Origin of the sequence: Stutzerimonas stutzeri, assembly GCF_009789555.1 — a bacterium.
In the GTDB taxonomy this organism is placed as follows: domain Bacteria; phylum Pseudomonadota; class Gammaproteobacteria; order Pseudomonadales; family Pseudomonadaceae; genus Stutzerimonas; species Stutzerimonas stutzeri_R.
In genome coordinates, this window is the sequence record NZ_CP046902.1 from 1132979 (window position 1) to 1245210 (window position 112232).

Annotated in this window: 108 protein-coding genes and 1 pseudogene (2 of these 109 running past the window's edge); 54 read left to right on the forward strand and 55 right to left on the reverse strand. The window is 64.0% G+C overall.

Going from position 1 to position 112232, the window contains the following annotated elements; all coding sequences use genetic code 11:
* From glcE to GQA94_RS05300, 9 genes are all read left to right on the forward strand, one after another.
* Positions 1-268, forward strand: the final stretch of a protein-coding gene (glcE, locus tag GQA94_RS05260) for a glycolate oxidase subunit GlcE (RefSeq protein ID WP_158187088.1). Its footprint begins 794 nt before the window's first position; only the last 268 of its 1062 coding nucleotides appear in the window; its start codon lies beyond the left edge, outside the window; the stop codon is at positions 266-268.
* Positions 269-271: 3 nt separating this feature from the next.
* Positions 272-1489 (forward strand): glycolate oxidase subunit GlcF, encoded by a 1218-nt coding sequence (gene glcF / locus GQA94_RS05265; protein WP_158187089.1) that lies wholly within the window; start codon positions 272-274, stop codon positions 1487-1489.
* A gap of 83 nt (positions 1490-1572) precedes the next feature.
* Positions 1573-1977, forward strand: a complete 405-nt coding sequence (locus tag GQA94_RS05270; RefSeq protein ID WP_158187090.1) for a heme-binding protein — start codon at positions 1573-1575, stop codon at positions 1975-1977.
* Positions 1978-2001: 24 nt separating this feature from the next.
* Positions 2002-4185, forward strand: coding sequence for a malate synthase G (locus tag GQA94_RS05275; protein WP_158187091.1), 2184 nt, complete (start codon positions 2002-2004; stop codon positions 4183-4185).
* A gap of 223 nt (positions 4186-4408) precedes the next feature.
* On the forward strand, positions 4409-6118 hold the full coding sequence (locus GQA94_RS05280) for an L-lactate permease (RefSeq protein WP_158187092.1): 1710 nt from the start codon (positions 4409-4411) through the stop codon (positions 6116-6118).
* Between the two features lie 156 nt (positions 6119-6274).
* The gene (locus tag GQA94_RS05285) at positions 6275-6442 is read left to right on the forward strand and encodes a rubredoxin (protein ID WP_158187093.1); all 168 of its coding nucleotides are present in this window, start codon (positions 6275-6277) and stop codon (positions 6440-6442) included.
* Between the two features lies 1 nt (position 6443).
* Positions 6444-7655, forward strand: coding sequence for an NAD(P)/FAD-dependent oxidoreductase (locus GQA94_RS05290; RefSeq protein ID WP_158187094.1), 1212 nt, complete (start codon positions 6444-6446; stop codon positions 7653-7655).
* 147 nt (positions 7656-7802) lie between these two features.
* A complete protein-coding gene (locus tag GQA94_RS05295; RefSeq protein WP_158187095.1) occupies positions 7803-8075 on the forward strand; it encodes an HU family DNA-binding protein in 273 nt (90 codons plus the stop codon).
* A 106-nt stretch (positions 8076-8181) separates the two neighbouring features.
* Positions 8182-8568, forward strand: coding sequence for a helicase (locus GQA94_RS05300; RefSeq protein WP_158187096.1), 387 nt, complete (start codon positions 8182-8184; stop codon positions 8566-8568).
* Positions 8569-8634: 66 nt separating this feature from the next.
* Here GQA94_RS05300 and GQA94_RS05305 read toward each other — a convergent pair whose 3' ends face one another.
* The gene (locus GQA94_RS05305; RefSeq protein ID WP_158187097.1) at positions 8635-9540 is read right to left on the reverse strand and encodes a LysR family transcriptional regulator; all 906 of its coding nucleotides are present in this window, start codon (positions 9538-9540) and stop codon (positions 8635-8637) included.
* Between the two features lie 183 nt (positions 9541-9723).
* Here GQA94_RS05305 and GQA94_RS05310 point away from each other — a divergent pair, with 183 nt between their 5' ends.
* The 5 genes from GQA94_RS05310 to GQA94_RS05330 all read left to right on the forward strand — a co-directional run bounded on the left by GQA94_RS05310 (position 9724) and on the right by GQA94_RS05330 (position 14545).
* Positions 9724-10905 (forward strand): acyl-CoA dehydrogenase, encoded by a 1182-nt coding sequence (locus tag GQA94_RS05310; protein WP_158187098.1) that lies wholly within the window; start codon positions 9724-9726, stop codon positions 10903-10905.
* Between the two features lie 196 nt (positions 10906-11101).
* Positions 11102-12325 (forward strand): CaiB/BaiF CoA transferase family protein, encoded by a 1224-nt coding sequence (locus GQA94_RS05315; protein WP_158187099.1) that lies wholly within the window; start codon positions 11102-11104, stop codon positions 12323-12325.
* A 139-nt stretch (positions 12326-12464) separates the two neighbouring features.
* Positions 12465-13088, forward strand: a complete 624-nt coding sequence (locus GQA94_RS05320; protein ID WP_199270102.1) for a LemA family protein — start codon at positions 12465-12467, stop codon at positions 13086-13088.
* Entirely contained in the window at positions 13085-13843 is a 759-nt protein-coding gene (locus tag GQA94_RS05325) for a TPM domain-containing protein (RefSeq protein ID WP_158187100.1), read from the forward strand. The genes GQA94_RS05320 and GQA94_RS05325 overlap by 4 nt, the downstream gene beginning before the upstream one ends.
* Before the next feature lie 84 nt (positions 13844-13927).
* Entirely contained in the window at positions 13928-14545 is a 618-nt protein-coding gene (locus GQA94_RS05330) for a TPM domain-containing protein (protein ID WP_158187101.1), read from the forward strand.
* 136 nt (positions 14546-14681) lie between these two features.
* Here the strand turns inward: GQA94_RS05330 and GQA94_RS05335 are convergent, their stop codons facing one another.
* The 17 genes from GQA94_RS05335 to GQA94_RS05415 all read right to left on the reverse strand — a co-directional run bounded on the left by GQA94_RS05335 (position 14682) and on the right by GQA94_RS05415 (position 32290).
* A complete protein-coding gene (locus GQA94_RS05335) occupies positions 14682-16649 on the reverse strand; it encodes an AAA family ATPase (protein ID WP_158187102.1) in 1968 nt (655 codons plus the stop codon).
* A gap of 467 nt (positions 16650-17116) precedes the next feature.
* On the reverse strand, positions 17117-18358 hold the full coding sequence (locus GQA94_RS05340) for a c-type cytochrome (protein ID WP_158187103.1): 1242 nt from the start codon (positions 18356-18358) through the stop codon (positions 17117-17119).
* Between the two features lie 10 nt (positions 18359-18368).
* Positions 18369-20567 carry a xanthine dehydrogenase family protein molybdopterin-binding subunit gene (locus GQA94_RS05345; RefSeq protein WP_158187104.1) on the reverse strand — a complete coding sequence of 733 codons (2199 nt, stop codon included), beginning with the start codon at positions 20565-20567 and terminating at the stop codon, positions 18369-18371.
* A gap of 11 nt (positions 20568-20578) precedes the next feature.
* Positions 20579-21031: a (2Fe-2S)-binding protein gene (locus GQA94_RS05350; protein WP_158187105.1), complete on the reverse strand. Its 453-nt coding sequence runs from the start codon at positions 21029-21031 to the stop codon at positions 20579-20581.
* Positions 21032-21167: 136 nt separating this feature from the next.
* On the reverse strand, positions 21168-22268 hold the full coding sequence (gene apbC / locus GQA94_RS05355) for an iron-sulfur cluster carrier protein ApbC (RefSeq protein ID WP_158187106.1): 1101 nt from the start codon (positions 22266-22268) through the stop codon (positions 21168-21170).
* A 119-nt stretch (positions 22269-22387) separates the two neighbouring features.
* On the reverse strand, positions 22388-23164 hold the full coding sequence (locus GQA94_RS05360; protein ID WP_158187107.1) for a ferredoxin--NADP reductase: 777 nt from the start codon (positions 23162-23164) through the stop codon (positions 22388-22390).
* Positions 23165-23209: 45 nt separating this feature from the next.
* A complete protein-coding gene (locus GQA94_RS05365) occupies positions 23210-24217 on the reverse strand; it encodes a YeiH family protein (RefSeq protein WP_158187108.1) in 1008 nt (335 codons plus the stop codon).
* Positions 24214-24525: a gamma-butyrobetaine hydroxylase-like domain-containing protein gene (locus tag GQA94_RS05370; protein WP_158187109.1), complete on the reverse strand. Its 312-nt coding sequence runs from the start codon at positions 24523-24525 to the stop codon at positions 24214-24216. Before GQA94_RS05370 ends, GQA94_RS05365 begins: the two co-directional genes overlap by 4 nt.
* An 18-nt stretch (positions 24526-24543) precedes the next feature.
* Entirely contained in the window at positions 24544-24729 is a 186-nt protein-coding gene (locus tag GQA94_RS05375) for a hypothetical protein (protein ID WP_158187110.1), read from the reverse strand.
* 3 nt (positions 24730-24732) lie between these two features.
* The gene (fdxA, locus tag GQA94_RS05380) at positions 24733-25056 is read right to left on the reverse strand and encodes a ferredoxin FdxA (RefSeq protein WP_158187111.1); all 324 of its coding nucleotides are present in this window, start codon (positions 25054-25056) and stop codon (positions 24733-24735) included.
* A gap of 155 nt (positions 25057-25211) precedes the next feature.
* Positions 25212-26150: a HEAT repeat domain-containing protein gene (locus tag GQA94_RS05385; RefSeq protein WP_233270219.1), complete on the reverse strand. Its 939-nt coding sequence runs from the start codon at positions 26148-26150 to the stop codon at positions 25212-25214.
* Positions 26151-26181: 31 nt separating this feature from the next.
* Positions 26182-26415, reverse strand: a complete 234-nt coding sequence (locus GQA94_RS05390) for a 4Fe-4S dicluster domain-containing protein (RefSeq protein WP_025240110.1) — start codon at positions 26413-26415, stop codon at positions 26182-26184.
* A gap of 106 nt (positions 26416-26521) precedes the next feature.
* The gene (locus tag GQA94_RS05395; protein ID WP_158187113.1) at positions 26522-28258 is read right to left on the reverse strand and encodes a fumarate reductase/succinate dehydrogenase flavoprotein subunit; all 1737 of its coding nucleotides are present in this window, start codon (positions 28256-28258) and stop codon (positions 26522-26524) included.
* 8 nt (positions 28259-28266) lie between these two features.
* Entirely contained in the window at positions 28267-29010 is a 744-nt protein-coding gene (locus GQA94_RS05400; protein WP_158187114.1) for a GntR family transcriptional regulator, read from the reverse strand.
* Positions 29011-29081: 71 nt separating this feature from the next.
* Complete coding sequence (locus tag GQA94_RS05405; protein WP_199270103.1) at positions 29082-29954, reverse strand: ABC transporter ATP-binding protein; 873 nt, start codon at positions 29952-29954, stop codon at positions 29082-29084.
* On the reverse strand, positions 29951-30865 hold the full coding sequence (locus tag GQA94_RS05410; protein WP_158187115.1) for an ABC transporter permease: 915 nt from the start codon (positions 30863-30865) through the stop codon (positions 29951-29953). Before GQA94_RS05410 ends, GQA94_RS05405 begins: the two co-directional genes overlap by 4 nt.
* 54 nt (positions 30866-30919) lie before the next feature.
* Complete coding sequence (locus tag GQA94_RS05415; RefSeq protein WP_158187116.1) at positions 30920-32290, reverse strand: ABC transporter substrate-binding protein; 1371 nt, start codon at positions 32288-32290, stop codon at positions 30920-30922.
* A gap of 417 nt (positions 32291-32707) precedes the next feature.
* On the opposite strand from GQA94_RS05415, the gene GQA94_RS05420 reads away from it, so the two are divergent.
* The 3 genes from GQA94_RS05420 to GQA94_RS05430 all read left to right on the forward strand — a co-directional run bounded on the left by GQA94_RS05420 (position 32708) and on the right by GQA94_RS05430 (position 34188).
* Entirely contained in the window at positions 32708-32929 is a 222-nt protein-coding gene (locus GQA94_RS05420; protein WP_158187117.1) for a hypothetical protein, read from the forward strand.
* A gap of 180 nt (positions 32930-33109) precedes the next feature.
* Positions 33110-33589, forward strand: coding sequence for a FecR family protein (locus GQA94_RS05425; protein ID WP_158187118.1), 480 nt, complete (start codon positions 33110-33112; stop codon positions 33587-33589).
* 8 nt (positions 33590-33597) lie between these two features.
* Entirely contained in the window at positions 33598-34188 is a 591-nt protein-coding gene (locus GQA94_RS05430) for an OmpA family protein (protein ID WP_158190038.1), read from the forward strand.
* Between the two features lie 6 nt (positions 34189-34194).
* On the opposite strand, the gene GQA94_RS05435 is transcribed toward GQA94_RS05430, so the two are convergent.
* From GQA94_RS05435 to GQA94_RS05460, 6 genes are all read right to left on the reverse strand, one after another.
* Positions 34195-36303, reverse strand: coding sequence for a CHASE2 domain-containing protein (locus GQA94_RS05435; protein ID WP_233270220.1), 2109 nt, complete (start codon positions 36301-36303; stop codon positions 34195-34197).
* A gap of 45 nt (positions 36304-36348) precedes the next feature.
* Entirely contained in the window at positions 36349-36729 is a 381-nt protein-coding gene (locus tag GQA94_RS05440; RefSeq protein WP_158187119.1) for a RidA family protein, read from the reverse strand.
* A 103-nt stretch (positions 36730-36832) separates the two neighbouring features.
* A complete protein-coding gene (gene spoT, locus GQA94_RS05445; protein WP_158187120.1) occupies positions 36833-38941 on the reverse strand; it encodes a bifunctional GTP diphosphokinase/guanosine-3',5'-bis pyrophosphate 3'-pyrophosphohydrolase in 2109 nt (702 codons plus the stop codon).
* 60 nt (positions 38942-39001) lie between these two features.
* Positions 39002-39265, reverse strand: a complete 264-nt coding sequence (gene rpoZ, locus GQA94_RS05450) for a DNA-directed RNA polymerase subunit omega (RefSeq protein WP_021207191.1) — start codon at positions 39263-39265, stop codon at positions 39002-39004.
* Between the two features lie 142 nt (positions 39266-39407).
* The gene (gmk, locus tag GQA94_RS05455) at positions 39408-40028 is read right to left on the reverse strand and encodes a guanylate kinase (RefSeq protein WP_158187121.1); all 621 of its coding nucleotides are present in this window, start codon (positions 40026-40028) and stop codon (positions 39408-39410) included.
* Positions 40029-40098: 70 nt separating this feature from the next.
* A complete protein-coding gene (locus tag GQA94_RS05460) occupies positions 40099-40962 on the reverse strand; it encodes a YicC/YloC family endoribonuclease (protein ID WP_158187122.1) in 864 nt (287 codons plus the stop codon).
* A gap of 207 nt (positions 40963-41169) precedes the next feature.
* Between GQA94_RS05460 and rph the strand changes: the two genes are divergently transcribed.
* Together rph and GQA94_RS05470 are read left to right on the forward strand one after the other, a co-directional pair.
* Entirely contained in the window at positions 41170-41892 is a 723-nt protein-coding gene (gene rph, locus GQA94_RS05465; protein ID WP_158187123.1) for a ribonuclease PH, read from the forward strand.
* A 16-nt stretch (positions 41893-41908) separates the two neighbouring features.
* The gene (locus tag GQA94_RS05470) at positions 41909-42277 is read left to right on the forward strand and encodes a DUF4870 domain-containing protein (protein WP_158187124.1); all 369 of its coding nucleotides are present in this window, start codon (positions 41909-41911) and stop codon (positions 42275-42277) included.
* A 62-nt stretch (positions 42278-42339) separates the two neighbouring features.
* Here the strand turns inward: GQA94_RS05470 and GQA94_RS05475 are convergent, their stop codons facing one another.
* Positions 42340-43119 (reverse strand): exodeoxyribonuclease III, encoded by a 780-nt coding sequence (locus tag GQA94_RS05475; RefSeq protein ID WP_158187125.1) that lies wholly within the window; start codon positions 43117-43119, stop codon positions 42340-42342.
* Positions 43120-43203: 84 nt separating this feature from the next.
* Here GQA94_RS05475 and pyrE point away from each other — a divergent pair, with 84 nt between their 5' ends.
* The 3 genes from pyrE to GQA94_RS05490 all read left to right on the forward strand — a co-directional run bounded on the left by pyrE (position 43204) and on the right by GQA94_RS05490 (position 46322).
* The gene (gene pyrE, locus GQA94_RS05480) at positions 43204-43845 is read left to right on the forward strand and encodes an orotate phosphoribosyltransferase (RefSeq protein WP_158187126.1); all 642 of its coding nucleotides are present in this window, start codon (positions 43204-43206) and stop codon (positions 43843-43845) included.
* A 177-nt stretch (positions 43846-44022) separates the two neighbouring features.
* The gene (locus GQA94_RS05485; protein WP_158187127.1) at positions 44023-45495 is read left to right on the forward strand and encodes a DUF3360 family protein; all 1473 of its coding nucleotides are present in this window, start codon (positions 44023-44025) and stop codon (positions 45493-45495) included.
* 242 nt (positions 45496-45737) lie between these two features.
* Positions 45738-46322 carry a DUF4124 domain-containing protein gene (locus tag GQA94_RS05490; protein ID WP_158187128.1) on the forward strand — a complete coding sequence of 195 codons (585 nt, stop codon included), beginning with the start codon at positions 45738-45740 and terminating at the stop codon, positions 46320-46322.
* Between the two features lie 69 nt (positions 46323-46391).
* On the opposite strand, the gene argB is transcribed toward GQA94_RS05490, so the two are convergent.
* The 4 genes from argB to coaBC all read right to left on the reverse strand — a co-directional run bounded on the left by argB (position 46392) and on the right by coaBC (position 51596).
* Positions 46392-47291, reverse strand: coding sequence for an acetylglutamate kinase (argB, locus tag GQA94_RS05495; RefSeq protein WP_158187129.1), 900 nt, complete (start codon positions 47289-47291; stop codon positions 46392-46394).
* Between the two features lie 15 nt (positions 47292-47306).
* Positions 47307-48698, reverse strand: a complete 1392-nt coding sequence (gene algC / locus GQA94_RS23215; protein WP_199270141.1) for a phosphomannomutase/phosphoglucomutase — start codon at positions 48696-48698, stop codon at positions 47307-47309.
* A 1227-nt stretch (positions 48699-49925) separates the two neighbouring features.
* Complete coding sequence (gene dut, locus GQA94_RS05505) at positions 49926-50381, reverse strand: dUTP diphosphatase (protein WP_158187131.1); 456 nt, start codon at positions 50379-50381, stop codon at positions 49926-49928.
* 6 nt (positions 50382-50387) lie between these two features.
* Complete coding sequence (gene coaBC, locus GQA94_RS05510; RefSeq protein WP_158187132.1) at positions 50388-51596, reverse strand: bifunctional phosphopantothenoylcysteine decarboxylase/phosphopantothenate--cysteine ligase CoaBC; 1209 nt, start codon at positions 51594-51596, stop codon at positions 50388-50390.
* A 120-nt stretch (positions 51597-51716) separates the two neighbouring features.
* Here coaBC and radC point away from each other — a divergent pair, with 120 nt between their 5' ends.
* Positions 51717-52391 carry a RadC family protein gene (gene radC / locus GQA94_RS05515; RefSeq protein ID WP_158187133.1) on the forward strand — a complete coding sequence of 225 codons (675 nt, stop codon included), beginning with the start codon at positions 51717-51719 and terminating at the stop codon, positions 52389-52391.
* 10 nt (positions 52392-52401) lie between these two features.
* Here radC and GQA94_RS05520 read toward each other — a convergent pair whose 3' ends face one another.
* Together GQA94_RS05520 and GQA94_RS05525 are read right to left on the reverse strand one after the other, a co-directional pair.
* Positions 52402-53745 carry a hypothetical protein gene (locus GQA94_RS05520; RefSeq protein WP_158187134.1) on the reverse strand — a complete coding sequence of 448 codons (1344 nt, stop codon included), beginning with the start codon at positions 53743-53745 and terminating at the stop codon, positions 52402-52404.
* Positions 53746-54192, reverse strand: a complete 447-nt coding sequence (locus GQA94_RS05525) for a PaaI family thioesterase (RefSeq protein WP_158187135.1) — start codon at positions 54190-54192, stop codon at positions 53746-53748.
* Positions 54193-54331: 139 nt separating this feature from the next.
* On the opposite strand from GQA94_RS05525, the gene GQA94_RS05530 reads away from it, so the two are divergent.
* The 3 genes from GQA94_RS05530 to GQA94_RS05540 all read left to right on the forward strand — a co-directional run bounded on the left by GQA94_RS05530 (position 54332) and on the right by GQA94_RS05540 (position 58274).
* A complete protein-coding gene (locus GQA94_RS05530; protein ID WP_158187136.1) occupies positions 54332-55849 on the forward strand; it encodes a 3-hydroxyacyl-CoA dehydrogenase in 1518 nt (505 codons plus the stop codon).
* Between the two features lie 215 nt (positions 55850-56064).
* Positions 56065-57633 (forward strand): methyl-accepting chemotaxis protein, encoded by a 1569-nt coding sequence (locus GQA94_RS05535; RefSeq protein ID WP_158187137.1) that lies wholly within the window; start codon positions 56065-56067, stop codon positions 57631-57633.
* A gap of 116 nt (positions 57634-57749) precedes the next feature.
* Positions 57750-58274, forward strand: coding sequence for a DUF962 domain-containing protein (locus tag GQA94_RS05540; RefSeq protein WP_158187138.1), 525 nt, complete (start codon positions 57750-57752; stop codon positions 58272-58274).
* Here GQA94_RS05540 and GQA94_RS05545 read toward each other — a convergent pair whose 3' ends face one another.
* The 4 genes from GQA94_RS05545 to GQA94_RS05560 all read right to left on the reverse strand — a co-directional run bounded on the left by GQA94_RS05545 (position 58275) and on the right by GQA94_RS05560 (position 62702).
* Positions 58275-59021: a hypothetical protein gene (locus GQA94_RS05545; protein WP_158187139.1), complete on the reverse strand. Its 747-nt coding sequence runs from the start codon at positions 59019-59021 to the stop codon at positions 58275-58277.
* Between the two features lie 187 nt (positions 59022-59208).
* A complete protein-coding gene (locus GQA94_RS05550; RefSeq protein ID WP_158190040.1) occupies positions 59209-60744 on the reverse strand; it encodes a phospholipase D family protein in 1536 nt (511 codons plus the stop codon).
* A 76-nt stretch (positions 60745-60820) separates the two neighbouring features.
* Positions 60821-62131, reverse strand: a complete 1311-nt coding sequence (locus GQA94_RS05555) for an NAD(P)/FAD-dependent oxidoreductase (RefSeq protein ID WP_158187140.1) — start codon at positions 62129-62131, stop codon at positions 60821-60823.
* Positions 62132-62213: 82 nt separating this feature from the next.
* Entirely contained in the window at positions 62214-62702 is a 489-nt protein-coding gene (locus GQA94_RS05560; RefSeq protein WP_158187141.1) for an Lrp/AsnC ligand binding domain-containing protein, read from the reverse strand.
* Between the two features lie 148 nt (positions 62703-62850).
* Here GQA94_RS05560 and dadA point away from each other — a divergent pair, with 148 nt between their 5' ends.
* From dadA to GQA94_RS05585, 5 genes are all read left to right on the forward strand, one after another.
* Positions 62851-64149 (forward strand): D-amino acid dehydrogenase, encoded by a 1299-nt coding sequence (gene dadA / locus GQA94_RS05565; protein WP_158187142.1) that lies wholly within the window; start codon positions 62851-62853, stop codon positions 64147-64149.
* Positions 64124-64480 carry a RidA family protein gene (locus tag GQA94_RS05570; protein ID WP_158187143.1) on the forward strand — a complete coding sequence of 119 codons (357 nt, stop codon included), beginning with the start codon at positions 64124-64126 and terminating at the stop codon, positions 64478-64480. The genes dadA and GQA94_RS05570 overlap by 26 nt, the downstream gene beginning before the upstream one ends.
* A 111-nt stretch (positions 64481-64591) precedes the next feature.
* Positions 64592-65140, forward strand: coding sequence for a cupin domain-containing protein (locus GQA94_RS05575; RefSeq protein ID WP_158187144.1), 549 nt, complete (start codon positions 64592-64594; stop codon positions 65138-65140).
* 162 nt (positions 65141-65302) lie between these two features.
* The gene (locus GQA94_RS05580) at positions 65303-65725 is read left to right on the forward strand and encodes a c-type cytochrome (RefSeq protein ID WP_158187145.1); all 423 of its coding nucleotides are present in this window, start codon (positions 65303-65305) and stop codon (positions 65723-65725) included.
* A gap of 137 nt (positions 65726-65862) precedes the next feature.
* On the forward strand, positions 65863-66381 hold the full coding sequence (locus tag GQA94_RS05585) for a cupin domain-containing protein (RefSeq protein ID WP_158187146.1): 519 nt from the start codon (positions 65863-65865) through the stop codon (positions 66379-66381).
* 53 nt (positions 66382-66434) lie between these two features.
* Here GQA94_RS05585 and xpt read toward each other — a convergent pair whose 3' ends face one another.
* The 3 genes from xpt to GQA94_RS05600 all read right to left on the reverse strand — a co-directional run bounded on the left by xpt (position 66435) and on the right by GQA94_RS05600 (position 70449).
* Entirely contained in the window at positions 66435-67007 is a 573-nt protein-coding gene (gene xpt, locus GQA94_RS05590; protein WP_158187147.1) for a xanthine phosphoribosyltransferase, read from the reverse strand.
* Positions 67008-67292: 285 nt separating this feature from the next.
* Positions 67293-68912 carry an alpha-amylase family protein gene (locus GQA94_RS05595; protein WP_158187148.1) on the reverse strand — a complete coding sequence of 540 codons (1620 nt, stop codon included), beginning with the start codon at positions 68910-68912 and terminating at the stop codon, positions 67293-67295.
* A 1-nt stretch (position 68913) separates the two neighbouring features.
* On the reverse strand, positions 68914-70449 hold the full coding sequence (locus GQA94_RS05600) for an alpha-amylase family glycosyl hydrolase (protein WP_158187149.1): 1536 nt from the start codon (positions 70447-70449) through the stop codon (positions 68914-68916).
* Between the two features lie 175 nt (positions 70450-70624).
* Between GQA94_RS05600 and gap the strand changes: the two genes are divergently transcribed.
* The 5 genes from gap (at position 70625) to GQA94_RS05625 (ending at position 76056) form a co-directional block, all read left to right on the forward strand.
* Positions 70625-71635, forward strand: coding sequence for a type I glyceraldehyde-3-phosphate dehydrogenase (gap, locus tag GQA94_RS05605; RefSeq protein WP_158187150.1), 1011 nt, complete (start codon positions 70625-70627; stop codon positions 71633-71635).
* A gap of 14 nt (positions 71636-71649) precedes the next feature.
* Complete coding sequence (locus GQA94_RS05610) at positions 71650-72258, forward strand: cyclodeaminase/cyclohydrolase family protein (RefSeq protein ID WP_158187151.1); 609 nt, start codon at positions 71650-71652, stop codon at positions 72256-72258.
* A gap of 218 nt (positions 72259-72476) precedes the next feature.
* Entirely contained in the window at positions 72477-73643 is a 1167-nt protein-coding gene (locus GQA94_RS05615) for an iron-containing alcohol dehydrogenase (RefSeq protein ID WP_158187152.1), read from the forward strand.
* 4 nt (positions 73644-73647) lie between these two features.
* Entirely contained in the window at positions 73648-75150 is a 1503-nt protein-coding gene (locus GQA94_RS05620; RefSeq protein ID WP_158187153.1) for a CoA-acylating methylmalonate-semialdehyde dehydrogenase, read from the forward strand.
* A 141-nt stretch (positions 75151-75291) separates the two neighbouring features.
* Positions 75292-76056 carry an IclR family transcriptional regulator gene (locus tag GQA94_RS05625; protein WP_158187154.1) on the forward strand — a complete coding sequence of 255 codons (765 nt, stop codon included), beginning with the start codon at positions 75292-75294 and terminating at the stop codon, positions 76054-76056.
* A gap of 129 nt (positions 76057-76185) precedes the next feature.
* Here the strand turns inward: GQA94_RS05625 and rep are convergent, their stop codons facing one another.
* The gene (rep, locus tag GQA94_RS05630) at positions 76186-78195 is read right to left on the reverse strand and encodes a DNA helicase Rep (RefSeq protein ID WP_158187155.1); all 2010 of its coding nucleotides are present in this window, start codon (positions 78193-78195) and stop codon (positions 76186-76188) included.
* A 262-nt stretch (positions 78196-78457) separates the two neighbouring features.
* Between rep and GQA94_RS05635 the strand changes: the two genes are divergently transcribed.
* Positions 78458-80101 carry a putative bifunctional diguanylate cyclase/phosphodiesterase gene (locus tag GQA94_RS05635; protein ID WP_158187156.1) on the forward strand — a complete coding sequence of 548 codons (1644 nt, stop codon included), beginning with the start codon at positions 78458-78460 and terminating at the stop codon, positions 80099-80101.
* 30 nt (positions 80102-80131) lie between these two features.
* On the opposite strand, the gene GQA94_RS05640 is transcribed toward GQA94_RS05635, so the two are convergent.
* The 3 genes from GQA94_RS05640 to GQA94_RS05650 all read right to left on the reverse strand — a co-directional run bounded on the left by GQA94_RS05640 (position 80132) and on the right by GQA94_RS05650 (position 84095).
* A complete protein-coding gene (locus tag GQA94_RS05640) occupies positions 80132-82105 on the reverse strand; it encodes a BCCT family transporter (RefSeq protein WP_158187157.1) in 1974 nt (657 codons plus the stop codon).
* Positions 82106-82299: 194 nt separating this feature from the next.
* A complete protein-coding gene (locus GQA94_RS05645) occupies positions 82300-83799 on the reverse strand; it encodes a YifB family Mg chelatase-like AAA ATPase (protein ID WP_158187158.1) in 1500 nt (499 codons plus the stop codon).
* Positions 83800-83831: 32 nt separating this feature from the next.
* A complete protein-coding gene (locus GQA94_RS05650) occupies positions 83832-84095 on the reverse strand; it encodes an accessory factor UbiK family protein (RefSeq protein ID WP_158187159.1) in 264 nt (87 codons plus the stop codon).
* 392 nt (positions 84096-84487) lie between these two features.
* Between GQA94_RS05650 and glnK the strand changes: the two genes are divergently transcribed.
* The 5 genes from glnK to sutA all read left to right on the forward strand — a co-directional run bounded on the left by glnK (position 84488) and on the right by sutA (position 88568).
* Positions 84488-84826 carry a P-II family nitrogen regulator gene (glnK, locus tag GQA94_RS05655; protein ID WP_003096476.1) on the forward strand — a complete coding sequence of 113 codons (339 nt, stop codon included), beginning with the start codon at positions 84488-84490 and terminating at the stop codon, positions 84824-84826.
* Between the two features lie 161 nt (positions 84827-84987).
* Positions 84988-86304 (forward strand): ammonium transporter, encoded by a 1317-nt coding sequence (locus GQA94_RS05660; protein WP_158187160.1) that lies wholly within the window; start codon positions 84988-84990, stop codon positions 86302-86304.
* Positions 86305-86385: 81 nt separating this feature from the next.
* Positions 86386-87639 carry an ammonium transporter gene (locus tag GQA94_RS05665; RefSeq protein WP_158187161.1) on the forward strand — a complete coding sequence of 418 codons (1254 nt, stop codon included), beginning with the start codon at positions 86386-86388 and terminating at the stop codon, positions 87637-87639.
* Between the two features lie 96 nt (positions 87640-87735).
* Positions 87736-88161 (forward strand): secondary thiamine-phosphate synthase enzyme YjbQ, encoded by a 426-nt coding sequence (locus GQA94_RS05670; RefSeq protein ID WP_158187162.1) that lies wholly within the window; start codon positions 87736-87738, stop codon positions 88159-88161.
* A 74-nt stretch (positions 88162-88235) separates the two neighbouring features.
* Positions 88236-88568 (forward strand): transcriptional regulator SutA, encoded by a 333-nt coding sequence (gene sutA, locus GQA94_RS05675; RefSeq protein WP_158187163.1) that lies wholly within the window; start codon positions 88236-88238, stop codon positions 88566-88568.
* A gap of 84 nt (positions 88569-88652) precedes the next feature.
* On the opposite strand, the gene GQA94_RS05680 is transcribed toward sutA, so the two are convergent.
* The 6 genes from GQA94_RS05680 to lptM form a co-directional block, all read right to left on the reverse strand.
* Complete coding sequence (locus tag GQA94_RS05680; protein WP_158187164.1) at positions 88653-89348, reverse strand: HAD family hydrolase; 696 nt, start codon at positions 89346-89348, stop codon at positions 88653-88655.
* Complete coding sequence (gene xerC, locus GQA94_RS05685) at positions 89345-90244, reverse strand: tyrosine recombinase XerC (protein ID WP_158187165.1); 900 nt, start codon at positions 90242-90244, stop codon at positions 89345-89347. Before xerC ends, GQA94_RS05680 begins: the two co-directional genes overlap by 4 nt.
* 95 nt (positions 90245-90339) lie before the next feature.
* Positions 90340-91035 (reverse strand): DUF484 family protein, encoded by a 696-nt coding sequence (locus GQA94_RS05690; protein ID WP_158187166.1) that lies wholly within the window; start codon positions 91033-91035, stop codon positions 90340-90342.
* The gene (dapF, locus tag GQA94_RS05695) at positions 91032-91862 is read right to left on the reverse strand and encodes a diaminopimelate epimerase (RefSeq protein WP_158187167.1); all 831 of its coding nucleotides are present in this window, start codon (positions 91860-91862) and stop codon (positions 91032-91034) included. The genes GQA94_RS05690 and dapF overlap by 4 nt, the downstream gene beginning before the upstream one ends.
* A 10-nt stretch (positions 91863-91872) precedes the next feature.
* The gene (lysA, locus tag GQA94_RS05700) at positions 91873-93120 is read right to left on the reverse strand and encodes a diaminopimelate decarboxylase (protein ID WP_158187168.1); all 1248 of its coding nucleotides are present in this window, start codon (positions 93118-93120) and stop codon (positions 91873-91875) included.
* 12 nt (positions 93121-93132) lie between these two features.
* A complete protein-coding gene (lptM, locus tag GQA94_RS05705) occupies positions 93133-93273 on the reverse strand; it encodes an LPS translocon maturation chaperone LptM (protein ID WP_158187169.1) in 141 nt (46 codons plus the stop codon).
* Between the two features lie 200 nt (positions 93274-93473).
* Between lptM and cyaY the strand changes: the two genes are divergently transcribed.
* Positions 93474-93806: an iron donor protein CyaY gene (gene cyaY, locus GQA94_RS05710; protein ID WP_158187170.1), complete on the forward strand. Its 333-nt coding sequence runs from the start codon at positions 93474-93476 to the stop codon at positions 93804-93806.
* Positions 93807-93977: 171 nt separating this feature from the next.
* The gene (rnk, locus tag GQA94_RS05715) at positions 93978-94385 is read left to right on the forward strand and encodes a nucleoside diphosphate kinase regulator (RefSeq protein WP_158187171.1); all 408 of its coding nucleotides are present in this window, start codon (positions 93978-93980) and stop codon (positions 94383-94385) included.
* A 24-nt stretch (positions 94386-94409) separates the two neighbouring features.
* Here rnk and GQA94_RS05720 read toward each other — a convergent pair whose 3' ends face one another.
* The 3 genes and pseudogenes from GQA94_RS05720 to GQA94_RS05730 all read right to left on the reverse strand — a co-directional run.
* The gene (locus GQA94_RS05720; RefSeq protein ID WP_158187172.1) at positions 94410-97241 is read right to left on the reverse strand and encodes a class I adenylate cyclase; all 2832 of its coding nucleotides are present in this window, start codon (positions 97239-97241) and stop codon (positions 94410-94412) included.
* 178 nt (positions 97242-97419) lie between these two features.
* Positions 97420-97665 (reverse strand): TIGR02647 family protein, encoded by a 246-nt coding sequence (locus GQA94_RS05725; protein WP_158187173.1) that lies wholly within the window; start codon positions 97663-97665, stop codon positions 97420-97422.
* A 77-nt stretch (positions 97666-97742) separates the two neighbouring features.
* Positions 97743-98000: pseudogene (locus GQA94_RS05730) on the reverse strand (hypothetical protein); the annotation flags it as partial.
* Between the two features lie 158 nt (positions 98001-98158).
* Between GQA94_RS05730 and GQA94_RS05735 the strand changes: the two are divergent.
* The gene (locus tag GQA94_RS05735; RefSeq protein WP_158187175.1) at positions 98159-99124 is read left to right on the forward strand and encodes a magnesium transporter CorA family protein; all 966 of its coding nucleotides are present in this window, start codon (positions 98159-98161) and stop codon (positions 99122-99124) included.
* 14 nt (positions 99125-99138) lie between these two features.
* On the opposite strand, the gene GQA94_RS05740 is transcribed toward GQA94_RS05735, so the two are convergent.
* From GQA94_RS05740 to GQA94_RS05750, 3 genes are all read right to left on the reverse strand, one after another.
* Positions 99139-99624: a GNAT family N-acetyltransferase gene (locus GQA94_RS05740; protein WP_158187176.1), complete on the reverse strand. Its 486-nt coding sequence runs from the start codon at positions 99622-99624 to the stop codon at positions 99139-99141.
* Positions 99625-99765: 141 nt separating this feature from the next.
* The gene (gene argH / locus GQA94_RS05745) at positions 99766-101160 is read right to left on the reverse strand and encodes an argininosuccinate lyase (protein WP_158187177.1); all 1395 of its coding nucleotides are present in this window, start codon (positions 101158-101160) and stop codon (positions 99766-99768) included.
* Between the two features lie 155 nt (positions 101161-101315).
* Positions 101316-103247 carry a methyl-accepting chemotaxis protein gene (locus tag GQA94_RS05750; RefSeq protein ID WP_423835390.1) on the reverse strand — a complete coding sequence of 644 codons (1932 nt, stop codon included), beginning with the start codon at positions 103245-103247 and terminating at the stop codon, positions 101316-101318.
* Positions 103248-103496: 249 nt separating this feature from the next.
* On the opposite strand from GQA94_RS05750, the gene GQA94_RS05755 reads away from it, so the two are divergent.
* From GQA94_RS05755 to GQA94_RS05795, 9 genes are all read left to right on the forward strand, one after another.
* The gene (locus GQA94_RS05755; protein ID WP_158187178.1) at positions 103497-104555 is read left to right on the forward strand and encodes a sensor histidine kinase; all 1059 of its coding nucleotides are present in this window, start codon (positions 103497-103499) and stop codon (positions 104553-104555) included.
* 20 nt (positions 104556-104575) lie between these two features.
* On the forward strand, positions 104576-105322 hold the full coding sequence (locus GQA94_RS05760) for a LytR/AlgR family response regulator transcription factor (RefSeq protein WP_158187179.1): 747 nt from the start codon (positions 104576-104578) through the stop codon (positions 105320-105322).
* Positions 105323-105472: 150 nt separating this feature from the next.
* Complete coding sequence (gene hemC, locus GQA94_RS05765; protein WP_158187180.1) at positions 105473-106411, forward strand: hydroxymethylbilane synthase; 939 nt, start codon at positions 105473-105475, stop codon at positions 106409-106411.
* Complete coding sequence (locus GQA94_RS05770) at positions 106408-107178, forward strand: uroporphyrinogen-III synthase (protein ID WP_158187181.1); 771 nt, start codon at positions 106408-106410, stop codon at positions 107176-107178. Before hemC ends, GQA94_RS05770 begins: the two co-directional genes overlap by 4 nt.
* 16 nt (positions 107179-107194) lie before the next feature.
* On the forward strand, positions 107195-108403 hold the full coding sequence (locus tag GQA94_RS05775; RefSeq protein WP_158187182.1) for a uroporphyrinogen-III C-methyltransferase: 1209 nt from the start codon (positions 107195-107197) through the stop codon (positions 108401-108403).
* Entirely contained in the window at positions 108400-109656 is a 1257-nt protein-coding gene (locus GQA94_RS05780) for a heme biosynthesis HemY N-terminal domain-containing protein (protein ID WP_158187183.1), read from the forward strand. The genes GQA94_RS05775 and GQA94_RS05780 overlap by 4 nt, the downstream gene beginning before the upstream one ends.
* A 94-nt stretch (positions 109657-109750) precedes the next feature.
* Positions 109751-110242: a disulfide bond formation protein B gene (locus GQA94_RS05785; protein WP_158187184.1), complete on the forward strand. Its 492-nt coding sequence runs from the start codon at positions 109751-109753 to the stop codon at positions 110240-110242.
* A gap of 243 nt (positions 110243-110485) precedes the next feature.
* On the forward strand, positions 110486-110950 hold the full coding sequence (gene rsd, locus GQA94_RS05790; RefSeq protein WP_158187185.1) for a sigma D regulator: 465 nt from the start codon (positions 110486-110488) through the stop codon (positions 110948-110950).
* A 109-nt stretch (positions 110951-111059) separates the two neighbouring features.
* Positions 111060-111827: an AlgP family protein gene (locus GQA94_RS05795; protein WP_158187186.1), complete on the forward strand. Its 768-nt coding sequence runs from the start codon at positions 111060-111062 to the stop codon at positions 111825-111827.
* Here the strand turns inward: GQA94_RS05795 and GQA94_RS05800 are convergent.
* On the reverse strand, positions 111803-112232 hold the 3' portion of the coding sequence (locus GQA94_RS05800) for a TIGR02444 family protein (protein WP_158187187.1). It continues 50 nt past the right edge of the window; the window shows 430 of its 480 coding nt (coding positions 51-480); the start codon falls outside the window, past its right edge; its stop codon occupies positions 111803-111805. The genes GQA94_RS05795 and GQA94_RS05800 overlap by 25 nt on opposite strands.

The window sequence follows — 112232 nt, forward strand, 5'->3', positions numbered from 1 at the left end:
AATCAATACGGCCGAGCTGGCACTGCCCGGCGACCAGTTGATCGACTGGGGCGGTGCCCAGCGCTGGCTCAAATCCGATGCCGATGCGCAGACCATCCGCGCCATCGCAAGCGAGGTCGGCGGTCACGCCATCTGCTTTACCGCTGGCGCCACTGGCAGCCCGTTCCAGCCGTTGGGCGAACCGCTGCTGCGTTACCACCGTCAGCTCAAGGCCGCGCTCGACCCGCAGGGGATTTTCAATCCCGGCCGACTGTATTCCGAGGTCTGAACCATGCAAACGAATCTCAGCGAAGCCGCGAAGAAGCTGCCGCGTGCCGAGGAAGCCGAGAGCATCCTGCGTTCCTGCGTGCATTGCGGTTTTTGCAATGCCACGTGCCCGACCTATCAATTGCTCGGCGATGAGCTCGATGGGCCGCGTGGGCGCATCTACCTGATGAAGCAGATGCTCGAAGGGGGTGAAATCACCGAGAGCACCCAGACCCACCTGGATCGCTGCCTCACCTGTCGCAACTGCGAGACCACCTGCCCGTCCGGCGTGCAGTACCACAACCTGCTGGATATCGGTCGCGGTTTCATGGAACAGCAGGTTCCGCGTTCCACTGGCGAGCGCCTGCTGCGCGCTGGGCTGCGCACGGTGATTCCACGTGCTGGGCTGTTCAAGACGCTGCTGAGCACCGGCAATGTCTTGCGTCCGCTGATGCCGGCGACGCTCAAGTCGCACCTGCCACGCCAGGTCACTCCGGCCAAGCCGCGCCCTCAGCTGCTGCATGCGCGTCGCGTGCTGATCCTCGAAGGGTGCGTGCAGCCGAGCCTGTCACCCAACACCAACGCGGCCACCGCGCGGGTGCTCGATCGTCTCGGTATCAGCGTTTCGAGCGCGCGTGAAGCCGGTTGCTGCGGCGCGGTGGACTACCACCTCAATGCCCAGGAGGCCGGCCTCGACCGTGCCCGGCGCAATATCGATGCCTGGTGGCCTGTCATTGAAGGCGGCGCCGAGGCCATTGTGCAAACTGCCAGCGGGTGCGGGGCCTTCATCAAGGACTACGGTCATCTGCTGCGCGACGATCCGGCCTACGCAACCAAGGCTGCGCGAGTCAGTGCACTGGCGAAGGATCTCGTGGAAGTGCTGCGCACCGCGGAACTCGAGCGTCTTCGGGTCAGGACCGACAAGCGCATGGCGTTCCATTGCCCGTGCACGCTGCAACACGCACAAAAGCTCGGTGGCGCGGTCGAAGACGTGCTCACGCGACTGGGCTTCCAGCTCACGGCCGTACCGGATGCGCACCTATGCTGTGGTTCGGCCGGCAGCTACTCGATCACCCAGCCCGAGCTTTCCAGGCAGTTGCGCGACAACAAGCTCGCCGCGCTTGAAAGCGGTAAGCCGGAAGTGATCGTCACCGCCAACATCGGTTGTCAGACGCACCTCGATGGCGCCGGTCGTACGCCGGTGCGGCATTGGATCGAAATCGTCGAAGAGGCGATGGCCTGACGCCGCGTAGTCGGAATGAAACAGACAGGTCGCAGCCTGAACGGCGCTGCGGCGACCTTACCGAATACAAAAAAGGAGAGAACATGAAAACCAAAGCCATGCTGACCCAGACCGAAGTGACCGCCATCCTCGCCGCTGCGCGCACCGAAGCGCAGAACAATGGCTGGGCCGTGACCATCGTCGTCGCCGATGACGGTGGCCACCCGCTGGCGCTGGAGCGCCTGGACGGTTGCGCGCCGATCGCCTCCTACATCGCCACTGAAAAGGCCCGCAGTGCCGCCGTCGGCCGCCGCGAAACCAAGGGCTACGAGGACATGGTCAACGGGGGACGCAACGCGTTCCTCTCTGCGCCGGTGGTCTGCTCGCTGGAAGGCGGCGTGCCGGTGATCGTTGACGGCAACGTGATCGGTTCGGTTGGCGTTTCCGGCGTGACGGCTACCCAGGACGCACAAGTAGCCAAGGCCGGTGCGGCAGCAGTCGGCAACTGACAGACGAATTCAGGAGAAAAGAACATGACCGAACGCGTAACCCTGGGCCGTCTCCAAGTTGCGGCCAACCTGCATCGTTTCGTTGAAGATGAAGTCCTGCCGGGCAGCGGCGTCGAATCGGCCGCCTTCTGGAGTGGCTTCGATCAGCTGGTCCATGACCTGGCGCCGAAGAACCGTGCGCTGCTCGCCGAACGCGACCGCCTTCAGGTCGAACTGGATAACTGGCACCGCAGCCATCCCGGTCCGATCACCGACATGCCGGCCTATCGCGCCTTCCTCGAGTCCATCGGCTACCTGCAGCCCGAGCCGGCCGACGTGAAGATCAGCACCAGCAATGTCGACAGCGAAATCGCCACCCAGGCAGGCCCTCAGCTGGTCGTCCCGATTGGCAACGCTCGCTATGCGCTGAACGCCGCCAATGCGCGCTGGGGCTCGCTGTATGACGCGCTCTACGGCACCGACGCGATCAGCGAAGAGAACGGCGCGCAGAAGGGACCGGGCTATAACGAGGTGCGTGGCGCCAAGGTCATTGCCTTCGCCCGCAACTTCCTCGACCAGGCGGCCCCGCTGGCCGAAGGCAGCCATGCCGATTCGGTCAGCTACCGCGTTCAGGACGGTCAGCTCAAGGTCACGCTCGAAAACGGCAGCGTCACCGGCCTCAAGCAGCCGGAGAAGTTCGTAGGTCATCAGGGTGAAGCGGTCGAGCCGACGGCGATCCTGCTGAAGAACAACGGCCTGCACGTCGAGATCCAGATCGATCCGAATAGCCCGATCGGCCAGACCGACGCCGCGGGCGTCAAGGATCTGCTGGTCGAAGCGGCCGTGACCACCATTATGGACTGCGAAGATTCCACTGCTGCGGTCGATGCCGACGACAAGGTGCTGGTCTATCGCAACTGGCTGGGTCTGATGAAAGGCGACCTGGTCGACACCTTCCAGAAGGGTGGCAAGGCGATGACTCGCCAGCTCAACCCGGATCGCGAATACATTGCAGCTGACGGTTCGACACTGACCCTGCATGGCCGCTCGCTGTTGTTCATCCGTAACGTGGGTCACCTGATGACCAATCCGGCGATCATCGACGGCGAAGGCCACGAGATTCCCGAAGGGATCATGGACGGCGTGCTGACCAGCCTGATCGCCAGGCATGACCAGCAGCGCAAGGGCAACTCGCGCACCGGTAGCGTCTACATCGTCAAGCCAAAGATGCATGGTCCTGCCGAAGTCGCCTTCACCGACGAGCTGTTCGGTCGTGTCGAAGATCTGGTGGGCCTGCCGCGCCACACCCTCAAAGTCGGCATCATGGATGAGGAGCGCCGTACCAGCGTCAACCTCAAGGCGTGCATCGGAGCCGCGAAAAATCGCGTGGCCTTCATCAACACCGGCTTCCTCGACCGCACCGGTGACGAGATGCACAGCATCATGGAAGCCGGCGCCGTGCTGCGTAAGGGTGACATGAAGAGCACGCCCTGGATTCAGGCCTACGAGCGCAACAACGTGCTGGTCGGGTTGAACTGCGGGTTGCGCGGCAAGGCGCAGATCGGCAAGGGCATGTGGGCCATGCCCGACCTGATGGCGGCGATGCTGGAGCAGAAGATCGCGCATCCGAAGGCTGGCGCCAACACCGCCTGGGTACCGTCGCCGACCGGCGCCACGCTGCACGCCCTGCACTACCATCAGGTGAACGTTCAGGACGTGCAGGCCGAGCTGGAAAAAATCGACCTGAGCGCCGAGCGCGAAACACTGACCAACGATCTGCTGACCATCCCGGTCGCGCCGGAGCGCAACTGGACGGCTGAGGCGATCCAGCAGGAGCTGGACAATAACTGCCAGGGCATCCTCGGGTACGTGGTGCGTTGGGTCGAGCAGGGTGTCGGTTGCTCCAAAGTGCCGGATATTCACGATGTCGGCCTGATGGAAGACCGCGCCACGCTGCGCATCTCCAGCCAGCACCTGGCCAACTGGCTACACCACGGTGTGGTCGACGAAGCCCAGGTCCGCGAAACGCTGGAGCGCATGGCCAAGGTGGTCGACCAGCAGAACGCAGGCGATCCGGCCTACCGTCCGATGGCGACCGACTATGCTCAGTCGGCGGCGTTCCAGGCCGCTTGTGACCTGGTGTTCAAGGGCCGTGAACAGCCCAGTGGCTATACCGAGCCGCTGTTGCACGCCTGGCGCCAGCGTTTCAAGCAGCAAAATCGGGTTTGAGGACATTCAGGAGATTGCTGATGGCTGGCGAAGGCCGGTCATTGGCGTAACTTTGCAAGCCCCGGGCGCGTAATGGCGCCCGGGGCTTTCGAGCATGGGGGGCGGGTCGACGTGACGGTCGATCAGCACCTTTGGATGCCGTGAAGTGTTTGGCATCCATGCGGGGCGCCGGGGTTTCCCGGAACAAGAAGTGGTTGAGAACAAAAAACAAAGGAACCCAACAATGAGTCAGACACTGCTGTCCATACTGGCATTCGTGCCACTGGTGTTGGCGGGCGTACTGCTGATCGGCTTTCGTTGGCCGGCCAAATACGCGATGCCGCTGGTTTTCGTACTTACTGCGCTGATCGGCCTGCTGGCATGGGACATGACCTTCAATCGGGTCCTGGCTTCCACGCTGCAAGGGCTGATCCTCACCGCCGCGATCCTCTGGATCATCTTCGGCGCCATCCTGCTCCTCAATACCCTGAAACACTCGGGCGGCATCGCTTCGATCCGGCGCGGTTTTGCCAACGTCAGCCCTGACAAACGGGTGCAGGTACTGATCGTGGCGTGGTTGTTCGGCTGCTTCATCGAGGGCGCTTCGGGCTTCGGTACGCCGGCAGCCGTGGCGGCACCGTTGCTCGTCGCGCTGGGCTTTCCGGCCCTCACGGCGGTAGTGCTCGGCATGATGGTGCAATCCACGCCGGTGTCCTTCGGGGCGGTGGGCACGCCGATTCTGGTCGGTGTCGCCGGTGGTCTCGATCAGGCGACCCTCGGTGGCCAACTGGCCGCGGTGGGTAGCAACTGGGAAACCTTCTTCCATCTGATCTTCTCGCGCGTTGCCATCATCCACGCGCTGTGCGGCATCCTGATGCCGTTGATCATGATCTGCATCATGACTCGCTTCTTCGGCCGTAACCGCTCCTGGAGCGAAGGCCTGGCAATGGCGCCGTTCGCCATCTTCACCGGGCTTGCGTTCGTCATTCCCTACGCCGCGGCTGGCGTGTTCCTGGGGCCGGAATTCCCATCGATGATCGGCGCTCTGGTCGGTCTGGCCATCGTTGTTCCGGCGGCCAAGGCGGGCTTCCTGTTGCCCAAGAGCAGCTGGGATTTCGCGCCGGCCAGCGAGTGGCCGGTGGAGTGGATGGGCAAGATCGAGATGAAGATCGACGACGTCGCCGGACGCACGCCGATTTCCGTACCGATGGCCTGGGCGCCCTACCTGCTGCTGGCGCTCTTCCTGGTACTGTCCCGCGTGTTCCCGGGGCTTAAATCGGCCCTGATGTCGGTGAGCTTCGGCTGGAAGGATATCCTCGGGGAAACCGGTGTGTCCGGCACGCTGGAGCCGCTTTATCTGCCAGGCGGGATTCTCTGCATGGTGGTGCTGGCGACGTTCTTCCTGCATCGCATGAAGGCTCGCGAACTGGGCGCAGCGATTTCAGAGTCGAGCAAGACGCTGCTGGGGGCAGGCTTCGTGCTGATCTTCACCATCCCGATGGTACGGATTCTGATCAACTCCGGCGTCAACGGCTCCGATCTGGTCTCCATGCCGGTGGCCATGGCGCAGCTGGTGGCCAACAGCGTCGGCGGCGTCTATCCGTTCTTCGCACCTGCGGTGGGTGCGCTTGGCGCCTTCATTGCCGGTTCCAACACCGTGTCCAACCTGATGCTGTCGCAGTTCCAGCTCAACACCGCCGGCCTGCTGGGTATTTCCGGCGCGCTGATGGTGGCGTTGCAATCGGTGGGTGCGGCGGCGGGGAACATGATCGCCATTCACAACGTTGTCGCGGCTTCGGCCACGGTCGGATTGCTGGGACGCGAAGGCATTACCCTGCGCAAGACCATGCTGCCGACGCTGTATTACCTCGTACTGGCTGGCATCATCGGCCTGGTCGGCTTCTACGTGATGGGCATCAGCGATCCGCTGGTGGGGGCTGCCGCGGCTAGCTGATAGCTGCAGGCGTACCCGGACGGGCGGCTCAGGCCGCCCGTTTCGTTTTGGGCGGGACATCGTCGATCGGTTTGTCCCGACGGCGGGTATCGAGGTTTGGCGGGCTGCGCCGTTCTGGTATAGCGTGCAGCGCAATCGACTACATCGAGGTGGCGAATGAAAAAATGGCAATGCGTGGTATGCGGCTACATCTATGACGAAGCCGAAGGCTGGCCGGATGACGGCATTGCGCCGGGGACCCGCTGGGAAGACGTACCTGAAGACTGGCTGTGCCCGGATTGTGGCGTCGGCAAGATGGACTTCGAGATGATCGCGATCGACTGATATGAACGAATCGAACGGCACGGGCGCGCCGACAGCGCCGCTGGTCATCATCGGCACCGGCCTAGCCGGTTACAACCTGGCGCGGGAATGGCGAAAGCTGGACGGTCAAACGCCGCTGTTGCTGATCACGGCCGACGACGGACGCTCCTATTCGAAGCCGATGCTGTCCACCGGCTTCGCCATGAACAAGGAAGCCGATGGCCTGGGTATGGCCACGGCGGGCGCGATGGCGATCCAGCTCAACGCGGAGATCCGCACCCATACGCGGGTGACGCGTCTTGAACCGGCGCATCGCCGGCTGTGGATCGGAAACGAGCCGGTGCCCTACCGCGATCTGGTGATCGCATGGGGCGCGCAGACGGTCCAGTTGCCGATTGCCGGCGATGCGCAGGACGCGATTTTTCCGATCAACGATTTACTCGATTACGCACGCTTTCGCGAAGCGGTCCGAGGCAAGCAACGGGTCCTGATCCTGGGCGCCGGGTTGATCGGTTGCGAGTTCGCCAACGACTTGCTGCAAGGTGGCTACGATGTCGATCTCGTCGCGCCCTGCGATCAGGTCATGCCGTCATTGCTGCCCGAGCAGGCCGCAGCGGCGGTGCAGGGTGGGCTCGAGTCACTGGGCGCACGTTTTCACCTGGGGCCTGTTCTGGAGCGGCTCGATCGAGCCGGCGATGCGCTGCAGGCGCGATTGTCGGACGGTCAACACCTGGGCTGCGATCTGGTGGTCAGCGCGGTCGGCCTGCGGCCGCGCATCGAACTTGCGGCGGCGGCTGGACTGGCCGTCAATCGTGGAATCACGGTCGACCGCCAATTGCGGACTTCGGCCGAGCGGGTGTACGCACTGGGTGACTGTGCCGAAGTCGGCGGGCTCAACCTGCTCTACGTGATGCCGCTGATGAGCGGCGTTCGCGCACTGGCCAGAACCCTGGCCGGCCAGCCCACATCGGTCAGCTACGGGCCGATGCCTATCACGGTGAAAACCCCGGTGTGCCCGCTGGTGGTGTCGCCACCGGCAGCCGGCAGCGAAGGCACCTGGAGCGTGGAAGGCGAGGGAAATGACATCACTGCACTGTTCCGCGCGCAAGACGGACAGCTGTTGGGTTACGCCTTGACCGGGGCGGCCGTTCAGGGGCGACTGGCATTGAACAAGCATCTGCCGCCGGTGTTGGCGGAACTGCCTCAATTTCTGTCGCTAAAGTCTCCGGATTGACCCGACAAAGCGCTGGCTGGGGCTGGCGTCAGTGCTAGCAGCGTGCCATGCTCCGTGGAGCGCTGCCGCAGTGTAGAGCTGTTGCAGCGCGCAGGAACGCTGTTCGGAGAACAGCGGACAACAACAATAAAGTCTTAGAGGCTACCCATGCGCAAACCGGAACTCGCAGCCGCCATCGCCGACAAGGCTGATCTCACCAAGGATCAGGCCAATCGCGTGCTCAATGCCGTACTGGATGAAATCACCAACGCGCTCAACCGCAAGGACAGCGTCACCCTGGTTGGTTTCGGCACCTTCTTGCAGCGTCACCGAGGTGCTCGTACGGGCAAAAACCCCCAGACGGGCGAACCCGTCACCATCAAGGCCAGCAACACCGTGGCGTTCAAGCCGGGAAAGATGCTCAAAGACGCGATCAATTGAATTCGTGTCGCCCGGAGCCCCCAGGCTCCGGGTGCTGGCAATAGGATGTAAAGTCGCTGGCGGGTCGCTATAATGCGCGAACATCCTACAAATGCCAGGAAAATACATGAAGTTCCGCTTTCTTCTTTGGATGCTTGGTCGCCTGATGGCCAAGGCCAGCCGCCAAAACCCCGCCTTTCAGCAACAGCTGGGTGACAAGAACCTGAGCTTCCAGCTGCACACGTTGGACGGCAAGGTTTTCCGGCATTACGTCGTCAGGAATCAGCGCGTGACCAGCCATGCCGGCCCCGCGGCCGATCCGGTTTTTGCAATCGGTTTCAAGGACAGCGCGTATGGCTTCGCCACCATGAATGCCAAGAACAAGCAGTTGGCGTTCATGCAGGGCATCCAGAACAAGGATATCCAGATTCAGGGCAACCCGGCGCTGGTGATGTGGTTCCAGGGCCTGACCAAGTTCCTCAAGCCGAGAAAGAAAAAGCCCGAGGCGGCGTGATCGGCGGATGCGCCGGAGTCTTCGGTCGACGGGTCATCGAAGCGCGTACGCTCGCGCCAGGGTGGGTCAGGCCTGCTGCGCCATCCATGCTCGCGCTTCGTCCAGCAGCCAATCGCGAAAGGCATTCATGGCCGCCGACTCCACGCGCCGTTCGGGGATCATCAGGTGGTAGGCCTGGCCATCGCGGCAGTACGCGTGGGGGTGGGCGATTACCAGCCGTCCCTCGGCCAGTTCACGCTGGATCAGGAACGGTGGAATAAGAGCCACGCCCATGCGGTGTTCGGCGGCCTGGGCCAGCATCGAAAACAGTTCCAGGCGTGGGCCGGTCATGTCCCGCGCGACTTTCATTCCCAGCGAATCGAACCATTGACGCCAGGCATAGGGGCGCGTGGTCTGTTGCAGCAGCGGCATCTCAGCGATGGCTTCCGCGCTCGGCCGACCAGCCTCGCCCAGCAATTGCGGGCTGCACACCGGCAATGAATTTTCCGGCATCAGCGGGTGGGCGACAGTGCCGGACCAATCACCGTCTCCGAAATAGATCGCCGCGTCGAAATCGGTATCGGCGAACAGGAATGGGCGGGTACGGTTGGTCAGGTTGACCGTTATTTCCGGATGCAGCGCCTGGAACTGCTGCAACCGGGGCAACAGCCACTGAGTGCCGAAGGTCGGCACCAGCGCCAGTTCGAGGGTCATCGCGCCCTGTTGGCCCATGACCGACAACGTGTCGCGTTCCACCGCATCAAGCTGAGTGGCGACCCGGCGTGCATAGGACTGCCCGGCTTCGGTGAGCTTCACGCCCCGGCGCGAGCGCCGGAACAGTTCCAGGCCGAGAAATTCTTCGAGACCGCCGATCTGACGACAGACTGCGCTCTGTGTCAGCGCCAGTTCTTCGGCGGCACGGGTGAAGCTCTGGTGCCGGGCCGCCGCCTCGAAGGCGACCAGCGCGGCAGTGCTGGGTATTTTTCGGCGCATTATGCGGCTGTCTCACTAATAAGCGGCCATGAGCGCGCTTAATCATACGCTGTAGTGAGTAAATCGCACAGATCATTGCGAATTACTCGTTTGCGAGCGGGCGCGGCAGGTTCTAGGATCAATCCATCCACATGCTGCACCGGGCCGCGCGCCCGTGCACCGTCTACGACAAGAGGACCACCCATGGCCGGCAAAGCAAGCTTCAACTGGATCGACCCGCTGCTGCTCGATCAGCAGCTCACCGATGAAGAGCGCATGGTGCGTGACAGCGCGCAGCAATTCGCAGCCGACAAGCTCGCGCCGCGGGTGCTCGAAGCCTTCCGTCACGAGCGCACCGACGCGGCGATCTTCCGTGAGATGGGTGACACCGGCCTGCTCGGCGCGACCATCCCCGAAGCATACGGCGGCAGTGGGCTGAACTACGTCTGCTACGGTCTGATCGCCCGCGAGGTCGAGCGTGTCGATTCGGGCTACCGGTCGATGATGAGCGTGCAGTCGTCCCTGGTGATGGTGCCGATCAACGAATTCGGCAACGAGGAAACCAAGCAGAAATACCTGCCCAAGCTGGCCAGCGGTGAATTCATCGGCTGCTTCGGCCTGACCGAGCCCAATCATGGTTCCGATCCGGGCTCGATGGTTACCCGGGCGAAGAAGGTCGAGGGGGGCTACCGCCTTTCGGGCGCCAAGATGTGGATCACCAACAGTCCGATCGCCGACGTCTTCGTGGTCTGGGCGAAGGATGACGAAGGTGCCATTCGTGGCTTCGTGCTGGAAAAAGGCTGGGAAGGACTGAGCGCCCCGGCGATCCACGGCAAGGTCGGCCTGCGCGCCTCGATCACTGGCGAGATCGTCATGGACAACGTGTTCTGCCCCGAAGAGAACGCCTTCCCCGATGTGCGCGGCCTTCGCGGTCCTTTCACCTGCCTGGATTCGGCCCGCTACGGCATCAGCTGGGGAGCGTTGGGCGCTGCTGAGTTCTGCTGGCATACCGCCCGCCAGTACACACTGGACCGCCAGCAGTTCGGTCGTCCGCTGGCCGCCAATCAGCTGATCCAGAAAAAACTGGCCGACATGCAGACTGAAATCACACTCGCCCTGCAGGGCTGCCTGCGCCTTGGCCGGATGAAGGATGAAGGCACCGCGGCGGTGGAAATCACCTCGATCATGAAGCGCAACAGCTGTGGCAAGGCGCTGGACGTGGCGCGCCTGGCCCGTGACATGCTCGGCGGCAATGGCATCAGCGACGAGTTCGGCGTGGCCCGTCATCTGGTCAACCTCGAGGTGGTCAACACCTACGAAGGCACGCATGACGTTCACGCGCTGATCCTCGGCCGGGCGCAAACCGGTATCCAGGCGTTTTTCTAAGCGCCACCGGCGATGATGACCCTGTGCCCACCGGACATCGGCAGGCATGGGGCGTCATCCATCTGTCTGCCTGGCGTCGTGTCAGGTGTCTTGATCGGTAACGCGCGGTCGCGGGCGGCGGGGTGGATGGCTGCATCCTCGCCCGGTCAGCGCACGGTGGACGGTGTAGCGCCGCCACCCCACTTGGAGTTTCGTTATGTCCGGTGCCCTGTCGCACATCCGCGTCCTCGATTTGTCGCGCGTGCTCGCTGGTCCATGGTGTGGGCAGATTCTCGGCGATCTTGGCGCCGACGTGATCAAGGTCGAGCGTCCCGGCACCGGCGACGATACGCGTCACTGGGGTCCCCCTTATTTGAAGGATGCTCAGGGCGAGAATACTTCGGAGGCCGCCTATTACCTGTCGGCCAACCGCAACAAGCAATCGCTGACGCTGGATTTCACCCAGCCCGAAGGGCAGCGGATCATCCGTGATCTGGTGGCCCAGTGCGATGTGCTGCTGGAAAACTTCAAGGTTGGCGGCCTGGCGGCCTACGGCCTGGACTATGAGAGCCTCAAGGCGATCAATCCGAGATTGATCTATTGCTCCATCACCGGCTTCGGCAGCGAAGGCCCTTATGCCCAGCGTGCCGGCTATGACTTCATGATCCAGGGGCTTGGCGGCCTGATGAGCCTGACCGGGCGCGCCGAAGGCGAAGACGGGGCCGGGCCGGTGAAGGTTGGCGTGGCGCTGACCGATATCCTCACCGGGCTCTACGCCGCCGTTGGGGTCCTCGCCGCGCTCAACCAGCGTGAGCAGAGCGGCAAGGGGCAGCATGTCGAACTGGCGCTGCTGGACGTGCAGGTCGCCTGTCTGGCCAATCAGGCCATGAACTACCTCACCACCGGCGTCGCGCCCAAGCGCATGGGAAACGCTCATCCCAATATCGTGCCTTACCAGGATTTCCCGACCGCCGACGGCGACATCATCCTCACCATTGGCAACGATGGACAGTTCCGCAAGTTCGCTGAAGTCGCCGGACATCCTGAATGGGCGGCTGATCCGCGTTTCGCCAGCAACAAGGCCCGTGTCGCCCACCGCAAGGCGCTGGTTCCGCTGATCCGCCAGGTCACCGTGTTCCGCACGACCGCCGAGTGGGTAGCGGTGCTGGAGCAGGCCGGCGTCCCCTGTGGACCCATCAACGACCTGGCGCAGGTTTTTGCCGATCCGCACGTACAGGCCCGAGGGCTGCGCGTAGACCTGGCGCACCCGTTGGCGGGCAGTGTGCCGCAGGTGGCAAGCCCGATCCGTCTGTCCGAGTCGCCGGTGCAGTACCGCAAGGCGCCGCCGCTGCTCGGTGAGCACAGCGAGCAGGTGCTGCAACAGCTGTTGGGCCTGAGTCCGGAGCAAATCGCCACATTGCGGCAGACGCGTGTGATCTGAGGCGCGATCCGGCTGCTGACGAACCCACAACGGCATGCGATCGGGTGGCTGCTCGGCCGGCCAGGGGTCTGCCGGCTGGGCAATGCGCTGAACTCTCGGGCCGTTGGGCTATCCTTATTCCTGTACCCTGGATTTTTGGATGGACGAGCGAATCATGCAGACGCAGCGTTTCCGTTTCACCTGGCAACTGATGGTTGTCCTGTTCATGTCCTGGCTGCTGGCCGGCTGCGGGATCAACAACATTCCCCGATACGACGAACAGGTGAAGGCGGCCTGGTCGCAAGTGGAAAACCAGTACCAGCGCCGCGCCGACCTCATCCCCAACCTGGTCGAGACGGTCAAGGGCTTTGCTCGCCAGGAGCAGGAAACCCTGACGGCCGTGGTCGAGGCGCGAGCCAAGGCCACGTCCATACAGGTCGACGCCAACACGCTGAACGACCCCGAGCAGCTCCAGCGCTTCCAGCAGGCGCAGAACCAGCTGACCGGCGCGCTGAGCCGGTTGATGGCGGTGTCCGAGCGCTACCCGGACCTGAAATCCAACCAGAACTTCCTCGCCCTGCAGTCGCAACTCGAAGGGACCGAGAACCGCATCGCCGTGGCGCGTCGGGATTTCATCGCCGCGGTCGAGCGCTACAACACCGAGATACGTACCTTCCCAGGTCGCATCTGGCACACGCTGATGTACAGCGACATGCCGATCCGTGAAAACTTCGAGGCGACGGCCGAGAACGCCGAGCAGGCGCCACAAGTGCAGTTTCAATGACCCGAACGTTGCCCCTGTTGTTGGCGCTGCTGTTCTGGGTCGGCGGTGTGCTGGCCCAGGCGTTCGAGGTGCCCGCGTTGACCGGCCGGGTAGTCGATCAGGCCGAGCTGCTCGATACCCAGACCGAGGCGAGGCTGACCAGCATGCTTGCCGCGCACGAGCAGGCCACTGGCGAGCAGGTGGTGGTGGTGACCTTGCCGGATCTGCAGGGCAACACTATCGAAGACGTCGGTCTGCAATTGGGGCGCGAATGGGGCATCGGCCAGAAGGACGAAGACACCGGTGCGCTGTTGATCGTTGCCCGGGACGACCGCAGGATTCGCATCGAAGTGGGCTACGGACTGGAAGGGCGCCTGACGGACGCCCAGTCGTCGGTCATCATCAATCGCATCATGACGCCTGCGTTCCAGCAGGGTGACTTCGCGCGTGGCATTACCGAGGGCACCGCTGCGATGATTCGCGTGCTCGGCGGCGACCCGATGCAAACCGCCGGCATGCGACCTGCGATGCCCATGAGCGCGCAAGAGCCGGGCGGCCTCGGCATTCTGGGGTTCTTCCTTATGCTGGTGGCCATCTTCGTCATTGGCGGTGGCCGTGGCGGTCGAGGCGGGCGTGGCGGCGGCGCCGGTCGCGCATTGCTGCTCGGCGCCTTGCTGGGCGGCATGGGGCGCGGCGGCGGAGGCGGCTTCGGTGGCGGAGGTTTTGGTGGTGGTGGCGGCGGCTTCGGCGGCGGTGGAGCCTCCGGTGGCTGGTAACCGGACCGCTTCGCGCTCCTGTCGGAACCCGGCGTCAGGGGCGACGACGGACAACAAAAACCTTCAATCGGTGACGAACAGGCAATGACACTACTGACCGAAAGCGAACTGCAACAGGTCGCCGAGGCGATTGATCGCATTGAGCGCGACACCGATGCTGAACTGGTGACGGTACTGGCGGCCCAGGCGGACGACTATCGCTACATACCGCTGCTCTGGGCCAGCCTGCTGGCGCTGCTGTTGCCGGGTGGCTTGCTGTTCTTTACCGGCTGGCTGGCGGCCTGGCAACTGCTACTGGTGCAATGGCTGACCTTCATCGTGCTGGCGGTGCTCTTTCGTATTCCCAGCCTGACCAGCCGGCTGATCCCGCGGTCGGTTCGGCACTGGCGTGCCTGTAACCTCGCGCGCCGGCAATTCATCGAGCTGAACCTGCACCACACCCAAGGCGGCACCGGCATGCTGATTTTCGTCTGCGAGGCGGAGCGATATGTCGAAATCCTGGTGGACAGGGGAATATCCAGCCGAATCGATGACAGCGCCTGGCAGTCGATTGTCGAAGACTTCACCCGGGAAGTGCGGCGCGGACAGGTGCTTCAAGGGTTCCTGGGCTGCATCGAGGCGTGCGGCTCGCTGCTCAAGCAGCACGTGCCGGCCACCCATGAGCGCAATGAGCTGCCGAATCATCTGGTCGTGCTTCCATGATCGGGGACATGGTGCGGGCCAGGCGCCACGGATCTCCGTAACGCTGCAACCGTGACCCCGATGATGCTATGAGGCGCGGGGATCAGGCGGCACAGTCCGGGCGGCTACCCACCTTGCTCCGCCGCGCGAGGGCGGCTCAAAGCATGCCGGGCCCGTCGTCCTCGGGTTGCTCCACCGGTGCCAGTTCGAGGTACTGGGCATTTTCCATGGCGCTGGCCGCGACGCGGTCGATGCTGCTCATCGTATGCCCGATGATCGAACTGACGATGGCCTCGTGATGATGCTCCGGCAGGCGTTCGATGGCCGCCAGCACCTCTTCGCCGGGGACCGTTTCCTCGGCCAGCAGACGCTCGGCGATTTCATCCAGGGCCGGCCTCAGTCGCTGTAACAGCGCCATGCAGTCGCGGTCCAGCTGTTTGAGCAGGTTGTCTGCCGCGCGAATGGATTCGCCCGAATCGAACTCAATGTGCGCGTCGCGCACGGCCTGCAGGCTCAGCAGCGAGCCGTTCGGCCCCATCCCCAGCGCTCCGACCATCGACAGGGCGATCTTCGAGGCTTCCTGCAAATCCTGCCCGGCGCCGGATGAAACCTCATGGAAATACAGCTGCTCAGCGCCACGACCGGCCAGCAGCATCTGGATGCGGCTACGCAGCTCCGATTCCATGTGCAGGCGCTTGTCCTCCACCGGGGTGACCAGCGTTACTCCGAGGGCCTGGCCACGCGGCAGAATGGTGACCTTTTCTACCCGGCCGACGTTCAGCGCCGCGGCCACCAGGGCATGGCCGGCCTCGTGCACGGCAATGCGCTTGCGATCAGTGGCGGACATGGGGGTCACGCCGGAGGGCTGTTCGCCGATTCGGCAGGTTTCAACCGCATCGACGAAGTGCGACATACTGACTTCGCTGGCCCCGCCCCGCGCTGCCAGCAAGGCGGCGTGGTTGGCGATATAGGCGATGGCAGCCGGCGTCAGGCCGACGGTGTTGCGCGCCAGCTGTGGAAAATCCAGATCGTGTCCGGTACGGATCTTTCCCGCGTACAGGCGGAACAGCGCTTCACGGTCAACGAGCCCTGGCAGGCCTACCGCGATCGAGCGATCGAAGCGGCCCTCGCGCACCAGCGCCGGGTCCAGCGAGTTGGGGAAGTTGGTCGCACCCAGCACCAGCACGCCGCTGGCCCCGTCGAAACCGTCCATCTCGGCAAGGAACTGGTTGATGATCCGGTTGCTTTCGGCATCGCTGGAGCGTTGCTGTTCGGCACGCTTGCCGATGCCGTCGATCTCGTCGATGAAAATGATGCAGGGCGCCTGCTTGCGCGCCGTGCGGAACAGCGCCTTGACCTTCTGGATGCCGACGCCGAAATACATCGAGGAAAAATCGCTGCCGGTGACCTGGATGAAACTGGCATTGGATTCGGTGGCCAACGCCTTGGCCAGCTGGGTCTTGCCGGTACCGGGCTCGCCGGTCAGCAGCACGCCCTTGGGCGGACGGGCGCCCAGGGCCACATAGGCGGCGGGGTCGCGTAGATAATCGGTGACGTCGGTGAGTGCCTGCTTGGCTTCACTGGCGCCGATCACGTCGGTGAACGCAATGCCGCTGCCTTTGCGCTGCACACGGAAGCTCTGACTCTTGATCGCCAGGTAGCTGAACGCACCCACCAGAAGAAGGATGAAGGGTGCGTAGGGCACCAGCGCCTTGTACCAGGGCGCCTCGCCATCGGTCTGGAACAGCGTCAGCGGGAACAATTGGCCCTCGCTGCTGGCGTAATGATTGAGCAGCAATTGGGCGATGCGACCGGATTGATCCGGCACCCAGTAGCGTTGGCCGTCGTTCAGGCTGACATAGATTGCGTCCTTGGCGAGCGCGGCGCTGGCGATCGTGGCGCCACGCAGATCGCCCATCAGCACCGAGAGGTCCTGGCGATTGGCTTCCCAGGGATCGGTCGATGCGTGAAGCGCTTCGAGCATGCTGGCCGCGGCGCCCGTGGCCGGTGTGGCCGGCGCGGTGGGCATAAACTGCCAGTAGGCCAGGCACGCGGCAAGGGCGAGCACCAGCAAAACGGAGAGCACAGGGCCGCGGCGGCCTTGTAGCAGACGTGGTGTTTTCATTTCACATCCAATCGGGAAGCCCGATGTTTTGACAAACAACCGCCGAGGAGGCGGACCACAGTTGTACACGGGGGAATCCCCGCAAGCGCCAACAGGATGGCGCTGGGCAGTACGGGCTTATGGGATGCGATTTATATGCCTGACTGCACACCGGGCGCTTGGGCTCCGATAGCCGGCGAGGATACGGCAAGTGCCATCATGCGCGGCGCTACACGACGAATGGCGCCCGGGTTTACGACGAATGACCGCCCGGTCGTGGAACGAAGCGGCGGTGATGAACTACGCCTTCGCGGGTCGCGGTCAACTGCCGAACGGCGCCCAGCATGCCGGCCGCGCGGGCGCTGCGAACAGGACGCTGGCTCCAGGCGCAGCGCGCTGCCGCGAACACGGTGGCGCGGCCTATTCAACGGGCCGTTCTACGCAGGCGGGCGACGTCCCGAGGGACGTCGCCGCGCTGAATAACCCGCTCAGCGCGCTTGCAGGCGGCGTTCGGCAATGGCCTCCGGAGTCAGGTCGCCGGGCTGCGAACCGAAATGAGCAAGCATGAAGTTACTCAGGGCGGACACCTCACGGTCATTGAAGTGACGGCTGAATGCCGGCATCAGATGATGACCGCTGGGGCCGTGCAGCGCGTCGCCGTTGAGGATTACCTGGACCAGATTCAGCCCCTGCGGATCGTTCAGCGTGCGCAACCCGCGCAGCGAGGCGTAGTCACTCTGGCGTCCGCTGCCGTCCCATTGATGGCAGCTGGCGCAGGCGTCGGCGAACAGCTTTTGCCCGAGCGGATGGCGGCTATCGGCTGGTGGCTCGTTTGCCAGCGCCTTGTTTTCCGGTCGCCTGACGTCGGCGGGCTGGCCAGGCACGGATTTCAGATACACCACCATGGCCTGAATGTCCTCAGCCGTCAGGTGCCGCAGGCTGTGGTTGACCACTTCTGCCATCGGCCCGCCCGCGACGCCATAACCCGGTGCGACGCCGGTTGCCAGGTAGCTGGCCAGCGCCTCATCCGGCCAGTTGCCAATACCGCTCTGCTCGTCGCCCGTGATGTTCCACGCCGCCCAGCCCTGAATCGTGGCGCCTCCCAGGGCCCTGGACCCGCTGCGGGCCTGCAGCAGATGGCGCGGCGTATGGCATTCGCCGCAGTGGCCGGGACCTTCGACCAGGTAGGCGCCGCGGTTCCATTGCTCTGATTGTCCGGCGTCCGGCTCGAAACGTTCGTCATCGAGGAACAGCAGATTCCACAGCGCGATGCCCCAGCGTTGATTGAAGGGAAAGCCGATGTCGTTTTCCCTGTTTGGCTGGGCCACTGGCTCCAGGCTGAACAGATAGGCCTTGATGGCCAGGATGTCCTCACGCGGCATCAGCGTGTAGGACGTATAGGGGAAGGCCGGGTAGTAGTGCTTGCCATCCGGCCCGACGCCTTGCTGCATGGCTTCGACGAACTCGTCGTCGCTCCAGTTGCCGATGCCGGTCTCCTTGTCCGGGGTGATGTTGGTCGAATACAGCGTGCCGAACGGCATCTTCACCGGCAGACCGCCCGCGTAGGGCTTGCCGCCTTCGGTGATGTGGCAGGCCAGGCAGTCGGCGGCACGGGTCAGGTATTCGCCGCGCGCGATCAGCGCCGGGTCGGTTTCTTGTGCCGGCGCGCCGGCGGCGGTCATGGCAAGCGCGGCACCCAGCAGGCCGCGCAGAGAGCGTCGAATCGTCATGCTGGGCTCCTCAAATCACGTAATAGCCGGCGCGTGCCAGCGGCAGTCGGCGGATACGGGTGCCGTTGGCCGCCGCCAGCGCGTTGACCAGCGCCGGAGCGATCATCGCCGTGCCGGACTCACCCACCCCGCCTGGCGCCTCGCGACTGTCGACGATGTGGGTTTCCACGGGCGGCGCATCGCTGATGCGCAACTGGCGATAGTCGTGGAAGTTGCTCTGCTCCACACGCCCTTCGCGGACAGTGATTTCGTTGAACAGCGCGGCGGACAGGCCGAACAGCGTTCCGCCTTCGATCTGCGATTTGACCGAGACCGGATTCATCACCTGACCGCAATCGATGGCCACCACCAGCCGCTTGAGCTTGATGCCCTTGTCCTCGGTCACCTGCAATTCGACGACGGTGGCCAGAAAACTGCCGAACACCTCCTGGACAGCCACGCCGCGCCCATGCCCGGCCTCCAGCGGATCGCCCCAGCCCGCTTTTTCAGCGGCCAGGCGCAACACCTGTTGAGCCCGTGGCTGGCTGCCCAGCAGGGCCATTCGGTATTGCACCGGATCGCGGTCGACGCTGCGTGCCACCTCATCGATGAAGCTTTCGAGCATGTAGGTACTGCGTAGCGGGCCGACACCGCGCCACCAGGATTGACGCAAGGCCCTGGGCGGCACCGGAACATAGTTCACGCGCAGATTCGCCAGGGCGTAGATCGGGTGCTGCGCGACCTCGACCGCGTCGCCATCCAGGCCGTTCTCCGGGACCGCTTCAGGCGCGAAGCGAGCCAGCACCGAGGCACCGGCAATGGTATGACGCCACCCCAGCAGCCGGCCCTGGTCGTCCAGCGCGGCGGCAAGACGGTCGATATAGTGCGGCCGATAAAGGTCGTGGGTGGTGTCTTCCTCACGTGTCCAGGTCAGTTTGATCGGATAGTCCACCTTCGCTGCGATCGTTACGGCCTGGCTGATGAAGTCAACTTCCAGGCGCCGACCGAAGGCCCCGCCGATCAACTGGTTGTTGACGATGACCTGTTCGGCCGGGCGCCCCGAAGCCTCGGCGGCTGCCGTTTGCGCACGCACCGGCACCTGGGTGCCAACCCAGAGTTCCACCGCGTCCGGGCGAACCTGGGCCACGCAGCTCATGGGCTCCAGCGCCGCATGAGCGAGGAAGGGCATCTCATATTCCGCCTCGAAGGTTTTTGCGGCGTCCTTGAGCGCCTGGTCGATGTCGCCCTGTTCATTGGCGACAGCGCCGGGCTTGTCCAGCGCATCCTGGATGTCGCGCTCCATCTGGCTGGAATCGATGCTGGCGTGTTCGCCGTAGTCCCATTCGATTTCCAGCGCTCGCAGGCCGGCGAAGCTCGCCCAGGTGTGCTCGCCGATCACCGCTACCGCATCATCCAGGCGGATCACATCGATCACGCCGGGGACCTGCCGCGCTGCGCGATCATCCAGGTGGCGCACGGTGCCGCCAAGCACCGGGCAGGCACGGGCCGAGGCGTACTTCATGCCGGGCAGCACCAGATCGATGGTGAAACGGGCGGTGCCGTCGACCTTCGCCGGTGTGTCCAGGCGCCGGGTCGGTTTGCCGATCAGCTTGAACTGCTCGGCGGGCTTGAGTGGAATGTTTTCCGGCACCGGCAGTTTCGAAGCGTCCTCGGCCAGTTCGCCATAGCCGAGGCTCTGGCCTCCAGGGCCGAGTACGCGGCCGTTTTCGGCGCGCAACTGATCGGCCCCGACCTGCCAACGCTGCGCGGCAGCCTGGATCAGCAGCAATCGGGCGGCTGCACCGGCCTGGCGCAGGGGCTCCCAGTTACTGCGGATGGACGTCGAGCCGCCGGTGGCCTGGAAGTTGAGCAGTTTGTCGTTATAAATCGCCTCGTTCGGCGGTGCCTCCTTGAGCCTGATCTGGTCAAGTCCGATTTCCAGCTCTTCGGCCACCATCACCGCCAGCCCGCTTTGAGCGCCCTGGCCCATCTCGATCTTCGGCACGGTGAAGGTCACCTGTCCGTCGCGGTCGATGCTGATGAAGGCATCCAGCGCCGTGGCGTTGGACATCGGCTGGTCTTCGGGCCCTTCGTTGAGCACCTGCTCGGCGAAGCTGCGCCCGCTGAAAGGCAGGCTGAAACCGATCACCAGGCCGCCCAGGGCGAGGCTGCCGACCTTCAGCAGGTGCCGGCGCGACGGGGATTGCAGGGTGTTGTCAGGGTTGGCCATCTTGCGCCTCCTCATGCCTGGGCGACGCGCTTGATGGCGCTGCGAATACGGGTATAGGTACAGCAGCGGCACAGATTACCGGCCATGCCCTGATCGATGGCGCGGTCGTCTGGCGTGGGGTTCTGCTCCAGCAGCGCGACGGCGGACATGATCTGCCCGCACTGGCAATAACCGCATTGCACCACCTCGTCTTCCAGCCAGGCCTGTTGCACCTGCTGGCCAAGTTCGGTGGCGCCGATGTGCTCGATGGTGACCACCTTGCGGCCTTTCACTTCCCCGACCGGCAGCACGCAGGCCCGTGCCGCCTGGCCGTCCAGATGCACCGTGCAGGCACCGCACTGGGCGATGCCGCACCCGTACTTGCTGCCGGTAAGCCCCAGCACATCGCGCAGTACCCAGAGCAGGGGCATGTCTTCGGGAACGTCGACCTCCAGGTCGGCGCCGTTGATAGAAAGCGTCAGCATGAATCGGGACCTCGCATCAGGCTCTAAAACGGGCGCGCATTATGGTTGGTTTGGTGCGCGCCTTAGAACGAGACAACGGGCGAGGCGAAAGTTGCCCGCATCGAGGCAACTAATTGCTCACGGAGCCAGGGCCGGGTCAGGCCTCGATTACCACCGGCAGCACCGCTGACGCCTGTTGTGTGCGTAGCGACAAGCGCGCCGCGGCCCGGCGCGCGATGCCTTGGTAGGTCTGCGCGAGGCTACCTTCCGGTTCGGCGATCACCACCGGTACGCCATCATCGGCACCCACCCGGATGCGCATGTCCAGCGGCAGCTCGCCCAGCAACTCGCTGCCATGTTGATTGGCCATGCGGCGGGCGCCGCCGCTGCCGAAGATGTGCTCTTCATGCCCGCACTGACTACAGACATGTAGGCTCATGTTCTCGATGATGCCGAGCACCGGCACGTTGACCTTCTCGAACATGCGCAGACCCTTGCGCGCGTCGAGCAGGGCGAGATCCTGCGGCGTGGTGACGATCAGCGCGGCGGACACGGGCATGCGCTGCGCCAGGGTCAGGTGAATGTCGCCGGTGCCGGGCGGCAGGTCGACGATCAGGTAGTCGAGCTCCTGCCAGTGGGTTTCCTGCAACAGGCGGGTCAGCGCCTGAGTGATCATCGGCCCGCGCCAGATCACCGGGGCTTCTTCATCGACGAGAAAGCCGATGGACATGCATTGCAGGCCGTGGCCGAGCATTGGCTGCAGCTTCCCCGCACGCGTTTCAGGCAAGCCGCTGAGACCGAGCAGCCGCGGCTGGCTGGGCCCGTAGAGATCCGCATCGAGCATGCCGACATTCGCGCCATCGGCCGCCAGGGCCAAGGCCAGGTTGACCGCCGTGGTGGACTTGCCCACGCCGCCCTTGCCCGACGCGACCGCGATCAGGTGTTTGACGCCCGGCAGGGGCTGGCTGGTGGTCGAGGCCGGCGTCACCGACCAGTCGATCTCGACCGTCACCGCGGTGGCTTGGGTGTGGGCCAGCAGCAGAGCCTTCAGCGCGCGGCTGAGGGCATCACGATAGCCGTCCGCAGGAAAGCCCAGGGCAAGGCGAAGGTGCAGCTGCGAGCCGTCGACGCGTAGCTCACGCACCGCGCCGGCGCTGAGCAGGTCGCAGCCGAGACAGGGCTCGATCCACTGGGACAGGGAGTGCTCGGCCTGCTGACGCAGCCCGACGGCGGGTGTCGCGAAGCGGTGAAGGTTCATGGCGTGCTCCAGGCGGGATCGAATGGCTTTTTTGCAGGCGTGAGGGGGGCGCCGAGTCTTTGCTTGCGCTCAAGCGGTGAACGCTTCGCCCGCAAAGCTCGCGCCCAAAGGGGGCTCGGTTATTTCTCGACGAAGGCGCGCTCGATTACGTAGTCGCCAGGTTCGCCCTGCTGCGAGGAGGCTTCGAAGCCCATCCCGTCAAGCATGGCGGTCAGCGCGTCGAGCATCGCCGGGCTGCCGCAGAGCATCACGCGGTCGCTGTCCTTGTTCAGCGGCGGCAGGCCGATGTCGGTGGCGAGCTGGCCGGTTTCCACCAGCGTGGTGATGCGGCCCTGGTTGCGGAACGGCTCGCGGGTGACGGTGGGGTAGTAGATGAGCTTGTCGCGCACGGCTTCACCGAGGAATTCATGCTCCGGCAGCTCGTGGGTCAGGTAGTCGTGGTAAGCCAGTTCGCTGACCTCGCGCACGCAATGCACCAGCACGATCTTGTCGAAGCGCTCATAGGCTTCCGGGTCGCGAACGATGCTCATGAACGGCGCGAGGCCAGTGCCGGTGCCGAACAGATAAAGGTGCTTGCCGGGCCGCAGGTCATGCATGACCAGCGTGCCGACCGGCTTGCGGCTGACCAGGATCGGGTCGCCTTCCTTGAGATGCTGCAGGCGCGAGGTGAGCGGGCCGTCCGGCACCTTGATGCTGAGAAACTCCAGATGTTCGTCATGGTTGGCGCTGACGATGCTGTAGGCGCGCATCAGCGGCTTGCCCTCGACGCCGAGGCCGATCATCACGAAGTGACCGTTCTCGAAGCGCAGGCCTGGATCGCGGGTGGTGGTGAAGCTGAACAGGGTGTCGTTCCAGTGGCGAACGCTGAGAACGCTTTCAGTACCGATTGCAGCCATGGCAAAACCTCCAAACAGTCAAAGGGAAACGAGGCAGGAAAACCGTCAGGGCGACGCGAGCGCCAGCATCGCCATCGCGCCCAGCAGCAGGCCGACGCTGAGCACCACCAACAGCAGCATTGGCCGCCAGCCCTGGGAAAAGAGTTCGCTGAGGGTGGTGCGCATGCCGAGCGCCGCCATGGCGAGCAGCAGGCAGGCACTGGACGCGGCCACCAGCCCTTCGCGCAACCCGGGCGGTAGCCAGCCGAGGCTGTTGAGGCCGAACAGGGCGAGAAAACCGAGCAGGAAAAACGGGAACTCACTGCTGGCGGACTCACCGCGGCGCAGCAGCCAGCCGAGGAGCAACACCAGTGGCGCCAGCAGCGCGACGCGCAACAGCTTGGTCAGCGTGGCGACGTCGCCGGCCGTCTCCGACACCAGGTAGCCGGCACCGGCTGCCTGGGCGACATCATGGATACTGGCGCCGAGCAGCAGACCGCGCTCCACTTCGCTGTAGCCCAGCGCGCCGAGCAGCGGCGGGTAGAGCAGCATCGACAGCGTGCCCAGCGCGGTGACGCCCACCACGACGCCGAGCAGCCGGCGATCTTCCAGTTTGCCGGCGGGAATCACCGCCGCCACCGCGATTGCCGCCGATACGCCGCAGATTGCCACCGCCACGCCGGCGACCAGGCTGTGTAGCCGCGGCAGGCCGAGCCAGTGGCCGAGCAGCAATGCGCCACCGATGACCAGCGGCACGCTGCTCAGCACGATCAAGAGCGGCAGGCTGCCGACGCTGAGCAGTTGCTCGACGCCAATGCGCGCGCCGAGCAGGGCCACGCCGATGCGCAGGATCTGCCGGCTACAGAAAGTCACTCCAGCCTGCATGCGTGGTTCAGCGGCCTGATTGGCGAAGCCAAAGCCCAGCAGCAGGACCAGCATCAGCGCGGGCGCGCCGTAGTGCTCGGCGAGAAAGCTGCCGGCCAACGCCAGCACCGCGCACAGTGCCGCGCCTGGATACAGCCGGCAGAGCGCCGTGAAGGGCGGCGCGAGCCGTTGCTGGACGCGCGTGTTCATTGCAGGCGCTCGCCCAGTTCACGCAGATAGGCCCAGGGGTAGAGCCCGCGGTAGTGGCCGTCGCTGAAGTGAAACTGCACACCGCTGACACCGGACACCTCCAGCCGGTCGACGCCCACATCGGCATCGATCAGGGTCAGCACGCCGCGTTGCTGCGCCTGGGCGCACATCGAGCAGGCGCAGGATTTGCGCAGCGCCAGGCAGCTCATCTGGCTGCGCACGCCATCTGGCCAGAGCACTTCCAGGATCTTTTGCGCCTTGCGCAGGCGGATCTCGGTGGGCGGTGCGATCAGGGTTTGGGTAGTCATGGGCGATTCCTCAACCAATCAGAAACAAGGGGCGGACAGACGCGGCGGGTAGCCTTCCGGAAAAATCAGCGCAGGCGCTTCCGGGGTCCTGACGAGTTGGCTCGGCTGCTCGACCGGCCTGGCGCTGCCGGACAACGCAGCGCTGCCGATCAGCAAGCCCAGCAGGGCGCGACGCAGCCAACTCGTCATGACAAGTTCGGGCATGGCTCAGCGCTCCAGAAACTGCAGCTTTTCGCCCTGATCGACCCAGGTGTCGGCCTCGGCCAGCGGGCTGTTGGTCTGGGTGATCACCGGCCAGACCTCAGCCAGCTCGGCATTGAGCTCGATGAAGTGGCTCTGCTCGGCAGGCAGCGCGTTGTCGGCGAAGATCGCGTCGGCCGGGCATTCCGGTGCGCAGAGGCTGCAGTCGATACAAGTCTGCGGGTTGATCACCAGGAAGTTCGGCCCCTCATGGAAGCAATCCGCCGGGCAGACTTCGACGCAGTCGGTGTACTTGCAGCGGATGCAGTTTTCTGTAACGACGTAGGTCATTTGGTCCTCCTTGAAACGACTGCGCTTGCGGATGCTGCTTCGCCTTGGCTAGGCGCTCCCGCCCCGCTGCGCTCGTGACGTTTCGGCTTCAACTTCTGTGCTAGGGAATGGGTAAAACTCAGAACGTAGGGCGGGTCGCGCCCGCCCTACGTTCGTTATGCCGCCGCGTCGAGTTTCGACATGGCCCAGCGGGCCAGCTTGCGCACGTCCGGGTCCGGGTCGTCCATGGCGGCTTCGACGAAGGGCCGGCCATCGCTGTGGGCGATCGCTCCCAATGCGCCGATGGCGGCCTTGCGCAGGTTGCTCATGGGGTCGCGGGCGCAGATGCCGAGCGCCGGTATGGCACCGATCGCTCCGAGCTTGCCGAGCGAGTCCACGGCTTTCTCACGGACCTGCCAGAAGCTGTCGTGCGTGGCGTCGACCAGCGGTTGCAGCGCCGCCTGATAGTTGAGCTTGCCGATGCTCACGGCGGCCTCGACCCGTACCTGCCAGTTCGCGTCTTTTAGCAGGCCGACGAGCGTTGGGCCGACCTGCTCGGGTGTGGCGTAGACCAGGGCGCCGGTGGCGGCGCGGCGGACCTCGGCGTCCTCGTCGTGCTGGGCGCGTTCCTTGAGTGCCGGCAGGTTCTCGGTCTGTTTCAGCCAGCCGAGTACCGCGACTGCCTCGCGCCGCACGCCAGCATCGGCGGCCTGCATGCGCTGCAGTGCCGGCGCCTGGGCGGCCGGATTGCGCAGCGGTTTGACTGCCCGCAGGATGCCGGCCACGACGAAAGGATCGTCCGTGCCCTCTAATGCTTCGAGCAGCGGCATCGCCGCAGCCGGGTCTTTGAGGTCGGCCAGCGCATGGGCGGCGGCGTTGCGCACGACTTCACTGCTGTCCTGCAGGGCGGCGATCAGCGCGTCGGCGATGTCCACCGCGTCGAATTCGTCGACCACCTTGGCGGCTTCCTGACGCACCGCGGGATCTGCGTCGTTGAGCGCAAGGATCAGCAGTTCGGCGGCTTCCGGCTCGCCGCAATCGACCAGTTCCAGCACCGCGACGCGGCGAATGCCGGGGTCTTCGGAGCCAAGGTTGATGGCAATCTGCTGCAGCATGGGATCGTCATAAGTCTTCATCAGCGGCTCCTCAGCGCAGCAGGTAGGGAATGTTCACCTTGACCGCATCGGTCGGGCAGTCGGTCTCGCAGGGCATGCAGTACCAGCATTCGTCATATTTCATGTGCGCCTTGCCGGTGTCCGGGTTGATCCACAGGACATCCAGCGGGCAGACGTCAATGCAGACGCGGCAGCCTTTCTCGGCAATGCATTTCTCTTCGTCGACGACAACCGGGACGGCAGAGCGGTGGTTGGCTACGGGCATGGTCGTTTCCTCGAAACAGGGGGAAGCACGGGCTCCCGGAGGGCGAAACGTGTTCGCCCGTTGGCATCAGGGGTCGGGCGAGTGGATTCGCCTCTACGGGTCGTTGTCAGGCATTCGCGGCGCGCTTGACCCGCAATTTGCTGTAGGCGTCCTTCTCTTCGCCCAGCGGGACGAGGTAGTCGGCGACCGGGCGCTTGCCGTGGGCCATCTGGCCGTTGGCGTCCTTGAACAGGCGGCTGTGGTAGAACCACTCGGCGTTGTCCTGCTCGGGAAAATCGACCCGGTAGTGGTACAGGCCCCAGCGCGATTCGGTGCGGTACAGCGAGGCGCGCGCGGCCATCTCGGCGCAGTCGATGATCGACTGCACTTCCAACGCGCGGAGCAGTTCGTGGGGGTCGGCGGCGGCGAGTTTCGGCACGTCTTCGCGTACGGCGAGAATGCGTTCGAGGCCGATCTCCATCTTCTTGGTCACTTTCGGCGGCTGCAGGTAGTCGTTCACCAGGCGGCGCACCTTGTATTCCATCTGCTCCGGCGGAATGCCGTCCTTGACCAGGAGCGGCGCCTGGATGCGCGCCAGCTCGGCGGCAATGAAGGTTTCGTCGAGTACGGGCTCGCTGCGCTCCTTGACGAAGGCGGCGGCGCTTTCACCGCAGATCTGTCCATAGACGAAGGCGCCGAGCATGTAGTTGTGCGCCACCGAGGCCATGTCGCCGGCGCCGTAGAGGCCGGGCACGGTGGTGGCACCGGTCTCGTCTGTCCACACGCCGGAGGCCGAATGCCCGGAGCAGAAGCCGATCTCGGAGATGTGCATCTCGACCATGCGCTGGCGATAGTCGACCTGGCGGCCTTCGTGGAAACGCCCGCGGGTCGGCCGCTCATTGGTGTGCAGCACGGTCTCGATTTCCTGGATGGTTTCCTCGGCCAGATGATCGAGCTTGAGGAACACAGGTCCCGTTCCGGACTCCAGTTCCTTGAAGAACTCCAGCATCATCTGCCCGGACCAGTAGTCGCATTCGATGAAGCGTTCGCCGTAGGCGTTGGCGGTGAAGCCGCCGAGCGGGCCGGTGACGTAAGCGCAGGCCGGGCCGTTGTAGTCCTTGAGCAGCGGGTTGACCTGAAAGCACTCGAGATTCACCAGATCGGCGCCGACGTGGTAAGCCATGGCGTGGCCATCGCCGCAGTTGGCCGGGTTCTCGTAGGTGCCGAACAGGTAGCCGGAGTTGGGCAGGCCAATGCGTCCGGCGGCGCCGGTGGCCATGATCACCGCCTTGGCGCGAATGATGATTGGCTCGGCGGTGCGGGTGTTCACTCCGATCATGCCGGCGATGTTGCCGTCCGGGTCCTTGAGCAGGCGGGTAGCCTGGAAGCGGTTCTCGATCTCCACCCGCACGCGGCGCAGGCGGCGGTAGAGGATCTTCTTGACGTTGTGGCCCTCGGGCATCGGCAGCACGTAGGTGCCCAGGTGGTGCACCTTCTTCATGTCGTAGTCGCCGGTTTCATCCTTCTGGAAATGCACGCCCCAGGAGTCGAGCTTTTCGATCATCGGGAACGAGCGTGTGGCATAGGCCATCAGCGCCGGCTGGTGGACGATGCCGTCGTTGGCGATGGTGATTTCCTTGACGTACTGCTCGGGCGTGGCGTGGCCGGGGACCACAGCGTTGTTGAGCCCGTCCATGCCCATCGAGATGGCGCCGGAGCGCTTGACGTTAGCCTTCTCCAGCAGGATGACCTTGAGGTTCGGGTCCTGCTCCTTGACGGTCACGGCGGCCATGGGGCCGGCGGTGCCGCCGCCGATGACCAGCACGTCGGTGTCGATGACTGGGATGCCGTTGATAGTGGTCATGTTGCCTCCTATTTCCGATCCACTCGGAACTGGTATTTGAATGCGTCGCCGCGGTAGCAGAGGTATTCGAAGTCGATGGGGCGGCCGGCGCGGTCGTGGGTCAGCCGCTCGACGCGCAGGATGGGTTCACCGGGCTTGAGGGCCAGGTAGTGCTGGTGTTCCTCGTCCGCCAGGGTGGCGTCGAGGCTGATGTCGGCGCGCCCGAGGGCGATACCGAAAGCGTTCTCGAGCATCGGGAAGATGTCGCCGGACAGGTCCAGGCCGAACAGCCGCCGGCCGATGTCGAGGGGGAAGTAACTGTTCTCGACGCAGACGGCTTCGCGGTTGAGGTAGCGCACGCGCTTGACCTCGACCACCTCTTCGCCGACCAACAGATGCAGCGCGGCGACCACGGCCTTGGGCGGCTTGCGCTCCTGAATCGACAGCAGCCGCGCGGTGGCTTCATAGCCTTGGGCAGCCATGGCCTCGCCGAAACCCTGCAGGCGCTGCACGTTCTGCACGGCCTTGGGCTTGCTGACGTAAGTGCCTTTGCCTTGGGCACTGAACACCAGCCCTTCGTTGTGCAGGTCGCGCAGCGCCTGGCGAATGGTGATGCGGCTGACGCCAAAGGCGTTCATCAGCTCGTTTTCCGAGGGCAGTCGCTCATGCACGACGTAGCTCCCTTCGAGAATCTTGCGCCGCAGGTCGTCGCGAATCTGCACGTACAACGGTAGTGGCGACTGGCCGGGAGCGAGTGACTGGGTGCCTTTCATTGGCGGCGCTCCAGCCTGTCATGACAGGTCATGTCGAGCGTGGGTGCGCAAATGCGTGCGTTGGCCATGGCTCAGCCTCCGTTCTGCTGCTGGAAGGCGCGCAGTGTTTCCTGGCGGATCAGATCCAGGCACTGGCGCTTGTAGTCCATGAACGCGGCGCTGGTAAGCAGGCTCTGCTCGCGCGGACGGGGCAGGCTGACCTTGATGTCGGCGATGATCCGACCGGGGCTGGCGCTCATCACCACGATGCGGTCGGAGAGGAACACCGCCTCGTCGATGTCGTGCGTGACGAACACCACGGTGTTCTTGAATTCGCGCCAGATCTCCAGCAGGTTCTCCTGCATCATGATTCGCGTCTGCGCGTCCAGCGCACCGAAGGGTTCGTCCATCAGCAGCACGCTGGGGTAGTTGGCCAGCGCGCGGGCAATGCCGACGCGCTGCTGCATGCCGCCGGACAGCGTGCCGGGGTAGGCGTCCTCGAACGCGGCCAGACCGACCAACGAAAGAAAGGTGCGTGCCACGCTGCACGCCTCGTTGCGCGAGGCACCGGCCATCAGCGGGCCGAAGGCGACGTTGTCGCGCACGGTCTTCCAGGGGAACAGCGAGTGCTGCTGAAACACCATGCCGCGATCCGGGCTCGGTGCGTCGACACCTTTACCGTCGATGGTCAGCTCACCGCGGGTCGGGCTGACGAAGCCGGCCATGGCATTGAGCAGGGTCGACTTTCCGCAGCCGGACGGGCCGAGCAGGCAGACGAATTCACCGGGACGAATCTCCAACTGCGCGTCCTGCACGGCGGCGCGCTTGCCGCCGTTATGGTCGAATTCGATGTGCAGGTTGCGCACACTGATATGCCCGCGGCTGTCACCCTTGGAGCCGGTTTTCGCCCGCAGCCGGCTGTGGTCGAGCACGGCGAGGCGGTTGTCCTGTACGGCACTGTTCATGGCCGACCTCCCTTGGCCTGCCAGTGCAGCAGCGGTGCGCAGGCCTTGCGCACGATCAGCGTGCAGAGCGTGCCGAGGCCGCCGATGGCGAGCATGCCGATGATGATTTCCGGGTACTTGACCAGCGTGTAGCTGGTCCAGGTGAAATAGCCGATGCCGTACTGGCCGCTGATGATTTCGCCAGCCAGCAGCGAGAACCAGGCCACGCCCATGCCGATCGCCAGCCCGGCGACGATGCTCGGCATCGCGCCTGGGATCACCACGTGCCAGAGGATCGCTTTCTTGCTCGCGCCGAGGCTGCGCGCGGCGCGCACCAGCACGTCGGGCGTCTGCTCCACGCCATGCACGGTGTTCAGCACGATGGGAAAGAAAGCGCCGAGAAAGGTGATGAAGACGATGCTCGACTGCTCGGTCGGCAGCATCAGGATCGCCAACGGAATCCAGGCCACGGCTGGGATCGGCCGGAACAGCTCGATGTACGGCAGGATGATGTCCTCCGCCCAGCGCGAACGGCCGATCATCACCCCGGTCAGCACGCCCAGCACCACGGCATAGGCGTAGGCGATGGCGATCCGCTCCAAGCTGTAGACGATGTGCAGGTAAAACTCCGAGCTGGACAGCTGCGCAACCAGTGCCTGGCCCACCAGCAGCGGTGCCGGCACGTTCTCGAAGTTGATGAATAGGTTGAAGCCGTGGCTGACGGCGAGATGCCACACCACCAGCGCCATCAGCAGCGCGGCGATGCGCACCAGATAACGACCGGTCATGACCGGCAGGCGCCGGCGCGGCGGGCTGCTCATAGGGGCGGCGGGCGGGCTCGGCGCGGCTGCAACTTCTAATGCAGGCGGCGCTACCGTTGCTGCGGGTACTGCCGTGGCTGAATCGAACACGGGGTTCGGTTTGACACTCATGGCTACGCTCCTCGGCTCAGGTTCGATGTGCGCTCTGCGGCGCATACGAGCGGATCAGGGCAACATCGCGACCGGCTGCGCGGTACTCAGTGGGACGCCGCCGCTTTCGGCGACATGCCGCTCGGAGTCGCTCTTCTTCATGAAGGCGAGCACCTCGCCGCTGGGGTCCTCGATCAGGTAGGCGGCTTTGCCGAACAGCTTCAAGCCGGTGAGGTTGTCGTAGACGTAGGTGGCGTTGATCGCCGTGCCATCCGTCTTGGCCTTGGCTTGGGCGGCGAGCATGTCGGCGGTGTCGTCGAAGGCGACGATGCCTTTGTCGGCGAACCAGATTTCAGCGGGCTTGCGACCCGGCTCGCGTGGCGCGGGGCTGACCACGTTCTGCACCATCGCGTCGTAGTCGAGGTTCGAGGCGGCGTAGGCCTTCTTCAGATAGGAGTCATCGATCCAGGCGGCGAAATCCAGATCAGGAATGTCCATTTCCTTTTGCAGCAAGGCGTGGTCGTATTTCATGGCCTCTACCCATTGCGGCTTGATGCTCGCCTCCATGGTCGAGATGCCGCCGTCGCTGAAGTAGAGGTAGAGCACTTCTTTGTCGACCCCGGTCCATTCGGCGACCTGAGTGGCGGCACGCAGTGGGTCTTCGCTGATCCATTTCTGTGCCGCGAGGGTGGCCTTGAGCACGCCTTCGACGACTTCGGGATATTGCTTGGCGAATTCCTCGCGCACCACGATGCCGTGGAAGGTGGGGATGCCGGCTTCGCTGCCGTCGTAGATCTTCCGCCCGGTGCCGCGGAACTCCATGATTTCCGACCAGGGACAGAAATCGGCATGGGCGTCGATCTTGCCGGCGGCGATGTTGGCGGCGCCCACCGGTGGGGCCTGGTTGACCAGGGTGACCTGCTCCGACAGGCCGGCATCGCGCAGCACCTTCAGTGTCATGCCCCAGGCGGCGCTGCCAACCGGTGTGGAAAGGCTCTTTCCGGCTAGATCCTGCAGGCTCTGCACGGATGAGGCGGTCGGCACGACGATGCCGTTGCCGGTGCCCTTGAGGTTGTAGCCGGTCACGGCGATGAAGCGCGTCTGCTGCTTGCCGGTGGCCTGGAACTTGGCGCCATTGACGATCAGCGGGTAGTCGCCCATGACGCCGAAGTCGAGCTTGCCGGCGAGCATCTGATTGGTGATCGGCGGGCCCGAATCGTAGTCGCGAAATTCGATCTGGTAGTCCGCATCCTGATACTTGCCTGTCTTGGGCAAGTACTGGTTCAGCAGACCGAGTTTTTCCAGCACGACGCCACCGGAAACGGTGTTGGTGACCATGCTCTGATGGCCGATACCGATGCGGATGGTCTCGGCGGCGGCGGGACCGCCGAACAGCACGAGCGATCCGAGCAGCGAGGTTGCAAACAGGCTATTCCGGTTGTTCATTGTCATCACCTTGGCGGTTGAGCAACTTGTACTAACAGGGCATAACGCCTGTGTTTGAAGGTGCACCGGCTGTGCCAGAACGCCGCGGATTCAGCCTATCTCCCTGTTTTACGAATGGATTTTTCGGATTTGCTGACTGCCGGGTCAGCCAAGGCGCGAGGCGGTTCTCGCTCGCCATTGGTGCGTGAACGACGCAGCCGTTCCATGGCGGCGCAGGCGGTGAGAGCGGCGGTAGAACAAGTGGAACAAGTCGAAACGCACGGCGGCAGGAGCGGAAGGGGCAGGACGAATCGACAGAAGAAAAGGAGGACGAAAGGCCTATCCGATGAACGGTCTGCTGAGCGTCGGACCGTCAGCGAAATCGTTGGCGATTCGTAGTAAATAGCCCGCCTTCCGTATTCAGAGCAGTACCCGGCCATGTCCACCCTTACCGAACTGGCGCAGCAGATCGCGGCGTTGTATCCCCTGCAAGACAAAACGGCCGGCAAGCGCTACCGCATCGTCAGCCAACTCGCCGGGATGACCGAGCTGGAGGAAATCAGCGGCGTGCCGCGTTATGTCGACACCCACCAGCTCGCCGATCAACGGCTATGGGACGGCGGGCCCGCACGCTCCGGCGAGCGCTTCGCTTCGGTCTGATCGATAGCCCCTGCGCTACGCTGCGGTCTGTGGTGCAGGTCTCACCCGTTGAGCTTGTATTTGTCGAGGATCATCCGGCATCCTGCGGCGTTAGCCTGACGGATACATCAGGCCATGATCGTGGGCATACGGGGTTCGGGCCGGCGGCCTGAAGGACGGCGCCCCGTTACGGAGACTGCAATGACCCTGTGTGAACACCCTTTCGCCGTGCCAAAGCGTGCCCGGCCGTTGTTGCTTGCCGCCTTGCTGGCGCTGCCGGCGGTGGGGTATGCGCAAGCGCCCATCGAGCCGATCGGCTACATCATGAAGGTGCAAGGCGAGGCGACCGTGACCAGTCGTGGGCAGACCATCGACGCGGCGGTCGGCCAGACGGTGATCCTGGGTGCGGTCCTGCGCACCGGTGCGCAGGGCTCGATGGGCGTGACGCTCACCGATAACACGGTGCTGTCGTTCGGTCCCAATAGCGAGTTCACCGTCGATGCGTATGACTTCGAGCCCGCCCGTGAGGCGCTGCGGCTGAGCGCTCGCATCAGTAGCGGTACGCTGAATTTCATTTCCGGGGTCATCGCCAAGCTGAAGCCCGAGGCCGTCGAGCTGAAAACGCCTACCGGAACCATCGGCGTGCGCGGTACGCATTTCCTGGTCAAGGTCGGCCCGTAGTGAGCAAGATGCTGCGACATTGCTTCACGTTGTTGTGCACGGTGCTGTTGACCGGCTGCGTGACGGGCGACTACGTGGTGCTGCTGGAAAGTCCGGATGGCACCACCGGGGCGGTGGTGGTGGAAGACGCCCATGGCCAGACGCGCCTGGACCGCAGCCATCAGGGCGTCGTGATTGGCGCCCAAGGCGCCGGTGCCAGACCCTTCAATGTCGGGGAACTGCGCATCGCACGCGATTTTTCGGCGGCGCTGGCAGCGCAGCCGGCTCTGCCGCAACGCTTCGAGCTGTATTTCGTGATAGGCAGCGCGGAGCTGACTGTCGAGTCCGCGCGGGCCTTCGAGCAGGTCGTCGAGGCGATCCGCCTGCGTGGGCCGTCGGCCGTTTCGGTCATTGGTCATACTGATACGCTGAGCGGTCCGATCTGGAACGAGCAGTTGGGCCTCATCCGCGCCCAGGCGGTTGCGAGGATGCTGCGCGAGCGGGAAATCGAGGTAATCGATCTGAGCGTTTCGTCCCACGGCGAGCGAAACCTGCTGATCAAGACCGCCGATGGCGTGTCCGAGCCGCGCAACCGCCGGGTCGAAGTCAGCGTTCGCTGAGTCGCCTCATTTTTCCGTCATCAGGATCCGCTCGCCCCGCTGGCCGCCCCGTAGCCGTTGCAGTTGGTAATGCACCAGGGCGTCCAGCGGTCGTTCGGCATGCAGCCGTTCGAAGGCGCCGAGCGCCTGTTCATCTTCGTGTGCAAGCAGGGCGTAGGCGGCGTCGTAGGCCGTGTCGGTGTCTGTGTCGCAGGGTTCGTAGAGGCGGATCGGACGCGCCTTGCCCTTGAGCAGAACGTCGCCAACGGCCCGCATCGGCACGCTCGGATTGGCTGCGCGGATGGTTGCCGAGACGCAAAGGTCAGTGCCCAGGTAGCGGTTCAAGCCTTCCAGGCGAGCCGCAACGTTGACCGCATCGCCCAGCGCTCGGTAATCGAAGAGGGTCGCGCCGCCGAAATTGCCCACCACGACTTCGCCACTGTGCGCGCTGATACGGGTGCGGCCCAGTGCGATGCCGGCCGCGTGCTGGGCGGCGGTGTGCGCTCGGGTGAAACGTCGAATGTCCAGCGCGCAGGCCAGGGCGCGGCGCTGATGATCGGCCTGCACGAGCGGCGCGGAGAACAGGATCGCCATGCCGTCACCGACGATGCGCTCGACCGTGCCCTCATGTTTGAAGGCGATCTGGATGATGCCTTCGAGGTACTCGTTGAGCATGCCGACCACCTGTTCCGGTGACCGCCGTTCCATCAGCGAGGTGAAGTCGGTGATGTCGGTGAAGACGAAGCTGCAATGGCGACGTTCGCCGCCGAGCTGCAGTTGTTCCGGATGGCGCACCAGGTGTCCGACGAGGTTGGGTGAGATATAGCGCGAGAAGGCATCGCGAACCCAGCGCTGTTGTTGCTCGCTGGCACGGTGCCGGGCGAGGCTGGCGCCGAGGTAGACCAGTAGCAGGCCGATCGACAGGGTCAGCGCGTCGAGCAGCAAGCCATGGCGTGAATAGGCCCACCAGGCCGTTGCATTAAGGGCCGCGAGCATGGCCGCAGCGACCCAGGCGGCGGTGAACGCGCCACTGCTCAAGGTCAGGGCGCACAACAACAGTCCGGCCAGCAACAGGGACAGCGCCTCGACCGGGCTCGCCCAGAATGGCCGTTGCAGGACGGTATCGTTCAGCGCCTGCTCGATCGCCTGGGCGTGTATCTGCACGCCTGGAAGCATTCCGCCAAGCGGACTGAAACGCAGGTCCTGCAGGCCCTGGGCGGAGCTGCCGATCAAGACGATGCTGCCTTCGAACTGCCCGGCGGACGCATCGCCCAGCACACGCCAGGCCGGCGAGGTCTGCCCGCTCAGGTCGCGGCGATAATGCAGCCAGAGCTCACCCTGACGATTGGTTGGCAGCGTCAGGTGGCCGATCCCGACGCGCTCGACGGCGCCGCTCGCAGCGGTTTCGATGCGATAACGCGTCTGCCCAAGGTAGAGGCGCAAGGCTTCGGCGGCCAGCGAGGGATACAGGTGATCGCCGACACGAATCATCGCCGGTACGCGTCGCACCACGCCGTCGGCGTCGGGACGAAAGCTCATGGCACCGTTGCCGGCCGCCGCGTTCTCCAGTAAAGGGAGCGCGGCGGTGGTGCCCATGTAGGCGGAGAAGCCCGGCGCCTTGGCACCGGCGGTCATCTGGACGCCGAAACGGCTCAGCGGAGCAGTCGACGACGCCGTGCGGGTGGTCGCGAAACCGAGCACGCTGGGCTGACGAGCGAGGGCGGTGGCCAATTGCAGGTCATGGTCGGGCAAGGCCTGGAGCGTCTGCGCGAGTTCGGGCGGCAGCTCCAGCTGCTTCGACAGATACTGCGGTGAACTGCGGTCCGGCTCGGCGAACAGCACATCGAACACCACCACCGCAGCGCCGGCCTGGTGCAGCCGCTCCAGCAACTGCGCCAGCCGGTCACGCGGCCAGGGCCATTGGCCGAGGCGGGTAAGGCTGGCTTCGTCGATGTCCACCACCTGAACGGTGGTCTGCGCCGGTGCCGGGCGCGGCTGCCAGCGCTGGTATTGGTCGAACAGGCTGTTGCGCAAGCTCTGCAACATCAAGGGTTCGGCCAGATACAGGGCGCAGGCGGCGAGCAAGCCGGTCATGGCCAGCAACAGACGCGGTGCCTGGGTTCGGAGCGGTGTCACCCGTCGCGCTCCGTGCGACCGATCATGCTGGCCAGTTGACGAGGCTCAGTCCAGTACCAGGATGGCGTCCATTTCCACTTGCGCGGCTTTTGGCAATGCAGCGATGCCAATCGCGGCGCGGGCGGGGTAAGGCTGCTGGAAGTAGCGGGTCATGACTTCGTTCACCGTGGCGAAGTTGCCGAGGTCGGTGAGGAAGATATTCAGTTTGACGATGTCCTTCAGCGAGCCACCGGCGGCCTCGGCGACCGCCTTGAGGTTCTCGAAGACCTGCACGGTCTGCGCTTCGAAGCCTTCCACCAGTTCCATGGTCTTGGGGTCGAGCGGGATCTGCCCGGACATGTAGACGGTGTTGCCGGCCTTGATCGCCTGGGAGTAGGGGCCGATGGCGGCGGGTGCGTTGTCGCTGTTGATCACGGTGCGGGGCATGAAACGTCCTCGTTCGAGCGCTAGAGGCGATCGCCTGAAGCTGGAAAGTAAAGGCGTGATGCTAGACGAAGCCAGGCAGAGGAGGCCAGCCTTTCCCGTGTGCTCAGGCTTTCATGCGGGTGATGCGCATGACGCCCTTGATGGCGCGCAGCTTCTTGATCACGCGGGCAAGGTGTACGCGGTCGTGGACGCTGACCACCAGCTGGACAACGCTGATGCGGCCGTCGCGCTCGTCCATGCCGATCTTCTCGATGTTGCCGTCGGCGGCGTTGACGCTACCGGCGAGCAGGGCGATCAGGCCGCGCTGGTGTTCCAGCTCGACGCGCAACTCGACGTTGAACTCGCCGGTCACGTCCTTGGACCAGGACAACTGGATGCATTTGTCCGGATTATGGCGGACTTCGCTGATGTTCCGGCAGGTTTCCAGATGCACCACCATGCCCTTGCCGGCAGACAGGTGGCCGACGATCGGATCGCCCGGAATCGGGGTGCAGCATTTCGCGTAGTTGAGTACCAGGCCTTCGGTGCCACGAATCGCCAGTGGCCCCTCGGCGCTTGGTGCCTGCTCGCCTTCGCTGGCCAGCAGGCGGCGCGCGATGACATAGGCCATGCGATTGCCGAGGCCGATATCCTCGAGCAGGTCCTCGACGACGTCCATGTGGTATTCATTGAGCACCGCCTGGATGCGCTCGCGGGAAATCTTTTCCAGGCTGGTCTCGAAGCCGGTCAGGGCCTTGTTCAGCAAGCGCTCGCCAAGGTTGATCGACTCAGAGCGGCGTTGCAGCTTGAGCGCATGACGGATGTGAGTGCGTGCCTTGCCGGTGACGACGAAATTGAGCCACGCGGGGTTCGGCCGCGCGCCGGGGGCGGTAACGATCTCCACCGTGCAGCCGCTTTCGAGTGCCTGTGACAGTGGCGCCAGGCGCCGATTGACGCGGCAGGCAATGCAGGTGTTGCCGACATCGGTGTGCACCGCATAGGCGAAATCCACGGCCGTCGAGCCCTTGGGCAACTCCATGATGCTGCCCTTGGGGGTAAAGACGTAGACCTCGTCCGGGAACAGGTCGATCTTCACGCTTTCGATGAATTCCAGTGAATTGCCGGCGCGCTCCTGCAACTCCAGCACGCCCTTGACCCATTGCCGCGCGCGGGCGTGAGTGCCCTGGGGCGCCTCGTCGTCGTTGGATTTGTACAGCCAGTGTGCGGCGATGCCGTTGTTGGCCATTTCTTCCATTTCACGGGTGCGGATCTGGATCTCGATCGGTACGCCGTGCATGCCGAACAGTGTCGTGTGCAGCGACTGGTAACCGTTGGCCTTGGGGATCGCGATGTAATCCTTGAAGCGTCCCGGCAGCGGTTTGTAGAGGCTGTGCACGGCGCCAAGCACGCGGTAGCAGGTGTCGACCTTGTCTACCACGATGCGGAAGGCATAGACGTCCATGATCTCGTTGAACGCCTTGCGCTTGCCGCGCATCTTTTTGTAGATGCTGAACAGGTGCTTTTCGCGGCCCATCACCTCGCCTTCCAGGCCTTCGCGCTCGAGGCAGTGGATCAGCGACTGTTCGATTTTATCGACGATCTCATTGCGGTTGCCGCGAGCACGGCGGACGGCGGCGCGGATGCGTTCCGAGCGCATCGGATGCATGGCCTTGAAGCCGAGGTCCTCGAACTCCACGCGCATGGCATGCATGCCCAGCCGGTTGGCGATGGGCGCATAGATTTCCAGGGTTTCCTTGGCAATCCGACGGCGCTTTTCGCCGGCCAGTACTTCCAGTGTGCGCATGTTGTGCAGGCGGTCGGCGAGCTTGACCAGGATCACGCGGATGTCGCGTGCCATGGCCATGGCCATCTTCTGGAAATTTTCGGCCTGGGCCTCGGCCTTGGTCTCGAATTTCATCTGGGTCAGCTTGCTGACCCCGTCCACCAGTTCGGCGACGGTCTCACCGAACTGGGCGGTGAGCGCTTCCTTGGAAATGCCGGTGTCCTCGATGACGTCGTGCAGCATGGCCGCCATCAGGCTCTGATGGTCCATGTGCATGTCGGCGAGGATGTTGGCTACCGCGAGGGGGTGGGTGACGTAGGCTTCACCGCTGCGCCGGCGCTGACCGTCGTGGGCCTGCTCGGCATAGAAATAGGCACGGCGCACCAGGTTGACCTGTTCTGCGCCGAGATAGGTCGACAGGCGATCGGCAAGTGCGTCTATGGCTGGCAAGGGTATGCTCCTTGCCGGCTGGGCGCTGTATTTGCGGTTCGACTTCGACCTGGCATTTAATCAGAGGGCCTCGTTGGGCTCTTCCTCATACTGCACGAACAGTGGCTCGTCGTCGACGATATCGTCTTGGGCGATGACGTCATAATCCACCAGACCGGAGGCGATTTCACGCAGGGCAACCACGGTCGGCTTGTCATTTTCCCAGGCCACTTTAGGCTCCTTGCCGCCAGTCGCGAGCTGACGCGAGCGCTTGGTGGCGAGCATGACCAGCTCGAAGCGGTTATCTACGTTGTCCAGACAGTCTTCAACGGTAACGCGGGCCATGGTGTTCCTCATCAATAACGGTAAAGCATGCCCGAATGGGCGAGCGGACGGGATAGTCTAAAAAATCACCAGCCAATAGGGAAGCGGTAAAACAGTTCGCGGCCAGGCGGCGTGGCCGTCGCCCTGGCGGGTGGCAGTCGGCTCAGGCCAGCAGTTGTTCCAGCAGGCTACGGAAACGCTGCTGCTGCGGGGTTTGCAGCAGCTGGTTGGCGCGGAAGATCGCCTGCAGGTCGATCAGCGCATGGGTGAAATCGTCGTTGATCACCAGATAATCGTATTCGACGTAATGGGTCATCTCGCTGACCGCCTCGCGCATGCGCTTTTCGATTACCTCATCGCTGTCCTGGCCGCGATTGGTCAGGCGCTGGCGGAGTGCCTCCTGGGTAGGCGGCAATATGAAGATTGATTTGGCCTGTGGCATCACCTGGCGGACCTGCTGAGCGCCCTGCCAATCGATTTCCAGGATCAGGTCGTAACCTTCGTCCAGGGTCTGCTCGAGCCAGCGCTGGGAGGTGCCGTAAAGGTTGCCAAATACCTCGGCATGTTCGAGAAACTCACCGTGCTCCAGGCGCTCGAGGAACTCTTCGCGGCTGACGAAGTGATAGTTGACGCCGTCCACCTCGCCTGGCCGCATGGGGCGCGTGGTGTGTGACACCGAAACGCGAACCTGCGGTTGGGCATCGAGCAGGGCCTTGACCAGGCTGGTCTTGCCGGCCCCGGAAGGCGCGGAAACGATGTAGAGCGTACCGGTGGAGGCTGACATGGGATTCTCTGTACGGTTGCTGGGCATGCCCGGGCGGACGGGCGCTCCGTCTCACGGCCAAGCGTAGTTGCTATTCGATGTTCTGGACCTGTTCGCGCATCTGTTCGATGAGCACTTTCAGATTCACCGCCGCCTGGGTGCTGCGCGTGTCGAACGCCTTGGAGCCCAGGGTATTGGCCTCGCGGTTGAGCTCCTGCATGAGAAAGTCCAGGCGACGACCGGCGGCACCGCCGGATTTCAGTACCCGCCGGACTTCGCTGACATGCGTGCCGAGACGATCGAGTTCTTCGGCTACGTCGCTCTTCTGCGCGAGCAGTACCCATTCCTGCTCGAGGCGTTGTGGGTCCAGTTCGACGCGCATCTCGGCGCAGCGATCGAGGATTTTCTGCCGCTGCGCGGCGAGCACCTGCGGGACCTGCGAGCGAAGCGTCGCGGTCTCTTCGGTGATGGCGTCGAGGCGCTCGTTGATCAGGCGGGCCAGCTCTTCACCTTCGCGCTGGCGCCCATTGCGCAGCTCCGCCAGAGTGGTGTGGAACAGCTGCAGCGCGGCATTGTTGAGTGCCTTAGGATCAGCCGAGTCGCCCACCAGCACGCCCGGCCAGGCGAGTATCTCCAGTGGATCGAGCGGGGCGGGCTGCTTGATCAGCGCGGCGACGCGCTCGGCTGCGGCAATCAACTGGCTGGCGCGGTGGCTGTCGACTTGCATCGAACGGCCCGCGGCATCCTCGGCGAAGCGCAGCGTGCATTCGACCTTGCCGCGCGAGAGCCCTTTGCGCAATGCGTCGCGAACCGAACCTTCCAGGTCCCGGAAGGCTTCGGGCAGGCGCAGGTGCGGCTCCAGATAACGATGGTTCACCGAGCGGATTTCCCAGCTGAGGGTGCCGTGGTCGCCGGCCTGCTCGGCGCGTGCGAAGGCGGTCATGCTGTGAATCATTGGGTAAACCCCTCGGGTGCGGTACGAAAGGCGGAGGATTGTAAAGGAAAAACCGGATATTGGCCTGCGCGCATCGCCTTGCTCGTCGCCTGGCTCGGGGCAATCCGTGCGGGCGCAAGGCCACTCCATGGCTCGGCGATGGCCCTTCTATCGGCCGACACCTCTATAATGGCGGCCAACTCACTTTTCAGAACCAGGATGAACCCCATGAAACGTCCCAGTGGCCGCGCCGCCGACCAGCTGCGTTCAATCCGCATCACGCGCAACTACACCAAGCATGCCGAAGGGTCGGTGCTGGTGGAGTTCGGCGACACCAAGGTGATCTGCACCGCCAGCATCGAAAATGGCGTACCACGTTTCCTCAAGGGGCAGGGCCAGGGCTGGTTGACCGCCGAGTACGGCATGCTGCCGCGCGCCACCGGTGAGCGTAACCAGCGTGAAGCCAGTCGGGGCAAGCAGGGCGGACGTACCCTGGAAATCCAGCGCCTGATCGGTCGCTCGCTGCGCGCATCGCTGGACATGAGCAAATTGGGGGAGAACACGATCTACATCGACTGCGATGTGATCCAGGCCGATGGCGGCACCCGCACGGCCTCGATTACCGGTGCGATGGTGGCGCTGGTCGATGCCCTCAAGCTGCTCAAGAAGCGCGGCGGGCTGAAAGGTGGCGATCCGCTCAAACAGATGGTCGCGGCGGTATCGGTGGGTATCTACCAGGGCGAGCCGGTGCTCGATCTGGATTATCTTGAAGACTCGGCTGCCGAGACCGACCTGAACGTGGTGATGACCAGTACCGGTGGCTTCATCGAAGTGCAGGGTACTGCCGAAGGCGCGCCGTTCCAGCCACAGGAACTCAACGCCATGCTCGCTCTGGCTCAGGGCGGCATGAACGACTTGTTCGCGCTGCAGCTGGCCGCGCTCGCCGATTGATACGAAGGAGAACGCCATGTCCGATCAGGAACTCATCCCGCAGCCCTCGCCGCAAGCGCGGCAGTGGGCGATGTTCTGTCACTACTCGGCGTTCTTCTGGTTCCTCGTGCCGATGATCGGCAACGTGCTGGGGCCGCTGATCGTCTGGCAATTGAAGAAGGACATGGACCCTTTCGTCGATGAGCAGGGCAAGGAGGCGCTGAACTTCCAGATCACGTTCAGCATTCTGCTGATGATCTGCGCAGTGTTGGCTTGGATACTGATCGGCTTTCCGCTGATGGCGTTGATCAGCGTGGTGGCGTTGGTGCTGGTGGTCATCGCCGGCATTCGCGCCAATGAAGGCCGGCCCTACCGGTATCCGTTCTGCTGGCGGATCGTCAAATGAGCGCTGGCCGCATACTGCGGGGCGCGCTCATCGTACGATCCTGCTAGTCGGCAAATCACTGCTCAGGTGCTGAGGGTCCAGTCGTAATCGACCACCAGCGGAGCGTGCTGGGAGAAACGAGGCTGGCGGGGCAGGCGAGCGTTACGCACGAAACGACGCATGCCCGACGTCAGTATCTGGTAATCGAAGCGCCAACCCAGATTGAGCATCTGTGCCTGCTCGGTGTCCGGCCACCAGCTGTAGAGGTCGCCTTCTCGGCTGGCCTCGCGCAGGGCGTCGACGTAACCCATGTTGCCGAAGATCTCATCCAGCCAGGCGCGCTCTGGCGCGAGGAAGCCGGTGGCCTGCTGGCAGTCGCGCCAGTTCTTCACGTCCAGTTTCTGATGGGCTACGTACAGCGAGCCGCAATAAATGTACTCGCGGCGCTTGCGGCGTTGCTTGTCCAGATAGTGGGCGAAATCGTCCATGAACTTGAATTTCTGGTTCAAGTCCTCGTCGCCGCCGCGGCCGGTCGGCAGCAGCAGGCTGGCGATGCTGACCTTGTCGAAATCGGCTTGCAGATAGCGACCGTAACGGTCGGCGGTTTCGAAGCCGAGGCCCATGATCACGGCCTTCGGCTGCAGCCGAGAATACAGCGCAACGCCACCCTGTTCCGGAAGTTCAGCGTCGACGGTATAGAGAAAATAACCATCGAGCTGGTAAGCCGGATCATCGAGTTCTACTACGGAGGCGCGGGTATCCTGCAGGCAGATGACATCGGCATTCTGCGCTTGCAGCCAGCTGAGAAGACCCCGCTGAGCCGCCGCTTGAATGCCATTCACGTTGACGCTGATGATCCGCATAAATGGCCCCTAAAAACACGTGCGTGTATGATAACCCAAGCTCTTTGCAATTAGCTAAACCAGTGTCTTCCGGGAATATTCTTCATGCAGGCGTACCAGCGCGACTTCATTCGCTTCGCCATCGAGCGCGGGGTTCTGCGCTTCGGTGAGTTCACCCTGAAATCCGGACGCACCAGTCCGTATTTCTTCAATGCCGGATTGTTCAATACCGGCTCGGCGCTGGCTCAACTCGGTCGCTTCTACGCGGCGGCGGTCGCCGACAGCGGTATCGACTTCGATGTGATCTTCGGTCCGGCCTACAAGGGCATTCCGCTGGCAGCCGCGACGGCGATCTCGCTGGCCGAGCACCATCAGCGCGACGTGCCCTGGTGTTTCAACCGCAAGGAGGCCAAGGATCACGGCGAGGGCGGCACACTGGTGGGCTCGCCGCTTACCGGGCGCGTGCTGATCGTCGATGACGTGATTACCGCCGGCACGGCGATTCGTGAGGTCATGCAGATCATCCGTGCGCAAGGCGCGCAGGCGGCCGGCGTACTGATCGCCCTCGATCGGCAGGAGCGCGGGCAGGGCGAATTATCGGCAATTCAGGAAGTGGAACACGACTATGGTATGCCTGTGGTGAGCATCGTTTCGCTGGCCCAGGTGTTAGAATTCCTCGGCCAGGACGCGCAGCTCAAGCAGCACTTGCCGGCGGTAGAAGCCTATCGCGATCAGTACGGAATCTAATCGGCCGGTCGATTCGCAGGTCTCGAACAAGTATTAGAAACCTCGGGCGCTCAGCACGCCCGATGCCTGCCTTTGGCCGTGTTTCGGTCATTCGAGAATAAAAATAAAAAAGAGTAGCCACGGTAGGTCGGCCTCGGTCGCCTTCTATTCCGTCTAACCTTTTTTTGAAAGCAATCGATGACCGAAAATAATCACAACTACCGAGATTTACACAAGCCCAGTCGCTCCTTCTCCTCTCGTTCCGACTACCTCGATCACGAACTGACCATCATGGCGCCGAGGCGCTGGCGGCCGAACCTGCCATTTCGGGACTATCGTTTCGAGTGGGAGGACTGGGTACCTGCGCTGGCGGCGACTATCGGCAAGATCGTCATGGTGGCTGCCGTGGTGGCAGCGTTCGCCGGCCCGCTGGGCTTATCCAACGAGTTCGTCATCGAGAACGCACGCTTCGAGATGCTGATCGCAGCGGTGCTGTTCGTGGTGCTCGTCTCGGGCTTTTTCAATCCTATGGCCAACCTGGCAGGGACACACGGGCCCCTGATTCCGCTGATTCCCCTGATCGTGGCCTCAGGCGGCCACCCGATGGCGCTGGGAATCATGGTGGGCGTACTCGGGTTCACCCTGGGTGTCTTCCGCGGCGGAAGCCTGCTGGCGCGCTTGACCAGCGATGGCGTATGCGGCGGGCTGCTGCTCTACCTCGGGTTCATCGGTGTCACGTCGCAGATCGGCAAGCTGTTCGCGTGGGCGAACGGCTTCGACATGGGCTATATCGCCTTCGTCGTGGTGTTCGCGACGATCGTCATGTACGCCTACCTGGAGCATGTGCGGATGCGCTGGTTGGCGATCCCTCTGGGCTCGGGGCTGGCGGCGCTGATTGCCTTCGCGCTGGGCGCGCCTTTCGAGTTCACCACCGAGCCGGGCATTCCCAATCTCGATCCGCGCTATTGGTGGGGCGAGGACACCGGCTGGAACCTGGGTTGGCCGCAGTTGCACCACTTCATCGCCGTTGCGCCATTTGCGGTTCTGGCGGTGGCCATGTGGTCGCCGGACTTCCTCGGCCACCGCGTGTTTCAGCAATTGAACTATCCGCCCAAGGCCAGGAAAGTGCTGATGAGCATCGACGACACCATGTGTGTCGCGGCGGCTCGGCAGGTGGTGGGAACCGTTCTGGGCGGCGGCAACCTTGCTTCGTCCTGGGGTACCTACGTGGTGCCGGCGGCAATCGCCAAGCGGCCGATCGTCGCCGGGGCGCTGCTGACCGGTCTGCTTTGCGTCGTGGCGGCGCTCTGGGGTTATCCGATCGACCTGGCGATCTGGCCGCCCGTGCTCAGCGTGGCGCTGATGGTCGGTGTGTTCCTTCCGCTTCTGGAAGCGGGTATGCAGATGACGCGCGAGGGCAAGACCTCTCAGTCGGCCGCCATCGTGATCTTTTCATCGGCTTTGGTGAACCCTGTGTTCGGCTGGTCCTTGACTGTGCTGCTGGACAATCTCGGGTTGGTTGGCGACAAGGAGCGTGGCCAGGAGCTGTCGCACACCGACCGCTGGGTGATTCCATCCATCGTGTTCGTCCTGCTGTGCGCGGTGATGGCGGCGATTGGAATGTTCCCCGGCGTGCCTGCGTTGCTGGAGGCGTTTCGCGTCCTTGAGTGAATGAGAGATGAGTGGAAACGAGGGGAGCATTCGCTCCCCTTTTTTGTGCGCCGCTGTATGCTTCCCTGCAGCGGGCCCTGACTGTTAGCGAGTCGCTGGGTATGCTTGGCGGACCGGGATCGCGATTGCGCCGGGGTGCGCATGGCTGCCGATTTTGTATAAGCTGGATGTCGGCCCGGCCATGGAACACACAGGCGTGGCTGCGGGTTTACGGAGCCAACCGAGATGGAAGAGACAGAATCATGCGATTAGCGATCAAGGTATCGATGTTGTGCGGCGTGTTGATGACAACGGTCGTTCAGGCGGACCTGTATCGCTATGTCGACGACAAGGGCGTAGTGGTGCTCAATCGCCAGGGGGTTCCGCCCCAACATATCGGCAAAGGCTATGAGGTGCTCAACGATCAGGGGCGCGTGACCCGGGTGGTGCCGCCGGCACCGACGCCGGAGGAGCGCCGGCGTCTGCTCGAGGCCAAGGCGCAAGCCGGCTCGGATGCTCAACTGCTGCGGTTGTATGCCAACGTCGAGGACGTCGAGCGTGCCAAGGCGCGAAAACTGTCGGAGCTCGACAGCGTGATCGGGATTACCCGTGGCAATCTGCAGGCATTGCGCGCCCAACAGGCCAACCTGCAGAGCCAGGCGGCGAACCATGAGCGTGCCGGTCGAGAAGTGCCCAGGCAGCTGCTCACCCAGATCGACAATCTCGATAAGGAGCAGGCCAGCTTGCGGCGTGATATCGATCGCTACAACCAGGCCCGCAAGCAGGCGGAGGTCAGCTTCGGCAGAGAGCATCAGCGACTCGGCGAACTGCTCGGCCAGATCGAATAGCGCTGGTCGACAGGCCGTAAAAAACCCAGCGTTTCCGGGGAAGGCTGGGTTTTGTCAGCGCGTCGAAATCTACTTGCGGTTGGTGATCAATGTACCGACGCCAATGTCGGTAAAAATCTCCAGGAGCACCGCATTGGGTACGCGCCCATCGATGATGTGAGCGCTGTGGACGCCGCCTTGAACCGCCTCGAGCGCGCAGCGAATCTTGGGCAGCATGCCGCCATAGATGGTGCCGTCGGCAATCAGTTCGTCGACCTGCGTCGTGGTCAGTCCGGTCAGTACGTGGCCTTGCTTGTCCATCAGGCCGGCTATGTTGGTCAGCAGCATCAGCTTCTCGGCCCTCAGCGCTTCGGCCACCTTGCCTGCCACCAGATCGGCGTTGATGTTATACGACTCGCCATCCGGCCCGACGCCGATCGGGGCGATCACCGGAATGAAGTTGCCGTGCACGAGCATTTCCAGCAACTCGGTGTTGACCCCGGTGACTTCGCCGACATGGCCGATATCGATGATCTCCGGTGAGGTCATCTCCGGCGTCTGCCGCGTGGCCTTGAGCTTCTTGGCGCGGATCAGCTTGGCGTCCTTGCCGGTCAGGCCGATGGCGCTGCCGCCATGCTGGTTGATCAGGCTGACGATGCTCTTGTTGACCTGGCCGCCCAGGACCATCTCGACCACATCCATGGTCTGGCTGTCGGTCACCCGCATGCCGTCGATGAAGTGGCTTTCGATGTTCAGCCGCTTGAGCAGATCGCCGATCTGCGGACCGCCGCCGTGCACCACCACCGGATTGATGCCCACCGCTTTCATCAGCACGATGTCGCGGGCGAAGCCGGTTTTCAGCTCCTCGCTTTCCATTGCATTGCCGCCGTACTTGATGACCAGCGTCTTGCCGACGAATCGGCGGATGTAAGGCAGCGCTTCGGAAAGGACCTGGGCAAATTGGGTGGCGGCTTCACGGCTGAGGGTCATGCAGGGCTCCGCAAGTCAGAACGGCAGGGTGAGATCAGGCGCGACAGTATAAAGCTGTGCGCGGAAGACTTCCTGTATGCGCTTGAGCTCTTGCTCTGTCTCGGCCTCGAAACGCAGCACCAACACCGGTGTGGTGTTCGAGGCGCGCACTAGGCCCCACCCTTTCGGGTAGTCGACACGCACGCCGTCGAGGGTGGTGATGTTGGCCTCACCCCAATGGGCGTCGCGATGCAGTGCTTCGATGATGGTGAACTTGCTTTCCTCGGTGACCTTGATGTTGATCTCCGGGGTGGAAATATCGTTCGGGAAGGCGGCGAAAACCTGTTCGGCGTTGCGCTTGTCCTGGCTGAGAATTTCCAGCAGACGCACGGCGCTGTAGATGCCGTCGTCGAAGCCGTACCAGCGCTCCTTGAAGAACACGTGGCCGCTCATCTCGCCTGCGAGCAGGGCGCCGGTTTCCTTCATCTTCTTCTTGATCAGCGAATGCCCGGTTTTCCACATCACCGGACGGCCACCGTAGCCGCTGATCAGCGGGGTCAGGCGGCGGGTGCATTTGACATCGAAGATGATGTCGGCGCCCGGATTGCGCGAGACCACGTCCTTGGCGAACAGCATCAGAAGGCGGTCGGGGTAGATCACGGTGCCGGCATTGGTCACCACGCCGACACGGTCGCCGTCCCCGTCGAAGGCCAGGCCCAGGTCGGCATTCTCCGATTTGACCTTGGCGATGAGATCTTCGAGGTTTTCCAGCTTGCCCGGGTCCGGGTGATGGTTGGGGAAGTTGCCGTCGACGTCGCAGAACAGCGGGATGACCTTGCAGCCCAGCGCCTCGATCAACTGCGGGGCGATGACGCCGGCGACACCGTTGCCGCAGTCGACGACCACGCGCAGTGGCTTGGCCAGGGCGATGTCGTCGCGCACGCGCTTGAAGTAACTGTCCAGTACGTCGACCTGTTCGGCCTGACCGACACCTTCGGTGAGATCGTTGGTCTCGATGCGCTGGCGCAGAGCCTGGATCTGCTCGTTGGCCAGGGTGTCGCCGGCGATGACGATCTTGAAACCGTTGTAATCGGGCGGGTTGTGACTGCCGGTCAGCATGACGCCGGACTTGCCCGCCAGGACGTTGGCGGCATAGTAGAGCACCGGGGTCGGCACCATGCCGACGTCACTGACGCTGCAGCCGCTGTCCACCAGCCCCTGGATCAGGTGCTGGACCAGTTCAGGACCGGACAGGCGACCATCGCGGCCAACCGATACGTTCGGCTCGCCCTGGGCCAGGCTTTCGGAGCCGACGGCACGGCCTATCCAGTAGGCGGTCTCGTTGGTCAGGGTGTCGCCCACCACGCCGCGGATATCGTAGGCGCGGAAAATGCTGGCAGGCAGTTGCGGGGCTTTGGGGGCACTCATTGCGGTTTCTCGCTCCTTGGGGTCGAGGCCAAGCCAGTCCTGGTCCTCGTCGAGAATGTCGATGTCGAGAATATCGGTGTCCTGGAACAAAGGGTCGACGTGCTCGGTGGATTGGGCCTGCCGAACCGTTGGCTGCGGCGCGGCTGCTGGTTTAGCCGTCGCCGCTGCGGCGGTTCGCAGTGGCAGGCGGACCAGGCTCCTGGCCAGCGCATCGAGGGCCGGCAGGCTCAAAGTCGGTGTTTTGATGGCTCTGCCGGTGGAGAGTTCCTGGACCATTCGACCCAAGTGCATGACATCGTCGCGAAGCCTTCGCTGCTGGGCGTTCAGCACCAGCTGCAAACCCAGCGATAGCCCGCAGAGCGCTGCCAGCACGGCGGCGAGCGGGAGCAGCGCAGGGGTCGTGGCGCTCAGCGCAACGCCCGGTAGGAAGCTGAGCTTCCAGTTGGGATTGGCCGAAGGCAGGTTGAGCGCCTGGCTTTCCACGCCTGTGCCGCCCCGCTGGGCGAGCAATTGCGCCGGCCCGCTGTTGAACTGCTGAACCAGGCGCAGTTGGCCCGCCTTGGCGGGCAGCGTCGGTAGCGTCGCCAGGAAGCGTTCCAGGCTCGTCACCAATAGCAATGTGCCATCTACCGGCCCCTGCGGGTGGGTGCGCAGTGCCACGGCGCTGTACAGCAGCCAGCGATCTCCGACCCTGAACGCCTCGGGTGCCGGTGCGGGGCCGTTTTCCGCCCGCTGTAGCAGATCCAGCGCGGCGAAATTCAATGGGCCGGGGCGATCAGGGTTCTGCCGGGCCTGGCCGCTCAAATGGAGGTGCGCGTCGATGACGCCGTCGCGATAGCCAAGCTCATGCTCGGCGGCACGTACCCGATCCGGTTGCCCGCTGTTCAGGGCTTCGAGCAACTGAGGGTCCCGAGCGGCTGCCTGGGTGTCCTCCGCCAACTGGCGTAGCGCCTGATCGACAGCCGAGGCCTGGCTCTGGCCCCAGGCCTCGGCCAGCGCGGCCGCCTGTTGTCGCTGGTCGGACTGGTGCGCGATCCAAAGCAGCGCGCCGGCCGCGAAAAGCCCCAGCAGGCCGGGGAGCAGGCCGGGCATCAGTGCCTTGAGGCCGGCGCTGCGGCGAGCTGCCGGCGGCCGGGAGTCCGCCGGGTTGAGTACGCCGGTATCCCTGGCGGTGCGCTTGAAGAGTTTCATGGAGCTCCTCGATCGTCCTTAAAAAGCGGGTCTGACTCAGTGGCTGCCGGAATGGCCGAAGCCGCCGGCACCGCGGTCGCTGCTGTCGAACTCGTTGACCAGTTCGAACTGTGCCTGGATCACCGGCACCAGCACCAGCTGCGCGATACGCTCGCCCACGGCGATGCTGAAACGGGTCTGGCCGCGGTTCCAGCACGACACCATCAGTTCGCCCTGATAGTCCGAATCGATCAGCCCGACCAGATTGCCGAGCACGATGCCGTGCTTGTGTCCCAGGCCCGAGCGCGGCAGCACCAGCGCCGCCAGGTTGGGGTCGGCGATATGAATCGAAAGGCCGGTGGGAATCAGGAGGGTCTGGCCCGGTTCGAGCAGGGTGTCGGCCTGCAGCATCGCGCGCAGATCGAGGCCGGCCGAGCCGCTGGTGGCATATTCGGGTAACGGGAAATCCTGCCCGAGGCGCGGATCGAGGATTTTCGCTTGGAGTTTGTGCATGGTCGGTCAGGCCTGATGGAAACGGTCGGCGATGAAGGCGATCAGCTGGCGGGCAATGTTTCCCTTGCTGGCCTGGCTGAAGCGGGTTTCGTGCTGCTGGCGGTCGATCACCGTCACGGCATTTTCTTCGCTGTTGAACCCGATGCTGGGGTTGGCGACATCGTTGGCTACGATCAGATCGAGGTTCTTGTCGCGCAGCTTGCGCGTGGCGTATTCCAGCAGGTTCTCGGTTTCGGCGGCGAAGCCGACGCTGAAAGGGCGGTCTTCGCGGCCGGCCAGCGTGGCGAGAATATCGGGATTGCGGACCATCTGCAGAAGCAGGCCATCGCCTTTTGTCGGGTCTTTCTTCAATTTGTGCGGTGCGACCACTTCGGGGCGATAGTCCGCCACGGCGGCGGCGGCGATGAACAGGTCGCACGGCATGGCCGCTTCGCAAGCGGCAAGCATGTCACGCGCGCTGACGACATCGATGCGCTGCACCCGGTCAGGTGTCGGTAGAAAGACCGGCCCGGCGATCAGGGTCACTCGAGCGCCGGCTTCGGCGGCGGCCTCGGCCAGCGCGAAGCCCATCTTGCCGGAGCTGTGGTTGGTGATGTAACGCACCGGGTCGATGTTTTCCTGGGTTGGCCCGGCGGTAATCAGCAGATGGGCGCCGGTCAGCAGGCTGCGCTCGAAGCAGTCGGCCGCCGCCTGGGCCAGGTCGTCCGCTTCGAGCATCCGGCCCATGCCGACATCGCCGCAAGCCTGGCTGCCGGATGCGGGGCCGAACAGGCGGATACCCCGCTGCTGCAACAGCGCACGGTTGGCTTGGGTTGCAGGGTCGGCCCACATGGCTTGATTCATCGCCGGGGCCAGCGCGACCGGCGCTTGGGTGGCGAGCACCAGTGTGGTCAGCAGATCGTTCGCGACGCCCTGGGCGAGGCGCGCCATGAGGTCCGCCGTGGCGGGGGCGACGAGCACCAGATCGGCCCAGCGTGCCAGCTCGATATGCCCCATGGCGGCCTCGGCGGCCGGGTCGAGCAGGTCCAGATGGACCGGGTGGCCGGAAAGGGCCTGGAGCGTGAGTGGGGTAATGAACTCGCGACCGCCGCTGGTCATGACGACGCGGACCTCGGCGCCCTGGTCGCGGAGCCGGCGAACCAGCTCTGCACTCTTGTATGCGGCGATGCCGCCGCCGACGCCCAGGACGATGCGTTTACGATATAGCCGCTGCATAGGCCTGCCTTGTTACGGGTGAGAACTGGTTCCGGCAGGGGCCGGTTGCCGTGGATAAAAGGCCGCTAAGATAGCACAGCGCCCTCATGGGACGAGGCGCTCGCTCGACAAGGAGAAGATATGAGCATTCGTGACTGGCCGGCGGCGGAACGCCCGCGGGAAAAGCTGCTCGAGCAAGGTGCGGTGGCCTTGTCGGATGCCGAGTTGCTGGCCATTTTCTTGCGTACCGGTGTGGCGGGCCAGAGCGCGGTGGATCTGGCCCGGCATCTGCTGCGCGAATTCGGCAGCCTGCGCGCGTTGCTGGAGAGCGACCTGGAGCAGTTCAGCGGTCATCTGGGGCTGGGGCCAGCCAAGTTCGCCCAATTGCAGGCGGTACTGGAGATGGCTCGGCGGCATCTGGCCGAGCGCATTCGCCGTGATTCGGCGCTGGAAAGCCCGCAGGCGGTACGCGATTATCTCAAGGCGCGGTTGCGGCACGAGCCGCATGAACTGTTTGCCTGTCTGTTCCTTGACGCCCGGCATCGCGTGCTCGCCTTCGAAGTGCTGTTCCATGGCACCGTGGACGGCGCCAGCGTGTACCCGCGCCAGGTGGTCAAGCGGGCTTTGGCCCAGAATGCCGCAGCGGTCATCCTGACCCATAACCACCCCTCCGGCGTGGCCGAGCCGAGCGAGGCCGACCGGCAGCTGACGCGCAGGCTCATCGAGGCGCTGTCGCTGATCGACGTGCGGGTGCTCGATCATTTCATCGTCGGCGATGGTGAGCCGCTGTCCATGGCCGAGCACGGCTGGATGTGACGGCCAGCGTTCATGCCAGCAACGGGACGAGCAGCAGCGGGAGCAGGACGCTGAGCACGAAACGTCCATTCCAGCCAACGGCGATGCGCCAGGGTGACAGCTGGGCATGGCGTGCGAGCAAGAGTGCCGAAGGTCCATAGGGCGAGAGCAGCATCGCCAGGGAGAAACCGAACAGCAGTGCCACCGCCGGCTGCATCACCGCCAGCCCCTGGCTCGCCAGTTGGGCCAGCAGGGCCGCACAAAGGTTCAGGGAGATCAGTGGTGCGACGCCGAGCAGCGCCAGCGCCATGACCGCCAGCGCGCCGAAAGCACCCAATCCAAACAACGCCAGCGGCGTGCTGCCGAGCTGATCCGCCAGGTGATGCACGGGCAGCACCGCGGCAACCAGACCGGCGAGCAGAGCCGAACTGGCGAAAATGAAGGTCTCGTTACGCATGCCGATCAGCGTCTCGCTGACTTCGCCGAACACCTGGCGTGGGGGGATTCTTTGCCAGAGCAGTATCACGATCACCGCCAGCGGCACCAGCAACATCGCGGCCTGTGTCGCCGACAGCCAGGTCAGCGCCGCCAGCAAGGCGATCAGCGCGATACCGATCAGGCTGCCAATGAGCAGGCCGCGCAAGCTGCCACTGGCGTGCTGCCCGTCCGCCGACAGCTCGACGTTTGGGTCCTGAACCAACTGCCGCAGCCGGCGATTCTCGGTCGGCCAGCCGAACAGCAGCAGAAGCAGCCCTCCGATCAACCCGAACGGCAACAGCGTGCTCCAGCTCAGGCCGGGTAGTTCGCGGGTCAGGATCGCCACCGCGACGCTGGTCGGGGCCAGTAGCGGGACCAGTGCGAAGCCGCGAAGCGCGGTGACCATCACACCGCGTCGCCCCTCGCGCCGCTGGGTGTCGCTGTAGGGACGGCCTTCGAGATGGCGTTCCAGCGAGCCGCAGATCAGGTTGAGCATGCCGAAGCTGAGCACCGAGCTGATCGCAAAGGTGCTCAACAGGTAACCCGGATAGAGCCACGCGCGGGGCCCGGCCAGTAACAGGCGATGCAACTCGCTGAGCTGGCGCAGGCGCTTGACCAGGCAATGCATCAAACCCAGGGCGCCGATGAAGGCTGCGTAATAAGCCGCCGAGGACAGCATGCGCGCGGCTTGTTGCCAACTCGCCTCGCCAGTGAGCAACCAGTAACCGAGCAGTGCCAGCGTGACCATCCCGAGCCGTCGCGGATAGGGCATCAGCGAGCGCCAGTGCCAGGTAAAGAACCCTGCCAGCAGAACCCCGCTGATGACGCTCAGCGGCTGTAGCCGAGTGATCAGCGCCAGCAGTTCGAACAGCAGCGCCAGTGGCAATAGCGTGGTCATCTAGGCAGGCAACTCGCAGCGCCGGGCGCCACGCTTGAATACGCCTTCGCCGAAGGCGATCAGCCGATTTTCCTCGTCGAGCAGATCGCAACTGGCCATGAACACTTTGTGCCCACCCGAACGACAGCGAGCCACCGCCCTGATGCGGCTGCCGGCGGCGGCCGGCGCGCTGAAATTGATGGTCATCGACAGGGTCAGCGCAACCCGGCGGTCCGCAGGGTCTGCTTCCCAGGTCCCGCACAACCCCATGGCGACATCCATCAACGTGGCCATGACGCCGCCATGCATGTTGCTCGCGTTGTTCAGGTGACGAGGCAACAGCCCCAGCGCCAGGGTCGCGTGATCGGGCCCATAGGCCAGCAATTCGCAACCGATGTCTTGGAAGAAGCCGGTAACGGAGGCGTGAACCTGCTGCAGTTGGGCGAGAGAGTAGTCGGAGGTGGACATGGCGCTCGGTCACGGATGGCTTGCTAAGGAGACTGGCAGTCTTTAGGCTCTTGGTCAATAAAGGTGGAATGCCATTTCGCAGTGCGGAATGGCGATCAGGGTTCCGACAGTCGCAACGCCATCTATCGAGGAGGTTCGCATGTTTTCCCGTATCGGCATTATCGGCGCCGGCGCCATGGGCCGCGGTATCGCGCAATTGTTCGCCAGCACTGGGCAGCAGGTGTGGTTGTACGACAGCCGCCCCGAAGCCATCGAGCAAGCCTTGCAATTCAACCGCGAACTGCTCGAACGCAGTGTCGCCAAGGGGCGTTTGAGTGCCGATGAATTGCCTGCGATCGTGCAGCGCATGCAGCCGGCCCATCAGCTTGCCGATCTGTCCGGCTGCGACCTGCTGATCGAAGCCATCGTGGAAAACCTCGAAGCCAAGCAGAGCCTGTTCGTCGAGCTGGAAGGCTTGATCGCCCCCGATGCCGTGCTGGCGACCAACACCTCGTCGCTGTCGGTGACGCGCATCGCCAGTGCCTGTTCGCGTCCCGAGCGGGTGGCCGGTTATCACTTCTTCAACCCGGTGACCTTGATGAAGCTGGTAGAAGTCGTGCGCGGCGAGCGCACCGATCCGAGCGTGATCGACCGCCTGGTGCAGCTGGCCGAGCAGGCCGGACACTTCCCTGCGATCACGCCCGACACCCCCGGCTTTCTGGTCAACCACGCCGGCCGCGCCTACGGCACCGAGGCGCAACGCATCCTCAGCGAGGGGATCGCCACACCGGAGCAGATCGACCGTATTTTGCGTGACGGCCCAGGTTTCCGTATGGGGCCGTTCGAGCTGTTCGACCTGACCGGGCTCGATATTTCCCATGCGGTGATGGAGTCGGTGCATGACCAGTTCTATTACGATCCCCGCTATACGCCGTCCTATCTGGCCGCGCAGCGGGTGGCTGCCGGGCTGCTTGGGCGCAAGACCGGACAAGGCTTCTATCGCTATGAAGACGGTCAGCAGATTCGCTCGCCGGAGCCGCGTTTCGAGCCGGTGAGCATCGACCGCCCGTTCTGGCTCGACAGTATCGATCCCGAACTGCGTCGCTACGTCGGTTCGATCCTGCAACAGGCCGGCGCCGTGTTGGAGGAGGGCGCGGAGCCATCGAGCGAGGCGATCTGCCTGATCACGCCGCTGGGCGAGGATGCCAGTCATTGCATCGAGCGATTGGCGCTGCCGGCCGTGCGCACCATCGCTCTGGACCCATTCAGCGACTTCGACAAGCGTCGCGTGCTGATGCGTCAACCGGCGCTCGACCCGGCTCTCGAAGCGCAGGCGCGCCAAGCCCTGGGAGCGGATGGCGTGCCAGTCGAAGTGATCAATGACTCTCCGGGCTTCGTCAGCCAGCGCGTCGTCGCCAGCATCGTCAATCTCGGTTGTGAAATAGCCCAGAAAGGCATCGCCTCGCCGGAGACGCTCGATCGCGCCGTGACCGTTGCGCTCGGTTATCCCAAAGGGCCCCTGGGCTTCGCCAAGCATTACAGTCCCGTTCGTATCCTCACGATTCTGGAAGGCATGCAGGCGTGCTACGGCCACGAGCCGCGTTATCGTCCGAGCCCATGGCTGCGGCGACGGGTACAGCTCGGCCTGCCGCTGACCGCGCCGGATGCGCCACGCTGAGGCGACCTCGAACGCGCGCAGTTCGGCGCGTGGCGCGGCTCAAGCTTGGCAGGCTGCAGCCGCTAACCCGGTAGACCCGGCACCTGTGGGTGGGAATGACGCGCCGTCGTTGCCCTGCCCACCGGTATGGGCCGTTTGCCACCAAGGACCCTGTTCCCGTGTGGCAGAGGTGGTACAGCACCTCCTTATTACCGGATGAAAACAAGAGGCCATCGATGCGCCCTGCCTTCCGCCGTCACCCCAAGGCCTGCCTGCTCCATGCAGCCGCCTTGCTGGGCCTGCTGCTGTTCCATGGCTGGATGGGACTGCCGTTCCATCTGACCGTCGTTTCGATCCTGCTGCTTGGCCTGTGGCCCTGGCTGGGTCCATGGCGTACCGACAGGGACGCCCCGATCCCGCCCGACGACGAGGTGCGCAGCTTCGCCGAGCTGAGCAAGCGTCTCTCTCGCCATACCTGCCACAACGCGCTGTCGGCTGCGCAAGTGTCGTTCAGTGCAGGGCAGCTGGCCGCGCGCCTGCGGTCGCAACTTGCAGCCATCAGCGAGGTCGCCAACGGCGCCGAGGCCATGACCGCGACCGAGCAGGACAGTGCGGCCCGTGCTCGGCAGGCGCTGGAAGCGGCCGAGGCCGTGCGTCGCAGCAGCGACAGCGGGCGCGCCGAGCTTCAGCATGCCATCGAGCGCATGCAGCAGCTGAGCGCACAGACCGAAGCCAGTCGCGAACTGCTCGATGGCCTGGCTGCGCGCACCGAAGACATTCGGCAGATCACCGACGTGATCCAGTCCATCGCCAGCCAGACCAATCTGCTTGCCCTCAATGCCGCGATCGAGGCGGCGCGCGCCGGGGAGGCGGGCCGCGGCTTTGCGGTGGTGGCCGACGAGGTGCGCAACCTCGCCGGGCGCACCAGCAGTGCCACCGAAGAGGTCGGCCGGATGGTCAGCGATATTCGCGAGCAGAGCGAGGCGGTCGTGAGCCATATCCAGAAACAGGCCAGCGAGCTGGACCAGGCCGCGGCGCAGATTGCCGGGACCGGGGCCCAGCTCTGCGGTATCGCCGATTTGGCGGGCAACGTCGAAACCCAGGTGGCGGAGATTGCGTCCGGCACCGCCGATAACCACGAGCGGCTCGCACAACTGTTCGTTGCGCTGGGCCAACTGCGCGGCGACGCGCTGGAGAGCGAAGCGCAGACGAGCCAGCTGAGCAAGGCCGCCGAAACACTGGGAGGGCAGGCTGAAACCGTAAGCGAGCAGCTCGCCGAAGTGCAGCTCGACGATTACCACCAGCGCATTTTCGACTTGGCTCGTGACGGCGCGGCGGCCATCGCCGCGCGTTTCGAGGCGGATCTGCAAGCCGGTCGGCTGACCGTGGATGACCTGTTCGATCGCCATTACCAGGCACAACCGGGGACGGACCCGATCCGCTACAGCACCCGCTTCGATCGCTATGCCGACGAAGTCCTGCCCGCGCTTCAGGAGCCCCTGCTGGAACGTGACGATGCGTTGGTCTATGCCATCGCCACGACACCTGATGGCTATGTGCCGACGCACAACCGTGCGTTCAGCGAGCCGCCGGTCGGCGATCCGGAGATCGACCGGGTCAGAAGTCGGAGCAAGCGGCTATTCAACGATCGCACCGGAGGGCGCTGCGGCAGCCATCAACGCAAGGTCCTGTTGCAGACCTACAGCCGCGACACCGGTGAGCTGATGCACGACCTTTCGGTGCCCATCATGGTGGCGGGTCGTCATTGGGGTGGCCTGCGGCTGGGCTACCGCCCCGAGCCGTAGCCGGCGCACGAGGTTGGCGCAAGCGCCGTGGTCTTTGGCACTCGTCCAGCATGGGCCGCCACCCCGCCGGTCTGCAAGCTGGCTAAGCTTGCAGCACAGGCTACCGGAGCTCACCCATGAAAACCCTGACCGACCATTTGGCGCAATACGCGGCCTACCATCGCGATCCGCGCAATCTGCTCAGCCATTTCATCGGCATTCCGATGATCGTGCTGGCCGTCGCGGTGCTGCTGTCGCGGCCCGGCGTCGACATTGGCGGGTTGTGGTTGAGCCCGGTTGCCCTGGTCGCGGCGGCCGCCACCCTGTTCTATCTGCGGCTGGACCTGCGCTTCGGCATGCTCATGGGCGTAGTGTTGCTGCTGTGCGTCTGGGGCGGCGCACGACTGGCGCAGCAGTCGACGGCGCTCTGGCTGGGCGCAGGCATCGGCCTGTTCGTGGTGGGCTGGATCATCCAGTTCGTCGGTCACTACTTCGAAGGGCGTAAACCGGCGTTCGTGGATGATCTGAGCGGGCTGATCATCGGCCCGCTGTTCGTCGCGGCCGAGCTGGGCTTCATGCTCGGTTTGCGCGAGCCGCTGCGTCACGCCATCGAGGCGCGCGTCGGACCGGTACGGCTGCGCCAGCGCCCGGTCGATGCCTGATCAGTTGGGCGATAACGCCATCCACTGGTCGCTGAGGCTGCGGGCGTGGCGGTCGACCATGATGGGCGCGAAGGGGCGCCCGGAAGCGGTATTGAAGCTGTTGTTCCCGCTATTCATGTCTTCGAGGGCAACCTTGAGGAAATCCCAGCGTGTCTTCAGCTTCGCTATCGCTGGGTTCCCCTGGCCGTCCAGCGCCGCCAATTGCTCGTCGATGGAAGGAACCAGGCGTCTCTCGTCCTGGCCGAGGTAGGTGTCCGGTTGCTCCCGAGCGGTTTCGAAGGAGCCCACGTAGGCACGGCTCAGGTACTGAACGGTCAGGTATTCCACCTTGGCGGGCAGTTCGGCACGGAAATCCGCTCCCTGCTGGCTGCGTACCGCGGTAAGGAAGTCACGTAGCGCCTTGCTCATCTGCAGCGGCCAGCCCCATGGCATGTCGTCTTCTGCATGGCCGAAGCCTGCGCCTTCGCGCAACGTGGCTTGCAGCGCTGCATGCAGTTCGAGCAGTTCGCTGCTCGCGCCAGCGAAGGTGCCTACCGTGTCGGCCAGTGCCCTGAGGTCGTTTTCCATGCGGGCGAGGTGCGCTTTCTGAAAGCCCTCGCCGCGGTACAGGAGCAGGCTGCTGGTGGCGCGGTTGGCATGAATCTGCATGCTTTCGAGTGTGGTGAAGGTCTGAGCCTGGGCGGAATTGAACAGCGCCGGGAACCAGCTCGCCAGAACAACCGCCATCCATATCCATTTGCGATGCATGTCGCGCTCCTTTTTATTTTTATAGAAGCAATGTGCCGTGTCCGGCATCGGTACGGCAGCCTAGTCAGGTAGAGGCATCTTGTTATCACTCGAAGGAATGAAATCAAGCACAGCGGCAAATTGGCAGGCAACATTGGCCGGAACGCCCTGCAACGCTGCCGCTTCGCTGTGGTCGCGCTGCGCTCGCCTAGAGCATGCGCTCAAGCCCGATCATCTGACTGAACCAGGCATTGAAGCGGCGCCAGGCACCGCCAGGCTCGTCCAGCAGGACCTTGCGCCGGTCCTGGTCTTCGGCGATCCAGACCAGGCGCTTGCGGCCATCGACTTCGACGAGCCGCACTTCGTAGCTGACCGATGGCGAGGTCCCTTCCAGGGTCAGTCGCTGGACCTCGCTGGCTAACTCGGGACTTTCGATCAGAACGCCGACTTCCGTGTTCCAGAGAATCGAGCGGGGGTCGAAATTCAACGAGCCGAGGAACACCTCCTGCCGGTCGAATACCGCCGCCTTGCTGTGCAGGCTGGACTCCGACTCGCCGCCCAGGTTGTAGGACGCTTCCTGATCGGGCTGCCGGCGCAGTTCGAACAGTCGCACGCCGGCCTCGAGCAGCGGGCGACGGTAGGGCGCGTAGCCGCCATGGACGAGCGGTACGTCGGTCGCCTCCAGCGAGTTGGTCAGAATACGGATGGCCACGCCCTTGTCGGCCTGGCGGGTCAAGTAGCTCACGCCGTCGTCGGTGGGCACGAAGTAGGCTGAAATCAGCGTCATCTCTCGGCTGACCGCCTCCAGGCTCGGTTGCAGCCGGGTGGTCAGCAGCAGGTGTTCATCAGGAATGCCGGGCGCGTTGATCTTGTCCGGGTGATCCCACATGGCTTCACCGGGCGCCCAGGTCAGTTGCTGTAGCCATTGGGCCAGCGGGGCGTCGTCCAGATCAGCCGTCAGGTGATGGTAGCGCTTGGGGTCACGCTGACGCTCGGCCTCCAGATACCGCGTGATCTCTCTGCGCGCATCGTCTAGCGCCGAGACGCGAGGCGGGCGCCGCAGAAAATGCTGGATGGGCACACTGAGATCGTGGTTCCAGTATTGATCGAAGCTGGTCGCCAACTGTCGCGCAACCGGCCCGGCGCCGAGCAGGTCGATGTCGGTGAAGTTCAGACCTTTATCAGCATCGAAATATTCGTCACCGAGGTTGCGACCGCCAACGATCGCCAGGCTGCTGTCGGCCAGCATCAGCTTGTTGTGCATGCGCCGGTGTTGTTGCGACAACTTCAGCAGCCGGCCCAGCGAACGCGTGAACACGTTACTGCGGCCCACGTGCAGCGGGTTGAAGACGCGAATGAGGATGTTCGGATGAGCCGCCAGGGTGGCGATCTGGTAATCGCTGCCGTCACTGGCTGTGTCATCGAGCAGCAGGCGGACCCTGACGCCGCGATCGGCGGCCTTGAGCAATTCGTCGATCAGCGCGCGCGTACTGAGGCCGTCGTGGACGATGTAGTACTGCACGTCGAGGGTGTTTTCGGCGGCGCGGATCATCCTGATTCGTGCGGCGAACGCTTCGGCGCTCAAGGGCAGCAAGCGGAAGCCCGAATGCCCGGCGGGGCGCTCGGCAGCCAGCGCTTCGACCCGCTGGGCCAGCCCCGAGTCCGGGTTCGACAGCGCATAGGATGGCGGTGCGGGCGTAATTGGCCCGGCGCATCCAACCAGTAACAGCGCCGCTACAAACATCAGCAGTATGCGCAAGGTCCGCTCCTTTTTCGTTGTTATCGGTCCTTGCGATTGGACGTCAGCGAAACGGCGAAATTCAGAACAGATCCTTGAACCGATACCAGAGCATGCCCAGCGCCAGCAGCGGTGAACGCAGCCGCTGACCTCCGGGAAAGGTCGGGTGCGGCACCCGGGCGAACAGGTCGAAGCGACCCTGCAGCTGGCCGCAGATGGCCTCGGCGAGCAGCCGCCCGGCCAGGTGCGTGGCGTTCAGGCCGTGGCCCGAATAGGCCTGGGCGTAGTAGACGTTGGGTTGCCCGGCGAGTCGCCCGATCTGCGGTAACCGGTTCGCACCGATGCCGATCATGCCGCCCCACTGGTAGTCGATGCCGATGCCCTGCAACTGTGGAAATACCTTGAGCATCTTCGGCTGCATGTAGCGGGCGATGTCTTTCGGATCGCGGCCCGAGTAGTGGCAGGCGCCGCCGAACAGCAGGCGGCCATCGGCCGAGAGGCGGAAGTAATCCAGTGCGACCCGCTGATCGCAGACGGCCATGTTCTGGGGCAGTAATTCGTGCCCGAGCGCCTCGGGCAACGGTTCGGTGGCAATGATGTAACTACCGGCAGGCAGCACCTTGCCCGCCAGCGTCCGGTCGAGATTTCCCAGATAGGCGTTGCCGGCCAGCACCAGTTGCTGCGCGCGCACGCAGCCCTGTGCCGTGTGTACGCGAACCTGCTGGCCATGGTCGATCCGCTCCACGATGGACTGCTCGAACAACCGCACGCCCAGCGACTGCGCGGCGGCCGCTTCGCCCAACGCCAGGTTCAGTGGGTGCAGATGCCCGGAGCCCATGTCGACCAATCCGCCGAGGTAGCGATCAGAGCCGATCACCTCACGCATTTCGTGACCCGGCACCAGGCGCAGCGGATGCGCATAGCCCAGGCGCTGGAGATCGGCGTACTCCGCCTGGAAGCCGTCGAGATGCCGCGTCTTGGTGGCCAGGTCGCAATAGCCCCAGCTCAGGTCGCAGTCGATGGCGTAGCGTTCGATGCGTTGGCGGACGATGTCGACGGCTTCGAACCCCATGTGCTTGAGCGCGTCCACGCCTGCCTCGCCCAGTACCGGCAGGAACTGTTCGACATCGTGGCCGACACCGCGGATCAGCTGGCCACCGTTGCGGCCGCTGGCGCCCCAGCCGATCCGGTGCGCTTCGAGCAGCACCACCGAAAGGCCACGCTCGGCGAGTTCGATGGCGGTGTTGAGCCCGCTGAACCCGCCGCCGACGATGCAGACGTCCGCCTCTTGCTCGCCTTGCAGCGGGGCGAAGGCGAGCGCGCGATTGGTGCTGGCGGCGTAGTAGGAGGGGGCGTGATTCTGTGCCTGGGCGGCGATCTGCCGGGTCATCATGTCGAGCCTTGGACGGTGTGCCTGGCCCGAAGGGTAGACCGGACCGTGGTTGCAGGGCAAAAGACGCCGGGCAACCGGCGCGTCAGTCCGGCACCGGCAGTTCGAGCGATTCCTTCACTTCTTCCATGACGATGTAGCTCTTCGATTCGCGCACATGCGGCAGCTTGAGCAGGATGTCGCCCAGCAGCTTCCGATAGGACGCCATTTCCGAAATCCGCGCCTTGATCAGGTAGTCGAAGTCGCCGGAAACCAGGTGGCATTCAAGCACGTGCGGCAGCTTGAGCACGGCGCGGCGGAACTCCTCGAAAATGTCACCGGACTTGTAGGCCAGGCTGATCTCGACGAATACCAGCAAGCCCGCCTTGAGGTGTTGCGGATTCAGCCGTGCGGTATAGCCCATGATGATGCCCTCGCGCTCCAGCCGGCGGACGCGCTCGGTGCAGGGCGTGGTGGAGAGGCCGATGCGTTCACCCAGCTCGGTGAATGGCATTCGCCCTTCGGCTTGCAGCAGGCGGAGGATCTGGCGGTCGAGCTTGTCCAGCTCGCGGCGGGTTTGATGTTGGGTCCGCATAGGCGTATCGCCTCTGATAATGGCGTTTGTGGCGTGAATAAATCGTAAAGATAGCGCGTTATATAGCGAAAACCACTGCGCACGGCTTTTTATACTCGCCTCAACAGTGACTTGAAAAAGTCCGTCAACTGACGGATGGGAGGCGGCGATGCGTGTTCTGGTAATGGGCGGCGGCGTGATCGGCACCACCAGTGCCTACTATCTGGCGCGTGCTGGCTTCGAGGTGGTGGTGGTCGATCGGCAGTCTGCGGTGGCGATGGAAACCAGTTTTGCCAACGCCGGCCAGGTCTCTCCCGGTTACGCCTCGCCCTGGGCCGCACCTGGTGTGCCGCTGAAAGCCATCAAATGGCTGATGCAGCGCCACGCGCCGCTGGCCATCAAGCTCACCGGCGATCCACAGCAGTACGTGTGGATGGCGCAGATGCTGCGCAACTGCACGGCGGCGCGCTATGCGGTCAACAAGGAGCGCATGGTGCGGCTGTCCGAATACAGCCGCGACTGCCTGAACGAGCTGCGCGCCGAGACCGGCATCGACTATGAAGGTCGACAGCTGGGGACGACCCAGCTGTTTCGTACCCAGGCGCAACTGGACAATGCGGCCAAGGACATTGCCGTGCTCGACGCCTCGGGCGTGCCCTACGAGCTGCTCGATCGAGCCGGCATTGCCCGGGTGGAGCCGGCGCTCGGGCGGGTGTCGGACACGCTCAGCGGCGCGCTACGCCTGCCCAACGACCAGACCGGCGACTGCCAGATGTTCACCACCCGGCTGGCCGAGATGGCGCGCCAGTTGGGCGTGCAGTTTCGCTTCAACCAGAACATCCAGCGTCTGGAGCATTCGGGTGATCGTCTCGACGGTGTCTGGATCGACGGCACGCTGGAAAAGGCCGATCGCTATGTGCTGGCGCTGGGTAGCTACAGCCCGCAGATGCTCAAGCCGCTGGGTATCCGCGCGCCGGTCTACCCGCTCAAGGGCTACTCGCTCACCGTGCCGATCAGCGACCCGGCCATGGCGCCGGTCTCGACGGTGCTCGATGAAACCTACAAGGTTGCCATCACCCGCTTCGAACAGCGGATCCGGGTGGGCGGCATGGCCGAGATTGCCGGTCACGACCTGTCGTTGAATCCGCGGCGGCGCGAGACCCTGGAGAGGGTCGTCGGCGATTTGTTTCCGCTGGGAGGCGACCCGAGCAATGCGCAGTTGTGGACCGGGTTGCGCCCCGCGACCCCGGATGGCACGCCGATCGTTGGCGCCACGGCTTATCGCAACCTGTATCTGAACACTGGACACGGTACGCTTGGCTGGACCATGGCCTGCGGTTCCGGCCGCCTGCTCGCCGACCTGTTGGCGAAAAAGCGCACCCAGATCAGCACCGATGGCCTGGATATTTCTCGTTACGGCACGACCAAGGAGTCCCGCAAGCATGCCCATACAGCGCCTGCACACTAATTCGCGCATGAGTCAGATCGTCATCCACCGCGACACGGTCTACCTGGCCGGGCAAGTCGGTGAAGACATGAACGCGGGCATCGAGCAGCAGACCCGCGAAACGCTGGACAATATCGAGCGGCTGCTGCGTCAGGCGGGTACCGACAAGCAGCACATCCTGTCGGTGACCATCTACCTGAAGGACATCGATGCGGATTTCGCCGGCATGAACGCCGTTTGGGATCAATGGCTGCCCGAGGGCGTTGCGCCGGCGCGGGCTACCGTCGAAGCCAAACTGTGCGAGCCGGAGATTCTGGTGGAGCTGTCAGTGGTGGCCGCGCTGCCCGAATGATCCGCCCGGATTATCGCAGGCAGGTCATTTCGTCCTGCCGTGTTGAAAATACTGAACGCCCTCGCCATCATAGCGACCTCTGCTTTTCGCGCTTGATTGGGGGCTCCCGTATTGGACGTCGGTGTTCGACTGCAAACCATCCGTAAACTCAAGGGACTTTCCCAGCGTGAGCTGGCCAAACGTGCAGGCGTTACCAACAGCACGATTTCGATGATCGAAAAGAACAGTGTCAGCCCCTCCATCAGCTCGCTGAAGAAGGTGCTCAGTGGCATCCCCATGTCGCTGGTCGAGTTCTTCTCGCCAGATTTCGAGCAGGAAAGTGACACCCAGGTAGTCTACAAGGCGGGTGAGCTGATCGATATTTCCGACGGTGCGGTGAGCATGAAACTCGTCGGCAAGGCGCATCCGGGGCGCGCCATCGCGTTTCTTGCCGAGACCTATCCGCCCGGCGCGGATACCGGCACGGACATGCTTGCCCATCAGGGCGAAGAGGCCGGCATGCTGGTCGAGGGGCGCCTGGAGCTGACCGTCAGTGGGCAGACCTACGTGCTCGAAACCGGTGACAGTTATTACTTCGACAGCAACAAGCCGCATCGCTTTCGCAATCCCTTCGATGCGCCTGCCAGGCTGATCAGCGCTACGACACCGGCCAACTTCTGATGCCGGTATCGGTCCAGGACTCTGGCGCGTCGTGCTGCGACACAGCGTCGCTGACGAGACCTGCGCAACACGGGTTGTTTCGGCAAGCATGGCTTGCCGCTATACTAGCCGCCGCTCGCGTAACCGTGGCCGCGGGCGTGTCTAGCCACATGAGGGTGTAAGGTGAACCTGATTAAGAAGATCCTGGTAGCACAGACTGCCGTAGTGGCCCTGTGGGCAGTGAGCGCTCAGGCTGCGACCAACGACGCCATCGCCGAGCGACTCAAGCCGGTGGGTGAAGTATGTATTCAAGGTGAGGAGTGCGCCGCTGCTGGCGCTGCGACTGCCGCAGCTGGCGGTGGCGCGCGCAGTGGCGCGGATGTCTATGGCAAGTTCTGTACGGCCTGCCATGGCTCCGGTCTCTTGAACTCACCGAAGACTGGCGACAGCGCAGCCTGGTCGGCACGCGCCGATGCGGCCGGCGGCCTGGACGGCCTGCTCAAGCACGCCATCAGCGGTATCAACGCCATGCCGCCGAAAGGTACCTGTGGCGATTGCTCGGATGACGAACTGAAGGCCGCCATCCAGCATATGTCCGGTCTGTAAGGTTCAGCCGGTCAGACGAAGCCGCCTCCGGGCGGCTTTGTCGTTTCAGCGGGGAGTAAAGCGGCGCGGCAGCCGGTCGAAATGGGAGTCCATGTCCGAGCCCGATACCTTGGCTCACGAGCTTGCGCGAGGTGCCCATGCCCAGTTCTGCCCCGCAACCCGAACAACTGCGTTTCGCCAGCGACGGGCGCACGCCCAACAGCCCGCACCCGGTCCTGCTGTACCGCCAGTTGCCACTGGCCGGTGGCGACTATGCCGCTGCCTTCGAAGGCCTGTTCGACAGTCATCTCTGGCCCGCGCAATGGCGGGCGGGCGTTTACGACTATCACCACTTTCACTCCACGGCGCATGAGGTGCTCGGCGTTTCGCGCGGCTCGGCGCGGTTGATGCTCGGCGGCGAGCAGGGGCAGGAAGTGGAAGTGCGTGCCGGAGACGCGCTGGTGCTACCGGCCGGTACCGGCCACTGCCAGCTCAGCGCAAGCGATGATTTCGAAGTGGTGGGCGGCTATCCGGTCGATCAGCAGTACGATCTGCTGCGTCCGGACGCGCGCAACCACGATGAAGCGCGAGCGCGCGCTGAGCGGGTCGGCGTGCCGGTGAGCGATCCGGTTGCCGGTACCCAGGGCGCGCTGGTCGACCTGTGGCGTCGCGAGTGAAGCGCGTGCCAAAAGGCCTGCGCCGCGATCGCGGCGCAGCGCCGAACGGCGTGCTAGTCGACGAAGATCACCTGACCGTCGCTGAGCGCGGCGACGCGAGCCAGTGATTCGACACGGAAGCCTGCTTCTTCCAGCTCCTGGCGGCCCGCCTGGAACGACTTCTCGATGACGATCCCGAGCCCCGCAATGCTGGCGCCGGCTTGCTGGATGATCGAAATCAGACCCTTGGCGGCTTTGCCGTTGGCCAGGAAGTCATCAATGATCAATACGCGGTCCGCGTCGGACAGATGGGTGGTGGAAATCGCGATGGTGCTTTCGACCTGCTTGGTGAAGGAATAGACCGAAGCGGTCAGCAGGTGGTCGGTCAGCGTCAACGACTGGTGCTTGCGGGCGAAAATCACCGGCACGCCGAGTTCCAGCCCCGCCATGATCGCAGGAGCGATGCCGGAGGCTTCGATGGTGACGATCTTGGTGATGTTCTGGTCGCGGAACCGCCGGGCGAATTCCTGACCGATCTGCTGCATCAGCACCGGGTCGATCTGGTGGTTCAGGAACGCATCGACCTTGAGTACTCGGTCGGAGAGTACGATGCCTTCATTGCGGATTTTCTGTTTCAGCTGTTCCACGAACGCGCTACCTCAAGCGTGGGCGGCCCGGCACCCTGACGATTCGCCGTCCCGAAAGCCGACCGGGCGCTGCGCCATGTTGGCGAGCGCCCAGCCCGTTTCGGTCCTGCATCCATTCGCCAGCCTGTACCTCGGCCTGGAAAGCCGCGCATTCTCGCTCAATTCCATGCGTGGGTCCAAGTGGAGCGTTCCGCCAGGCGTTGCGGCCGATAGGTGGTGGACCGCCCGACACCGCCCGGTATCGAGAGGCATGCCACCTCCTGGCTGCGTGGCGTTTGCCATCCTTTAGCCAAACAGCTGTTGCTTGCGGCGCAGCCACCGATAGCCGTAGCCGGCCAGATGGATCCGCAGCGGGTGACCCTGAGGCTGCTCGTAGTCGCTGTCGGCCAGTACGTCCACCATGTCCTGCAGGTCGTGCTCGGCGATTTCAATCTCGACCTCCTGGTCCGCCAGATTCACCAGCATGAGTACGGTCGAGCCGTTGTCATGGCGGATGGCGAAGACTGACGGGCAACCCGTCTCGACCGGGCGATGCTGACCGCCGCCGATCTCGCGCAGGCCTATGCGGGTGCGAATCATGTTGCCTGTCTTGGACAGCAGCGAGTCGTCGCGCAGGGTCTGCGCATAGACGTTCCGCTGACGGAAGCCGAACGTCCCTTCCTCGATCAGCGGCGCCGCCAGCTGCGATGCGGCGGCGCAGGAGAATCCGGCGTTGGGCTCGTTGGACCATTGCATGGGTGTACGGACCGCCAGACGCTCGGGGCGCGCGAGGTCGTCGCCCATGCCGATTTCTTCGCCATAACGGACGATGGGCGTACCCGGCAGCGCGAACAGCAATGCGTGGGCCATGGCGATGCGGCGCTCATCGCCGTCGAGCATGGGTGCCAGGCGCCGGCGAATCCCTCGATTGTAGGCGCGCATTTCGGGTTGTGGAGCGAAGGCCTGCATGACTTCCTCACGCTCGTCGTCGGTCAGCCGCTCCAGGTCCAGTTCGTCGTGGTTGCGCAGCCAGATCGCGTACTGCGCGCGCTCCGGCGGCTCCGGCTGGTGCTCGAGCGCCCGATGCAAGGGCTGCGCCTCGCTGCGTGCCAGCGAGAGAAAGAAATGGTTGTTGGCCCAGAAATTCAACAGCAGCGTGAGCCGGTCGCCTTCGCCGAAGTAGCCGCGGTACTGTTCGGGCTCCACATCGACCTCACCCAGCAGTACCGCTTCCGGCCGGCGCAAGGTGACGAAGTCGCGCATGTGTTCGAGCAGCCATTGACCGTTGTCGCTGTTACCGCCGCCCGCCTGTTCGACGAGGTGCGAGGCGGCGTCGACGCGAAAGCCCGAGACGCCCAGGCGCAGCCAGAACGCGATGATCCGTTCGATTTCCTTGATCACCTTGGGGTTGCCGAGATTAAGGTCCGGCTCATGGCTATAGAACAGGTGGCGATAGTACTGGCCGGCTTCGTCGTCCCAAGTCCAGACGCTTTCTTCCACGGTGGGGAAGATCGGCTCGATGCTGTCGTCCGGCTCGTCTGCCCAGAGGTAGTAGTCCCGGTAGGGCGAGTTCCGGTCGCGGCGCGCCTCCTGAAACCAGCGATGTTCGATCGAGGTGTGCTGCACCACCAGTTCGATCATCACATGCAGCCCCAGCTCCTCGGCCTTTTCCAGCAGGTACACCACATCGGCGAGATCGCCGAAGCGTGGATCGACCTGCAGATGGTCGCTCACATCGTAACCGGCATCGCGGAAGGGCGACTGGTAGAACGGCATCAGCCAGATGGCCGTTGCGCCCAGGCCGCGAACGTAATCCAGGCGCTCGGTGACACCGCGCAGGTCGCCGCAACCGTCACCGTCTACATCGAGAAACAGTGACGGATCGATCTGGTAGATCACCGCGTTCCGATACCACAGTGGTCGCATGTCAGTGCTCCTCGGGGCAGAGAATCAGGGCTTGGCCGGCTGCCAGTTCGCCGCTGTAGGGTTCGTTTTCGCCTTGGGCATCACTCGCGACTTCGACCTGCCAGCGTCCGTTGATCGGGAACGCGTGGGGCTGGTCGGCGAAGTTCAGGCACACCACCCGATGGTCGTCGCCGAACTGCCGCCGGTAGGCCAGCACGTTCGGATGCGACGGCAGTTCCTCCCAGTCACCCTGAAGCAGGGCCGGACTGCGCTTGCGCGCGGCAATCAGCCGGCGATAAAGCGCCAGGGTCGAGTCAGGCTCCCGTAGCTGGCGCTCGGCGGCCAGCACCTCGCTGTCCGGCGGGAACGGGAGCCACGGTGGCCTGCCGTACCACCCGTGGGGTGGCGCCGCGAGCCAGGGGATCGGCGCGCGGCCGCCATCGCGACCGCCGGGGTCGACCTGCTCGTCCGGATCGATCACGGCATCTTCGAGCCCCAATTCCTCACCCTGGTAGATGAAGGGCGTGCCGCGCAGGGTCAGTAACAGCACGGCGGCGGCGTGGGCGCTGCGCAACGAGCCCTGATAACGGCTGCGCTGGCGTGAGTTGTCGTGGTTGGACAGCACCCAGGTCGGCCAGGCGTTGGCCGGTTTCAGCAGCGCTTCGACGTCACGGATGCAGGTGCGGAACATCACCGGCTCCCAGGGTGCATCAAGCGGCTGGAAATTGAACGACATATGCAACTCGTCCCCGGCCCCGTAGTACTGCAGGACCCGCTCGGTGGCCCGGATGTTGACTTCGCCCACCAGCACCCGCTCGCCGGGATAGCTGTCGACCAGCCGACGCAGCCCGCGCAGCACTTCGTGGCTGTACGGCTGGTCGTTGAACTCGACCAGTGGCTGGCCGGCCAGACAGCGCGGATCGTCTGCAAAGCTCGGCTCTTTGCCCGTGCAATGGATGACGTCGACGCGGAAACCATCGATGCCGCGATCGAGCCAGAAGCGCAGGACGCCGTGCATCGCCTCGACTACCTCGGGGTTTCGCCAGTTCAGGTCTGGCTGCTGGGGCAGGAACAGGTGCAGGTAGTACTGCTGGGTGTGCTCGTCCCAGGTCCATGCGCTGCCGGCGTTGAGCGCGGCGCGCCAGTTGTTCGGCTCGTCTCGCCAGATATACCAGTCGCGTTTGGGGTTGTTTCGTGAACTGCGCGACTCGATGAACCAAGGGTGTTGATCGGAGGTGTGATTGGGGACGAAATCGAGCAGCACCCGGATTCCGCGTGCATGCGCCTCGGCGATCAGCCGGTCGATGTCCGCCAGCGAGCCGAACAGCGGGTCGACGTCGCAGTAGTCGCTGATGTCGTAGCCGGCGTCGGCCATCGGCGAGCGGAAGATCGGCGATAGCCACAAGGCGTCGACACCCAGGTATTGCAAGTGATCGAGGTGATTCAGCACGCCGTTGAGGTCACCGACGCCATCGCCGTCGCTGTCGGCGAAGGAGCGCGGATAGATCTGGTAGACGGTGGCGCCTTTCCACCAGGGTGGCGGGGTTGACTCGCTCATGCTCGTTCCCTTTTCCGGTGCTGGCCGGCCCGGCGCAACGGGCCCGTTGAGGTGTACGACCGACGAACGGTGCTCGGGTTTCCCCCGTTCGTTGATCTCCGTCGGACGGTACTGAACGCCACCGCCCATACTCCGACTAACCTTGCACTGCCTCAACGACACCTGGGAGACCGCCATGTTGCGTATTGCTATCAATGGTTATGGCCGTATCGGCCGAGCCGTGTTGCGTGCCCTGTTCGAGCGAAATCTGCAGAACGAGATTCAGATCGTGGCCATCAACGACCTCAGCGACCGGAGCGCGATGGCGCATCTGACGCGTTTCGATAGCACCTTTGGGCGCTTTCACACGCCGCTCGAACTGCAAGACGATGTGATGCAGGTGGGCGGACAATCGATCCGTCTGTTGCATGAACGCGAGCCCGGCCAACTGCCGTGGAAGCAGCTCGGCGTCGATGTGGTGCTGGAATGTACCGGCAAGTTCAAGAAACGCGAATCGATCGACCAGCACCTCCAGGCGGGGGCCGCGCGCGTGTTCGCCTCGCATCCGCTCGAGAGCGCCGATCTGACGGTGGTCTATGGCGTCAATCACGAACGGCTCGACCGTAGCCAACGCGTGATCTCGAACGCCTCGTGCACCACCAACTGCCTTGCGCCGCTGGCCAAGGTGTTGCATGAGGCCCTTGGCATCCGCCAGGGCCTGCTCAACACGGTGCATGCCTATACCAACGACCAGAACCTGCTGGACAAGGCACACAAGGACCTCTACCGCGCACGCGCCGCGGCAGAGTCGATCATTCCATCCACGACAGGGGCGGCCAAGGCCATCGGCCTGGTTCTCCCGGAGCTGGCCGGACGCCTGGATGGATTGGCTGTGCGGGTGCCCACGCCTAATGTCTCGCTTGTCGACCTGACCTTTACCGCCGAGCGGCCCCCGGAAAGTGTCGAGGCGGTCAACCGGATCTTGCGCGAAGGCGCGCAGCAGTTGCCGCCCGGCGTCATGGAGTGCAACGACCAGCCACTGGTTTCGCGCGACTTCTTCGGCTATCCGGCCTCCTGCGTGGCGGATCTCAACCACACGCGGGTTCAGGGCGAGTTGGTCAAGGTGCTGGCCTGGTATGACAACGAGTGGGCGTTTTCCAACCGCATGCTCGACGTGTTGCTGGCCTGGGACAGAGGCGACGCCTGACGATGGGCGGGCCGGTGACCGATGGGTCCAGCGTCTGGGCGCTGTCGTTGGCTGATTTCCGTGATGCGACAGCGGCCGATGGCCCAACGCCAGGCTGCGGCGCCGCGGCGGCGGTGGTGTCCGACATTGGCCTGGCGCTTGTGCTCAAGGGGCTGCGAATCAGCGAGGCGCACGGCAGCGAGCCGGCGCGGCGCGAGCTGGTAGCCGCCGTCGAATCGCTGATCGGGCGCCCTGGCGCCTTCGCCGATGCGGATATTGCTGCGTTCCAGAGCTACCTGCACGCGCGCCACGACGAGCATGCGTCGACGGACACGCAAGCGGCATCGCGCCAGGCGTGCGCGGTGCCCCTGGCCACCGCCCGAAGTAGCCTGCAGGCGCTGCAACTGGCGAACCAGGCCTGGCCTCGGGTGATCGCGGTGGTGCAAAGCGACGTACAGGCGGGCGCACTGATGATCCATGCGGGGCTTTGCGCAGCGCTGGTCAACGTGCAGGCCAACCTGGGTTCGATCGACGATCCGGCATCGCGCGAGCAGGTCGCGCGATGGCATCGCCAGTTGCGCGCTCAGGCGGACGACCACCTGCAGTGCCTGTCCGCCAGGGTCGGGCAGTCGCTGGTGGGCTGACGCGCGCGCCCCGTTCATTTTTCTAAAACGAGAATTAAAGTCTCGATTTGACTTGACGGATCGCGCCTGGCTTTCCTAGTCTCTGGGTTCATAGCGAGACCAGAAGTACCAAAATAAGAACGAGACCCCGTCTCACCGACGCGCAGCGCTTTGCTGAATCGCTGTCCAAAGCGCTCCGAAGCGAACAGGACAGCCGCGCGCACCTCTGGAGAATGTCCATGAGTCATCGAATCGTCCTGCCGCGCCTGATGGAAGTCGGCGCCGGCGCCAGTCAGCAGATCGTCTCCGTGCTACGCAATCTGGGCTGCAAACGCCCGCTGATCGTGACCGACCGGATGATGGTCGAGCTGGGTTATGTCGCGCGCATCAGCGAGACGCTGGCCAAGGCTGACATCCCCAGTGACTGCTTTGCCGATACGCTGCCGGAGCCGACGGCAGCGTCGATACATGCCGGCGTCGAGATGGTGCGCCAGGGCAGCTACGATTCGATCATCGCACTCGGCGGCGGCAGCCCGATCGACTCGGCCAAGGCCATCGGCATTCTTGGCAAATTCGGCGGTGAAATGCGCGACTACCGCTTCCCGCGCGACGTCAGCGAAGCCGGCTTGCCGCTGATCGCGATCCCCACCACCGCGGGTACCGGCTCGGAAGCGACACGCTTCACCATCATCACCGACGAGACCAGTGACGAGAAGATGCTCTGCGCCGGCCTTGGCTTCATGCCGGTCGCCGCGCTGATCGACTACGAACTGACCCTGTCGTTGCCGGCACGGGTCACCGCCGACACCGGCATCGACGCGCTGACCCACGCCATCGAGGCGTATGTCAGCCGCAAGGCCAGTCTCTACAGCGATGCGCAGGCGCTCCAGGCGATGCGCCTGCTGGCGCCCAACCTGCGCGCGGCCTATCACGAACCCGGCAATCGCGAGGCCCGTGAGGCCATGATGCTGGGGGCGACCTTGGCTGGTATCGCCTTCTCCAACGCCTCGGTGGCGCTGGTGCATGGCATGAGCCGGCCCATCGGAGCTTTTTTCCACGTGCCGCACGGGCTGTCCAACGCCATGTTGCTGCCCGCCGTCACCGCGTTTTCGATTCCGGCAGCGCCTGAGCGCTACGCCGATTGTGCCCGCGCCATGGGCGTGGCAGGCGAGGCCGACAACGTCGAGACAGCAAACCACAAGCTGCTCAGCGAACTGCGAACCATCAACAAGGAATTGCAGGTGCCAAGCCCGGAGCAGTTCGGCATCGCCCGCGAACGTTTCTTCGAGTTGCGCGAAACCATGGCGAGGCAGGCGCTGGCGTCCGGCTCGCCAGGCAACAATCCGCGGCTCGCCAGCGAAGCGGAAATCATCGACCTCTACGAAACCGTCTGGAATCAGGAGTAACCCCATGCAGACCCTCGGCAATCTGATCAACAACGAGGCCGTCGCTGGCCGCTCCGAACGCCACGCGACCGTCTACAACCCGGCCACCGGCGAGCCGCGCCTGTATGTCTCGTTGTCTTCGGCGGAAGAAACCCGCGAGGCCATCGCCGCTGCCCAGGCCGCTTTCGAAGGCTGGTCGAAGACACCGCCGCTTGTCCGCGCACGGGTCATGTTTCGTTTCAAGGATTTGCTCGAAGCGCGTCGTGACGACGTCGCGCGGTTGATTTCGCTGGAGCACGGCAAGGTGTTCTCCGATGCTCAGGGCGAAGTGACGCGAGGCCTTGAGGTGGTGGAGTTCGCGTGCGGGATTCCGCATCTGCTCAAGGGCGAGTTCTCACCCAACGTGGGGCGTGATATCGATTCGAACTCGCTGATGCAACCGCTGGGCGTCTGTGTCGGCATCACGCCGTTCAACTTCCCGGCGATGGTGCCGCTGTGGATGCTGCCGGTGGCCATCGCCTGCGGAAATACTTTCGTCCTCAAGCCGTCGGAGAAGGACCCGAGCGCGACCATGCTGCTTGGCGAGTTGCTGGCCGAAGCCGGACTGCCGGCTGGCGTGTTGAACATCGTCAACGGTGACAAGGAGGCGGTGGACGTGCTGCTGACCGATGAGCGCGTGCAATCGGTGAGTTTCGTCGGCTCGACGCCGATTGCCGAGTACATCTATACGACCGCATCGGCGCATGGCAAACGCTGCCAGGCACTGGGTGGGGCGAAGAACCACATGGTCATCATGCCCGACGCCGACCCGCAGCAAGTGGTCAGCTCGCTGATGGGCGCCGCCTACGGCTCGGCCGGTGAGCGCTGTATGGCGATCTCGGTGGCGGTCTGTGTCGGCGACGAAGTGGCGGACAACCTGGTCGAGATGCTCAAGGGCGAAATCGCGCAAATGCGCACCGGTCCCGGCACGGGCGTCGAACCTGAACCCCACATGGGCCCACTGGTCACCCGTGAGCATCAGCAGAAGGTCTCCGGCTATATCGATCTGGGCGTGCAGGAGGGCGCGACACTGGTCTGCGATGGTCGCGGGCTCAAGGTTGAAGGCTATGAGAACGGCTTCTACGTGGGCCCGACGCTGTTCGACCGGGTGACGCCCGAGATGCGCATCTACAAGGAGGAAATCTTCGGTCCGGTGCTGGCGGTGGTGCGCGCCAAATCCTTCGACGAGGCACTGAAGCTGGTCAACGATCACGAGTTCGGCAATGGCACCTCGATCTTCACCCGCGATGGCGACACCGCGCGGCAGTACGAGGAGAACGTCAGGGTCGGCATGGTCGGTGTCAACGTGCCGATTCCGGTGCCCATGGCCTTCCACTGCTTCGGCGGCTGGAAGCGCTCGATCTTCGGCCCGCTGAACATGCATGGCCCGGACGGCGTGCGGTTCTTCACGCGAATGAAGACCGTGACTCGGCGCTGGCCCACCGGCATACGTGCCGGCGCAGACTTCTCGATGCCGACGATGAAGTGAAGCCAGCCACCGCACGGATGAACGGCTGGGGCAGATGAGCGCGAAAGCGTTGCGTGGCGCTGCCGGTCTTGCCGGTGTTGGATTAAGCTTTGCCGCCCTTCGGGGCGGACTTTCGTTTCTCATCGTTGACGGGCTTGGATCATGCGCAGTACTCCCCGTGAAAAAGGCTCTTCCATCACGCGAGTGCTGGAAATCATCGAAGCGGTGGCCGGTGCCGCGCAACCCTTGACACCCACCGCGCTGGCCGACCAGCTGGATATCCCCAAGGCCAGCGCGCACCGCTTGGTGCAGACCCTAGAAAAGGAGGGTTTTCTGCAGTTCGGTTTGCGCGGTGGCTTGCTGCCCGGGGATCGGCTGCACGCGACGGCAGTCAATATTCTGGGCAGCGGTCGGCACAAGGCGTTACGCCAGGCGATCCTGCGCCAGCTGTCCGAGGAAATTGGCGAGACGTGCGGGCTGTCCGTGCCGGATGGTCTCGACATGCTCTACTTCGACCGCGTGCAGACCAACTGGCCGTTGCAGATCAACCTGCCCATCGGCAGTCATACTCCACTCTGGTGCACCGCCAGTGGCAAGCTGTATCTGGCTTCACTGCCACCGGAGCAATTGGACAGAGTGCTGCCACGCCTGCCGATCCGGCAGATGGCGCGCAACACCCTCGTCGATCTGAGCGCCCTGCGTGATGACCTGGCACGGATTCGCGAAGAGGACCTGGCAACCGACTCAGAGGAGTTCATCGACGGCATGGTCGCTTGTGCCGTGCCCGTACGCGATGGCCGCGGTGAGCTGAGTGCCTGTCTGTTCACCCATGCGCCGGTGATTCGCTGTGCGATGGAGCCGCTGCTGGCGTTCGTGCCACGCCTGCGTGCGGCGGCCAAGGAGCTGGAGGCGATCGTCAGCGGCTGAGCACCGGGCCGACGAGCACGAACGGCGGGCGATGGCTGCAGATGGCATCCTGCGCCAGACGAACTCATGCGAGGCGCGGTGACGGATTGAATTCCCCTCACGAATCGAATACCGGCTCCCCGCCGGCTGTTATCGCTTCAACATGGCCCGCATCGCGGCCAGGGCATCGTTGCCGCGGGCGGCTTTGACCTCGGCGGGTGCGTCTTCCTGACCTTCCCATTCCAGGTCTTCCTGGGGCAGTTCGTCGAGAAAGCGACTGGGCATGCAATCGATGATTTCGCCGTACTGCTTGCGCTTGGCGGCGAAGGTCATCGCCAGGTTCTGCCGCGCGCGGGTGATGCCGACATAGGCCAGGCGGCGTTCTTCCTCGATGGTGTCGGCCTCGATGCTGGAACGGTGCGGAAGGATCTCTTCTTCCATGCCGAGGATAAAGACATACGGAAACTCCAGGCCTTTGGAGGCGTGAAGGGTCATCATCTGCACGCCCTCTGCCCCTTCTTCCTCCTCCTGCTGGCGCTCGAGCATGTCGCGAAGCACCAGTTTGGCGATGGCTTCCTCGATGGTCATGTCGCCTTCTTCGTCTTTCTCCAGCGTATTTTTCAGGGCATCGATCAGGAACCAGACGTTGCCCATGCGGAAATCGGCGGCCTTGTCGCTGGACGTCTGCGAGCGCACCCAGGTCTCGTAGTCGATGTCCATGACCATGCTGCGCAGCGCAGCAATCGGGTCGTTCTGCGCGCATTGCTGGCGCAGGGTGTCCATGTAGCGTTTGAAGCGCGACAGGCGGTCGGTGAAGCGGCTGTCCAGATGCTCGCCCAGCCCCATCTCGTCGCAGGCGCTGTACATGGAAATCTTGCGCGCGGTGGCGTAGTTGCCGAGCTTTTCAAGGGTGGTCGAGCCGATTTCCCGGCGCGGCACGTTGATCACCCGCAGGAAGGCGTTATCGTCGTCCGGATTGACCAGCAGGCGGAAGTAGCTCATCAGGTCCTTCACTTCCTGGCGGGCGAAGAAGCTGGTGCCGCCGGACAGCCGATAGGGGATTTGGTGGTGCTGCAGCTTCAGTTCGATCAGCTTGGCCTGGTAGTTGCCCCGATAGAGGATGGCGAAATCGCTGTAGGGCCGTTCGGTCTTCAGATGCAGCGTAAGAATTTCGATCGCCACGCGTTCGGCCTCGGCTTCCTCGTTGCGGCAACGGATCACGCGAATCGCGTCGCCGTGCCCCATTTCAGACCACAGCTGCTTTTCGAAGGCGTGCGGGTTGTTGGCGATCAGAACGTTGGCGCACTTGAGGATGCGGCTGGTGGAGCGGTAGTTCTGCTCGAGCATTACCACCTTCAGCGAGGGAAAGTCCTCTTTGAGCTGCATCAGGTTTTCCGGCCGCGCGCCGCGCCAGGCGTAGATCGACTGGTCATCGTCACCCACGACGGTGAAATGCGCGCGCTCCTGGACGAGCAATTTGACCAGCAGGTACTGGCTCGCGTTGGTGTCCTGGTACTCGTCCACCAGCATGTAGCGAACCTTGTTACGCCACTTCTCGAGCACGTCGGGATGGTTCTGGAACAGTTTCACCGGCTGCATGATGAGGTCGTCGAAATCCACCGCGTTGTACGCCTTGAGCGTGCGCTGGTAGTGGGTGTAGACGATCGCCGCAGTCTGCTCCTTGGGGTTGCGCGCATTCGCCAGCGCTTCCTCGGGCGCGATCAGGTCGTTCTTCCAGTTGCCGATGTAGCCCTTGATCTCGTCCACGCCGTCATCACCGGCGTATTCCTTCTGCATGATGTCGGTCAGCAGCGCCTTGATGTCGCTCTCGTCGAAGATCGAGAAACCGGGCTTGTAGCCGAGCTTGGCGTATTCCTTGCGAATGATGTTCAGGCCGAGGTTATGAAAGGTCGACACTGTCAGGCCGCGCCCTTCGCCGCCACGCAGCAGGCTGCTGACGCGCTCTTTCATTTCGCGCGCGGCCTTGTTGGTGAAGGTCACGGCGACGATATACTGCGCGCGGATGCCGCACTGCTGGATCAGGTAGGCGATCTTGCGGGTGATCACGCTGGTCTTGCCGGAGCCGGCGCCAGCGAGCACCAGCATGGGGCCGCCGACGTAGTTCACGGCTTCCTGCTGCCGGGGATTGAGTCGGGACATTCTCGTTTCGGTCTGTTGTAGCGGGGGCGAGAGTTTAGCAGGGCTGGCCGGGCGAGATGAGGCCGCCTGGACCCTGCACCTACCAGTCGTCGCCCGTGATGCTCGGTTCCGGCCCGGAATGCTCTAGTCTATGCGCGCCGTGCCCGCTTTAGGCTGACCAGCCACTCGTCCCGCTTCGCTACGGGGCGCACCCACCGAGGTTGTCAGCTACCTTTTGCTCCGCACGAATCGGGGATACATCGTGACAGCGTCCATACAACCTATGCGACTGGTTCTGCTGGCCGACGAGCCGGCGTGGGGCGAGCGCCTGCGCGCTGCGCTGACCGCCTTGCGCAGCCATCACCTGTTGCTGGTCGCCGATGACTGGCCGACCGTTGCCGCGCATCTGGCCGAAGCGGGCCATGTGGTGTTGCTTACCACGCCGCGCCGCCGCCCGGCGTCGGGCCGTTTCCCCTGGCCCACCATTCTTCTGCTCGAGGATGAACCCGACGAGGCGCCGGAGGGCGTCGTGGACTGGCTGGTCGGCTCCCAGTTCACCCCCGATGTACTGCGCCGCAGCCTGCGCTATGCGCGGGAGAGGTGCAGCCTGCATGTCGCCTTGCAGCGTCTGGCGGAACAGGATCCGCTGACCGGCATCGTCAACCGGCAAGGATTCCAGGCGCTGCTCGGCGCGCAGTTGGCCGAGCATGACGGCGGGGGGCTGGCGCTGGGCGTGCTGGATCTGGACAACTTCCGCCGGGTCAACGACACGCTCGGCCATCAGGCCGGCGATGCGCTGATCCTGCAAGTGGTGGCACGGTTGAAAACGCAGCTCGAGGTGGGCGACCGGATCGCCCGGCTGGGGGGCGACGAATTCGGCCTGCTGCTCGATACCACGCGCGGCTCGGGGCGCGTCGAACAAGTGGCCGACCGTGTGGTCGAGGCGCTGGCCGAGCCGTACTGGCTCGATGGCGAAAGCCTGATGCTCGGTTGCAGCCTCGGTCTGGCCCATGCCAAGGCCGACACCGATGCCGACCAGTTGCTGTGGGTGGCTCAGGTCGCGATGCGGCAGGCCAAGGCCCGGCCTGGTTGTACCTGGTATCTGTACGACGAGCGGGTCAACCGCAGTGCCAGCAGCCTGGCCGATCTTGAAGGTGAGTTGCGCCGTGCGTTACGCCGTGACGACCTGGAGCTGCATTACCAGCCCCGGCTGTGCATGGAGACAGGGCGGATCGTCGGTCTGGAAGCCCTGGTCCGCTGGCCCCATGCCTCACGCGGCCTGTTGGCGCCGGACGAATTCATCCCGATGGCGGAGGAGAGCGGGCTGATCGTACCGCTCGGCTATTGGGTCATCTCGCGTGCGCTGCGCGACATGCAGAGTCTGCGCGAACGGGGCGCCGGCGAATTGCATATGGCTGTCAACCTGTCGTTCCGGCAGTTTCAGGACAGCCAGTTGCTGGTCACCCTGCAGCGATTGATCGAGGAGCGAGGGGTCGACCCGCGCTGGCTGGAATTCGAGCTCACCGAGACCGCCGTAATGCGCCGCAGCGAGCAAGTGAGAGGCACCATGAGCGCGCTGGCCGAGCTTGGGGTGCGCTTCTCGCTGGATGACTTCGGGACGGGATTCTCGTCGTTCGTGCACCTGAGCCGCTTACCTATCAGTCTGTTGAAGATCGACAAGAGCTTCGTCGATGGGGTCACGACCAAGGCGGACAACAGCCTGATTCAGGCCATGATCGGCATGGCCCATGATCTGGGGCTGGAAGTGGTTGCCGAAGGGGTGGAGCGGGTTGGCCAGTTGAAACTGCTGGAGCGCTATGGCGCCAATCAGGTCCAAGGCTACCTGATCAGTAAACCGCTGCCGCTGGCGGAGCTGGAAAAGTACCTGAGCAACCATGAAAAGCCGGAAAGCGCTGCGGGTGCGTAGGCCCGCCCGCAGACTTTCCGGTCACGTCGGCTATCGCACCATGTGCAGGAAATGCATGTGCTTCTCGTACTGGTCGAGAATGTCACCGATCACTTCGTCGCGGCTCCAGCCCATCACGTCATAGTTCTGGCCGCCTTCCTTGAGATGCACCTCGGCGCGGTAGTAGGTGCGTTCATCCGGTTCGTTTTCATCGGCCGCGACAAAGCTGGGCATCGGGTAGCCGCGTGGACGTACTTCGTAGAAGAAGTCCGGAGCCCCCTCGTGCGTGATCTGCATGGACACGCTCGCTTCCTCGTCTTCGCTCACTTCAACGGTATAGCCTTGCTTGCGCATCTCCTCTGCGACCGACTGGCAGGCCGGAACCACCGCCTCGGCGATGTAGCGCACCACATGGCGACGCCGCGGAAACATCGTCAGGCTGCGTACGCGCCGTTGCCAGCCACCCGCACCCGAGCTCGGCGCGTTGGGCGAGGTCGTCAATGCCTGGTAGCGCAGCCCCTGTTTGGTGGCATCCACGCGAAGGGCTTTCAGCAGCCCCCACATCGAGCAGAGCAACGCGAGGGTGAAGGGCAGCGCGCTGGCGATGGTCGCCGTTTGCAGCGCGGTCAGGCCATCGGCCAGCAACAGGGCGATGGCCACAACGCCCATCGAACCGGCCCAGAATACGCGCTGTCGTGCCGGTGTGTTTTCCTGGCCGCCCGAGGCGAGCATGTCCACGACCAGCGCCCCGGAGTCGGCGGAGGTCACGAAGAACACCACCACCATGATGATGGCGATCAACGACAACAGGGACGAGAAGGGGAAGTGCTCGAGAAACGCGAACAACGCCAATGAACTGTCTCGCTCGATCGCTTCTCCGAGGCTGGTGACGTGCTCCCAGAGAATCATGTGGATCGCCGTGTCGCCGAATACGGTCATCCACAGCAGCGTGAAGGCCGTCGGCACCAGCAATACGCCGGTCACGAACTCGCGGATGGTACGGCCGCGGGATATGCGCGCGATGAACAGGCCGACGAAGGGCGACCAGGCCAGCCACCAGCCCCAGTAGAACAGTGTCCAGCCACCGATCCAGTCATTGGGCTCGTAGGCATAGAGATTGAAGGTGGCCGTGACGATCTGCGAAAAGTATTCGCCGGTGTTCTGCACGAAGGTCTGCAGGATGAACACCGTAGGGCCGACGATCAACACCAACAGCATCAGCAGAACGGCGAGGCTGAGGTTCAGCTCCGACAGCCGCCGTACACCCTTGTCCAGGCCGGTCACCACCGAAATGGTGGCCAACAGCGTGGTGCCGGCGATCAGACCGATCTGCACAGGCACCGATATGGGCACCCCATACAGGTGATTGAGGCCGGTATTGATCTGCGTGACGCCGAGTCCCAGCGACGTGGCCACGCCGAGTACGGTACCGATGATGGCGAAGATATCCACGGCATGCCCGATCGGCCCGTAGATCCGTTCGCCAATCAGCGGATAGAGCGCCGAACGTAGCGTCAGTGGCAGTCCGTGGCGAAAGCTGAAGTACGCCAGGATCATCGCGACGATGGCGTAGATGGCCCATGCATGCAGGCCCCAGTGGAAGAAGGTGATCTTCATCGCCTCGCGAGCCGCGTCGATGGTGCCGCCTTCACCAACCGGCGGCGAGAGGAAATGCATCACCGGTTCGGCGACGCCGAAGAACATCAGGCCGATGCCCATGCCCGCCGAGAACAGCATCGAGAACCAGGTGAGGTTGCTGTAGTCCGGCTCACTGTGGTCGGGGCCCAGCTTGATATTGCCGTAACGGCTGATGGCAAGCAGCGCCACCATCAGCAGGATCACGGCAACGGCGAGGATGTAAAGCCAACTGACGTTGGCGATGATCCAGGCCTGGACCTCGCTGAAGACGCTTTGAGCGTGGTCCGGCACGGTGACGCTGTAGATCACCAGGGCGAGAATCAATACCGCCGAGCCGAAGAAAACCGGGGCATTGATGGTGGAAAGGGAAGACTTTTTGGCCTCCATGCTGCGCTCCTAATACCGAAATTGGGGAGTGGGCCGCCTGTGGCGAAGAGCGTGCAATCTACCATAATGGCTCGCCCAAGGCCGGACGCATGGCACCATCGAGGTCTCGTTAGGGTTGGTTTAGCACAATTGGACGCCATCACCGCGCCGGTCGGCGGGAATACCGCCGAACGCTCGAGGGCGCTTGCTGCGGCTCAGGGCGTCGAGCTGCCTGGGCGGTACTGCAGCGCCTCTGCCAGGTGAGCGCGATGGATCGATTGCGCCTGTTGCAGGTCCGCCAGTGTGCGCGCCACCTTCAGAATGCGATGTGCGGCGCGCAGGGACAGGCCCAGCCGCTCGCAAGCGCGCTCGAGCCACTGCTGGTCTTCGGGCTGCAGTTGGCAATGGCTGCGCAGTCCCGAGAGGTCCAGGAAGGCGTTGGCGCAACCTTGACGTGCCAGCTGGATGCTCCGCGCCTCGGCCACTTGCCTGGCCATCGCGGCGCTGTTTTCGCCAGTCGTCGGGGGTGCGTTCAGCGCTGTGGCCTCGCGGGCGACCGTCAGGTGCAGGTCAATCCGGTCAAGCAGCGGTCCGGACAGCTTGCCGCGGTAGCGCTGAATCTGGTCAGGCGAACAGCGACAGCGCCCGCTGGGGTCGCCAAGATAGCCGCAGGGGCACGGGTTCATTGCCGCGACGAGCTGGAAACGCGCCGGGAAGCGCACCTTGTCTCGCGCCCGGGCGATCACGATGCAGCCCGACTCCAGGGGTTCGCGCAGCACTTCCAGAACCTTGCGATCGAACTCGGGCAACTCGTCGAGAAACAGCACGCCCTGATGGGCCAGCGTGATCTCGCCGGGCCTGGGACGGCTGCCGCCGCCAACCAGTGCCGGTCCCGATGCACTGTGATGGGGCTGGCGAAACGGTCGTTGCGGCCAATGCTCCAGTGGCGACTGGCTGGCAACCGAGTGAATGGCCGCGACTTCCAGTGCTTCGTGCTCGTCCAGCGGAGGCAGCAGGCCGGGCAGGCGGCTGGCCAGCAACGTCTTGCCGGTCCCGGGAGGCCCCGAAAACAGCAGGTTGTGCGCGCCCGCGGCAGCGATCAGCAGGCCGCGCTTGGCGGCCGCCTGGCCCTGGACATCGGCCAGATCGGGGTAGGGCAACAACTGGCGCAGCAGGCCCTGAGGCTGAAAGGGTGCAATAGGCACGACGCCATTGAAGTGCGCCGCGACCTCCAGCAGATGGTCGGCTGCGTAGACCACAAGGCCAGAGGCCAGGCTGGCTTCCTCGGCGTTGGCTCGCGGAACCAGCAGAGCTCGGCCGGCCTGACGCGCCGCCAACGCCGCGGGCAGAACGCCTTGCACCGACCGTAACGCGCCGGATAGCGCCAGCTCGCCCAGACACTCGAGCGTGTCGAGGCGGTCCGCCGGAATCTGGCCGCTCGCCGCGAGGATACCCAGGGCGATGGCCAGATCGAAGCGGCCGCCGTCCTTAGGCAAATCGGCCGGGGCAAGATTCAGGGTGATGCGCCGCGCGGGAAAATCGAAGTCGCAGGTCAGGATCGCACTGCGCACGCGATCCTTGCTCTCCTTGACTGCCGTTTCCGGCAATCCGACCAGCGCCAGGGAAGGCAACCCGTTGGCCAGGTGGGCTTCGACCGTGACGGTGGGTGCCTCGACGCCTACCTGGGCGCGGCTGTGCACTATCGCAAGGGACATCCGATCACTCCTTGATCGTGTCGCCACCGGGTTTATTCGGAGGCGGGGGGCGCCAGTCTTTCTTCCAGTTCGGCGACTTTGGCCTCGAGCGCTTCGAGCCGTGCTCGCGTACGCGCCAGTACGACCATCTGGCTGTCGAATTCATCGCGGCTGACCACATCCAGCTTGCTCAGCGCGCCCTGCACGATTCCCTTGAGCTGGGCTTCGATTTCAGGGCGGGGCAGGGGCGTTTCACCGTTGAACAAGCGTGAAGCCTGGGAACCGATGGCATCGAGAAAAGCTTTGGGTGCAAACATGAGCATCACCTGTTTCGGAGCGAGCGCCAGTGTAACACGGCCCAGCCGGGGGCCCGTTTTCGTCCGCATGCACGATTATGGGCAGGCCGTCGCGCTTGAGTGCTCGATATTGGTGCGCGGTTTCGCTGGATCGACGCCGATCGCGCCGAGAGCCGCAATGCGTAGCGCCATGGGCCGGGCTTTTCTGAAACTGGCACTGATTCTGCTTGGCTGCCCATGACGATGCACCAGAGCGTTGCGGTGCGCAGACGATTCGGGACGTTTCGTCGGATCGGTTGATGGTGTCGGGAGTCGCTCGGCCACGCCGGCGCGTTACAAGAGCCAGACACTGAGCTTAGACTTGACCCGGGTTCGTACTTCTGGGGCAAGTCCACCTAAACGGGAGAAGTTTCATGAAACTAGTCACTGCCATCATCAAGCCGTTCAAGCTGGACGACGTACGCGAGTCGCTGTCCGAGATCGGCGTTCAGGGCATCACGGTCACCGAGGTCAAGGGTTTCGGGCGCCAGAAAGGCCACACCGAGCTGTATCGAGGTGCCGAATACGTGGTCGATTTCCTGCCGAAAGTGAAGATCGACGTAGCGATTGCCGACGATCAGCTCGATCGTGTGATCGAGGCCATCACCAAGGCCGCCAACACCGGCAAGATCGGTGATGGAAAGATTTTCGTCGTCAATCTGGAGCAGGCCATCCGCATTCGGACAGGCGAAACCGATACCGACGCGATCTGATCGGCTTCGTCGCGTAGCAGGCGACTGACCGGGCGGCGACGCCCGTGTTCATGGATCAGCCAGGCCACCGGGCCTGATCCACGCTTGCGACGCACGAGACCGCTCTGTTGCGATTGCCTGCCTAGCAGGTCTACGAACCCCACGCCCCCAGGAGTAAAACCATGACTCTGCGAAAATTCGCAGGGCTAGGAGCCCTTTTGTCTCTGTTAAGCCCAGGCATCGCCATGGCACAGGAGGCAACGCTTGATTCAGGTGACACGGCATGGATGCTGACAGCCACCGCACTGGTGCTGTTCATGACGATTCCGGGCCTGGCGCTGTTCTACGGCGGCATGGTCCGCTCCAAGAACATTCTGTCGGTGATGATGCAATGCTTCGCCATCACCGGCCTGATGAGCATCCTCTGGATGGTCTACGGCTACAGCCTGGCCTTCGACACTGCCGGCATGGAAGCGGGCGTTACCAACTTCAACTCATTCGTCGGCGGGCTGGGTCGTGTCTTCCTCAGCGGGCTGACGTCAGACAGCCTCACCGGTACGGTCCCGGAGAGCGTCTTCATTACCTTCCAGATGACCTTTGCCATCATCACGCCGGCATTGATCGTCGGTGCCTTCGCCGAACGCATGAAGTTCTCCGCGATGCTGGTGTTCATGGGCGTCTGGTTCACGCTGGTCTACGCGCCGATCGCGCATATGGTCTGGGGTGGCGATGGTGGCCTGATGTGGGACTGGGGCGTGCTCGATTTCGCGGGCGGCACCGTGGTGCATATCAACGCCGGTATTGCAGGGCTGGTGGCGTGCATCGTGCTCGGCAAGCGCAAAGGCTTCCCCACGACGCCCATGGCGCCGCATAACCTCGGCCTGACGCTGGTCGGTGCGGCGATGCTGTGGGTCGGCTGGTTCGGTTTCAACGCCGGTTCCTCACTGGGCGCCAACGGCACTGCTGGCATGGCCATGCTGGTCACCCAGATCGCCACCGCTGCGGCGGCGCTGTCCTGGATGTTCGCCGAGTGGCTGACTCACGGCAAACCCAGCGCGCTGGGCATCGCCTCGGGCGTGGTCGCCGGTCTGGTCGCGATCACTCCGGCGGCTGGCACCGTGGGCCCGATGGGCGCACTGATCATCGGCCTGGCCTCGGGCGTTATCTGCTTCTTCTGTGCCACCAGCCTTAAACGCAAGCTCGGCTACGACGATTCCCTGGATGCGTTTGGCGTGCATGGCGTCGGTGGCATCGTCGGTGCACTACTGACAGGCGTGTTCGCGGCCCCGGCGATGGGCGGTTTCGGCGAGGTGGAAAACATCGCGCTGCAGCTCTGGATCCAGTTCAAGGGGGTGCTGTTCACGGTGGTCTACACCGCCATCGTCACCTACGTGATCCTCAAGGTGATCGATGTCGTGATGGGCCTGCGCGTCAGCGAAGAAGAAGAAACCATCGGCCTCGACCTCAGCCTGCACAACGAGCGCGGCTACAACCTGTAAGCACACGGAGCGCGCCCGGAGCCAACCCCGGGCGCCTTAACCGAACAGCGTCGCGAGGCGCTCGGCAAAAGGTGATAACAAATGGATAGCACAGCACTGATACCCGTTCTGTACGGATTCGATACGTTCTACTTCCTCATCTGCGGTGCGCTGGTGATGTGGATGGCGCCCGGCTTCGCGATGCTCGAAGCCGGTATGGTACGTGCGAAGAACACGGCCGAAATTCTCACCAAGAACATCGTGCTCTACGCCGTGGCCTCGATCATGTATCTGGTGATCGGCTACTACATCATGTACTCGAGCCCGGACGGCGGCATTCTGCCGAGCCTGGGCTTCCTGATCGGCGACGAGAACGCCGTGGATGTGGTCGCCGCAGGGGGTGAGGACGCGCCTTACTACTCCGCGCGTGCCGACTTCTTCTTCCAGGTCGTGTTTGCCGCAACCTGCATGTCGGTGGTGTCCGGTGCGGTGGCCGAGCGGATGAAGCTCTGGGCATTCATCGCCTTCGCAGTGGTCATGACCGGCTTCATCTATCCGGTGCAAGGCTTCTGGAAATGGGGCGGTGGTTTCCTCGATGCTGCCGGCTTCCTCGATTTCGCAGGGTCTGGCCTGGTGCACATGGCGGGTGCTTCCGCGGCCCTGGCTGGCGTGCTGTTGCTCGGCCCGCGCAAAGGCAAGTACGGTCCGAACGGCCAGATCAATGCGATTCCCGGTGCCAACCTTCCGCTGGCGACCTTGGGTGCGTTCATCCTGTGGCTGGGCTGGTTCGGTTTCAACGGTGGCTCGCAGTTGAAAATGAGCACCATCGAAGATGCCAACGCCGTCGCTCAAGTGTTCACCAATACCAACATGGCCGCGGCCGGCGGCCTGGTTGCGGCGCTGATCACGGCGCGCCTGCTGTTCGGTAAGTCCGACCTGACCATGGTTCTCAACGGTGCGTTGGCGGGTCTGGTTGCGATCACGGCGGAGCCGCTGACGCCGAGCGCGTTGCAGTCTGTGCTGATCGGAGGCGCCGGCGGTGTGCTGGTGGTGTTCAGTATCCTCGGCCTGGACAAAATCCGAGTCGATGACCCGGTCGGCGCCATTTCGGTGCACGGTGTCGTCGGCATGTGGGGTCTGCTGGCGGTGCCGCTGACCAACGCCGACGCAACGTTCGGTGCGCAGCTGCTGGGACTGGTTTCCATCTTCGCCTGGGTATTCATCGCCAGCTTGATCGTCTGGAGCATCATCAAGGCGGTCATGGGCCTGCGCGTCAGCGAAGAAGAAGAGTACGAAGGTGTGGACGTCGTCGAATGCGGCCTGGAAGCCTATCCTGAGTTCACCAGCAAACGCTGATTCGCAAACCGATGACGAGGGCGCCCACGGGCGCCCTTTGTTTTTTCTGGCGCCGCGCTAGAATGCGCCCGTTCAGTGGTCCGAAGGTGTTCCGGCATGTGGCAACAGAAGATGATCACGCTGCGTCCGCGACCGAGAGGTTTCCACCTGATTACCGACGAGTTGCTCGCCGGGCTACCGGAACTGCAACAATGCCCGGTCGGTCTGTTACACCTGTGGCTGCGTCACACATCGGCCTCGCTGACCATCAACGAGAATGCCGACAGCGCGGTGCGGCGCGACTTCGAGCGGTTTTTCAATCGCCTGGTGCCACAGGACCAGGATGGCTACGAACATGATTACGAAGGGCCGGACGATCTTCCGGCTCACTTCAAGGCGAGCCTGCTCGGCTGTCAGGTGAGCTTGCCTGTCAGTGAGGGGCGTCTGGCGTTGGGGACCTGGCAGGGCATCTACCTGGGTGAGCACCGTGATCGAGGGGGTGCCCGGCAGATCCTCGCGACGCTGCACGGGATGGCAAGTTGAATTTTTTTTGGCGATGGCGAACAAAGCTCATCGCTGGGCTATAACTTCCGCTTTGGCAAGGTACGAGGTTGAACATGAGCGACGAAGAACTAGAACAAGACCTGGACGTTAACGACGAGGAAGAGGATGACGAGGAGCTGGCCGCTGCCGATGACGGCGACGAGCTCGCTGACGACGAGGGAACCGACAGCGAGCGCGCCACTCCGACGACCAAGAAAGCCAAGGCCAAGGCAGTCGTCGTCGACGAGTTACCGAGCCTGGAGGCGAAGCAGCGCGAGCGTGATGAATTGGCGCGCGCCATGGAAGAGTTTCTGGCGCGCGGCGGTCGGGTGCAGGAAGTCGAGCCCAACGTGGTAGCCGATCCGCCGAAAAAGCCGGACAGCAAGTACGGCAGCCGGCCTATCTGAGCCGCCGGCCCACTGAAGAAGCCCGCCTCGCCGCGGGCTTTTTTATGCGAGCGATGTGCGGTTCGAACGCGGCACGGCGTCTCGTCAACGCCAGCGGTCGAGCAGCGGTGGCAGCTCGGACAGGCTACCGATTTCGGCGTCCGGCCTGCCCGGGTGCTGCCACGTGATGCCGCCGGGATTGAACCAGATCGCTCGCATGCCGGCGCGCTGGGCGCCACCGATATCATCGAGGGGATGATCGCCGATGTGGACCGCATGGGCGGCCTCTACGCCGCCACGCTTGAGCGCTTCACGGAACGGATGTGGGTCGGGTTTGCCGACTCCGAGTTCTTCGGCGCAAAGGCTGAAACGGAAATAGTCGGCCAATCCCAGACGGCTGACGTCAGCGTTACCGTTGGTCAGGACACCGAGCATGTAGCGATTGGCGAGCAGCTCAAGCGTCGGGTGCACTTCGGGGAACAACTCGACTGCGTGCCGCGCCTCCAGAAAGACCTTGAAGCCTGCCTCGGCCAGCTCATTCGCTTCGTCGGGGACATAGCCGGCCTGCTCCAGTGCGTTGAACAGAATCCGCCGCCGCAACTCGCTCAGGCGATGCTTGAGTGCCGGATCGGCTTGCAGCAGTCGCTCACGGATCGCCCACAGCGCTTCGGTGGTGAATTCGCCCAGGCGCGGCGCGTGCTGCCCCAGCCAGTCGCGCAGGGTCGCTTCGGCTCCGCGCATGACCGGTGCGACGTCCCAGAGGGTGTCGTCGAGGTCGAATGTGACCAGCTGGATGCTCATGATTCAGTGTCCTGTTTGCGGCGGGCGCGTGGATGCGCCTGGTCATAGACCTTGGCCAGATGCTGAAAATCCAGGTGGGTGTAGATCTGCGTGGTGCCGATGTTGGCGTGGCCGAGCAGTTCCTGTACCGAGCGCAAATCCTGGGATGACTCGAGCATGTGGCTGGCGAAGCTGTGCCGGAGCATGTGCGGATGCAGATGCTGGCCAAGCTCGCGCACCCCGGCCTGTCGCACCCGCAGCTGCACGGCGCGGGCGCCGAGACGACGGCCTTGCTGGCTGACGAAGACAGCGCCATCGGCCGGATTGCTCAGCGCCCGCAGGGGAAGCCAGGCGTGCAGCGCTTCGCGGGCCTTGCGACCGACAGGTAGCACGCGCTCCTTGTTGCCCTTGCCGTGAACGTGAACAAGGCCGGCCGGAAGATCGAGTTGGTCGAGGTTCAGGCCGACCAGTTCGGCCAGGCGCAAACCGGACGAATAGAACAGTTCGAGCATCGCCTGATCACGGTGGCCGATGAAATCGTCCTCGACCCCGCCATCGAGCAGTTGCATCGCTCGGTCGGTGTCGAGCAGGCGCGGCAGGCGCTTCTCGCCCTTGGGCGCGCGAATGCCCGCCGCCGGGTCATGACGGCAGCGCCCTTCTTCATTGAGGTAGTGATACAGGCCGCGCAGCGCCGACAACAGCCGCGCCAGGCTACGAGCGGATTGGCCTGTGCGATGCAGCTCGGCGATCAGCTGGCGGACATGCGAACTCTTTAGTTCCGTCCATTGCGGGATCTGCTGCTTCTGGCAAAACCCCGCAACCTTGATCAGGTCGCGCCGATAGCCGTCCAGCGTATGGGGCGACATTTGCCGCTCGCTGCGCAGATGTTCGAAATAGGCGTCGAGATCGTTCTGCATCAGGGCTCACTTCGATAGGCCATAAGCCTGCAGCTGAAAACAGCCCGGGCTAATCGTTGCTCGCCGGTACCTCGGCCTTCGGCGTCCAGCTGCGCCTAACGGACCGAGCGCAGCGGTGCGGAGTAGTGCGGCAGGACTCGTGTCAGCACTTCGGCAATGTAGCTGAGGAACAAGGTGCCGAGCGAGCTTTTGTAATGCTGCGGGTCCTGGCTGCCGATCGCCAGGATGCCTTGCTGGTGGCTGAGCGCCACGACTGCGGCCGAGCCGATGCCGCTGCTGTCCTCTTCGCCGAACAGGAACGCCAGTTCATGTGGGCGTAATACGCCGCAGACGGTCTTGCCGCTGCCGAGCAGGCCGCCGACGGCCTGTTGCGCCTCGGCAGCGGTCACGCTGCGCCCCACGGGTAGCGGCGAGTCACTGAACAGGATCAGGCTGACGTAAGGCACCTGGAATTCGTGACGCAGGCTTTCATCCACCGCGCCGATGATTTCTTCCAGGCTGTTGGCATCCAGCAGATCGAGGACCAGCCGACGGGTCTTGTCGAACAGCCTGTCGTTGTCGCGCGCGACATCCATCAGCTGTGACAGGCGGTGGCGCATCTCGATGTTGCGTTCACGCAGCAGTTTCACCTGGCGTTCGACCAGCGACACGGCGCCGCCGGGCAGGTGGGGAATGCGCAGCTCTGGAATCAACTCGTCGTGATCGACAAAAAATTCCGGATGGGCTCGCAGGTAGGCCGCGACGGTTTCGGCGTCCGGCACTTGCGGCTTGTCCTGGTTTTGCTCGGTCATAGGCGAATTTGTCCTTCGAAAACGCGAACGGCGGGGCCGGTCATCATAACCGGCTGCCCGTCGCCTGCCCATTCGATGGACAGACGGCCACCGGGCAGATCGATATGCACCGGAGAATCCATCCAGCCTTGGCGAATGGCGGCGACCGCCGCGGCACATGCCCCCGTGCCGCAGGCCTGGGTTTCACCGGCGCCGCGCTCCCAGACGCGCAGTTTCGCGTGCTGGCGGTCGATGACCTGCAGAAAACCGGCGTTGACGCGCTGTGGAAAGCGGGGGTGATGCTCGATCTTCGGGCCCAGCTCATGCACCGGCGCGCTCGCCATATCCTCCACGCGCAGCACGGCGTGCGGATTGCCCATCGATAACGCGGCGATCTCCAGCCGCTGACCGCCCACCTCCAGCGAATAGTTCAGGGCTTCGCCCTCGGCCTGGAAAGGGATCTCGGCTGGCACCAGGCGCGGCGGGCCCATGTCGACGCTGATCTGACCGTCGGGGCGGATGTCCAGCTCGATGATGCCACCCTTGGTCTCGACGCGAATCTGCCGCTTCGTGGTCAGGCGCTTGTCGAGCACGAAGCGCGCAAAGCAGCGCGCACCGTTGCCGCATTGCTCCACTTCCGAACCGTCGGAGTTGAAGATGCGGTAGCGGAAGTCGACGTCCGGATTGTGCGGCGGTTCGACCAGCAACAACTGATCGAAGCCCACGCCGGTATGCCTGTCACCCCATTGCCTGGCGTGTTTCGGCTGGATGTGCGCGTGCTGGCTGATCAGGTCGATGACCATGAAATCGTTGCCCAGGCCGTGCATTTTGGTAAAGCGCAAAAGCATCGTCGTGGCCTCAGGCGGGCAGCAGGCTTTCGCCGGCGTATAGCTCCTGCACGCTTTCGCGGCGGCGCACTTCATAGGCTTGATCGCCGTCTACCAGCACCTCGGCCGCGCGGCCGCGAGTGTTGTAGTTCGAGCTCATGACGAAGCCGTAGGCGCCTGCGGAACGAACCGCCAGCAGATCCCCTTCGGCCAGCACCAGCGGGCGCTCCTTGGCAAGAAAGTCGCCGGTTTCGCAGATCGGGCCAACCACGTCGTAATGCCGTGCCTCGCCTTCACGTGGCTGCACAGGCACGACATCCATCCATGCCTGATACAGCGCGGGACGGATCAGATCGTTCATTGCCGCGTCGACGATGGCGAAGTCCTTGTGATCGGTGTGCTTGAGGTACTCCACGCGGGTCAGCAACAGACCGGCGTTGGCTACGATCGAGCGCCCGGGCTCGAAGACCAGGGCGAGATCGCGACCGTCGATACGCTTGCGTACGGCCTGGATATAGTCGCCGGCCAGTGGCGGCTGTTCTTCGCGATAGCGCACGCCGAGCCCGCCACCCAGGTCCAGATGCTGAATGCGGATGCCGCGCACCGCCAGGCGGTCGATCAGGGCGAGCAAGCGGTCGAGCGCATCGAGGAACGGCGGCAGCGTGGTGAGCTGCGAGCCGATGTGGCAGTCGACTCCGATCACCTCGAGGTTGCTCAGTTCGTGCGCTCGCGCATACACCGCCTCGGCGTCGGCGATGGCGATGCCGAACTTGTTTTCCTTGAGACCGGTGGAAATGTAGGGATGGGTGCCCGCGTCCACGTCGGGATTGACCCGCAGCGACACCGGCGCAGTGACGCCGAGTTCGGCGGCGACCTGCTGCAGGCGTTCGAGCTCCTCGGTGGACTCGACATTGAAACAGTGCACGCCGACTTCCAGCGCACGGCGCATGTCGTCGCGAGTCTTGCCGACGCCGGAGAATACGATGCGCTCCGGCTGTCCGCCTGCCGCCAGCACGCGTTCCAGCTCGCCGCGCGAAACGATGTCGAAACCTGCGCCGAGCCGGGCCAGCACGTTGAGTACGCCCAGATTCGAATTCGCCTTGACGGCGAAGCAGACCAGGTGCGGCATGCCAGCGAGGGCATCGGCATAGGCGCGGTACTGGGCCTCGATATGGGCCCGTGAGTAGACGTACGTCGGGGTGCCGAAGCGTTGCGCGAGAGCGGGCAGCGCCACGCCCTCCGCGAAGAGTTGACCGTCGCGGTACGAGAAGGCCTCCATGGAATGCCTCCTTTACAGTTCGAAACGGTCTTTGGAACGCTCGTTGGCCGTTGCCTCGTCGTCCGGGTGGTACAGCGGGCCTTTCTGGCCGCAGCCGCTGAGTACGGAAGCGAGAACCGCGAGTGCTATGAGTGGAAGCAGTAGACGCTTCATGGGGGTGCAATCCTTGAAAAATCGATGGGCCGGAGTATACCCAGCACCCACCGGATTGCCTATGTGGCCGCGCTCGTCGGCAGCCATATCGGGCAACCGCTCGGACAGTCGCTCGCTAGACGCGGCGATGGCCTGCTAAGCTCGCCGGCATCGTCGGCGGCCTGGGTGCCGCCGTACAACCCGTACCGAGGAAACGATTCATGAGTCTGAGCGAAGCCCGCTTTCACGATCTTGTCGACGCCGTGCAGGAAGAAATCGAAGATGTGTTCGATCACAGCGGCATGGATGTCGATCTGGACAACTCCGGCGGCGTTCTCACGGTGCGTTTCGAGAATGGCACGCAACTGATCTTCAGCCGTCAGCCTCCGCTGCGCCAACTGTGGGTGGCTGCGCGTTCGGGCGGCTTCCACTTCGACTACGACGAAGCCTCCTCGATGTGGATCTGCGATGCCAACGACGAGCGCCTCGGCGAGCTGCTGAGCCGCGTCACGCATGAGCAGGGCGGCGAAGCACTCGACTTCGAAGAGCTCTAGCACGCGGCGCCCCTGGATCGGATCGGGCTGCAGAGAGGCCGCGGTAACGCCGGGCCCCTTGCTTATTTAAAAGGCTGTGATAGGGTCGAGTTCAGGTTAAAAAACCCCGCCTTCGGGCGGGGTTTTGCTTTTTTTGTCAAACGACTTTCCTACAGGAGCTCACCCGAACCCATGGCCAGTGCACCGCCCATCATCATCACCCAACCCGATCTGCAGCGGCTTGAGCGACTGCTCGACAGCCTGGCTGACTACGGTCCGGCCGCCGAGGCGCTCGAAGAAGAGTTGTCGCGCGCACAGGTGGTCGAGCGCAGCGAGTTGCCTGCCGGCGTGGTATCGATGAACTCCCGTGTTCACTGCCGCGAGGAAGGCAGCGGCAAGGATTACCATCTGACGCTCGTCTATCCGCAGGATGCAGGCCGGGAAGGCACCGTGTCGGTACTGGCGCCGGTCGGCACGGCCCTTCTGGGCATGACCGTCGGCCAGCACATCGACTGGCCAACACCCGGCGGTAAAGTGTTGAAGCTCACCCTGTTGGCCGTCGAATACCAGCCGGAAGCGGCCGGCGACGTCAACCTGTAGTGCGGGCCTGGCCGGTCTTGCCGGCTAGACCGATCTGAGTGCCTGGTTGAGCGCCGCTTCGAGATGCGCTTTGTAACGCAGGTATTGCACGGTCTGGGTTCGTCCCCCGCCGTGCAGGCCAGACAGGTCGAGGTCGGTGATGTAGCAGGGATAGCGCTGCGCGCCGCTTCGCTGGCCGAGGATGTAGCGGGCCACTGCGGCGAACAGTCCGGCGCCGTATTCCAGGCTGGAAAACTCCTGATGATTGCAATACAGCGTGACGTGCGAGCGGCCCTTTTCGCTGGGCTCGATGATCGCCTGAATGTCGTAGAACGGATCGCTGGCTTCCTCACGCGGCGCCGCCCGGCGTTCGACGGTCAGCGGCAGAAGTGAAGAGGGCGGCTGCACCCGGTAGAAAAGAATGTCCATGGCCGCCAGACGGCTTGCTTCGAACGGCAGCTGAGTGGCGCGACGATAGCTCACCGATTGCAGGAAACGCAGCAGAGGTGTCAGCAGGCTCTGGTCGTCGCGATAGGGCACCTGCTGTCGCCACACGGCGTTGAACTCGTCCAGCACCGTCAGCTCTGCCGTCGCCGCTCGTATGCAATAGAACACTTGCAGGCACTGCGCCCGGGCCTGGGCGAGGATCAGTGACAGGTCCTGGCCTTCGAGCGCGTGGCGATCCACGCGCACCGGACGATCGCGCTGGTGCGCCTCGCCCAGGTGATCGATCAGGGCGCGGAGGTCGTCCAGCTTCGTGTGCCGGACATTGCCCGCACTCAAGTCGAGCATATGGAAATGCTGGCGAACCTGCAGCAGATAACGGCTGTCGCTCCCTTCGTCGAGGGCCCTCTGCGCCTCGTTGAAGAGCGTCTCCACCCGCCGTGCGATGGGCAGCCCCGAGTGGCGACAGAAGCAGCGTACCTGCAGGGCGGGGCGCGGGCCCTGCGCGGGCAGCTCATCGAGGTAGTCGCGCAGGCAATCGGGCAGCGCCGAGGCGCCTTCGTAGCGACTGGCGTGCAGCTCATTCCAGCTGTTCAGGGTAAGCCGATCGATGCTCAGGACAAGATTTTCCCGCGCCGCGCCATAGCCGAACGGGTCGTTGCGTTCGTCGGGCGAGAGTGGGTGCTCAGGGCTGAACGGGTCCAGTCCGATGTTCACCAGCAGCAACGTTCGGGTCGGCACCGCCGCGGTCAGCAGCGCATCCTCGGCCACTGCGGTCGGGGGCATGGGAAACGCGTGGCGCAGGTCGGTCAGCAGGGAGAACAGCTCGGCCTCGCTCAGCCCGCTGTCGCCGGGGTGCAATGCCACGTGCGTGGCGGTGTCGACGACGCCGTTGCGATGGCACCAGCCGAGTAGGGGGATGAGATCGCGCGAGCGCTTCAGGGGCGCGAAATGTGTGATTTCACGGCCGTTCAGACTGCCCTCGTAGAGCGCCCAGGACACATCGCCAGCCGCATCGTAGCTCTGCGCGAGCGTCAGGCTGTGTTCAGCCATGTCCGGTGAAATGCCCAGGTTGATCGCTTCGATCTTGCCCGCCTTGCGCTCGATCGCCGCATGCAGGCGCCGGCCGAGCACGCCGAAATCACGACCGTTGATGCTGCTGGTGATCTGCAGCCGGCGGGCGAATTCGCTGAGGAAGCGATAGCCGTAGGTCAGTTCGTTCACCAGCGCCCGCCGCTCCTGATCGACCTGGCGGGTCTTCCATTGGCTGCGGCGATCGAGCTGGGTGAACTGGCGCTGATCCCACGCCCAGTCCGCGGTGAGACGCTCAAGCAGCCGCCGCTTCCAACTACGGGTACGGCCGACCGGAGGCTGGCTCAGGGGTTGGTTGATCTTCAGGTACAGGCAGCGCCTGATCAGCGCCAAGCGCTCTAGGTCGCCGCGCCCGGTGAGGTAGGTTTCGATTCGCCGGTAGGCGACGATGTAGGGGTCGAGGTCGTCCAGCTCCAGGCGATTAGCGTAGACCGCCCGCTTGAAATCGAGGCTCAGGCATCGCACCTGCGGATGTTCGCTGGCGTAGGCCTCGACCAGTAACAGCTTGAACAGCGACTTGTAAGGCGATTCGATGGCCTTGTACAGCTGCCACAGGCCTGCGCCCAGGTATTCACCTGGCGGAATGCTGCCGAGGCTACCGAGGTCCAGCACCTCGTCGCTGCGCACGAATCGCTTGTCCAGCAGCGTGCGAAGGTACTCGTGGTAACGATGCTCTTCGTAATCGGGAACCAGCCACCAGGCGGGTGTGCGGCCACCGAGCCAGATGGCGGTGCGGTAGAACTCATCGAGCAGCAGATAGTGCTGCGTGGTGCCGCAGTCATCGGAGGTGAGCTTCGTTTCGCGTGCGCCCTGGGTAAAACGCACCGGGTCGACCAGGAAGAAGTGCGCCTCGCTGCCCTGGGTCGCGGCCCAGGACTGCAGCTGTTCGCATTTTTTTTGCAGTTCTTCGAGTTGCGGCGCGGTCAGGTCGTCGGCATGACAGACCCAGACATCCAGATCGCTCTGCTCTCCCTGCGCGACCGTACCCAGACTGCCCATCATGTAGAGGCCGAGAATCGGTTGTTGCGGCTTGCCTCGCAGCGGCTTGTAGGCGAACGAGCGGCTCAGGCGCTGCGCTTCTGCCAGGGTTTCGGCGTCCGGCTCGAAGCCGGCGAGCCCTGCCGGAGTCGTCCCGGAAACGTATCCCGGGAGGATCGGATGATTGACGTGAAACAGCAGCGGCAACAGCTTGAGCACCGCCTGCTGGCGTGGCGACATGGCCTGCCGCGTGCGCGCCAGTCGACCGGCATTTACCGAAAGAAAGCGTTCGCGCAAGGTGCCGAGCACCTTGCGGTCGATACCCTCTTCGAGAATGGGGCGGATTTCCTGGTGGCGGGTCATTCAGCGGTTCATGGAAAACAGTGGCGGGCACGCCTGTCGTCGAGACAGCAAAGCGGCGAAAGTAACATGGGTAACGGCCAGAAGGAAAAGCCATGGTGGGCGCCGCTGCCAGCTGGTGGAGCGGCTGCGCCCGGCGTGCCGCTGCGCCGTGCTGCGGCATTTGTCACGCCTGTCACTATCAGGCCGGCGCGGTTTCCGACAGGATGGTCAGCAAGCCCTGGGCATGCTCGGCCGCGTCTCGCCCGAGACTGGTCAGGTAGCCACCGTCTGGTTGGGTCGTCAGCCCTTTGTCATGCAGGCGCCGGGCGGCGGCGACGGCTGAGTGGCCGGCGTCCTGATGAACCTTGAGGCCTTCGAGCGTGTTGTCGAGATTGAACAGGCTTAGGATTTCCAGTTCGGCTACCAATTCGGGGGTATAGGACATGTCGGTTCCTTGAGTGGTGGGCCTGGACCCGGTTTGCGAAGTGTAGATGCTGTGCGCGGGCCTGCCGCCCTGTCGCTCTATTCGGCCAGTTCGGGCAGGTTGCGCAACTGGGTTTCGTAGCTTTCGACGTCGAACGGGCGGTCTTGCTCGAGCATCTGGCGAATCTCGCGAGCCAGCACCAGGGCCATGAGCCTGAGTATCTCTTCGCGCTCGTAGCCGACGAGGGTCAGCTTGTTCAGCGTAGCCTGGGCGGCAGCGGGCTCGCCGGCGTCCAGCTGGTTTTCTATCGCCTGGATCAGCGTTTCTTCGGCAAAGCTTTCGTCGTCGTCTGATGTGGCATCGTTCATGTTGCAACTCTCGTCAGGAAAAACTCGATGGCGTGTTCTGGCGAGTCCCGGCAAGCTGGCGTCAGCAGTGAACACCCCGCTGAACGCTTCGCCTGGGTCGGTCTCTGTCTAGCTACTATGGACCATCACGGATAACGACTACAGCAATGATCACACTGTACAGCCTTGAAGACGGAACCCTGGTGCGTCGCGTTGCCCCTGATCTGCAGACGCTGCCCGACAACGTGTTGTGGGTCGATTTGCTGTCGCCTGACCCGCAGGAAGAACGCTTTGTCGAGTCGCAGCTGGGGCTGGATATCCCGACCCGCGAGGAACTGGCGGAAATCGAGGATTCGTCCCGGTTCTATGATGAAAGCGGTGTGATCTTCATGACCACGACGGTGGTGATGGGTATCGCCGACAGGCGACCGGAAAATGCCGAAGTGACATTCGTCCTGACCAACCGCTGCCTGGTGACCGTGCGTTACAGCGAGTTGAGCGCGTTTCGTCAGTTCGAGGCCAAGAGCGCGCGACAGCCCTCGGGCTATGCCACCAGTCACCAGATTTTCCTGGCGCTGGCCGACGCTGTGGTCGATCGCGTCGCGGATGTCCTGGAGGGCGTTCAGGCTGAGCTGCAGACGCTGTCGCGGCGCATCTTCGATGAGCGAAAGGAGCAGCGCAGGGATCTTCAACGGATCATTCAGCAGCTCGGGCAGCACCGCTCGCTGCTGTCGCAACTGGGCGAAAGCCTGTTCAGTTCCAGTCGCCTGATCGCGTTCTATCGCCTGCATGCCGGAGAGCCCAGGCAGGGCGTTTCGAAAGGGTTGCTGAAGGCGCTGGAGCGGGACGTGCGCTCGCTCGGCGAACATCAGGCGCGCCTGCTCGGGGACATCGCGTTCCTGCTCGATGCGACGCTGGGCCTGATCAACATCGAACAGAACAGCATCATCAAGGTGTTTTCCATCGCGGCCGTGCTGTTCCTGCCGCCGACGCTGGTGGGAACGGTATACGGCATGAACTTCGAGCGCATGCCCGAGCTTGGCTGGGCGCTCGGCTATCCGATGGCGTTGGGGATGATGGTGATCTCGGCGATCATCCCCTACGCCTGGTTCAAGTTTCGTGACTGGCTCTGACCGGTCGAGGCGGGTCAGCCGTTCTGTTCGGCCAGCGCCTGCAGCGCAGTGCCGGTCAAGCGGTAGGTCGTCCACTCATCCTGAGGCCGCGCGCCCAGTGATTCGTAAAAGCGGATCGCCGGTTCATTCCAGTCCAGCACCGACCATTCGAAGCGGCCGCAGCCACGCGACACCGCCATGCGCGCGAGGTGCCGGAGCAGCGCCTTGCCGGCACCCGTGCCGCGGGCCTCGGGCGTGACGTAGAGGTCTTCAAGATAAAGGCCGTTACGGCCAAGCCAGGTCGAGTAGTTGAAAAAGTACACCGCGTAGCCGATCGGCTGGCCATTGCGCTCGCAGATAAGGGCGGCGGCTGTAGCACCTTCGGCGAACAGGCTGGATTCGATGCCTGCAACGTCGGTCTTGACTTCGTGCTCGGCGCGCTCGTAGATCGCCAGCTCGGTGATGAAGCGCAAGATCAGCGCAGCATCGTCGCGGACGGCAGGGCGGATGGTGAGGGGCATGTGCAGGTTTCCAGGCTGAGCGTGTGGCTTGCATGACGGGTGAGGTCGAGTCATTGCCGGCGAGGGCGATGCGGCGTAGGTGACCTCGCGCATACCCGGCCGACGGTGCAAGACGCCGTCGGCCGGGGGCGCGGCCGAACGTCAGCGCGAGGCGAGCAGCTCACGTCCGCGCTGCACGGCCGCGCGCACCTGTTTCGGCGCGGTGCCGCCGATATGGTCGCGGGCATTGACCGAGCCTTCCAGGGTCAGAACGGCAAAGACGTCCTCGTCGATCTGATCGCTGAACTGGCGCAGTTCGGCGAGGCTCATTTCGGCCAGGTCCTTGCCGTTGTCGACACCGTATTTCACGGCATGACCGACAATCTCGTGACAGTCGCGGAACGGCAGGCCCTTGCGTACCAGGTAGTCGGCCAGATCGGTGGCCGTGGAGAAGCCGCGCAGAGCGGCTTCGCGCATGACGTCACGCTTGGGCCTGATCGCCGGGACCATGTCGGCGAAGGCGCGCAGCGAGTCGCGCAGGGTATCGGCGGCGTCGAACAGCGGTTCCTTGTCTTCCTGGTTGTCCTTGTTGTAGGCCAGCGGCTGGCCTTTCATTAGGGTCAACAGGCCGGTCAGCGCGCCGAACACGCGCCCGGTCTTGCCGCGTACCAGCTCAGGCACGTCCGGGTTCTTCTTCTGCGGCATGATCGATGAGCCCGTGCAGAAGCGGTCGGGTAGATCGATGAACTGAAACTGTGCGCTGGTCCAGAGCACCAGTTCTTCCGAAAAGCGCGACAGGTGCATCATCGCAACCGAGGCGGCGGCACAGAATTCGATTGCGAAGTCGCGATCCGAGACGCCGTCCAGCGAGTTGCCGGAGATCGCCTCGAAGCCCAGCAGTTCGCAGGTGATCTCGCGCTGGATCGGGTAGGTGGTGCCGGCCAGCGCGGCCGAGCCCAGGGGCATGCGGTTGGTGCGTTTGCGGCAATCGACCAGGCGCTCGTAATCGCGTGAAAGCATCTCGAACCAGGCCAGCAGATGGTGGCCAAAGGTGACCGGCTGGGCGGTCTGGAGGTGCGTGAAGCCGGGCATGATGGTATCCGCTTCCGCCTCGGCCAGCCCCAGCAGGCCTTGTTGCAGGCGGGTGATCTCGCCGAGGATGGTGTCGATTTCGTCGCGTAACCAGAGGCGGATATCGGTGGCCACCTGGTCGTTGCGAGAGCGCCCTGTGTGCAGCTTCTTGCCGGTGACGCCGATGCGGTCGGTCAGGCGTGCTTCGATGTTCATGTGCACGTCTTCGAGATCGACACGCCAGTCGAACGTCCCGGCTTCGATTTCTCCCTGAATCGCCTGCAGATTGGCGATGATCTCGTCGCGCTCGTCGCCGTTCAGTACGCCGGCCTTGGTCAGCATGGTCGCGTGGGCGATCGAGCCCATGATGTCGTGACGGTAGAGACGCTTGTCGAACTCGACGGAGGCGGTGAATCGGGCGACGAAGGCGTCGACGGGCTCGCTGAAGCGGCCGCCCCAGGACTGGTTGGTCTTGTCGGTGCTCATGAATGCGCTCGCTGGATCGGGATGGGCATGGGAAAAGCCGAATAATAACAGGGTTCAGCGGCCCCTCACGCGTGAGCACGTGGAGGGCCGTATCGTCGAACGGCGGGACGGCGGCCGTCGCGCAGCGTGGTGCTCGCCATGGCGTTGCGGTCTGGTCAGGCTTTGAACTGTCCCAGGCTGGCTTCGAGCCGTCCTGCCAGGTTACCCAGCACTTGGCCGCTGGCCGCCGTAGCGGCCACCGCCTCGGCGGATTGCTCGGCCTCGGTCAGGATCACCTGCACGCGCCGGCTGACATCGGATGCGGCATCGGCCTGGCGTTCAGCGCCTTGCGTCGCCTCCAGTACGGCGTCATGGACCTGGGTCACGGCGAGCTGAAGCGCCTGCTGCAATTGGCGGCTGCGCGTCAGCGAAGCCAGGCCGGCGGTGGCTTGCTGGCCGGTGCTGCCTATCGTCGCGACGGCCACGCGTGCGCCTTCCTGCAGGCTTTCGATATGCGCCTGGATGTCACCGGTGGATCGTTGGGTCTTGCTCGCCAGGGCGCGGACTTCCTCGGCAACCACGGCGAAACCGCGCCCGCTTTCGCCGGCACGTGCCGCTTCGATGGCGGCGTTGAGCGCAAGCAGGTTGGTCTGCTCGGCGATACCTTGAATCACTGTCAGCACCACCTCGATCTGCTCGCTTTGTCTAGCCAGCTTTTCGATCACCTCGGTGCTGCTGCGCACGCCTTCGCCGAGTGCTTCGATGGTGCTCGCAACCTGCGCCGACAGGGCTTCATTGTCCCGTGCTGCCTCGCGAATCGATATCACCTGCTTCAGTGCGGCCTGCATCGCCCGGCTTTCATCCTCGGCGCGTTGAGTCATCTCGGCAAGCGCCTGCAGGCTGCCGGCAACTTCGTCGCGCTGGCGCTCGGCCGCGGCCGTCGCTGCCTGGCTGCGGGTGCCCAGCGCCTGGATTTCATTGCCGGTCTGCATGGCGATGGTACGGGCCTCCTGGACGATGGGCTGGAGTCTGGCCAGAAACAGATTGACCGCATCGGCCATATCGCCCACTTCGTCCGCGCTGTGAATCTGCACGCGCTGAGTGAGGTCGCCGTGGCCGGCCGACAGGCCTCGCAGTGCCGTGACCAATAAGCCCAGGCGTCGCAGGACCTGGCGGCCGAGCACCAGGGTGACGGCAATCAGCAGCAGTGCGCCGGTCGCCGCCAGGCCCAGGCTGATCTTCCATAGCAGGGCGCTTGCCGAACGCTTCACCGTCTTCTGACTGTTCGCGTCGATGGTCTGCGCGACGTTGGCGGCTGCGGCCAGGCGTGCTGCCAACAGCTGCGTACTGTCGCTGGCGGCTGCGGCGAGGCCGGACCCGACCAGATTCGCCGTGCTGGTAGTCAGCGCCTGGAAGCGGCTGTCGAACGCGCCCAGCTCGGTATCCACGGCCGCGGTCGAAAGGCCAATGATGACCTGGCCAATCACCGCGCCCTTGGGGTTGATGGCTGCTTCGGCCAGATACAGCCCCGAATCGTTCTGCGCCGCGGACAGCACCTTGTCGAATGCGGTTCGCCCGCTACCCTTGTCCAGCAGGGCCTTGAGCCGCGGGTCCGTACGATTCAGGTGGCGCGTCAGTTGGTTGCCGTCGGCATCGAAGTAGACGACGAAAATCACCGCCGGGTTTCGGTGAGCCATGCGCACGAATTCGGTCAGCGCGGGAATATCGTTGTCCCAGATCGCCGAGGGCGCGACGCCAGCCAGCAGGATGGCCAGGTCATCGCCCGATTGCCTGAGGTGGCGTTCGAGCACGTCCCGCAGGCGCGCCTGCTCGCCGCTCAGTTGCTGTGTCAGGCCCTGAGCAAGATTGTCCGTCAGGCGTTCGGACAGGCTGGACAGGCCGCCCCTCAGCTCGACGTCGGCGGTTTGAAGCTCGCCCAGCAGGCGGGTAGCGTCCTGGCTCAGGTTGTTCTGCAGATCCTGTTCAAGCACGCCGATCGTGCCCCGCGTCAGTGCAAGCGCGACCACCACCTGCACCATCACCGCCGCGCAGAGCGTAAGAACGACCGGACGCAGCAGACGGCTGCGCAAAGAGGAAAACAGCAGCACGATCAATACTCCCGCCGCCTCGGGCGGCCCATGATGAGTGGAGGCGATGCAATCATTAAGCCACTATCGTGGTGTCGGCAGGCTCGGTCGCGTCTTGAGTCGACTTGTCGATCCATCCCGTGCGGAAGTTGCGAAGGCCTAGCACATCGCGATCGCCGGGCGCCGATAGACTAGGCCCACCGGCGCGGCCGCGTCCGTTCGCGCTGTCTGCCGATTGCTTTGTACCCTGACCGCGCGGAAACTCGATCCATGCCGATAAAAAGACTTAGCCGGTCACGCTCGACTGCCCCGACGGATGATTTCTTCGTGCCTGAGCTGTGCGAATCCGAAGCACTGCTCGGGTTGGTGCTGCTTGCCGAGCTGCTGGTGCTGGTGCTGGTGCTGGCCGAGCCGATGCAGCCCGGTTTCGACTGGATGCGGCTGGCCCTGACGTCCCTGTTCGTGCAGTGGGTGATGCTGCTTTCGGCAGGCCTGACCTGCCAGCTGAGACCGCTGCTTGCGCGCCTGGCGCCCTGGCTGGCGGGGCTGGCCTGCTGCGCCATGGTGGTTGGGCTGACGCTGGCCTGCACGGCGGTGGCGGATATCTACCAGTTGGGCGGGCCGCTGACGCGCGTCGGCGAAGTCAATCTGTACCTGCGGCACGCGCTGATCAGCCTGATCATGTCGGGCCTGCTGTTGCGCTATTTCTATCTTCAAAGCCAGTGGCGGCGACAGGAGCAGGCCGAGCTGAAGGCGCGCATCGAGTCGCTCCAAGCGCGGGTCCGCCCGCATTTCCTGTTCAACAGCCTGAACAGCATCGCCAGTCTGGTGGTGACCGATCCGAGCAAGGCCGAGCAGGCGGTGCTGGACTTGTCCGACCTGTTTCGCGCGAGCTTGGCGCGTCCCGGAACGCTGGTGCCCTGGCACGAGGAGTTGGAGCTGTCGCGTCGCTATCTGTCCATCGAACAGTATCGGCTTGGCGAACGACTGCAGGTCGAGTGGCAGGTCGATGGCGTCCCGGATGATCTGCCGATCCCGCACCTGACGTTGCAGCCTTTGCTGGAGAACGCGGTGATTCACGGTATTCAGCCGCGCATCGAGGGCGGCGTCATCAGCGTGACGGCCTGCTATGCCGATGGCGTGTTTGATCTGGAGGTCAGCAACCCATTCGATGAGACTGCTCAAGCGCCGCCCTCTCGGGGTACTCAGCAGGCCTTACACAATATAGACGCACGACTAACGGCACTTTTCGGTCCCGCAGCGAGTCTCAGCGTGAAGCGGCATAACGCCCGTTACTACACCTGTCTACGCTATCCGTGTGCGACATAAAAGCAGGAAGCCAGATCCATATGAATGTGCTGATTGTCGATGACGAACCTCTAGCCCGCGAGCGCCTTAGCCGACTGGTAGGTGACCTTGACGGCTATCGTGTCCTGGAACCTTCCGCCTCCAATGGCGAGGAGGCGCTGTCCCTGATCGAGGAACTGCGTCCCGATGTCGTGTTGCTGGATATCCGTATGCCTGGCCTCGACGGCCTCCAGGTCGCCGCCAAACTCTGCGAACGCGATGCGCCCCCGGCTGTGATTTTCTGCACGGCCCATGATGAATTCGCCCTGGATGCGTTCCAGGTCAGTGCGGTCGGCTATCTGGTCAAGCCGGTGCGTGCCGAGCACCTGGTCGAGGCGCTGAAAAAGGCCGAGCGCCCGAATCGGGTCCAACTCGCTGCGCTCACCCGTCCTGCGGCGATATCCGGTACCGGGCCACGTAGTCATATCAGCGCCCGCACCCGCAAGGGTATCGAGCTTATTCCGCTGCCCAAGGTGATCTACTTCATTGCCGACCACAAATACGTGACCCTGCGTCACGAAGGCGGCGAGGTGCTGCTGGACGAGCCGCTCAAGGCGCTCGAGGACGAATTCGGCGACCGTTTCGTGCGTATTCATCGCAACGCGCTGGTATACCGGGACCGCATCGAGCGTCTGCAGCGCACACCGCTCGGCCATTTCCAGTTGTTCCTCAAGGGGCTCGAAGGCGAGCCGTTGACGGTCAGTCGTCGGCACGTGGCAGGCGTGCGCAAGTTGATGCAGAACCTCTGAACTGCAGCGGCCAGGGGGATTGATGCCGGCGCGGTCCCGCTTCGTCCCGGGCGCCGGGCATGCATTGCCGGTTTTCCTTGATTCGGGCCAACCCGACGGCGGGCCTTGGCCTGTTATCATCGGCAGCAGTTCATTTGTCTGGAATCGCCCATGTCTCGCGAAATTCGCATCGCTACCCGCAAGAGTGCCCTGGCCCTGTGGCAGGCCGAGTACGTCAAATCGCGCCTTGAGGCTGCTCATCCGGACGTGACCGTGAGCCTCGTGCCAATGGTCAGTCGCGGCGACAAGTTGCTCGATGCGCCGCTGGCGAAGATTGGTGGCAAGGGGCTGTTCGTCAAGGAGCTGGAAACGGCGCTGATGGAGAACCAGGCGGACATTGCCGTGCACTCGATGAAAGATGTGCCGATGGAGTTTCCCGAAGGGCTGGGGCTGTATTGCATCTGCGAACGCGAAGACCCGCGTGATGCCTTTGTCTCCAATCACTACCAGGATTTCGATGCGTTGCCGTCCGGAGCGGTCGTCGGTACGTCGAGCCTGCGTCGTCAGGCGCAGTTGCTGGCTCGGCGCCCCGACCTGAAAATCCAGTTCCTGCGTGGCAACGTCAATACCCGCCTGGCCAAGCTCGATGCCGGCGAGTACGACGCCATCATTCTCGCTGCGGCCGGTCTCATCCGCCTTGGTTTTGGCGAGCGTATTCGCTCCAGTATCAGCGTCGAGGACAGCCTGCCTGCCGGTGGTCAGGGGGCGGTCGGTATCGAGTGCCGGACCGGCGATACGGCGCTGCACGAGCTGCTGCAATGCATGAACGATCCGCAGACAGCGCTGCGGGTCACCGCCGAGCGCGCCTTGAACCGCCATCTCAACGGTGGCTGCCAGGTGCCGATTGCCTGTTATGCGGTACTCGAAGGTGACCAGCTGTGGCTGCGCGGCCTGGTTGGGCAACCCGACGGCTCCCTGCTGTTGCGTGCGGAGGATCGTGCGCCTGCCGTGGAAGCGCAGGCCCTCGGGGTGCGGGTTGCCGAAGCGCTGCTGGCACAGGGCGCGGCGAAGATCCTGCAAGATGTGTACGGCGAGGCCAGCAAGGCGTGAGCAGCTGGCGCCTGCTGCTGACACGGCCGGCGCAGGAGTGCGCCGGCCTGGCGGCAGCGCTGGCCGATGCGGGTATCCACAGCGCCAGCCTGCCCCTGCTCGCGATCGAACCATTGGCGGTGACCGCTGAGCAGCGCGCCATCATGGGCGAGCTGGATGAATACCGTGCCGTCGTGGTGGTGAGCAAGCCGGCCGCGCGCCTGGGGCTCGAACTGCTCGATCGCTACGGACCGCAGCGGCCCACTGGGCCGCTCTGGTTCAGCGTCGGTGCCGCCACGGGAAGCATCCTCAAGGACCACGGCCTGGATGTCAGCTGGCCCGACCATGGCGACGATAGCGAGGCTCTGCTGGCATTGCCGCGCTTGGCCGAGGCGCTCGATGTCGCGGCCCCCAAGGTGTTGATCCTGCGTGGCGAGGGCGGGCGTGAGCATATCGCCGAAACGCTCCGCCGCCGCGGTGCTCAGGTCGACATGCTCGAGTTGTACCGCCGCCGCCTGCCCGACTACCCGCCAGGTGCCCTGATCGATACCCTTCGTTCGGAACGGCTGAATGCCGTGGTGGTCAGCAGTGGGCAGGGTTTGGCGTCACTGCACGAACTGGCTGGGCCCGACTGGCCCCTGCTGCGTGAACTACCCTTGTTCGTACCGAGCCCTCGGGTGGCCGAGATGGCTGCGGCCTTGGGTGCCCAGACAATAGTGGACTGCCGTGGTGCCGGAACCGCGGCTTTGCTGGCGGCGCTACGGGAGAATCCCGAGCCCGCCTCCTGATGCAAAGGATGGAAACGTGAGCGAAGTAGATCCCGATAAGGCAGCGCAGCAACCCGTAGGCAAGGACCCTGTCACGCCCACTCAAGACCTTCCACCGAAGCAGCCGGCGAAACCCTCGGCCAAGGCCGATGGTGGTGGCCGCGGCCTGGCCGCCCTTGCGCTGCTGGTCGGTCTGGCCGGGCTGGCGGCGGGAGGCTACAGCATCTGGCAGACCCAGCAACTGGCTGAGCAGGAACGCCAGCAGCTCGATGCGGTGCAGGCGACGCGTGACCAGGCACGTCAGTTGGATGCGCGCAGTCAGCAACTGGCCAGTCGCCTCGGACGGCTGGAGCAGTTGCCCTCGGCGGAGCAGTTGGAAGAGCGCCGTCGCCTGCTTTCCGAACTGCAAAGCGACCAGCAACGTCTGTCGGGGCGGGTGGAGCAGGTGCTCGGCGAAAGCCGGGAGCAATGGCGGCTCGCAGAAGCCGAGCACCTGTTGCGCATGGCGATGCTGCGTCTGTCGGCGATGCAGGACGTGAACAGCGCGCAATCGCTGATCGCCGAAGCCGACCTGATTTTACGCAAGCAAGACGATCCGGGTGCCTACGGCGCTCGGCAGAAACTTCTGGAGGGCCTCGAGGCGTTGCGTAGCTTGCCTGAACTGGACCGGACCGGGCTGTTCCTGCAATTGGGCGCACTGCGCGGTCAGGCCAACCAGCTCAGCGGGATGGCTCCGGCGTTCGAGAACGGCACGGCGCCGGCCCAGACGCAGGGCGAAAGCCGCTGGCGGCAATGGCTGGATGAGCTGACCCGCTACGTGCGGGTCGATTTCAATGCCGGTACGGACGTGAAGCCGCTACTGGCCGGTCAAAGCCTGGCCCAGGTGCGGCTGGCCCTTTCGCTGGCGATCGAGCAGGCCCAGTGGGCGGTACTCAACGGCAATCAGCAGGTCTACCGGCAATCGCTGGATCAGGCCGCTCGGTTGATCGAAGATCACTTCAGTGAAGAAAACGGCCAGAGCCGTGGGCTGCGTGATCGCATCGAACAGCTTGGGCAACGGCAGGTTTCGGTCACGCTGCCGGACCTGGCGCCCGCCCTGCAGGCGCTGCAGGCTTATGTACAAAAGCACGAATCGGCCGAGACGGCGGTGCCGGTGACCCCAACTGAAACCGAGACGCCGGCTGACGAGGGCGAGCAGCCGCCCGCTGAAGCCGAGCAGGCGGCCGAAGGGGATCTGCGCACATGAAGCGACTGGTCTTCGTTGTTCTCATCCTGCTGGCGCTGGCCGGCTTTGTCGGTTGGGCCATCTACCAGGACGCCGGCTACGTACTGATCAGCTATGATCGCTTTCGCTATGAGTCCAGCTTCTGGATATTCATCGGCCTGATCGCCTGTCTCTGGGTGCTGGCCATGGTGGTTCACTGGGTGATCGGATTGCTTCAGGCCTCCGGTGCGCTGGTCAACCCCTGGTCGCGACGGCATCACGCACGCCGTGTCGCCAAGGCTTCCCGCTCGGGCTTGCGGGAGCTGGCCGAGGGCCAGTGGGGGCCAGCGCTCGGTCATCTGCGCACCGCTGCCGAACATGATCGTCAGCCGCTGGTGCACTATCTCGGGGCCGCCCGTGCGGCCAGTGAACTGGGCGAATACGAGCAGAGTGACGAGCTGCTGCGCAAGGCCCGGGCGCGCGAACCCGAGGCAGGGCTGGCCGTCGGCCTGACCCAGGCCCAGTTGCAGATCGCGCGCGGCCAGTACGCTGATGCCCGCGAATCCCTGACCACGCTGCACAATGATCACCCGCGTCATCCCTACGTCCTGACGTTGCTCCAGCAGCTCTACGTGCAATTGCAGGACTGGCCCGCGCTGTGCCGGTTGCTGCCGGAGCTGCGCAAGCATCGTGTGCTGCCCGCGGGGCGGTTGGATGAGCTCGAGCTGCTGGCCTGGACCGCGGCACTGGAGCAGGTCTGGCAGGCGCAGGCCACTCAGGAAGACGCACAGCAGGCGCTGAGCCAGCGCTGGCAAACCGTGCCGAGCAAGTTGCGGAACGAGCCGTTGCTGGTGCGTGCCTACGCGGACGGTTTGAGTCGTTTGGGTGCGCAGGAGAACGCTGAAGAGGTGCTGTACGCCGCGCTAAAACGCCAGTTCGACGATCGTCTGGTCGAGCGCTACGGGCGCGTGCGGGGGCGCGAGCCGGCGCGCCAACTCGCCCATGCAGAGGCCTGGCTGAAAGCGCATCCCGATAATGCCGAATTGCTGCTCGCGCTCGGCCGCCTGAGCCTGCGGAACGAGTTCTGGGGCAAGGCTCGCGATTATCTGGAGGCCAGTCTGCGCCTCGATCATCGCGCCGAGACCTGCGCCGAGCTTGCTCGCTTGCTCGCTCAGTTGGGTGACAACGAGCGCAGCAACCGGCTTTTCCAGGAAGGGCTCGGGCTGCTCGATCAACCCAGCAGCAACCGTTTGCAGACGCTCGACAGCGGAGCGGAAGAGCGGCACGCGACGTAATGGCCGTCCCGTGCCATTACGTCGCTTTGAGTATGGCTTGCAGGTCGTCGCGTCCAGCACTACCGTAGCGGACTTTCTTGTCTGCGGAGTCACCATGAAACTGGCCAGCCCACGTGCGTTGTTTCTTCTGGCGTTCATCGGCTGCGTGCTGATGATGATCGCTGCGCTGTATCTGGAGCATGTGGTCGGGCTGGTTCCGTGCCCGCTGTGCATCGTTCAGCGCATCTGTGTGATCGGCTTTGGCCTGGTTTGTCTGGTCGCCGCGCTTCACGGCCCGCAAAAGACCGGCCGCCGCGTTTATGCCGTACTGGCGCTGCTGTTCTCGATGGCGGGCGGTGCCACGGCCATTCGCCAGATCTGGCTGCAAAACATGCCCGCCGATGAACTGCCGAGCTGCCTGCCCAGTCTCGAGTACATGATGGACGCTCTGCCGTTCCAGGAGATTGCCCGCCTGGTGCTACACGGCACGGCTGAATGCGCCGAAGTTGGCTGGACGCTGATGGGCCTGAGCATTCCGGAGTGGACCTTGCTGGCATTTATCGCGATGGTGGTGTTCTGTCTCTGGCAGTTGCTGCGGCGCGATTGAGGCTTTTTATCCCCTCGAGCGAATGATCGCTGCGCTTGGCGGTCAATGTTCCAGACCGAAGCCGGGCGTGGAATTGCCCGAGGTAATTTCATCCGTGCAGCTTGATGCTTCGATCGCCGCAGCTTAGTCTGCTCTGGCAGCGTCGGTTTCCGGTCGCGCTGCCACTCACCCAAGGCCGATATCCCAAGACATAACCGTCTCGGAAGGCGCAATAGCATCATCGATTAGGGAAGTGAGGTCATCATGCTCGAGAGCTGTCGGAACGCCCAGGAACGCTGGGGAGGTGTGCACCTGCTGATCGACCGCTGGCTGCAGGAACGCCACGCGTTGATCAACGCATTCGATGGACTGCATGTCGGCGAGGCCACTGCGAGCCGTTCCGCCCTGCAGAAGTTCTGCGAAATCCTGCTCGACTACGTGTCTGCCGGTCATTTCGAGATCTACGAACAATTGCTCAACGAAGCCGAGGCGTTTGGCGATAAACGCGGTCTCGAGCTTGCTCGCCAGATCTATCCGCGCATTGAAGCCATCACCGAAGTGGCCGTGGCCTTCAACGACCGCTGTGACACGGGCGATTGCCTGGACAGTCCGGGCTTGCCCGATGAGTTGAGACGTCTCGGGCAGTTGTTGCATGAGCGCTTCGAGCTGGAGGACTGCCTGATCGAAGTCCTTCACACCGCACACAAGCAGGCCGCCGCTACCGCCTGACTCGAGTCGGGGCGAGCGGGACGAACACTGCACGCTGCCTGCTGGCGGCCTGCAGCCTTGCGGACCCTCCCGTAGCGGCTGCACCTACATTCTGTCAGGAGGCATCTTCATGCCCGCCAAGAAAAAACCGGTGACCACGCCTCTGCACCTGTTGCAGCAGCTCTCGCACAGCCTGGTGGCGCACCTGCACAAGGCATGCAGCGACGCGCAGAAGGAGGCCGAGATTGTACTGGCCCGGATCGAGAAGCAGCGTGGCAAGACGCAGGAAAAGCTCGTCAAGGCGCGCGCCAGGCTCGACGAAGTCGGCAACGCGGGCAAATCGAAGGCACAAGCCAAGGTGCGAGCCAAGCTGGCCGAGCTGGACGACATGCTTGGCGTGCTGCAGGCGCGGCAAAGTGAAACGCTCAGCTATCTGGCCGAACTGAAACGCGATGCGGCGCAAAGCCTGCAACTGGCCCAGGGGGTTACCCAGGTCGAGCATGCGGCGGCTCAAGCACTGGCCTCGCGCGACAAGCCTGCTGCCGCTCGATCAGCGAGCCGGACCAAAGCCCCAACCCGCCCATCGGGGCCTGCCGCCGAGACTCCGTCGACGGCGATGAAAGACGCACCTGACAAGGCTCCAATCGCTGCTGCGCGTGCCCGCGCCAGACCGTCCGCTGCCGCGCGCAGCGCAGCCGGCAAACCCGTCGAGCCGAAGGCGTCTGCGGCCAAAGCCCCCGGCACTTCCCGGCGCCCGGCCAGCGCATCTGGCGCGCCCGCGCCCGCAAAGCCTGGGCCGGCGGCTGCAAGACCCGCTACCGCAAAGAAGCCGTCGACCCGCAAGCCGGCCGCGGCCAAGTCCGAGCCAGCGACTCAGTCGCCATCAGCGGCGAGCTGACCCGCTGCCGCACGTCGCAATACCCGCACCGGTTCGCGGGTATCGCCATCCAGCTCGGCGCAGAGGCGCGCAAGCCATTCGGCCGGTTGGCTGCAGCTCGGCCACGGTTGTGAGGCGTGCTGCAAGCGCAGGAGCTGCACCCGTTCGGCGTCCAGCTCCAGCTTTTTCAAGCGTGTGCGCAGGCTCGCCAGTTCGCTGTCGGCCAGGGCCTGTTGACGCCAGTTCTGGCGCAGTTTGCGCAGCGGGACGACCACCTGAGCGCGCCAGTCACGGCTGATGCGTTTCATCTGCGCCAGACGTGTCTCGTCACAATCAACCGCACGGCATTCCAGCCAGGCGCCGGCCAGCAGCAGGCAGACATCCGCGCCAGCCGCTTGCAGGTCGAGGCAGGCCGCCTCCACGCCG

Bases quoted from the DNA above. Each gene is read 5' to 3' on its own strand.
- glcF (WP_158187089.1), top strand. From the start codon at position 272: ATGCAAACGAATCTCAGCGAAGCCGCGAAGAAGCTGCCGCGTGCCGAG.
- GQA94_RS05270 (WP_158187090.1), top strand. From the start codon at position 1,573: ATGAAAACCAAAGCCATGCTGACCCAGACCGAAGTGACCGCCATCCTC.
- GQA94_RS05275 (WP_158187091.1), top strand. From the start codon at position 2,002: ATGACCGAACGCGTAACCCTGGGCCGTCTCCAAGTTGCGGCCAACCTG.
- GQA94_RS05280 (WP_158187092.1), top strand. From the start codon at position 4,409: ATGAGTCAGACACTGCTGTCCATACTGGCATTCGTGCCACTGGTGTTG.
- GQA94_RS05285 (WP_158187093.1), top strand. From the start codon at position 6,275: ATGAAAAAATGGCAATGCGTGGTATGCGGCTACATCTATGACGAAGCC.
- GQA94_RS05290 (WP_158187094.1), top strand. From the start codon at position 6,444: ATGAACGAATCGAACGGCACGGGCGCGCCGACAGCGCCGCTGGTCATC.
- GQA94_RS05295 (WP_158187095.1), top strand. From the start codon at position 7,803: ATGCGCAAACCGGAACTCGCAGCCGCCATCGCCGACAAGGCTGATCTC.
- GQA94_RS05300 (WP_158187096.1), top strand. From the start codon at position 8,182: ATGAAGTTCCGCTTTCTTCTTTGGATGCTTGGTCGCCTGATGGCCAAG.
- GQA94_RS05305 (WP_158187097.1), bottom strand. From the start codon at position 9,540: ATGCGCCGAAAAATACCCAGCACTGCCGCGCTGGTCGCCTTCGAGGCG.
- GQA94_RS05310 (WP_158187098.1), top strand. From the start codon at position 9,724: ATGGCCGGCAAAGCAAGCTTCAACTGGATCGACCCGCTGCTGCTCGAT.
- GQA94_RS05315 (WP_158187099.1), top strand. From the start codon at position 11,102: ATGTCCGGTGCCCTGTCGCACATCCGCGTCCTCGATTTGTCGCGCGTG.
- GQA94_RS05320 (WP_199270102.1), top strand. From the start codon at position 12,465: ATGGACGAGCGAATCATGCAGACGCAGCGTTTCCGTTTCACCTGGCAA.
- GQA94_RS05325 (WP_158187100.1), top strand. From the start codon at position 13,085: ATGACCCGAACGTTGCCCCTGTTGTTGGCGCTGCTGTTCTGGGTCGGC.
- GQA94_RS05330 (WP_158187101.1), top strand. From the start codon at position 13,928: ATGACACTACTGACCGAAAGCGAACTGCAACAGGTCGCCGAGGCGATT.
- GQA94_RS05335 (WP_158187102.1), bottom strand. From the start codon at position 16,649: ATGAAAACACCACGTCTGCTACAAGGCCGCCGCGGCCCTGTGCTCTCC.
- GQA94_RS05340 (WP_158187103.1), bottom strand. From the start codon at position 18,358: ATGACGATTCGACGCTCTCTGCGCGGCCTGCTGGGTGCCGCGCTTGCC.
- GQA94_RS05345 (WP_158187104.1), bottom strand. From the start codon at position 20,567: ATGGCCAACCCTGACAACACCCTGCAATCCCCGTCGCGCCGGCACCTG.
- GQA94_RS05350 (WP_158187105.1), bottom strand. From the start codon at position 21,031: ATGCTGACGCTTTCTATCAACGGCGCCGACCTGGAGGTCGACGTTCCC.
- apbC (WP_158187106.1), bottom strand. From the start codon at position 22,268: ATGAACCTTCACCGCTTCGCGACACCCGCCGTCGGGCTGCGTCAGCAG.
- GQA94_RS05360 (WP_158187107.1), bottom strand. From the start codon at position 23,164: ATGGCTGCAATCGGTACTGAAAGCGTTCTCAGCGTTCGCCACTGGAAC.
- GQA94_RS05365 (WP_158187108.1), bottom strand. From the start codon at position 24,217: ATGAACACGCGCGTCCAGCAACGGCTCGCGCCGCCCTTCACGGCGCTC.
- GQA94_RS05370 (WP_158187109.1), bottom strand. From the start codon at position 24,525: ATGACTACCCAAACCCTGATCGCACCGCCCACCGAGATCCGCCTGCGC.
- GQA94_RS05375 (WP_158187110.1), bottom strand. From the start codon at position 24,729: ATGCCCGAACTTGTCATGACGAGTTGGCTGCGTCGCGCCCTGCTGGGC.
- fdxA (WP_158187111.1), bottom strand. From the start codon at position 25,056: ATGACCTACGTCGTTACAGAAAACTGCATCCGCTGCAAGTACACCGAC.
- GQA94_RS05385 (WP_233270219.1), bottom strand. From the start codon at position 26,150: ATGCTGCAGCAGATTGCCATCAACCTTGGCTCCGAAGACCCCGGCATT.
- GQA94_RS05390 (WP_025240110.1), bottom strand. From the start codon at position 26,415: ATGCCCGTAGCCAACCACCGCTCTGCCGTCCCGGTTGTCGTCGACGAA.
- GQA94_RS05395 (WP_158187113.1), bottom strand. From the start codon at position 28,258: ATGACCACTATCAACGGCATCCCAGTCATCGACACCGACGTGCTGGTC.
- GQA94_RS05400 (WP_158187114.1), bottom strand. From the start codon at position 29,010: ATGAAAGGCACCCAGTCACTCGCTCCCGGCCAGTCGCCACTACCGTTG.
- GQA94_RS05405 (WP_199270103.1), bottom strand. From the start codon at position 29,954: ATGAACAGTGCCGTACAGGACAACCGCCTCGCCGTGCTCGACCACAGC.
- GQA94_RS05410 (WP_158187115.1), bottom strand. From the start codon at position 30,865: ATGAGTGTCAAACCGAACCCCGTGTTCGATTCAGCCACGGCAGTACCC.
- GQA94_RS05415 (WP_158187116.1), bottom strand. From the start codon at position 32,290: ATGAACAACCGGAATAGCCTGTTTGCAACCTCGCTGCTCGGATCGCTC.
- GQA94_RS05420 (WP_158187117.1), top strand. From the start codon at position 32,708: ATGTCCACCCTTACCGAACTGGCGCAGCAGATCGCGGCGTTGTATCCC.
- GQA94_RS05425 (WP_158187118.1), top strand. From the start codon at position 33,110: ATGACCCTGTGTGAACACCCTTTCGCCGTGCCAAAGCGTGCCCGGCCG.
- GQA94_RS05430 (WP_158190038.1), top strand. From the start codon at position 33,598: ATGCTGCGACATTGCTTCACGTTGTTGTGCACGGTGCTGTTGACCGGC.
- GQA94_RS05440 (WP_158187119.1), bottom strand. From the start codon at position 36,729: ATGCCCCGCACCGTGATCAACAGCGACAACGCACCCGCCGCCATCGGC.
- rpoZ (WP_021207191.1), bottom strand. From the start codon at position 39,265: ATGGCCCGCGTTACCGTTGAAGACTGTCTGGACAACGTAGATAACCGC.
- gmk (WP_158187121.1), bottom strand. From the start codon at position 40,028: ATGTCAGCCTCCACCGGTACGCTCTACATCGTTTCCGCGCCTTCCGGG.
- GQA94_RS05460 (WP_158187122.1), bottom strand. From the start codon at position 40,962: ATGATTCACAGCATGACCGCCTTCGCACGCGCCGAGCAGGCCGGCGAC.
- rph (WP_158187123.1), top strand. From the start codon at position 41,170: ATGAAACGTCCCAGTGGCCGCGCCGCCGACCAGCTGCGTTCAATCCGC.
- GQA94_RS05470 (WP_158187124.1), top strand. From the start codon at position 41,909: ATGTCCGATCAGGAACTCATCCCGCAGCCCTCGCCGCAAGCGCGGCAG.
- GQA94_RS05475 (WP_158187125.1), bottom strand. From the start codon at position 43,119: ATGCGGATCATCAGCGTCAACGTGAATGGCATTCAAGCGGCGGCTCAG.
- pyrE (WP_158187126.1), top strand. From the start codon at position 43,204: ATGCAGGCGTACCAGCGCGACTTCATTCGCTTCGCCATCGAGCGCGGG.
- GQA94_RS05485 (WP_158187127.1), top strand. From the start codon at position 44,023: ATGACCGAAAATAATCACAACTACCGAGATTTACACAAGCCCAGTCGC.
- GQA94_RS05490 (WP_158187128.1), top strand. From the start codon at position 45,738: ATGCGATTAGCGATCAAGGTATCGATGTTGTGCGGCGTGTTGATGACA.
- argB (WP_158187129.1), bottom strand. From the start codon at position 47,291: ATGACCCTCAGCCGTGAAGCCGCCACCCAATTTGCCCAGGTCCTTTCC.
- algC (WP_199270141.1), bottom strand. From the start codon at position 48,698: ATGAGTGCCCCCAAAGCCCCGCAACTGCCTGCCAGCATTTTCCGCGCC.
- dut (WP_158187131.1), bottom strand. From the start codon at position 50,381: ATGCACAAACTCCAAGCGAAAATCCTCGATCCGCGCCTCGGGCAGGAT.
- coaBC (WP_158187132.1), bottom strand. From the start codon at position 51,596: ATGCAGCGGCTATATCGTAAACGCATCGTCCTGGGCGTCGGCGGCGGC.
- radC (WP_158187133.1), top strand. From the start codon at position 51,717: ATGAGCATTCGTGACTGGCCGGCGGCGGAACGCCCGCGGGAAAAGCTG.
- GQA94_RS05520 (WP_158187134.1), bottom strand. From the start codon at position 53,745: ATGACCACGCTATTGCCACTGGCGCTGCTGTTCGAACTGCTGGCGCTG.
- GQA94_RS05525 (WP_158187135.1), bottom strand. From the start codon at position 54,192: ATGTCCACCTCCGACTACTCTCTCGCCCAACTGCAGCAGGTTCACGCC.
- GQA94_RS05530 (WP_158187136.1), top strand. From the start codon at position 54,332: ATGTTTTCCCGTATCGGCATTATCGGCGCCGGCGCCATGGGCCGCGGT.
- GQA94_RS05535 (WP_158187137.1), top strand. From the start codon at position 56,065: ATGCGCCCTGCCTTCCGCCGTCACCCCAAGGCCTGCCTGCTCCATGCA.
- GQA94_RS05540 (WP_158187138.1), top strand. From the start codon at position 57,750: ATGAAAACCCTGACCGACCATTTGGCGCAATACGCGGCCTACCATCGC.
- GQA94_RS05545 (WP_158187139.1), bottom strand. From the start codon at position 59,021: ATGCATCGCAAATGGATATGGATGGCGGTTGTTCTGGCGAGCTGGTTC.
- GQA94_RS05550 (WP_158190040.1), bottom strand. From the start codon at position 60,744: ATGTTTGTAGCGGCGCTGTTACTGGTTGGATGCGCCGGGCCAATTACG.
- GQA94_RS05555 (WP_158187140.1), bottom strand. From the start codon at position 62,131: ATGATGACCCGGCAGATCGCCGCCCAGGCACAGAATCACGCCCCCTCC.
- GQA94_RS05560 (WP_158187141.1), bottom strand. From the start codon at position 62,702: ATGCGGACCCAACATCAAACCCGCCGCGAGCTGGACAAGCTCGACCGC.
- dadA (WP_158187142.1), top strand. From the start codon at position 62,851: ATGCGTGTTCTGGTAATGGGCGGCGGCGTGATCGGCACCACCAGTGCC.
- GQA94_RS05570 (WP_158187143.1), top strand. From the start codon at position 64,124: ATGCCCATACAGCGCCTGCACACTAATTCGCGCATGAGTCAGATCGTC.
- GQA94_RS05585 (WP_158187146.1), top strand. From the start codon at position 65,863: ATGCCCAGTTCTGCCCCGCAACCCGAACAACTGCGTTTCGCCAGCGAC.
- GQA94_RS05595 (WP_158187148.1), bottom strand. From the start codon at position 68,912: ATGCGACCACTGTGGTATCGGAACGCGGTGATCTACCAGATCGATCCG.
- GQA94_RS05600 (WP_158187149.1), bottom strand. From the start codon at position 70,449: ATGAGCGAGTCAACCCCGCCACCCTGGTGGAAAGGCGCCACCGTCTAC.
- gap (WP_158187150.1), top strand. From the start codon at position 70,625: ATGTTGCGTATTGCTATCAATGGTTATGGCCGTATCGGCCGAGCCGTG.
- GQA94_RS05615 (WP_158187152.1), top strand. From the start codon at position 72,477: ATGAGTCATCGAATCGTCCTGCCGCGCCTGATGGAAGTCGGCGCCGGC.
- GQA94_RS05620 (WP_158187153.1), top strand. From the start codon at position 73,648: ATGCAGACCCTCGGCAATCTGATCAACAACGAGGCCGTCGCTGGCCGC.
- GQA94_RS05625 (WP_158187154.1), top strand. From the start codon at position 75,292: ATGCGCAGTACTCCCCGTGAAAAAGGCTCTTCCATCACGCGAGTGCTG.
- rep (WP_158187155.1), bottom strand. From the start codon at position 78,195: ATGTCCCGACTCAATCCCCGGCAGCAGGAAGCCGTGAACTACGTCGGC.
- GQA94_RS05635 (WP_158187156.1), top strand. From the start codon at position 78,458: ATGCGACTGGTTCTGCTGGCCGACGAGCCGGCGTGGGGCGAGCGCCTG.
- GQA94_RS05640 (WP_158187157.1), bottom strand. From the start codon at position 82,105: ATGGAGGCCAAAAAGTCTTCCCTTTCCACCATCAATGCCCCGGTTTTC.
- GQA94_RS05645 (WP_158187158.1), bottom strand. From the start codon at position 83,799: ATGTCCCTTGCGATAGTGCACAGCCGCGCCCAGGTAGGCGTCGAGGCA.
- GQA94_RS05650 (WP_158187159.1), bottom strand. From the start codon at position 84,095: ATGTTTGCACCCAAAGCTTTTCTCGATGCCATCGGTTCCCAGGCTTCA.
- glnK (WP_003096476.1), top strand. From the start codon at position 84,488: ATGAAACTAGTCACTGCCATCATCAAGCCGTTCAAGCTGGACGACGTA.
- GQA94_RS05660 (WP_158187160.1), top strand. From the start codon at position 84,988: ATGACTCTGCGAAAATTCGCAGGGCTAGGAGCCCTTTTGTCTCTGTTA.
- GQA94_RS05665 (WP_158187161.1), top strand. From the start codon at position 86,386: ATGGATAGCACAGCACTGATACCCGTTCTGTACGGATTCGATACGTTC.
- GQA94_RS05670 (WP_158187162.1), top strand. From the start codon at position 87,736: ATGTGGCAACAGAAGATGATCACGCTGCGTCCGCGACCGAGAGGTTTC.
- sutA (WP_158187163.1), top strand. From the start codon at position 88,236: ATGAGCGACGAAGAACTAGAACAAGACCTGGACGTTAACGACGAGGAA.
- GQA94_RS05680 (WP_158187164.1), bottom strand. From the start codon at position 89,348: ATGAGCATCCAGCTGGTCACATTCGACCTCGACGACACCCTCTGGGAC.
- xerC (WP_158187165.1), bottom strand. From the start codon at position 90,244: ATGCAGAACGATCTCGACGCCTATTTCGAACATCTGCGCAGCGAGCGG.
- GQA94_RS05690 (WP_158187166.1), bottom strand. From the start codon at position 91,035: ATGACCGAGCAAAACCAGGACAAGCCGCAAGTGCCGGACGCCGAAACC.
- dapF (WP_158187167.1), bottom strand. From the start codon at position 91,862: ATGCTTTTGCGCTTTACCAAAATGCACGGCCTGGGCAACGATTTCATG.
- lysA (WP_158187168.1), bottom strand. From the start codon at position 93,120: ATGGAGGCCTTCTCGTACCGCGACGGTCAACTCTTCGCGGAGGGCGTG.
- lptM (WP_158187169.1), bottom strand. From the start codon at position 93,273: ATGAAGCGTCTACTGCTTCCACTCATAGCACTCGCGGTTCTCGCTTCC.
- cyaY (WP_158187170.1), top strand. From the start codon at position 93,474: ATGAGTCTGAGCGAAGCCCGCTTTCACGATCTTGTCGACGCCGTGCAG.
- rnk (WP_158187171.1), top strand. From the start codon at position 93,978: ATGGCCAGTGCACCGCCCATCATCATCACCCAACCCGATCTGCAGCGG.
- GQA94_RS05720 (WP_158187172.1), bottom strand. From the start codon at position 97,241: ATGACCCGCCACCAGGAAATCCGCCCCATTCTCGAAGAGGGTATCGAC.
- GQA94_RS05725 (WP_158187173.1), bottom strand. From the start codon at position 97,665: ATGTCCTATACCCCCGAATTGGTAGCCGAACTGGAAATCCTAAGCCTG.
- GQA94_RS05735 (WP_158187175.1), top strand. From the start codon at position 98,159: ATGATCACACTGTACAGCCTTGAAGACGGAACCCTGGTGCGTCGCGTT.
- GQA94_RS05740 (WP_158187176.1), bottom strand. From the start codon at position 99,624: ATGCCCCTCACCATCCGCCCTGCCGTCCGCGACGATGCTGCGCTGATC.
- argH (WP_158187177.1), bottom strand. From the start codon at position 101,160: ATGAGCACCGACAAGACCAACCAGTCCTGGGGCGGCCGCTTCAGCGAG.
- GQA94_RS05755 (WP_158187178.1), top strand. From the start codon at position 103,497: ATGCCGATAAAAAGACTTAGCCGGTCACGCTCGACTGCCCCGACGGAT.
- GQA94_RS05760 (WP_158187179.1), top strand. From the start codon at position 104,576: ATGAATGTGCTGATTGTCGATGACGAACCTCTAGCCCGCGAGCGCCTT.
- hemC (WP_158187180.1), top strand. From the start codon at position 105,473: ATGTCTCGCGAAATTCGCATCGCTACCCGCAAGAGTGCCCTGGCCCTG.
- GQA94_RS05780 (WP_158187183.1), top strand. From the start codon at position 108,400: ATGAAGCGACTGGTCTTCGTTGTTCTCATCCTGCTGGCGCTGGCCGGC.
- GQA94_RS05785 (WP_158187184.1), top strand. From the start codon at position 109,751: ATGAAACTGGCCAGCCCACGTGCGTTGTTTCTTCTGGCGTTCATCGGC.
- rsd (WP_158187185.1), top strand. From the start codon at position 110,486: ATGCTCGAGAGCTGTCGGAACGCCCAGGAACGCTGGGGAGGTGTGCAC.
- GQA94_RS05795 (WP_158187186.1), top strand. From the start codon at position 111,060: ATGCCCGCCAAGAAAAAACCGGTGACCACGCCTCTGCACCTGTTGCAG.